Raw genomic sequence first — 113,569 nt, forward strand, 5'->3', positions numbered from 1 at the left:
CGCGCCTCCAACCCCAACGCGCGAATGTCAGCACAAATGATCCAGCAGGATTGGGAGAAGGTCGGTATCAAAGCCAACATAATCAGCTACGAATGGGGCGAATACATAAAACGCGCCAAAAATGGCGAGCACGACGCGATGATTTATGGCTGGACCGGCGACAACGGCGATCCGGATAACTGGCTCGGCGTGCTCTACAGTTGTGCTGCGGTCAAGGGCAGCAATTATGCGAAATGGTGTAACCCGGCCTACGACAAACTTGTGCAGCAGGCCAAGCTCAGCAGCGACCGCGAGCAGCGCATCAAGTGGTATCAACAGGCGCAGAAAATCCTTAAGGAACAAGTACCTATAACACCTATCGCTAACTCGACGGTTTTCCAGCCTATTCGAAAAGAAGTGCAGGACTTCAAGATCAGTCCTTTTGGCCTGACGCCGTTTTATGGTGTCAGTCTAGATAAGTAACAGCTGCGCCCCAACCGAGTGCGCCAGACGCTTCGGTTGGGCTTTTTTGGTGCGACGAATGCACCGAAAAAACCCTCTATATATATGCATTTATGTACAAACTTTCATAAATGCGACATTCCTGTACGTTCGTACCACACTTTGCCTCTTGCAACGGTTCAGCATCTTGCAATGGGTATGGCCCCTGCATAAGTATCCGCAGGCCGACTCACGAGGTCGCCCTCACCACCAAAAATGACAACAAATCATGAGGCCAACATGCTTAAACACGCAGTCATTCCGCTTTTAGTTAGTGCTGGCCTTATGGCCGCAGCCCCTTTCGCCCAAGCGGCGACTAACCTGGTGTTCTGCTCCGAAGGGAGCCCGGCCGGTTTTGATCCAGGCCAGTACACCACCGGAACAGACTTCGATGCTTCGGCCGAAACCATGTTCAACCGTCTGACCCAGTTCGAACGCGGCGGCACCGCTGTGGTTCCTGGGCTGGCCACCACCTGGGACGTGTCCCCGGATGGCCTGACGTACACCTTCCACTTGCGCGACGGTGTCAAGTTCCACACCACCTCGTACTTCAAGCCGACCCGTACCTTCAATGCCGATGACGTGCTGTTCACGTTCAACCGCATGATCAACAAGGACGACCCGTTCCGCAAAGCCTACCCCACCGAGTTCCCGTACTTCACGGACATGGGGATGGACACCAACATCAAGAACATCGAAAAAGTCGATGACCACACCGTCAAGTTCACCCTTGGTACCGTGGACGCCGCTTTCATCCAGAACCTGGCGATGAGCTTCGCTTCGATCCAGTCGGCTGAATACGCAGCCCAGCTGTTGAAAGAAGGCAAGGCACAGGACATCAACCAGAAGCCAATCGGCACTGGCCCGTTCGTGTTCAAGAGCTACCAGAAAGACTCGAACATCCGTTACACCGGCAACAAGGATTACTGGAAACCTGAAGACGTGAAGATCGACAACCTGATCTTCGCTATCACCACCGACCCGTCGGTGCGTATCCAGAAACTCAAGAAAAACGAATGCCAGGTGACCCTGTTCCCACGTCCGGCCGACCTCAAGGCGCTGGGTGAAGACAAGGATCTGAAACTGCCGCACCAGGCCGGCTTCAACCTGGGCTACATCGCTTACAACGTGATGCCGGTTCTCAAAGGCCAGACCGCTGCCAACCCGCTCTCCGACCTGCGTGTGCGTGAAGCGCTGGACATGTCGGTGAACAAGCAGCAGATCATCGACTCCGTGTATCAGGGCGCAGGCCAACTGGCCGTCAACGCCATGCCGCCGACCCAGTGGTCCTACGACACCACCATCAAGGACGCCCCGTACGATGTGACCAAAGCCAAGGCTTTGCTCAAGGAAGCAGGCGTCAAGGAAGGCACCGAAATCACCCTGTGGGCGATGCCGGTTCAACGTCCATACAACCCGAACGCCAAGCTGATGGCCGAGATGCTGCAGAACGACTGGAAACAGATCGGCCTGAAGGTCAACATCGTCAGCTACGAGTGGGGCGAGTACATCAAGCGCTCCAAGGGCGGCGAGAACCAGGCCATGATCATTGGCTGGAGCGGCGACAATGGTGACCCGGACAACTGGCTGAACGTGCTGTTCGGCTGCGATTCGCTGGCCGGTAACAACTTCTCCAAATGGTGTGACAAGAAATTCGACGGCATCGTGAAAGAAGCCAAGGCCACTTCGGATGTCACCAAACGCACCGAGCTGTACAAGCAGGCGCAACATATCCTCAAAGATGCAGTCCCGATGACACCTATCGCGCACTCGACGGTGTATCAACCCATGCGCAACACCGTGCAGGACTTCAAGATCAGCCCGTTTGGCTTGAACTCCTTCTACGGCGTGAGCGTAAGCGGCAAGTAAGGATTAATAACGGCGACGCTTCATAACGTCGCCGTTATTGCATCCGCCTGGACCGTAGGAAACAGACCACGACAAAACTCATTGCGTCTTACAGCAATGAGCCGCGACGTAGAGCTCCGTTACCTACAAGGTCAATCCGTTTTGGCGCATTTACTGCGAAGTCCGCGGCCCATACCGTCGTAGGACAGCAGAGTCTCCAATCTCGGAAAGGCACTTGCTGTGTGTGGGATCAGTGATGTCTCCCTGGCCGAACGCCAGGGTGATTGCTCACTGATGACAACAACAAACAAGGATCGGGATCGTCATGCGCCATACCACCGTTCTATCCGCAATTTTTGGCACCAGCCTGCTGGCTGTGGCCACGATGGGCCAAGCCGCCGACAAGAAGAGCCTGGTGTTCTGCTCTGAAGGCAGCCCGGCCGGGTTTGACACCGCGCAGTACACCACCGCCACGGACAACGACGCAGCGGAGCCGCTGTACAACCGCCTGGTTGAGTTCGAAAAAGGCGAGACCAATGTGGTACCTGCGCTGGCAACCAAGTGGGATATTTCGCCAGACGGCCTGACCTACACCTTTCACCTGCGTGAAGGGGTGAAATTCCACAGCAACAAGGAATTCAAGCCGACGCGCGACTTCAACGCCGACGACGTGCTGTTCACGTTCAACCGCATGCTTGACCCCGACCACCCGTTTCGCAAGGCCTACCCCACCGAGTTTCCGTACTTCAACGGGATGAGCCTGAACAAGAACATTGCCAAGGTCGAGAAAACCGACCCGCACACCGTGGTGATGACATTGAACACGGTCGACGCCGCGTTCGTGCAAAACATCGCCATGAGCTTTGCCGCGATTCTGTCAGCCGAATACGCCGAGCAGTTGCTTAAGGAAGGCAAACCCAGCGACATCAACCAGAAGCCGATCGGCACTGGCCCGTATGTGTTCCAGCGCTATCAGAAAGACTCGCAGATCCGTTATGTGGCCAACAAACAGTACTGGGACCCGAGCCGGGTCAAGCTGGATCAATTGATCTTCGCCATCAACACTGACGCGTCAGTGCGGGTGCAGAAGCTCAAGGCCGGCGAATGCCAGGTGACCCTGCATCCGCGCCCGGCCGACGTCGATGCCCTCAAGGCCGACCCGAACCTGCAACTGCTGACCAAGCCCGGTTTCAACCTCGGCTATATCGCCTACAACGTGCGCCACAAACCCTTCGACCAGCTCGAAGTGCGGCAGGCGCTGGACATGGCGGTGAACAAGCAAAGCATCCTGAATGCCGTGTATCAGGGCGCAGGCCAACTGGCCGTCAACGCTATGCCGCCGACGCAGTGGTCTTACGACGACACCATCAAGGACGCCGCCTACAACCCGGAAAAAGCCAAGCAACTGCTCAAGGCCGCCGGCGTTAAGGAAGGCACCGAGATCACCCTGTGGGCGATGCCGGTACAACGGCCCTACAACCCCAACGCCAAGCTGATGGCCGAAATGCTGCAAAGCGATTGGGCCAAGATCGGCCTCAAGGTCAAGATCGTCAGCTACGAGTGGGGCGAATACATCAAGCGCACCAAGAACGGTGAGCACGATGTCAGCCTGATCGGCTGGACCGGTGACAACGGTGACCCGGACAACTGGCTGGGTACTCTTTATAGCTGCGACGCCATCGGCGGGAACAACTACTCCATGTGGTGTGACCCGGCGTACGACAAGCTGATCAAGCAAGCCAAGGTCGTGACCGACCGCGAACAAAGGACTGTTCTGTACAAACAGGCGCAGCAACTGCTCAAGCAGCAGGTGCCGATCACGCCAGTCGCCCACTCGACGGTCAACCAGCCGTTAAGCGCCAAAGTCGAAGGTTTCAAAGTCAGCCCCTTCGGCCGCAACGTGTTCTCGGGCGTCAGTATTAACCCATAAGAAAATAACCGGATGGCGGGGAGCGAAATTCGCTCTCCGGCAAACGTGCAGCCTTTTGTTGGGAATTTTCCTACGGCAAACGTTTGCAAGAGCTTGAACGAGTTACACACCCAATAGCCGGTTCACCTAAAAAGACCGGCATTAAAAAGAGAACCAAAGGAGCTTCACCCATGAAACTGAGTAGCAAAGCGCTTCTGGCCCTGGCCATCAGCAGCATCACGGCAACCGCCTTCGCTGAAACCCAGAGCCAGGACTTCGTTCCAACCACATTGGCCGGCACCAGTGCCCAAAGCGAGGCCAAGGGCTTTGTCGATGGATTCAGCCTGGGCGGTACTACCCGTAACTGGTTTGCCAACGAACAGAAATTCCGTGGCGGCAAGTTCACTTACCAAAAACACGGCGAAGCCCGCACCGACGCGTACCGTACCAACTGGGTGCAAGGCACCATCCTCAACGCTACCTCGGGCTTCACCCAAGGCACCGTTGGCGTGAGCACCGAAGTGGCGGTCTACAACGCTCTGGTTCTGGACCGTAGCAAGCGCGACATCAAGGGTGGTTCCAACCGTACCCTGGCCGACTCCAACGGTGACGCAGTCGACCAGTGGAGCAAACTGGGCCTGGCCAACGTCAAGTTCCGCGTTTCGAACACCACATTGACCGCCGGTCGCCAGAACTTCAGCAGCGGTATCGTCGACACCATCGGCAACCGTGCCCTGCCTTCGAGCTTTGAAGGTGTGAGCTTCAACAGTGAAGAATTCAGCAACCTGTCGTTCCAGGGTGGCGTGTTTGACCGCGTTTCGCCACGTACCGAGCAGAGCCTGTCGAAATTCCGCTCCGAGTACGGCAATGGCCAGGAAACCGACAAGGTCAACACCTTGGGCGTCAACTACCAGCCATTCAAGAGCCTGAAAACCAGCCTGTTCGCCGCCAATGTCGAAGACTTCTGGAACCAGTACTACTTCGGCGCCACCCACGAACTGGGTGATGCACAGACCCTGGCACTGACCACCGGCCTGAATTACTACAAAACCGTCGATACCGGCAAAAAGCTGATGGGTAAAATCGACAACGATACCTACTCGCTGTCGCTGGGCCTGACTCACCAAGCCCACAGCCTGACCTTCTCGTACCAGGAAGTGAACGGTAACGAGTACTTCGACTACCTGCACGAAACCAACGGCATCTACCTGGCCAACTCCCTGACGTCCGACTTTAACGGCCCGAACGAGAAATCCTTCCAGGTTGCCTACGGTATCAACATGGCCGAATACGGCGTGCCAGGCTTGAAGTTCAATATCTACTCGGCTCGCGGCTGGGGCATTGACGGCACTCACTACACCGGCGACGGCGGCCGTGCCGGCTTTGCTTACAACGGTATTCAGTCCCAGGACGGCGAGAAACACCAGGAATACGGCATCGGTACTTCCTACGCCTTGCAGAGCGGCCCGCTCAAGGCCACCACGATTCGTGGTACCTACGTGACTCACCGCGCCACCGCCAACCAGGCTGACGGCAACATCCGTGAGTTCCGCCTGGTCACCACCATCCCGTTCAACATTCTTTAATTAGCACCAGGTAGTCGGCGGGCTCATTGCGAGCCCGCCGACTACGCTTGTCTGGTTTAATCGATTGCAGAGGGCTCTGAATGAAAATGCTCCCGCTACAAGCTGCCATTGCCGCTGCGCTGTTGAGCGTTGCGATCGGCGTTTCGGCCAAACCGCTGGTGGTCTGCACCGAAGCCAGCCCGGAAGGTTTTGACCCGGTCCTGTACACCACCGCCGTGACGGCTGACGCCGCCGCCGAAACCATGTTCAACCGCCTGGTGGACTTCAAGCCCGGCACCACCGAAGTAATCCCCGCGCTGGCCAAGGCCTTGCCGGAAATCAGCGCCGATGGCCTGATCTACACGTTCCACCTGCGTGAAGACATCAAGTTCCACACCACCGACTACTTCAAACCCACGCGCAACATGAATGCCGACGATGTACTTTGGAGCTTCCAGCGCCAGTTGGACCCGAATCACCCTTGGCACAACAAGTCCAACGTGGGCTACCCGTACTTTGAAAGCATGGGCTTCAAGGAACTGCTCAAGAGCGTAACGAAGACCGACGACCACACCGTCGTATTTACCCTGACCCGCCCTGAAGCACCGTTTCTGTCCGACCTGGCCATGGCGTTTTCCTCGATTCACTCCGCCGAATACGCCGACCAGTTGCTCAAGTCCGGCAAGACCGATGACCTGAACGCCAAGCCGATCGGCACCGGGCCGTTCATCTTCACCCGCTACGCCAAAGACGCCCAAGTGCGCTTCAAGGCCAACCCGGATTACTTCCGTGGCAAGCCGCCGGCGGACCCGCTGATCCTGGCGATCACCACCGACAACAATGTGCGCCTGCAAAAGCTCAAGGCCAACGAATGCCAGATCGCGCTGTATCCGAAGCCGGATGACGTGCCGAGCATGAAAGCCGACCCGAACCTGAAAGTGGCGGAACTGGCGGCGATGACCACCAGCTACACCGCGCTGAACACCACCCACAAGTACATGAGCGACGCGCGGGTGCGTCACGCGATCAACATCGCGTTCGACAAAAAAGGCTACAACGAATCCCTGTACGGCAAAGGCAACGCCATCGACGCCACCGGCCCGTATCCACCGACCCTGCTGGGTTTCAGCGACAAACTGAAAAACCCGCCGCGTGACCTGGACAAGGCCCGCGCCCTGCTCAAGGAAGCCGGCGTACCGGAAGGCACCGAGTTCACCTTGTTCACCCGTAACGGCGGTGGCCCGACCAACCCTAACCCAATGCTCGGCGCCCAGCGCATGCAGGCGGATTTGGCTCAGATTGGCCTGAAGGTCAATATCAAAGTCATGGAATGGGGCGAGATGCTCAAGCGTGCTAAAAACGGCGAGCACGACATGGTATCGGCTGGCTGGGCAGGGGATAACGGGGACCCGGATAACTTCCTCACCCCTAACCTGAGTTGCGATGCAGCGAAAAACGGCGAAAACTACGCCCGCTGGTGTAACAAAGAGTTTCAAGACTTGATCGATAAGGCACGCGCCATTGAGGAACCCTCGAAACGGGCTGCACTCTACGAACAAGCCATGGACGTTTTCGAGAAGGACCAACCGTGGATTCCCATGGCTTACCCGAAAATGTTCACCGCCATGCGTAAAAACGTCGAAGGCTTTACCCAAAGCCCTCTGACGACAAATAACTTCGCCACCACCCAGGTGAAGTAATAAGAGAAGACGCTCGGCACCGTCGCCATTGACGGTGCCGAACCTGCCTAACCGGCTGATTGAGGTACACAACAAGATGTTTAGTTTTATTGCCCGCCGATTGGGGTTATTGATCCCCACGTTTTTCGGCATCACGTTGCTGACGTTTGCGTTGATTCGCATGATCCCCGGCGACCCCGTCGAAGTCATGATGGGCGAACGACGAGTCGACCCCGAGATGCACGCACAGGCAATGGAACGCCTTGGTCTTAACAAGCCGCTGTACGCGCAATACCTGGACTATGTTGGCAAGCTCGCCCACGGCGACCTTGGCGAATCGCTGCGCACCCGCACCAGCGTGTGGACCGAATTCACCGCCCTCTTCCCGGCGACCCTGGAACTGTCCATGGCCGCCCTGTTGTTCGCCGGTATCCTGGGCCTGTTGGCCGGGGTGATCGCGGCCTTGAAACGAGGATCCCTGTTCGACCATGGGGTGATGGGCATCTCCCTCGCGGGATATTCGATGCCGATCTTCTGGTGGGGCCTGATCCTGATCATGTTCTTCTCGGTAAGCCTGGGCTGGACCCCGGTTTCCGGGCGTATCGACCTGCTCTACGACATCGAGCCGCGCACCGGCTTCATGCTGATCGACACCCTGCTGGCTGACGAGCCGGACGCATTCTTCGACGCCCTGCACCACCTGATCCTGCCGGCCATCGTGCTCGGCACCATCCCGCTGGCGGTGATTGCGCGGATGACCCGTTCGTCGATGCTCGAAGTATTGCGTGAAGACTACATCCGTACCGCCAAGGCCAAAGGCCTGTCGCCGGCGCGCGTGGTATTCGTACACGGCCTGCGTAATGCGCTGATCCCGGTACTCACCGTGGTGGGCCTGCAAGTCGGCACCCTGCTGGCCGGTGCGGTCCTCACCGAAACCATCTTCTCGTGGCCTGGCATCGGCAAATGGCTGATCGAAGCCATTGGCGCGCGGGACTACCCGGTGGTGCAAAACGGCATCCTGCTGATCGCCTGCCTGGTGATCCTGGTGAACTTCGTGGTGGATATCCTCTACGGCTTCGCCAACCCACGCATCCGTCACCAGCGCTGAGATCATGACCATGACCACACCTACTCAAGTGTCAGCAGTCGATCAAAGCCTGCTGTATCCGTCCCCGTACAAAGAATTCTGGCAAGCCTTCTCCAAGAACAAAGGCGCCGTTGCCGGCCTGCTGTTTATGTTGCTGATCGTGTTTTGCGCGCTCTTCGCCCCTTGGGTTGCGCCGCATAACCCGAGCGAGCAATACCGCGACTTCCTGCTCACCCCACCGGCCTGGCTGGAAGGCGGGCAGATGCAATTCCTGCTGGGTACTGACGAACTGGGCCGTGACCTGCTCTCGCGTCTGATCCAAGGCTCACGCCTCTCATTGCTGATCGGCTTGTCGTCGGTGGTGATGTCGCTGATCCCGGGCATCCTGCTGGGTCTGTTCGCCGGGTTCTTCCCGCGCATGCTTGGCCCAACCATCATGCGCTTGATGGACATCATGCTGGCCCTGCCGTCGCTGCTGCTGGCTGTGGCCATTGTCGCGATCCTCGGCCCTGGCCTGATCAACACCGTGATTGCGATTGCCATCGTGTCCTTGCCGTCCTATGTCCGTCTGACCCGCGCTGCGGTGATGGGCGAACTGAACCGCGACTACGTGACGGCCGCCCGCCTCGCCGGCGCCGGCCTGCCACGCCTGATGTTCATCACCGTGCTGCCTAACTGCATGGCGCCGCTGATCGTACAGGCCACCTTGAGCTTCTCTTCGGCGATTCTCGATGCTGCGGCCCTGGGCTTCCTTGGCCTTGGCGTACAACCGCCAACCCCGGAGTGGGGCACCATGCTGGCTTCGGCCCGTGACTACATCGAACGCGCCTGGTGGGTAGTGAGCTTGCCTGGCTTGACCATTTTGCTCAGCGTGCTGGCAATCAACTTGATGGGTGACGGCCTGCGCGATGCGCTGGACCCGAAACTCAAGAACGCCGCCTGAGGAGATTCCCATGTCACTGTTAGAAATCAAGAATCTCAACGTGCGCTTCGGCGACAAGACCGCCGTACCGGTGGTCGATGGCCTCGACATTTCCGTCGACAAAGGCGAAGTGCTGGCGATCGTTGGCGAGTCGGGTTCGGGTAAATCCGTGACCATGATGGCGCTGATGGGCCTGATCGAGCACCCCGGCATCGTCACCGCCGATGCCCTGAACTTCGACGGCAAGGACATGCTCAAGCTGAGCAACCGCCAGCGCCGTCAGATCGTCGGCAAAGACCTGGCAATGGTGTTCCAGGACCCGATGACCGCGCTGAACCCCAGCTACACCGTGGGTTTCCAGATTGAAGAAGTGCTGCGCCTGCACCTGAAAATGTCCGGCAAGCAAGCGCGCAAGCGTGCCATCGAACTGTTGGAAAAGGTTGAGATCCCAGGCGCTGCCAGCCGTATGGACGCCTACCCGCACCAACTGTCCGGCGGTATGAGCCAGCGTGTTGCAATCGCCATGGCGATTGCCGGTGAGCCGAAACTGCTGATTGCTGACGAACCGACCACCGCGTTGGACGTGACCATCCAGGCGCAGATCATGGAGCTGCTGCTGGCCCTGCAGAAAGAGCAGAACATGGGCCTGGTGCTGATCACTCACGACTTGGCCGTCGTGGCCGAAACCGCCCAGCGCGTGTGCGTGATGTACGCTGGCCAGGCCGTTGAAGTCGGTCAGGTGCCGCAGTTGTTCGACATTCCGGCGCATCCGTACAGCGAAGCGCTGCTCAAGGCGATCCCCGAGCACAGCCTTGGCGCCACGCGCCTGGCCACGCTGCCGGGTATCGTTCCCGGTCGTTATGACCGCCCGCAGGGTTGCCTGCTGTCACCGCGCTGCCCGTACGTGCAGGAATCCTGCCGTGCCCAGCGGCCTGGGCTTGATCCGAAAAGCAACAGCCTTGCGCGCTGCTTCTACCCCTTGAACCAGGAGGTGGCGTAATGGCCGTCGTTCTTACCGCCCGCGACCTCACCCGTCACTACGAAGTGTCCCGTGGCCTGTTCAAGGGCCACGCCCTGGTGCGCGCGCTTAATGGCGTGTCGTTCGAGCTGGAAGCTGGCAAGACCCTCGCGGTCGTTGGCGAATCCGGTTGCGGCAAATCCACCCTGGCCCGCGCCCTGACACTGATTGAAGAGCCGTCTTCGGGTTCCTTGAAGATCGCTGGCCAGGAAGTGGCCGGCGCCGACAAGGCCCAGCGCAAGCAATTGCGCAAAGACGTGCAGATGGTGTTCCAGAGCCCGTATGCCTCGTTGAACCCGCGCCAGAAAGTCGGTGATCAACTCGGCGAGCCGCTGTTGATCAACACCAACCTGTCCGCCGCCGAGCGCCGCGAGAAAGTGCAGGCGATGATGAAGCAAGTGGGCCTGCGCCCTGAGCATTATCAGCGCTACCCGCACATGTTCTCCGGCGGCCAGCGCCAGCGGATCGCATTGGCCCGCGCCATGATGCTGCAACCTAAAGTGCTGGTGGCGGATGAGCCGACGTCAGCACTCGACGTGTCGATCCAGGCCCAGGTGCTCAACCTGTTCATGGATTTGCAGCAGGAATTCAACACCGCCTATGTGTTCATCTCCCACAACCTGGCGGTGGTGCAACACGTTGCCGATGACGTGATGGTGATGTACCTCGGCCGCCCGGTGGAAGTGGGCCCCAAGGACGACATCTACGCCCGTCCCCTGCACCCGTACACCCAGGCGTTGCTGTCGGCTACCCCGACCATCCACCCGGACCCGAACAAGCCGAAAATCAAGATCGTCGGCGAACTGCCTAACCCACTGAACCCGCCGCCGGGTTGCGCCTTCCACAAGCGCTGCCCGTATGCGACCGCGCGGTGCAGCAGCGAGGAACCGCAATTGCGCGCCCTGGATAACCGCCAGGTGGCTTGCCACTACGCGGAGCAATTTGTGGCCTGACCGCAACAAAAATGCCCTGGGTGATTAAGCCCAGGGCATTACACAAGTTCTACCGCCCCACCCGTCGGATTGCGCATCAGTCCGGCCGGTGGGGCTTTTTTTCACGCTGACTTACGTATCACTGTCGCTGTCATCGTCGTCTGGCGGGGCCTGTTGGTCATCATCATCCTTGGAGCCGCCCTGGTCCTTATCACCGGGCTCTGACTCGTCCGCAGCCAGTTGCAAACCACCCGCTGTCACCGACTTCGCCGCTACAACCGCCGGGGCCTGGCTCTGCACGGCCGTATTGGCCCACGCAGATGAAGCACCCAGCGACAACATCACCAACACCTTTAGCAACAGCACCACACGTTGAAAGATAGTCATGGTCGATTTCCGTCCAGTCAGTGAAACACGCGCGCCGGCGTTCGACCGTCGCTGTGAATTAAGCTAGTTCCGTTCTCGGGTTTACGCCACTCGCTCATCAGGTATCGCCGTCATCGTAGGTTTCGCTGTCCTCCCCCTCGTTGTAAGGATTTTCCGCGTCTTCCTTGGGCGCAGGTTGGGCCTGTGGCTGCCAGCCACCGGAGTTGACCTCTTTTTGCTTTTTTTTGCTGACCGGGCCGGTGTCTTTCCATTGGGCCGTACCTGTATCCGCCAGCGCCGAGGTGTACGCCAAAGCAGTGGACAGGCCCAGGGCCCCCAGCAGCACCATATGAATGGCGCGTTGAGTTATACGCAAGGTCGCCTCCTGATCCGTCGGTAAGTGGATGTAATAATTCAAACGCTAGACGGGATGCGGGCTTCTCGCCAATTCATCGCCACGTGGAGATCAGAATGTGGGAGCGGGCTTGCTCGCGAATGCGGTGTATCAGTCAACCTATCCATGACTGACACTGCGCATTCGCGAGCAAGCCCGCTCCCACACTTGGATTATCGGCGCCCACAAAAAAGGGCGAAGCCATCACGGCTTCGCCCTTTCGTGTACCGCTCAGACCTTAATGGTGCTCGCGGGTCGCACGGAATTTCACGTCCGGCCAGCGCTCTTCCATCAGCGCCAGGTTGACCCGGGTCGGCGCCAGGTAGGTCAGGTGACCACCGCCGTCGATCGCCAGGTTTTCTACGGCCTTGTTGGAGAACTCTTCCAACTTCTTCTTATCGCTGCAATCGATCCAGCGCGCGGAGTACACGGTGATCGGCTCGTAGGAGCATTCGACCTTGTATTCCTCTTTCAAGCGGCTGGCGACCACATCGAACTGCAGCACACCGACGGCGCCGAGGATGATGTCGTTGCTGCGCTCGGGGAAGAACACCTGGGTCGCGCCCTCTTCCGCCAATTGCTGCAAACCTTGGCGCAGTTGCTTGGATTTGAGCGGGTCACGCAGGCGCACGCGGCGGAACAGTTCCGGAGCGAAATGCGGGATACCGGTGAAGCCCAGCGCTTCGCCTTCGGTGAAGGTGTCACCGATCTGGATAGTGCCGTGGTTGTGCAAGCCGATGATGTCGCCGGCGAAGGCCTCTTCCAGCTGTTCACGCTCCGAGGAGAAGAACGTCAGGGCGTCGCCGATGCGCACGTCCTTGCCGGTACGCACGTGGCGCATCTTCATGCCTTTTTCGTATTTGCCGGAGCAAATGCGCATAAAGGCGATACGGTCGCGGTGCTTGGGGTCCATGTTCGCCTGGATCTTGAACACGAAGCCGGTGAATTTCTCTTCAACCGGTTCCACGGTGCGCTCGTTGGCAACACGGGCCAGAGGCTCTGGCGCCCAGTTCACCACGGCGTCGAGCACGTGGTCGACGCCGAAGTTGCCCAAGGCGGTACCGAAGAACACCGGCGTCAGTTGGCCATCGAGGAACTCCTGCTGGTTGAACGCGTGGCAGGCGCCCTGCACCAGTTCCAACTGATCGACAAAGCGGTCGTACTCGTCACCCAGGTGGGCGCGGGCTTCGTCGGAGTCGAGTTTCTCGATGATTTTTACATCGGTGCGTTCGTGGCCGTGGCCAGCGGTGTAGACAATGATGTAGTCGTCAGCCAGGTGGTAAACGCCCTTGAAGTCGCGGTAGCAACCAATCGGCCAGGTGATCGGCGCGGCCTTGATCTTCAGGACCGCTTCGATTTCATCGAGCAACTCGATCGGGTCGCGGATATCGCGGTCGAGTTTGTTGATGAAGCTGACGATGGGCGTATCACGCAGACGGCAGACGTCCATCAGCGCGATGGTCCGTGGCTCAACGCCTTTACCGCCGTCGAGGACCATCAGTGCCGAGTCCACTGCCGTCAATGTGCGGTAGGTGTCTTCGGAGAAGTCTTCGTGGCCCGGGGTGTCGAGCAGGTTGACCATGTGGTCGCGATACGGGAACTGCATGACCGACGTGGTAATGGAAATACCCCGTTGTTTTTCCATTTCCATCCAGTCGGAGGTGGCATGGCGGTCGGATTTGCGGGATTTCACCGTGCCGGCCACCGCGATTGCCTTGCCCATCAGCAGGAGCTTCTCGGTGATGGTGGTTTTACCGGCATCGGGGTGGGAAATAATAGCGAAAGTGCGGCGTTTCGCGACTTCGGCGGCCTGGTGGGTCATGGGAAATCGCCTGGCGGGTGAGTCAAAAAAGGGCGGCGAGTATAGCGCAAACCCAGGGTTAAGGACCACCGTTCAACCCATTGGGGGTGGCTAAATGCTGCCAAGTGTGGAACCTTTTAAAAGGTAGAGACGTCCACTCCCCTGCTACCGCACTCGTAACAGGGGCTGAAAAATCAGCAAGTTAGCCTGACGAGGCTGCGCTCATGGCTTGATCGCATACCGCATTGCCGGTATCGGCGAGCTGCTTTTCGCGAACATATTCGCCGACAGCCAGGAATGGCATTGCCGCTCGGAAATGTGTTCGCCGACAAAAGAAAAAAAGGAGTCCGCCTGTGGCTATTCGCTATGGCAAAGGGCTGATAGGAGGAGCGGTTGTCGTCGCTCTCCTGGCCCTGCTGGTCCACTGGATCGGCATCAACACGATCGAACTGTACCGCGACGATTTGTTGTTTTACCTGCAAGCACACCTGATCCTCGTTCTTGTCTCCATGCTGGCCGCCCTCGTTGTAGGGATCCCCGCCGGTATCCTGCTTAGCCGACCGAACATGGTCGGGCGCGCAGAACGTTTCATGCAAATCTTCAACATCGGCAACACCGTCCCTCCCCTGGCCGTACTGGCCATCGCCCTCGGCGTCCTTGGCATCGGCAGTGGCCCGGCCATCTTCGCGCTGTTCCTCGCCTCCCTGTTGCCGATTGTGCGCAACACCTACGAAGGCCTGAAAAACGTACAGGGCTCCCTGAAAGAAGCCGCCACCGGCATCGGCATGACGCCGCGCCAGGTGCTGTTTCGCGTGGAATTGCCCAACGCCGTGCCGATCATCATCGGCGGTGTGCGTGTGGCCCTGGCGATCAACGTCGGTACAGCGCCGCTGGCCTTCCTGATTGGCGCCAACAGCCTGGGCAGCCTGATTTTCCCCGGCATCGCCCTGAACAATCAGCCGCAATTGCTGCTCGGCGCCGCGTGCACCGCGCTGCTGGCGTTGCTGCTCGACGGTCTGGTGACCATGGCCAGCCGCCTCTGGCTGGAACGCGGGTTGCGTCCGTCTTAAGGCTTGGCAAAGGAAATCACATGAAAAAACTGACATTGATACTGAGCTGCGTCCTGCTGTTTGCAGGTTTTGCGCAAGCCGCAGAAAAACCAGTGATCCGTATCGGCGCCCGGGTGTTCACCGAACAGACCTTGCTCGCCGAAATCACCTCCCAATACCTGCGCAGCAAGGGCTACGACACCCGCGTGACCGGCGGCCTGGGCAGTAACCTGGCGCGCAGTGCCCAGGAAAGCGGGCAACTGGACCTTATCTGGGAATACACCGGCGTGTCGCTGGTGGCCTACAACCATGTGGACGAGAAGCTCGACAGCGAGCAGTCCTACGCCCGAGTGAAAGAACTCGATGCGAAAAAAGGCTTGGTCTGGCTGTCGCCGTCGAAATTCAGCAACACCTACGCGCTGGCACTGCCGGACAACGTGGCCCAGGAATTCCCGCAGATCAACAGCATCAGCGACCTGACCCAAGCACTCGCAGAGAAAACCAAAGGCACACGCCTGGTGGCCCTGGACACCGAGTTCGCCAACCGTTCTGACGGCATGGCCGGCATGGTCAAGCTGTATGACATGAACCTGACCCGCAAAAACACGCGGCAGATGGACGCCGGGCTGGTCTACACCGCGCTGCGTAATGGCCAGGTGTTTGCCGGGTTGGTCTACACCACCGACGGTCGCTTGAATGCCTTCAAATTGAAGCTGCTGGAAGACGACAAGCATTACTTCCCGGACTACACCGCCGCGCCCGTGGTGCGTCAGGTTTATCTGGACGCGCACCCTGAATTGGCCGCTGACCTCAAGCCGCTGGCCGCGCTGTTCGACGATGCAACCATGCGCCAGCTGAATGCGCGGGTCGACGTCGACCATGAAAGCCCGTCCGCCGTGGCCGCAGACTTCCTGCGCCAACATCCGATCAACCCATAAGAGGAGAAGACATGGAATTCCTGAACGCCTTTTCCCATCTTGATTGGGCCCAAGTCCTGCACCTCACCTGGCAGCACATCACCCTGGTCGGCATTGCGGTGATCCTGGCGATTGTCGTCGGCGTGCCCCTCGGCGTGCTGATGACCCGCTTCCCGACGTTGGCCGGTCCGCTGCAAGCCAGCGCTACGGTGCTGTTGACCGTGCCGTCCATCGCCTTGTTTGGCCTGCTGCTGCCGTTCTACTCCAAGTTCGGCCAGGGCCTGGGGCCGATGCCGGCGATTACCGCCGTGTTCCTCTACTCCCTGCTGCCGATCATGCGTAACACCTACCTCGCCCTCACCGGCGTGGAACCTGGTATCCGCGAAGCCGCCAAAGGCATCGGCATGACCTTCGGCCAGCGCCTGCGCATGGTCGAACTGCCCATCGCCGTGCCGGTGATCCTCGCCGGCGTGCGCACCGCCGTGGTGATGAACATCGGTGTGATGACCATTGCCGCCACCATCGGCGCCGGTGGCCTGGGTGTACTTATTCTGGCTTCCATCAGCCGCAGCGATATGTCGATGCTGATCGTTGGCGCCGTGCTGGTCAGTCTCCTGGCCATCTTCGCCGACCTGCTTCTGCAATGGCTGCAACGCTCGCTGACTCCAAAAGGACTGCTCAAATGATCGAACTTCAAAACCTGACCAAGACTTTTCAAAGCAACGGCAAAACCGTGTCCGCCGTGAACGACGTAAGCCTGACCGTCAATGAAGGCGAGATTTGCGTATTCCTCGGCCCGTCGGGCTGCGGCAAGAGCACCACGCTGAAAATGATCAACCGCCTGATCAAGCCCACCTCGGGCAAGATCCTGATCAATGGCGAAGACACCACCGACCTCGACGAAGTGACCCTGCGTCGCAACATCGGCTACGTGATCCAGCAGATCGGCCTGTTCCCGAACATGACCATCGAGGAAAACATCGTGGTCGTGCCCAAGCTGCTCGGCTGGGACAAGCAGAAATGCCACGACCGCGCCCGCGAATTGATGAGCATGATCAAGCTGGAACCCAAGCAGTACCTGCACCGTTACCCGCGTGAGCTGTCGGGTGGCCAGCAACAGCGGATCGGTGTGATCCGTGCGTTGGCGGCCGATGCACCGTTGCTGCTGATGGACGAGCCGTTCGGTGCGGTCGACCCGATCAACCGCGAGATGATCCAGAACGAATTCTTCGAGATGCAACGCGCGCTGAACAAGACCGTGATCATGGTCAGCCACGACATCGACGAGGCCATCAAGCTGGGCGACAAGATTGCGATCTTCCGCGCCGGCAAGCTGCTGCAGATCGACCATCCGGACACCTTGCTGGCGCATCCGGCTGACGAGTTCGTCAGCAACTTCGTGGGCCAGGACAGCACCCTCAAGCGCCTGCTGCTGGTTAAAGCCGAAGATGCGGCCGACAACGCCCCATCGGTGAGCCCGGAAACCCCGGTGGCGGATGCGCTGGAGCTGATGGATGAAACTGACCGTCGTTATGTGGTGGTCACCTGCGCCGAGAACAAGGCGCTCGGTTATGTGCGACGTCGCGACCTGCACCGTCAGACCGGTACCTGTGGGCAATACCTGCGGGAATTCAACGCCACGGCGGCGTACGACGAGCATTTGCGCATCCTGTTGTCGCGCATGTACGAGTTCAACCGCTCGTGGTTGCCGGTGATGGATGCCGAGCGGGTGTTCCTGGGGGAGGTGACTCAGGAGTCGATTGCCGAGTACCTGAGTTCCGGTAAGTCGCGTGGCGGTAAGACCAGTATTGTGTCGCCTGCCGAGACAGCGTTGGCCTGATAGACCGCTATCGCGGGCAAGCCCGGCTCCCACATTGAATTGCATTCATCTGTTGGAATGCATTCCCCTGTGGGAGCCGGGCTTGCCCGCGATGAATGCACCGCAAATCCCACCGATTTGCCCCATTCGGGGAACATCAATCCGTCACACCTGTCGGTTACATAAGTAGCTGCACCGGGTCCCGCGACGAACGCGTGCAAAAACGCGACATTTTTAGTTGATCTATGGCCCCTCACGTCCTAAAGTTCGCGCCGAACGTCCATGCTGGAAACGATCCATCCGGCTCAAGTACTGACGACGAGACAGCAAGGCCAAGGGACGCGGTTATCCCATGGCCTTTTTGCTTTCGGCGACATGCCTTGGGAAGTAGGCGAACCAAAGTGGGGATACGGAGGACGTTCATTTGCACCCATTGATCAAATTAGTTTGCCCTTAGGAGTTCCCAGCATGTCGATTAACGTCGAAGATTATTTCGCGCGCGCCACCTTTGACAAAATGAAGGCGTTCGCCGACAAGCAAGAAACCCCGTTCGTGGTGATCGACACCGCGATGATCAGCCAGGCCTACGATGACCTGCGCGCCGGTTTCGAATTCGCCAAAGTCTATTACGCGGTCAAGGCCAACCCGGCTGTCGAGATCATCGACCTGCTGAAAGACAAGGGCTCGAGCTTCGACATCGCCTCGATCTACGAGCTGGATAAAGTGATGGACCGTGGCGTCAGCCCCGACCGTATCAGCTACGGGAACACCATCAAGAAATCCAAGGACATCCGCTACTTCTACGAGAAAGGCGTGCGCCTGTTCTCCACCGACTCCGAAGCCGACCTGCGCAACATCGCCAAGGCCGCGCCGGGCTCGAAAGTGTACGTGCGTATCCTCACCGAAGGCTCGACCACGGCTGACTGGCCTTTGTCGCGCAAATTCGGCTGCCAGACCGACATGGCCATGGACCTGCTGATCCTCGCCCGCGACCTCGGCCTGGTGCCTTACGGCATCTCCTTCCACGTCGGCTCGCAACAGCGCGACATCAGCGTGTGGGACGCAGCGATCGCCAAGGTCAAAGTGATCTTCGAACGCCTGAAAGAAGAAGACGGTATCCACCTCAAGCTGATCAACATGGGCGGCGGCTTCCCGGCCAACTACATCACCCGCACCAACAGCCTGGAAACCTACGCTCAGGAAATCATCCGCTTCCTCAAGGAAGATTTCGGCGACGACCTGCCGGAAATCATCCTGGAACCGGGCCGTTCGCTGATCGCCAACGCCGGTATCCTGGTCAGTGAAGTGGTACTGGTGGCGCGTAAATCGCGTACCGCCGTCGAGCGCTGGGTGTACACGGATGTGGGCAAGTTCTCCGGCCTGATCGAAACCATGGACGAAGCCATCAAGTTCCCGATCTGGACCGAGAAGAAAGGCGAGATGGAAGAAGTGGTCATCGCCGGTCCTACCTGCGACAGCGCCGACATCATGTACGAAAACTACAAATACGGCCTGCCACTGAACCTGGCGATTGGCGATCGTTTGTACTGGTTGTCGACCGGTGCCTACACCACCAGCTACAGCGCGGTTGAGTTCAATGGCTTTCCGCCGTTGAAGTCGTACTACGTGTAAGCACGCCGCACACAAAAAACCCATGACATGTCATGGGTTTTTTTATGGGTCAGGAAAGGGTCGCAGCACGTTGCTGGTAAGCGTCGGCCATGGCCCGGATCTGCGGATTCTCGGCCGCCGCCAACGCCTTGTGGGCCGTTCGCAGAAACTTGAGATTACCGCCGGCCAGTGCCTGGCGTAACCACTCCAACGCGCTTTCGACTTGACCTCTATCGGCCAGCACCGCCGCATAACTGAACTGCCCGCGAAAATCCCCGCCTTCGGCTGAGCGTCGATACCAGGCCACGGCAGCCTCAAGATCCTGTGGGCAACACCGGCCATCTTCCAGATAACGCCCCAGCAAGTTCATCGACTTGGCATGGCCTTGCTCGGCCGCCTGGCGATAAAACCCCAGCGCTTGCGCTTGATCTTCAGCCACGCCACGGCCGGTGGCCAGCAGGTTGGCGTAGTTGTACTGGCCCCAATCCAGCCCGGCCTCTGCCGCCAGGCGATATGCCCTTGCGGCCGCCGCCTCGTCCACGGCGCAGCCCCAGCCATGTTCCCGGCAACGCCCGGTCATATTGCGGGCCATCAAATGCCCGCCCTGCGCCGCGATCTGGAACCAGCGCAGTGCCAGCGCTTCATCCCGTGCAATGCCGCGCCCTTCCAGCAGGATTTGCCCAAGCAAGGCCTGGGCGTCGACAACGCCCTCCTTCGCCGCCATCAAGATGGCCTGGGCGGCGCGCACCGGGGAGTCGTCGAGCATGCGTTGCAATTGCTCGACGTTGAGGACTTCTTCACGGCGCAATAAAAACCCCATGTCAGACCTCAACCCAGCGGCGCAACAGGTTGTGGTAAGTGCCGGTCAGCTGGATCAGCGCCGGATGGTCGGGGACATCGCGGGTCAGTTGCTGGATCGCACCGTCCATCTCGAACAGCAAGGTGCGCTGGCTGTCTTCGCGCACCAGGCTTTGGGTCCAGAAGAACGCGGCATACCGCGCCCCGCGCGTCACCGCGTTGACTTTGTGCAGGCTGGAGCCGGGGTACAGCAGCATATCGCCGGCCGGCAGTTTTACCCGCTGCAGGCCGAAGGTGTCCTGAATCTCCAACTCACCGCCGTCGTATTCATCCGGGTCGCTGAAAAACAGCGTGGACGACAGGTCGGTACGCACCCGCTCATGGCTGCCCCTGGGCTGACGCACGGCGTTGTCGATATGAAAGTCGAAACTGCCACCCGCCGTATAGCAATTGAGCAGCGGCGGAAAGACTTTGTGCGGTAATGCCGCCGACATAAACAGCGGGTTTTTCCACAAGCGCTCAAGCATTGCCGCGCCGATTTCCTTGGCCAACGGGTGGCCTTCGGGCAATTGCAGGTTGTGCTTGGCTTTGGCGGACTGGTGCCCGGCGGTGATTTTACCGTCGGCCCACTCGGTGTTTTCCAGGGCTTGGCGAATGCGCAGCACCTCCTCGCGAGAGAACAGGCCGGGAATGTGCAGCAGCATGGGGCAATACCTGAATTCAGAGAGATGCCAATGGTATTGATTCTTATCCGCCCTGTAAAACGCGAGGACGAACGAGTGGGTAAAAACCGTAAGCAAAAAGTGTAAAGAATGTAAATTCAGTGCGAATAGCAATGTATCGCAATTGATAGAAAGTCTTGTTAGCCCTATATTCCGCGGCCTCACCTCCTTGGGGAAGGACAACTCATGTCGCGCACCACGCTAAAAATATCTGCCGGTTCACCACGCGTACTGGCTTCGGCCATCGGCGTTGCACTCAGCGCCGGCGCTGCCGCCCACATGGCGCAAGCGGCCGAAAGCACCGAACAAAAAGGCGAGCGCAACAGCATCTCCCTCGGTGCCACCAGCATTACCGGCCAGGAACAGGACACCACGTCCTACCAGGTGGAAAAAGCGTCTTCGCAGAAGTACACCGCGCCACTGGTGGACACTCCGCGCTCAGTCACCGTAGTGCCGCAACAAGTCCTCAAGGACACCGCCGCCACCTCGTTGCAGGATGCCTTGCGCACCGTACCGGGCATTACCTTCGGCGCCGGTGAAGGTGGCAACCCTCAGGGCGATCGCCCGTTCATTCGTGGTTTTGACGCACAGGGCGACACCTACCTCGATGGCGTGCGCGACACCGGCGGCCAGAGCCGCGAGATCTTCGACATCGAGTCGATTGAAGTCAGCAAGGGCCCCAACTCCTCGTTCGGCGGTCGGGGCTCGGCCGGCGGCAGCATCAACCTGGTCAGCAAAACGCCACAAGCGCGGGATTTCACCAACGGCGGTTTCACCTACGGCTCCGACCAGACCCGCCGCTACGTGCTCGACGTAAACCGTCAGTTCCTCGACAACGCCGCGTTCCGCCTGAACCTGATGAGCCATGAGCAGAACGTGGCCGGTCGTGATGTGATCGACTACGACCGTTGGGGCGTCGCACCGTCGCTGACCTTCGGCCTGGGCACGCCGACCCGCGTCAACTTCAGCTACTACCACATGGAAAGCAACGACCTGCCGGACTCGGGGATTCCATACGGCTACAGCAATAGCGGCGCCAAAGCCGTTCATGTGCATGACAAACCGACCGACGGCGGCGACAGCAACAACTTCTACGGTTTGAAGGACCGCGACTTCCGCAAGACCCGCGCCGACATCAGTACGTTCTCCATCGAGCATGACCTGAACGACAACATGACGCTGAAAAACACCCTGCGCCATGGCAGCACCGGTCAGGACTACATCCTCACCCAGCCGGACGACAGCCAGCACAACGTCAATCAGTTCGGCACTGTGTGGCGTCGCGCCAACACCCGCGTGTCCACGACTGACACCACCACCAACCAGACCGATCTGTTCGGCAATTTCCAACTGGCGGGCATGAAGCACTCGTACTCCACCGGCCTGGAATTCACCGGTGAAGAAACCCGCATCAGCGGCTACACCGTCAGCCCAAATACCAACCCCACCTGCACCGTAGCCAAAGGCAGCCTGGGCGGCCAGTGCACATCCTTGAGCAACCCGACACCGGACGACGCCTGGACGGGCAGCACCACACGCAATTACCTGGGCGCCAACACCAAGGCCACCAGCCGCGCGGCCTATGTGTTCGACACCATCGAACTGGACCCGAAATGGCTGCTGAACGTCGGCCTGCGCTACGACACTTTCGACACAGTGGCCAACACCAATGCCGCCGCCGGGCGCACTAAAATCAAGGACGACAGCCAGTTCTTCAACTGGCAGGCAGGCCTGGTCTGGAAGCCGCTGGAGAACGGCAGCATCTACACGTCCTACGCCACCTCGGCCTCCCCGCCCGGTGGCCTGGTCGGCGAAGGCGCCGATGGCAACCCACTGTCTGCCGGCGCCGCCACCAGCGACTTGAAACCGGAAGAAACCGTCAACTATGAGCTGGGCACCAAGTGGGACCTGTTCCATAGCCGCCTGTCCCTGACCGCTGCGGTCTTTCGCACCGAGAAGAAAAACACCCGAATCCTGGTGGACGCGATGACCTACCAGAACGGCGGCGAGTCCCGCGTCGACGGCCTCGAACTGTCCGCCAGCGGCAAGCTCACCGATCAATGGCAAGTGTTCGCCGGCTACAGCTACCTGAAAAGCGAGCTGGTGGATGCCGGTCTCAATGGCCGCAATGGCGTCATCAGCGCCGGCTCCAACAAAGGCAATGCAATGCCCAACACGCCGAAGAACACCTTCAGCCTGTGGACGACGTATGACATCACACCCAAGCTGACCATCGGCGGCGGCGCGTTCTATGTCGACCAGGTTTACGGCGACGCCGCCAACACGGTTTACGTGCCGGCCTACACCCGCTACGACGCCATGGCCAGCTACAAGCTGACCAAGAACGTCGACCTGCAATTGAACGTGCAGAACCTGACCGACAAAACCTACTACGACAAAGCCTACGCGGCGCACTTTGCCAACCAGGCGGCCGGTCGTACGGCGCTGTTGACCACCAGTTTCCACTTCTAAACCCGGTCAACGTTAAGCCAGAAGCCCCACGCATCGGATGCGTGGGGCTTTTGCGTGTAAAACAGAATGTTTCTCGACAACTCACGGCATAATGCGCGCCGTGACAACTACATCCAGATGAGCGAGGCCGTCAGACGTGTTGAAGAAAACCCTGTTTCAATTGCACTGGTTCTTCGGCATTACTGCCGGGCTGGTGCTGGCGTTGATGGGGATCACCGGGGCTGCGGTCTCGTTTCAGGATGAAATCCTGCGGGCGCTCAACCCCTCGGTATTGCACGTCGAAAAACGCGAAGCGGGCGTACTGCCGCCTGCCGAACTGGTGCGCAAACTCGAAACCACCGAAGGCAAGACCGTGTCGATGCTGTGGGTAGAAAGCGACAGCGGCAACGCCGCGCGCGTGTTCTTTACCCCGCCGCCCGGTGAGCGCCGCGGCCAGATGCGCTACTTCGATCCCTACACGGGCGACTACATGGGCGACGCCGTCGGCCAGGACGTATTCGGCTTTATCCTGCAGTTGCACCGTTTTCTGGCCATGGGCGACACCGGCCGGCAAATCACCGGCGCCTGCACGCTGATATTGCTGTTCTTCTGCCTCTCGGGCCTGTACCTGCGCTGGCCACGCCAAGTGGCGAACTGGCGTGCGTGGCTGACCTTGGACTGGCGCAAAAAAGGCCGCAGCTTCAACTGGGATTTGCACTCGGTATTCGGTACGTGGTGCCTGCTGTTCTATCTGTTGGCGGCGCTGACCGGCCTGTCCTGGTCCTACGATTGGTACAACCAGGGCCTGACCAAACTGCTCTCCGACGCCCCGAACAACGAACGCATGCGCAAGCGCGGCCCGCCGCCCGAGGGCCCGGCGCCAGTGGCCAACTACGATGCGATCTGGAGCAGCATCTACGCCAACGCCGGCCCTGGTTTGAGTGCCTATAACATCCGTATGCCGGCCGTCGCCGGACAACCGGCCATCGTGTATTACCTGCTCAAATCATCGCCCCATGACCGAGCGCTGAACCAGATCAACCTCGACCCGGCCACCGGCGACGTCAAATTCCACGATCAGTACGCGAGCAAAACCCTCAAGTCGCAATGGCTGACCAGTATTTACGCGCTGCACACCGGCAGCTACTTCGGCTTGGTCGGTCGCATTATCCTGACCGTCAGTGCGCTGTGCATGCCGCTGTTCTTCATTACCGGCTGGCTGCTGTACCTCGACCGTCGCCGCAAAAAGCGCCAGGTTCGCGATGCCCGCAAAGGCCTCGGCGCCAACCACAGCGACGCCCCGGCCTGGCTGATCGGCTTTGCCAGCCAAAGTGGCTTTGCCGAGCAACTGGCCTGGCAAACTGCCGGGCAATTGCAGGCAGCCGGCATGCCGGTGAACGTGCAGCCCCTGGGCAACGTCAGCCAGGACGACCTGACCCAATCGGAAAATGCACTGTTCGTGGTCAGCACCTTCGGTGACGGTGAAGCGCCCGACAGCGCACGCGGTTTTGAACGCGGCGTGCTCGGCCAGGACCTGTCGCTAAAAGGCCTGAATTACTCAGTGCTGGCCCTGGGTGATCGCCAGTACGAGCACTTTTGCGGCTTTGCCCGGCGCCTGCACTTTTGGCTGACTCACCAGGGCGGCAACCCCTTGTTTGCCCCGGTGGAAGTCGACAGCGGCGACACCGAGGCCTTGCTGACCTGGCAACAGCAACTGGGCCAACTCACCGGTCACGCGCCGGCAGCTGCCTGGCAAACCGCCCAATACGACAACTGGCCCCTGACTTATCGCACCCTGCTCAACCGCGGCAGCGTCGGCTCGAACATCTACCTGCTGGGCCTCACGCCGCCGTCGCCGCAAAACTGGCTGGCGGGTGACCTGGTGGAAATCCTGCCGCGCAATGGCCCCAAGGCCATTGAACACTTCCTCGCTGGCCTGGGCCTGACCGGCAACGATAGCGTGCTGATCGACGGCCTGGCGCAACCCCTTGACCAGGCGCTGGCGACCCGCCAACTGCCGGACAACCGCACGCACCTGGTCGGCTTGCATGCCCAGGCACTGGTGAACGCATTGGTGCCGCTGGGCATGCGCGAATACTCCATCGCCTCGATTGCCAGCGACGGCGTGCTGGAGCTGATCGTGCGTCAGGAACGTCACCCCGACGGCAGCCTGGGCCTGGGCTCCGGCTGGCTGACGGAACACGCCGCCATCGGGACCGGCATCAGCCTGCGCCTGCGCCGCAACAGTGGTTTTCACTTGCCGCAGGCACCGGCACCGCTGATCCTGCTGGGCAACGGCACCGGCCTCGCCGGCCTGCGCAGCTTGCTCAAGGCGCGCATTGCCGATGGCCAGCAGCGCAACTGGCTGCTGTTTGGCGAGCGCAACATCGCCCACGACTACCTGTGCCGGGACGAACTGCAAGGCTGGCTGGCCAGCGGCGACCTGGCCCTGCTGGATCTGGCGTTTTCCCGTGACCAGAAGGAAAAAATCTACGTGCAGGACCGCCTGCGCGAGTCGGCGGATGTATTGCGTCGATGGCTGGCCGATGGCGCGGCGATTTATGTCTGCGGCAGCTTGCAGGGCATGGCGACGGGCGTGGATCAGGTGCTGCACGACGTGCTGGGCCGCGAGGCGGTTGAGCGCTTGATTGAACAAGGCCGCTATCGCCGGGATGTGTACTGATCCCTGAAAAGACACCGTTCAAAATGTGGGAGCGGGCTTGCTCGCGAATACGGTGGTTCAGTCGACAGATTCGGTGACTGACACTCCGCTTTCGCGAGCAAGCCCGCTCCCACATTTGATTGCATTTCAAATCAGGCCGGTTGCAGCTTTTGCTCGAACACTGACACCCCATCCAAATCCCGCAAAATGACGGTCAACTCTGCCGTCTGCCCATCAATCTGCACCTCACCAAAAAACTGAAACCCGGCAAACGGCGAAGTGTTTTGCGCGGGTGGCGCCTTCTCGAACACCACCTCCGGGCCAAAGGTTTTATCCAATGGGTTCGGCCCGAAACTCCCCGCATTCAACGGCCCTGCCACAAACTCCCAGAACGGCTCGAAATCCTGGAACGCCGCACGATCAGGGTGGTAGTGATGCGCCGCGCAGTAGTGCACATCCGCCGTCAGCCATACATGGTTACGCACCTGCTGAGCGCGCAGAAAGCCCAACAGCTCGGCAATCTCCAGCTCGCGACCTTGGGCCGGGCCAGGGTCGCCGTTGGCGATCGCCTCCCAGCGCGGCACGCCGGGGCTGACCTCGCCATCAGGCACGCCCAGCCCGATGGGCATGTCGGCGGCGATGACTTTCCACTGCGCCTGGGAAGCCTTGAGCTCGCGCTTGAGCCAGTCCAGTTGCTCGCGGCCCATGAAGGGTTTTTCGCCGCCCAGGTTGTCATCGTTGGGGCCGCGATAGCTGCGCATGTCCAGCACGAACACATCCAGCAAGGGGCCGTAGCTGAGCTTGCGATAGATCCGCCCGCCACCGTCGGCGCTTTGCCGGCGCATCGGTGAATACTCCAGCCAGGCCTGGCGCGCGCGGCCGACCAGGGTGTTGATGTCCTTGGTCTGGTAACGCTCATCCAACTGCTTGCTCGGCGACCAGTTGTTGACTACCTCGTGATCGTCCCACTGCCAGATCTGCGGCACCTCGGCATTGAAGCGGCGCACGTTTTCGTCGAGCAGGTTGTAGCGGTAGTTGCCGCGATATTCATCGAGGGTTTCCGCGACTTTGCTCTTGGCCTCGGTGGTGATATTGCGCCAGATGCGGCCGTCTTCAACGGTCAGCTGCGCCGGCACCGGGCCATCGGCGTAGATGGTGTCGCCGCTGTGAATAAAGAAGTCCGGCAGGCGCAGGCGCATGGCTTCGTAGATGCGCATGCCGCCGATGTCCGGGTTGATGCCAAAGCCCTGGCCGACGGTATCGCCGCTCCACACGAAACGAATGTCGCGGCGCTGTTGCGGCACGCTGCGCAAGTGACCGAACCACGGCTCGCTGGCGACGCCGGTCTGGGCGTCCTCAAAGTGCACGCGATAGAAAATCGCCTGATCGACCGGCAGCCCGGTGAGTTCGACGCGGGCGGTGAAGTCGGTGCGGTTGTCGGCCAGCGGCGAGATGAATTTACGCGGGTTGCTGAACACACTGCGGGTGTCCCACTCCACCACCATCTTCGCGGGGCGGTCGCTGCGGCTCCAGATCATCGCGCGGTCGCCCATCAGGTCGCCGGACTGCACACCATCGGTGAGTTGCGGCCGGTCTTTGACCGAGGCGATCACCGCCGGGGCCAGGCCCGGCAGCAACAGACCGGCGCCAACGGCTTGCATCACACGGCGACGGCCGAGATCGAAGTGGCTCATGCAGGTGCCCTCTTGAGTATCAAAAGGGCCACTTAAACATGGCGTGATGAAGCCGGTGTGACACCGACCTACAGACCAATGCAGATCAACTGTGGGAGCTGGCTTGCCTGCGATAGCATCACCCGGGTCTAACTGATACACCCAGGTGCCTGCATCGCAGGCAAGCCTGCTCCTACAGTTTACATTGCGTCAGGCCTTGGCTGAGGAGACCGCCAGCTCAACCGCATCCGGCCGCTTGATCAGCGCATAGACCAAACCGGTCAACAGGCTGCCGGCAACAATCGCCAGCAAGTACAGCAGCGCATGGTTCATCGCATTCGGAATCACCAACACAAACAGGCCACCGTGAGGCGCGGCGAGTTTGCAGCCGAAGTACATCGACAGCGCGCCGGTCAAGGCGCCCCCGGCGATGCTGGCCGGAATCACGCGCAGCGGGTCTTTGGCCGCAAACGGGATCGCCCCTTCGGAGATAAAGCACAGGCCCAGAATCATCGCGGCCTTGCCTGCCTCGCGTTCGGTCTGGGCGAATTTGCGCCGCGCCAGGAACGTGGCGATGCCCATGCCAATCGGCGGCACCATACCGGCGGCCATGGTCGCGGCCATGGGTGCGCCGCTCGAGGCCGCCAGCAAACCGACCGAAAACGCATACGCCGCTTTGTTGATCGGCCCACCCAAATCCACACACATCATGCCGCCCAACAGGATGCCCAGCAGCACCGCGTTGGTGGTGCCCATGGTGCTGAGGAAGTCAGTCAGGCCAGTGAGCAACCGCGCGACCGGCGGGCCGACGAGATAGATCATCGCCAGGCCCGTGAACAAACTCGCCAGCAACGGGATGATCAAAATCGGCTTGAGCGCCTCCAGGCTCTGCGGCAATTTCACCGCACGGGTGATCAGCTTGACGCAATAACCCGCGAGAAAACCGGCGAGGATGCCTCCGATAAATCCGGCGCCCAATGTGCCCGCCAACAGCCCGCCGATCATGCCGGGCGCGAGCCCGGGACGGTCGGCAATCGAGTAGGCAATGTAGCCCGCCAGCAACGGCACCATCAGCATAAAGGCCTGGTCGCCGACGGTTTTGAGCGCTGCCGCCAAGGTGCCTTTTTCTTCAAAGGCATGAATGCCGAACACGAACGACAGGGCGATCAACAAGCCGCCCGCTACGACCATCGGCAACATGAACGACACACCGGTAAGCAGGTGTTTGTACACACCGGTTTTTTCTTTTTTGGCCACCGCACCGCTGGCTGCACTTTCCACCGCGCCTTCGGCCAATGCCTGGTTGAGCGTGGCTTCGGATTGCTTGAGGGCGATGCCGGTACCGCAGCGGTAAATCTTCTTACCGGCGAAGCGCTCGGTGGCGACTTCGATATCCGCCGCCAGTAACACCACGTCGGCGTCGGCGATCGCTTGCGGGCTCAACGGCGTGCGCGCACCCACCGAGCCCTGGGTTTCGACTTGCAAGTCATAACCCAGGCGCTTGGCTGTTTGCTGTAAAGCTTCGGCGGCCATAAAGGTGTGCGCCACGCCCGTCGGGCAAGCCGTAATAGCGACGATACGTGGAGCACGCTTTGCGGCCGCCGGTGCTGCGCTGGCGACATAGATTTGGGCCTCTTCGGCGCCACGGCGCAATACCGCCTCGACATCCGCCAACGCCTGGGCAGGCGTGCTTTGGAACACACGCTTGCCGACAAACCGCTGCATATCCACCGGCGTGCTGCTGACCAGCAATACCCATTCGGCTTCGTCGAGTGTGGCCTGGGACAACTGGCGCTCCGGGTGCTGCACGTCCACCACTTCGACGCTGGTGTGCAAGCCCATGCGCTGCGCGGCAGCGTCCAACAAGCGGGCGCACAGCACACTGGTGACCATGCCGTTCGGGCACGCAGTAACAATGGCTAACTTCATCACAAACCCTCTTATTGTTCTGTCAGCGCACGCACGTGGACGCCGCTTTCGAGACGCGCCAACTGCGCGTCATCGCTGATGCCAAAGCCGATCTGCGTGACGGCCATGGCGGCAATCGCCGTGGCCCGGCGCAGGGTGCTTTCCGGCAGATCAAAACTGAGCAAACCGTGAAGCATCCCGGCCAGCAGCGAGTCACCCGCACCGACCGTGCTGGCGACGCTGACCTTGGGCGGCGTGGCATGCAGCGCCGTGCCCGGGCTGAACCAGTTCACGCCGTCGGCGCCGTGGGAAACCACCACATGCTCGACGCCTTGGGCATGCAAGCGCTCGGCAGCCTGGGCCTGTTGTGCGATGGAATCGGTGGGGCAATCCAGGGCTTCGGCGAGCTCTTCAGTGTTGGGTTTGATCAACCACGGGCCCGCCTGCAAACCGGCGCGCAAGGCTTCGCCGCTGGTGTCGAGTGCGACTTTCAAACCGAGGCTTTTCAGATGTTCCAGCAAACCTTTGAACCACTGCGCAGTGACGCCACCCGGCAAGCTGCCGGCGACCACCACGGCGTCGTGCCCAGGCGCAATCAGCGTCAGTTGATTGAGCAACGCCGCTTGCGCCTGCTCACTGACCTGCGGCCCTGGTGCGTTGATGTCGGTGACCCGGCCATCCTGTTCGGCGATCTTGATATTGCTACGGGTTTCGCCCGGCACACGGATAAACGCGTCGGCAAAGCCACGCCGCGCGATCAACGCCTCAAACGCCTGGGGGTTGTCTTCACCGAGAAAGCCGCCCACGGTGACTTCATGGCCCAGGTCCGCCAGCACCTGGGCGACATTGACACCCTTGCCGGCGGCATGGGTCAGCAGGGTTTCGCTGCGGTTGACTTCACCCGGTTCCAGGCGCGCCAGGCGTACCGTCAGGTCCAACGCCGGGTTCAGCGTCAGGGTCAGAATCTTCGCCATTTACACGGCCTCCACGAGGGCTCGCACTTCGGCGGGCGAACCCACCGCAAGGGCTTTTTGCGCCAGGCCCTGGGCCTCGCTCAGACTGAATTCGCGCACCCGCGCCTTCACTTCAGGAATGCTGCGGGCCGACACGCTCAACTCATCCACACCCAGGCCAATCAGCACCGGCACCGCCAACGGGTCCGCCGCCAACTCGCCGCACACGCCGACCCATTTGCCATGGGCATGGGCGGCGCGCACGGTGATGTCGATCAACTGCAACACCGCCGGGTGCAGGCCATCCGCCTGAGCGGACAGGGTCGGGTGGCCACGGTCGATGGCCAGGGTGTATTGGGTCAGGTCGTTGGTGCCGACACTGAAGAAGTCGACTTCCTTGGCGAGTACCGGCGCCAGCAAGGCAGCGGACGGCACTTCGATCATGATCCCCAGTTGCAAGTCGGCCACCGGGATCTCCAGGCGCAGGCGCTCGGTCATATCGCGGGCGGCGCGCCACTCATCGACGCTGCCGACCATGGGAAACATGATGCGCAGCGGCCGGTTATCGGCGGAACGTAATAGCGCACGCAGTTGCGCTTCCATGATCTGCGGGCGCTGCAAGGTGAGCCGAATACCGCGCACCCCCAGGAAGGGATTTTCCTCTTGGGCAATCGGCCAATACGGCAGCGGTTTGTCGCCGCCCACATCCAGGGTGCGCACGACCAGCGGGCGACCGTCGAGGCCGTCGAGTACGCGGCGGTATTCGGCTTCCTGCGTGGCTTCATCCGGCGCTTGCGGGTGGGCCATGAAAATCAGCTCGGTGCGCAGCAGGCCGATACCTTCGGCGCCTTGCTCCACCGCAGCGGCAACGCCGGCGCTTTCGCCGATATTGGCGAACACTTCGACGGCGTGGCCGTCGCGGGTCAGGGCCGGTTGATGGCGCTGGGCCGAGGCGGCTTGCAGGCGTTGTTCGCGAGTGTCGCGCTCAACGGTGGCCCGCTGCAGGGTGGTCGCATCGGGGTCGACATGCAGGCGACCGCGCTGGCCGTCCAGCAACAAAGGCGTGCCGGAGGCCAACAGCAACACCGTCGGACCTGCGCCCACCAGCGCCGGAATGCCCAAGGCCCGCGCGACGATGGCGCTGTGGGCCGTGGCGCCGCCACGGGCGGTGAGGATGCCGGCGACGCGCGTCGGGTCCAGACGCGCGACGTCGGAGGGCCCGACTTCTTCCATCACCAGAATGTAGGGTTCGCTCGGCTCCTGGGCGGTTTCAATGCCGCACAGTTGCGCCAGCACACGGCGGCCGATGTCGCGCAGGTCGGCGGCGCGCTCGGCGAGCAAGGCATCCTGCAACGACTCCTGCTGCCTGGCGGCGGCTTCGATCACGCTCATCCACGCGGCTTCGGCGCTCTCGCCTTGCTTGAGGCGAGTGCCGACTTCGTCGGTCAGTTCCGGGTCGTCGAGCATTTCCTGGTGAGTGATGAAAATCTCGCGGATGGCTTTGGCCTGGCTGCGTTCGATCAGGCCCTGAATATCGCGGCGCACGTCGGTCAAAGCGTTCTGCAGGCGCTCGCGTTCAATGGCCGAGGATTCACCGCGCAGCGGGTAATCGACTACTTGCTGCGTCTGGATATGCGCAGGGCCGATGGCGACACCGGGCGCGGCGGCAATAGCCTGGAGCTGGCTGCCGGACACGGGCGCGCTGAGCACCGGTTCGATATCAAGCGTTGCGGGTTGCGCACTGGCGGCCGGCAGCGGCTCAACGTCTTCGCCGAGGCCTTCCTCTACGGCCGCCAGCAAGGCGGGTAACGCGTCACCGGCAATCGCTGGCTCGGCCACAAACTCCAACACCTGGCCGCGACGGGCGCCGAGGCTGAGCAACTTGCTCAGGCTTTTTACCGACACGGCACCGACCGGGCCATCGACGATGCGCACGCGGATATCGCCGTCAAAACTTTTCGCCAGTTGCGCGAGGATCTTCGCTGGCCGCGCGTGCAGGCCATGGGCATTGGCCAGGGCAATGCGCACACTCGGCCAATCGGGTGGCAGTTCGCCGCCGAGCACTTCAAGCACCGCACGGCTGCTGGTGGCACGCCCCAGTTCCTGGCCGCGACCTTCAATCAACAACGCGCACAGGCGTTCCAACAAGGTCTGATGGGCTTCGCCGAGGCTGGCCAGGCAGAACAAACCGTTGAGTGGCTGGCCGAGGTAACGCATGGGTTTGTCCGGCGTGACGAAGGCCAGACCCGGACGCTTGACCGTCTGCTCGCTGTGCAACCACCACAGGCCATCGCCCAGGGGCAGTGCGTCGACTTGCTGCAACACGGCGGCAAAGCCATTGCTCACACAGTCAGCCTGGCGCAACAAGCGTGCGCCGCGCCACACCAGCTCTTCGAAGTCATCGGCGGACACGCCAAGGCTGATCATCTGCGCATCCAGCGCCAGTTCCTGCGGCGCGCCTTGCAGCAGCTTCAGCAACGCTTCGGCGTTGCCGGCACGGCGCAGCGCCTCGCCCAGGTCGGTTTCACCGAGGGCGCGGGTCAGCAGTTGCAGCAGGCGCAAATGTTCATCGGATTTGGCGGCAATGCCGATGGCCAGGTAGACGATCTGGCCGTCACCCCAGTCCACCCCGTCGGGGAATTGCAGCAGGCGCACGCCGGTAGAAAAGACCTGGTCGCGGGTTTCCGGGGTGCCGTGAGGGATGGCAATACCTTGGCCGAGAAAGGTCGAGCCTTGGGCTTCACGGGCTTGCAAGCCACTGAGATAACCCTCGGCGACCAGGCCATCGGCCACCAGTTTTTCAGCGAGCAGGTGCAAGGCAGCAGATTTATCCACAGCCACCTGGCCCATGGATATCTGCTCTACAGTGAGCTCGAGCATGCCGTTCTCCTAGTTAGTGCGGTGTGCGCACTAGGTATTGTTTTGAATAAATCAGCGAGGCTGTGTTCAAAAATAACTGACTGAGCGGTCAATTGGCAGTAGCCATTCAGTCGCGAACGTCGTAAAAATACGCTGGCTGAAACGTTTAATCTAGAATTTATGGCAGATTACGCGCTAATTATGCAAGCTTGAAGGACCACTTGGCGCTTGAGCTCAGACAATAGTCGTGTGCAGGAATCGGTTACGATTGGACAAAATGTCGGGGCAAGCTCTAAAAAACAAGGAAATCCCGGTTTGAAACTCAGTGATATCGCACGTCTGGCCGGTGTGTCCGTCACCACCGCAAGCTACGTCATCAATGGCAAGGCCGCACAGCAACGCATCAGCTCCGCGACCGTCGAGCGGGTGCGGGCGGTGGTCGAAGCCCATGGTTTTACCCCCAACCCTCAGGCGGCCGGGCTGCGCAGCCGGCATACGCGCACCTTGGGTTTTATCCTGCCAGACCTGGAAAACCCCAGTTACGCACGGATTGCCAAGTTGTTGGAGCAAGGTGCGCGAGCACGAGGCTATCAGTTGCTGATCGCCAGCTCCGACGATGATGCGGACAGCGAACGCCAGTTGCTGCAACTGTTTCGTGCACGACGCTGCGATGCGCTGTTCGTCGCCAGTTGCCTGCCGGCCAGTGATGACAGCTATCGCGAGTTGCAAGCCAAGGGCCTGCCGGTGATTGCCATCGACCGGGTGATGGAGCCGGCGCAGTTTTGCTCGGTGGTCAGCGACGACCGCCAGGCCTGCCAGCAACTGACCAGCAGCCTGCTGCAACCGCTGCCCAAGCAGATCGCACTGATCGGTGCACGGCCGGAGCTGAGTATCAGTCAGGAGCGCGCCGCCGGTTTCCGTGAAGCGCTGCAAGGGTTCACCGGTGAAGTCATCATCGAACAGGGTGAAGCCTTCAGCCGTGACTGCGGCCGACAGTTGATGGAGCAACTTCTACATCAACTGGGGCATTTGCCTGACGCGTTGGTGACCACTTCCTACGTGCTGCTGCAAGGCGTGTTCGACGCGCTGCATGACTTCCCGCTCAAATCACGGCCGTTGCGCCTGGGCACGTTCGGTGACACCCAACTGCTGGACTTCCTGCCGCTGCCGGTCAACGCCATGGCCCAGCAACACCAATTGATCGCCGACACGGCCCTGCGCCTGGCCCTGGCCGTCATCGAGGAAGAGCAATACCAACCGGGCGTGCACGCCATTGGCCGGACCTTCAAGCAGCGTATTCACGAGGCTTGAGCATGGAGCTGATCGACACCCACACCCACCTGGACTTCCCGGACTTCGATCATGATCGCCGGGAAGTCCTCGCCCACAGCCGCCAACTTGGGGTGCAGCGCATGGTGGTGTTAGGCGTCTATCAGCAGAATTGGCAACGGCTGTGGGACCTGGTGCAGGAAGATGAAGGCTTGTTCGCCGCTTTCGGCCTGCACCCGGTGTACCTCGACGCGCATCGCCCCGCTGACCTGACCGAACTGGGCGACTGGCTGACCCGCCTGCACGGCCATCGACAGTTGTGCGCCGTCGGCGAAATCGGCCTGGACTACTTCCTCGAACAGCTGGATCGCGAACGTCAGCAAAGCCTGTTTGACGCCCAGTTGAAACTGGCGGTGGACTTCCAGCTCCCGGCCCTGTTGCATGTACGTCGCAGCCACGCGGCGGTGATCGCCACCCTCAAGCGCATCCGCCTGCCACGGGGCGGTATCATCCATGCATTCGCCGGCAGCGTTGAGGAGGCTCGCGAGTACATCAAGCTCGGCTTCAAGCTGGGCCTGGGCGGCGCGGCCACCTGGCCTCAAGCCCTGCGCATGCACAAGGTGCTCGCTCAACTGCCCCTTGAGGCCGTGGTGCTGGAAACCGACTCACCGGATATGGCCCCCGCGATGTACCCCGGCCTGCGTAACAGCCCGCAACACTTGCCGGACATCTGCAGCGCGTTGGCTGAGCGCATGGGCATCAGCCCCTCACTGCTGGCCGAAACGAGCACACGCAATGCGCGCGAGTTGTTCCGTTGGTAGCACGCTGACCGCTTGCAAATCCAACGTCAGCCGCTGCCGGTAACGGATATAGCGCAGCACCAGGAAGTGGGCCAGCAGCATCACCAGTGAAATATTGAGTTGCCCGATCACGCTGACCACCCCCACCCATTCCGCCAACAACGCCACGATCAACACCGCGCAGGTGAGTACCAGCATGCTTGGGCGCACCATCGCCCAATGGTCCAGCGACTTGAACTGGCGCAGTTGCCGGGGGCAGTTCAACTGCACGATCCGCTGGCAATACGTGCAATCAAAAGGCTCATGAATGGCAATGGCGTTCAATTGCCAGGGCTTGAGCGCAAACGTAATGTCGCAATGGGCGCAGTGCCCTTTGATACCGGTAGCAGCAGTCATCGCCGTGCCTCCCTTGGACCGTGATGGGTTGAAACAAATTCTCACCCATCCAGGCGCTCAAAGAAGATACACAGACAAATCAGGACAGGAGCCACGCAATACAAAACCAAAATCCTACACGCTTGCCCTACACACGAAACGCCTCGATCAATGGCTTCAACGATCACCTGCATCGACAGCTGCCGGCTGGCCGCCTCTGTCTGATGGGCGCCCTGAGCCGCATGCTCGCCAGCTCGATTGATCTCGGCAATGTTCTGGTCGATATCGTGGGCAAGGGCAGTTTGCTGCTCCACGGCCACAGCGATCTGCTGATTCTGGTCGACGATCATGCCCACGGCACCGAGGATATGAATGGAAAGAGCACACCGCCTAAACTGGCTGCGGCTATTTCCCAAGGTGGTTACACGGCGCATAGCTGTGGGAGCGTTGCTGTCTTTAGAAAGGATGGACGGATAAAGACCGTTAAGACAGTTGCTCCCACATTTTTGACCGCACTCACTCGATCAAGGCAACACGGTCCAGATGGCAAACCCGGCATACCACAGCACCGCCGCACGCAGCAGCAGTTCCCACAGGCGATCCAGACTGTTGATGCCGTCAGCCCCCACCACCGGCGGTGGAATTTCAGCCGCTACCAGGCCGACTTTTTCTACCAACTGCGCGGCACTGATATCCCAGCTCAGCAGTTCATGGAGCATCACCCGGCTGACTGCAACAAAGTTACCCACCAGGGCAAAACTCGCCGCCAGCAAGCGCACCGGCAACCAATCAAACGCGTGGCGCAATTGGCCGGCACGTTCGGCGACCAGAGGGTTCTGGCTGTGCTCACTGGCCAACGCCAGCAGGCGATAGGCCAGGGCCGCGACCGGGCCCAACAGGAAATACCAGAAAATCACCGCGAAAAAGCTTTGGTAAGCCTGCCATAGCAGATGGCCTTGAACGCGCTCCAGCAGTTGCTCGCCATTGTCGGCCGCTACTTTCAGGTCCCGCTCGGCCACGTGTTCGGCGGCTTGCAAGTCACCGCGCCGCCACGCATCGCGAAACGGCCCGAGCCCAGCCAGTAGATCGCCACGCCCCAGGCTATAGATCACCACCAGTAAGTGCACCGGCAATGCCAACAAGCCATAAGCCACGGGTTCCAGCACCAATAGCAACAGGGCCAGCAAGGCCACCGGCAACAACACCAGCAGTACCAGAATCAGCCAAGGCCGCTTGCCCATGCGCGGGCTCGACTCCAGTTTGGCCAGCTCACGCAGCCATCCGCCGTCGCACTGTAACCGCCGACGCAAGGCCGAGAACTTCTCGATCCAGACCGCCAGCACCAACACCAGGAAACTCATCGTGCGTGTCCTCCATCCTGCAGGGCGCTGCGAAAGCGCGCCCAATCAAAAGCCGGGCCCGGGTCAGTCTTGCGCCCTGGCGCAATATCACTGTGACCACGAATACGCTGACGGGTAATGCCTGGGTAGGCTGCCAGCAGTTGACGTGTCAGGTCGATCAGCGACGCGTATTGGGCATCGGTAAACGGTAGCTCATCCGTACCCTCCAGCTCGATACCCAGGGAAAAGTCATTGCAGACTTCACGCCCCTCAAAGCTCGAGACCCCTGCATGCCAGGCCCGGTCCAGACACGATACAAATTGCGTCACGGTGCCGTCGCGCTCAATCAGAAAATGCGCAGACACCCGTAGGTCGGCAATGCTTTCAAAGTAAGGATGCTCTGTGACATCCAGGCGGTTCTGGAAAAACGCCTGCACCTTGCCGGTGGCGAACTGCGCCGGAGGCAGGCTGATGTTATGCACCACCAACAGTGAGATCTCGCCTGCGGGGCGCTCGTTGAAGTTGGGTGAAGGGCAATGGCGAATACCCTGGCACCAACCGCTGGTGGGGTCCAACTGCATACTGGTTCCTTGAATGAGACGAGGTATTACCAGTATGCCGCGTTCAGCCCTGCGGTTGCGATGACTTGCCGCGATTGAGTTGACGCAGGTTACCCATCACTGACGTCAGCGCGCGGTCAAACAGCAGCCCCTCGTCCAAACTGCGTATCGCCCCCTGCTTGAAGGCCAAGGCCAATTGGACGGCACTCTTCTCCAGGACCTTGAGCCCCGTGCGGCTGACAAAAATATAGGCGTTGGCCGGTGCCATGATCGCCTTCAGCTTGCAGCGCAGACGGTGGGTTTCATCTTGCTGGAACTCAAACCAGCCTCCGATCCGCAATTGTTGAGCCTTGAGCAAGTGCGGGTCATCACTGGGCAGGCTTGCGATTGGCTCAGGCAACCCGCTACTGAGTGAGAATGGCTCACGCACCTCGATCAGCGTGTCCTGCCTCCCACTCTCGAATGACTGCACATGCATGGCTTGCAATCGGACAAAGAACTCACGGGTGCTGAAGGGATCGAACGCCACGCAGGTCAAGCCGTTGCGCAAGGCCTTGAGCAGCCCGGGCAATTGCTCCAGCAGGTGCCGACCGGCCTCGGTGTCTTTCTGCAGGCTCACGCTCCAGATCAACTCGTCCATGGTGCGCACCGCCGCCTGGCATTGCACCGATTGCTCGCCATGCTTGAGGCTGGCCGACAACAGCACCTGGCTCCAGGCCTGCTGGAGAAACTGCACCACCGCCTGCGGTAACACCCGGCCTACCAAACGTCGATTGAGCAGCTCGGCCACGCGCTGACGGGCGGCCTCAGTACGCACACGGCCCTCTTCGACCTCATAGGTGTGCTGCTCCAGCAATTCACTGCGCCGCTGCTCATCCGCAGTAAAGGTCGTGAACTGCGCCAATAACCGGGGGAAAATCGCCAGGTCTTCAACGAACTCATTCAGCAAACATTGCACCACCTGCTCGGTTCGCAGGTACAGGCTGTCGCGCGGAGAGTCATCGCGCGGGCTCCAACCCATGGCGGCGGCGGCGATTTCATTGAGTAAGCGCCGCGCCGGATGGCTGCTGCGACTGAAAAAACTCTTGTCCAGTATCGCCACTTTCAATATCGGAATCTGCAAACGCGCGATCAAGGCCTTGAAAACATCAGGCACGGTGCTGTCATTGAGGATGAACTCGAATAACAGGGCGACCAGGTTGATCACATCCTCATCGGCGTCTTCCACCACACGAGACTTGCCACTTTTGACGCTGACACGGGTGAGCAACTGTTCAAGCTGGTTACGCAGGTCGAAGTCGTCTTCGGCCTCGGGTTCCGGCACGTATTGCTGCAAATGAGAGAGCAGGCGCAACAGGTCGCGGGTGGCAATGGGCTGAGGTTCGGCGCTGGCTTCCAGGGTAGGCGCCACGCTGCCACGCACGGCCGCCAGCAATTTCTGCAAGGCAGCGAAGGCTTCCTGGCCGTTTTCATCCACTGGCGGGTCGACGGTCGGCAAGCTGCCTTCACGCTGCTGTTCAAGCGCCGCACGCCCACCGGGGCGACGTGATGGCACTGCCTTGAGCTCAGGCAAAACCCCGGTAGCGACGAGTATCTGGTTGGCTTCAGCGAACAGTTGGTCGGCGTCACTGAGCACGTATTTTTCAAACAGCTTGAGAATGATCAATTTGACGCGGATCTCTACCCCCAAGCTGCGCCCCGCCCGCAAAAAGAATTCACAAAGCAGTGCCGGGCCCAACGGGTTATCGCGCTCATCCAGGGGGTTGCCGAGCAATGTACTCAGGCGCGCGGTCAGTTGCGCCAGTGCCAGGCCATCACGATGCCGCACTCGACCGAGCATGGCCGCCAACGCGACCGCTTTTTCCAGTTCATCACTGGACGTGCCGGTCGCCGTGTCATAGGACACCACCGGCAGCCAGTGCGACTCGCCCCGCCCAACCTGGCCCAGATTGGCGAACGCGGCGAACAACTGCGCCATGAACACGCGCTCGAAATTCTTGCGCTTGAGGCGCAAGTCGCGCATGGCTTCAAAGAAGATGTGATGGTCAGCGTTACTACGGGCCTTGTCGGCCATTTCGAACAGGGTGTCGTCGGCGTTATCGAACAGTTCCTGCAAACCTTGTTGCAACTGCTGAGCGGCCTTGTCGCGAACCTGCAGCAACACCACCGGCAGGCGCGCAAGCGGCGATGGCGTGGCGTGTGCCTTGTTGATGGGCACCACCTTTCCGTCATTGTGCATCCTGGCCTCCTGAAACGGCGGTGTTGGTTGGGGAAAGATCGGGGGCAGGCCCAATTGGACGCTGTAAAAAAACCCGTTATCACCAGGACGTCAAAGCTATGACGCCAATTGCAAGGCGCGAGATTATCTTGCAAATGAGGGTAGTTGCGCCAGCAAACTCTGCCTTTGCCCTGTAAATGAATAGGAGTCTGGGTTCAAACGCGCACTGCCCCTATAATCGAGGCACTTTGTTTGTGGAGCCTGTTATGCCGAATCTCCGTCTTGCCGACCTCACCGCCGAAATTGAAGCCAACGTGCGCCGTGCACTGCTGGAAGACATCGGCAGCGGCGACATCACTGCACAATTGATCCCGGCCGAACGGCTGGCCAAGGCCACAATCATTACTCGCGATGCGGCCGTTATCGCCGGCACGGCTTGGGTGGACGCGGTATTCCGCCAGCTCGACCCTCGGGTCGCGGTGCATTGGCAGGTGGCCGATGGTGAACGCGTCAGCCCCAATCAAGTGCTGTTCCACTTGGAAGGCCCGGCCCGCTCATTGCTCAGCGGTGAGCGCTGCGCACTGAATTTCCTGCAGATGCTGTCAGGGGTGGCCACACGTGCGCAGTATCTGGCGGACTTTGTCGCCACCACCCAGGTCAAGCTGCTGGACACCCGCAAAACCCTGCCAGGTCTGCGATTGGCGCAAAAGTACGCAGTGACTTGCGGTGGCTGCCATAACCATCGCATCGGTCTGTATGACGCGTTCCTGATCAAGGAAAACCATATCGCTGCGTGTGGCGGTATTGCCCAGGCAATTACGGCCGCCCACAAAATCGCCCCGGGCAAGCCGGTGGAAATCGAAGTGGAAAGCCTGGATGAACTGCGCGAAGCACTGGCGGCGGGTGCCGATATCATCATGCTCGACGAATTGAGCCTGGATGACATGCGCGAGGCCGTGCGCCTGAACGCAGGCAAGGCCAAGCTGGAAGCCAGCGGCGGGATCAATGAAACTACCCTGCTGCCCATCGCTGAAACCGGGGTGGACTACATCTCCATCGGTGCGATGACCAAGGATGTTAAAGCCGTGGATTTGTCGATGCGGCTCAGTATCTGAGGCCCTCTGTAGGAGCGAGCACGCACTGGGTGGACCACTCGCTCCTACACAGAAAGCGACTTAGATTGCGAGATTATTCATCCCACAATACTCATTCCAGTCGACGCCCAGTACCTCGGCAGCCTCCTTGTGCAAGGCCAGGCGCGCCGCCTCGAATTCTTCGGGGGTGGAGGTGTACTTGAGGCTCAGTTCCCATGGCTGCAGGCCCTGGGCCTCCGCCTCATCCTCAAATGCCCATTGGATCTGGTCCCTTTGATCATCGGCACTCAGGTCCTTGATCTCATCCAGCAGTTCCGGCGACTCCGCCACGTATTTCTTGAGGGCGGCTTCGTGACGCGCTTCCTGGGTCATCTCTTGTGTGGTCATGTTGTTCTCTTAGATCAAGGAATGGGGATGCATCTGGGTCATCAAGGTTGCGCAGATACAAAAGAGTGGGCATGAATGCCGGCTCGTCTGGCCTTCAGAACCATTCTGGGATCATCTGAAAACAGTGTTGCCTTTGAAAACAGTGTTGCCTTTGTGCCCGAGACAGGAATCGAACCTGCGACCTTCGCGTTACGAGTGCGCTGCTCTACCGGCTGAGCTACACGGGCGGTGGGCTAAAGCTAGCACCGCATTGGGCATGCAGCAACTAACTCGCCTGCCGCCCAGCAACCGTTATGCTCCGTCGGCGCCGCAGCCCTTGGCAACGTATTGAGCGTCAGCCGTGGTTGCACACTTCCAGCCGGTGGTGGCACTGCGCGTCAACGTGATGGTCTTGCCCAGCACGGGAGCGGGCGCATCGAGAATTTCACAACGGATGGAACCGGTGCCGGTGGCCACATCGCCTGCCACCTCGATCGTGCAGTTGGCGGTTGGGCTGCTGCCACCGATCAAGGCCAGTGTCGGCACGGTGCCCTGGTTAAGGGTGTCTTCGAAACCGGCCTTCAACGCGGAGACTTCAGCCAACCCCGCCGTAAACTTGGCCTTGGCCTGGTGCTTGGTATACATGGGCAAACCGATCGTGGCCAAAATGCCGATGATTGCCACGACGATCAACAACTCGATCAAGGTGAAGCCTTTCTGACGCATCACATTCACTCTCCAGAATAGAAACCATATCAAGGCGCGTCCTGCGCCCCGCATTTTGCAGCGGCGCCAGTGTACTCATCCGCGAGCGGCCAAACGCGCACAAGACGCACATTCTGACATTTTATCCTTCACTGCTGACCTGCCGGAATCCATCACCTGACTAAGCTGTAAATCTACGACTAACGGTGCGCGGACACATGACATGAATGAAGCTGCAACGATCTACGCCTGGGAAGGCATCAACCGCAAAGGGCGCAGGGTCTCAGGGCAAACCGCAGGCCATAACCTTGCGCTGATCAAGGCGCAACTGCGCCAGCAAGGAATCTGCCCCGGCCGCGTGCGCAAAAAAACCTCGCACCTGCCAAGCTTTGCGCCGCCAATAAAACCGGCAGATATTGCCCTGTTCACCCGCCAGCTGGCGACATTGCTGAAGGCCGGCATACCGCTGCTGCAAGCCTTCGACATCATCAGCGAAGGCTTCGAACACCGACAGATGCGCGAGCTGATAAAGGGCTTGAAACAGGAGATCGCCGCCGGGAACAACCTGGCGGCAGCACTGCGCAAACAACCGCGCTACTTCGATGAACTGTATTGCAACCTGATCGCTGCGGGTGAACAGGCCGGTGCCCTGGAAACCTTGCTGGAGCGGGTGGCGGTACACCTGGAAAAAAGCCAGCAGCTCAAGGCGCGAATCAAAAAGGCCATGACCTACCCCTGCGCAGTCATCGTGGTCGCCTGCCTGGTCAGTGCAATCCTGCTCATCCACGTGGTACCGCAGTTTCAGAGCCTTTTTAGCGGGGTCGACGGCGAGCTGCCAGGCTTTACCTTGAAGGTCATTGCCCTGTCCGAATTCCTGCAACACGCCTGGTGGATGGTCGCGCTGGGCCTGGGCGCTACCATTGCCGGGCTGCGCCAGGCTTATCGGGCTTCCCCCGGTTTTCGTCACGGCCTCGATAGCGGTTTGTTGAAGGTGCCCCTGGCAGGCACACTGCTGAGAAAATCCGCCGTTGCCCGCTACGCCCGTACACTTTCAACGACTTTTGCAGCGGGCGTACCGTTGGTGCAGGCCCTGGATTCCGTGGCGGGTGCGACAGGCAATGGTTTGTTCAAAAAGGCGATCGAACAGATGCGTCAAGACGTATCCACAGGCATGCAGTTGAATCACTCCATGGCGCATAGCGGCCTGTTCCCCGGCATGGCGATCCAGATGACAGCGATCGGTGAAGAATCGGGCACCCTGGACCGCATGCTGGAAAAAGTTGCCCAGCATTTTGAGGCCGACGTGGAGAATCTGGTCGACAACCTCACCAGCCTGATGGAGCCGCTCATCATGGTGATATTGGGGGGCATTGTCGGTGCATTGGTGATCGCCATGTACCTGCCGGTCTTCCAGCTGGGGTCGGCATTTTGAGCCTGCTGCCCAGCGAACAATCATGGGTCTTTATCGGGATGGCGCTCGCTCTGGGCCTGATCGTCGGCAGCTTCATCAACGTGCTGGTGTGGCGTCTGCCAAAGATGCTCGAGCGCGAATGGCGTGCCCAAGCCCAGGAAGTGCTGGGCTTGCCTGCCGATCGCGCGAACCCCACTTACAACCTGATACACCCCAACTCCTGCTGCCCGCATTGCGACCAGCCGATTCGTGCCTGGGAAAATATCCCGCTGCTCAGCTACCTGATACTCAGGGGCCGTTGCGCCCATTGTCGTGAACCTATCAGTAGCCGCTACCCCATCACCGAACTGGCCTGCGCGCTGGGCTCAGCTATGGTTGCCTGGCATTTTGGTTTCGGCTGGCAAGCTGGCGCGGTGATGGTGTTGAGCTGGGGGTTGCTGGCCATGAGCCTGATCGACGTGGATCATCAACTGTTGCCGGACGTTCTGGTGTTGCCGCTGCTATGGCTCGGGCTGATCCTCAATAGCTTCGACGTGTTGACGACGCTGCCCAATGCGCTGTGGGGCGCAGTCATAGGCTATATGAGCCTGTGGACGGTGTTCTGGCTGTTCAAGCTGATCACCGGCAAGGACGGCATGGGCTATGGCGACTTCAAGTTATTGGCCCTGCTCGGTGCCTGGGGTGGTTGGCAGATTCTGCCGATGACGCTACTGATCTCATCGCTGCTAGGCGTGCTCGCCGGCTTGATCCTGATGCGCTTGCGCAGGTCCCAGGCGTCGATGCCGATGCCGTTTGGCCCGTGCCTGGCAATTGCCGGCTGGATTGCATTGCTCTGGGGTGGTCAAATAACCGACTTCTATTTGCAGTCTGTCGGTTTCAGATGACCACTTCTGTCGCAACACCCTGGATTCTTGGCCTTACTGGCGGTATCGGCAGCGGCAAAAGCGCAGCCGCCCAGCACTTTATCGACCTGGGCATTGATTCGGTCGACGCCGACCATGCCGCCCGCTGGGTGGTCGAGCCCGGCCGGCCGGCACTGGCGCGGATCGCCGAGCATTTCGGTGCCGGCGTGCTTCTGCCCGACGGCCAACTCGACCGCGCCGCGTTGCGTAAGCTGATCTTTGAATCACCTGAGGAGCGCCGCTGGCTGGAAGCCTTGCTGCACCCGTTGATTGGCGAGGAGATTCGCAGCCATCTGGCGCGCGCGCGTTCGCCTTACGCGATTCTGGTGTCGCCGCTGCTGATCGAGTCCGGCCAGTACAGCATGACCCAGCGCATCCTGGTGATAGACGTGCCGCAATCACTGCAGATTCAGCGTACCCTGCAGCGCGACGGCATCAGCGAACATCAGGTGCAGGCGATCCTCAAGGCTCAGTCCAGCCGCGAAGACCGCCTGAACCATGCCGATGACGTGCTGGTCAATGACCAGGACCTCGCATGGCTGCACAGCGAGGTCGAGCGACTGCACCACTTTTACCTTACTTTGCGTGGAGGCCGATCATGAGCCAACCCCTGACCGTCGAATGCCCAACCTGCGGTGCCCCCGTGGAATGGACAGCGACCAACCCCAACCGGCCGTTCTGCTCGGACCGTTGCAAACTTATCGACCTCGGTGCCTGGGCGTCGGAAGAACACAAGATTCCGGTCAGCCCGGATGCAGAGGACGAACTGTTCTCTGAAGATCTGCCGCTGCGCCATTAAGGCCGCATAAAGGCATATTCCTGCTGGTCGTCGAGATTCTCTGCAAGGTATTGCAGCTCGTCGGCCAAGTCTTCAAAACTGCGTACGCCCTTGCTCTGCTGCACCACCGCGCTGAGCATGGCGCGTAGGGTCAAGCCGGGGTCAAAACCGACTTCCTGTGCTGCGTCCTGGCTTCTGCGCAATTCCTGCCGTGCCCACTCGTACACACTCATGATCGTTGCTCCCGGAAATTTTGCAAAGAATGAGCCTGTGCGCCTGCATGGGATTTGATCTGGGTCAACGCCGCGAATCGTCGTCCTTCCACGGTGCCGAGAGGTAGCGCGTGCGATTGAATGTCTCCAGCCACTCAGGGCAAAACACCACCAGGGCACTAATGACCATACCGTTGATAAACGCTTCGGGGAAAATGATCAGCCACAGGTAACCGACGAAGTCTTCCAGCCATTCCGGCATTGCAAAACGGCCGTCGAACCACAGCAGACCCAATGCGGCCAACAGGCAGAGCAGTGCCGACAGCGCGGCGGCAAAAAAGCCGGAGCAGAAGATATAGACGAAGGGGTTGCGTGGCTGCGCACGCTCTACCAGCCATGCACAGCCTTCCGTGACCAGCACCGGCAACACGATCAACAGCAGGCCGTTAATACCCACGGCGGCCAAGTCCTGGCGCCCCAGCAATACCAACCCCAACTGAGCCGCTAACCCACCGACGATTGCCAAAGGCCAGTCGAGTAGCAGGGTCACAGCGGTCATGCCGATAAAGTGGTAGGAAACACCGGTATCGAAATCCCGGCGCACCAGCCACAACATGAAGAGCGCGAACACCGTACCAAACAGCAGATGCTGGCGCCTGCGGTCTGCAAACAGCTCAACCCACGGCGATCGTAAAATCGCCCACATCACCAGCGGCGCGTACAAAAGCCAGCCGATGCCAAGGGTTTCCGGCGCCAGTACGGCGGCGCTGATCACGGCTTCACCTGCTCCAGTGCCTCATGCAGTTCGGCGGCCTGGGCCAAAACGGGCAGCAGACTTAGCAACAACACCGCAAAAAACTTCACAGCACACTCTCCCTGCTCGGCATAACGGTCGAGTAGCCAGTCTACACCGCTGTTTTAAAGCAAGACTTCCTGTGGTCATCATTTGAACGCTAAGCTGCAAATATGGATGACTCAGATTATCTGCGCCTGCTCACCGTAGCGGCCGAACAAGCCAACGCGTTCCTGTCCAATGCCCGCAAATGGGAGCGTGAGCGTTGGGTCTGCCAGCGCCTGCTGCAAGGCTTGAATGTGCCCTACCGCGCCGAGGAATTTCACCCCGCGGGGCAAGAGCCGCCTGACGTGTTGTTTCGCGACGCCAGCTTCGAGGTGTTTTTCGTGCTGGATGAGGGCCGCCGCCTGAACGACGAATGGCGCGATGAGTTGCTGCGCCGACGCAGTGCGTTTTCCCTGAGCCAACTGGTGCGTCGCGAGGCCAAGCCGCGTCGCATCCCCGCCCATGAGTTCTTGCTGCGCCTGGCGCCGACGCTGCGCAAAAAAGCCCATAACTATAAGGAACGCGGGATGGACCTGGGCGAGCTGGATCTCATTGCCTTCACCAGCCTCAAACGTGAAGTGCTGGACCTCAACAGCCATTTCCCGCCGCCCACCGAATACCTGCGCCAGGGTTGGCGCTCGCTGTCACTGGTAGGCCCCACCTTTGCCCGCGTGCTGTTCGCCCACCCGGACGCACCGGACTTCTTGCGCAACAACCTGGGGCGCAGCATAGTATTCGACGTAGGCATCAGCCTGTGACGCGGGCACAGGCTACGCTTGTGGCGAGACCGCCAATCCCCTGACTGTAACGTGGCGCCCTTTTGCAACGTCTACCTGACGAGGCCTTTATGACCAGCCGCCTGAACCCCGATGACCAACAGCATGTCGAAGAGTACCTGCAACTCTCCCAAAACCGAGTCGAGCGCAAGCCTTTCCGGCCTTGGCTGCTCCTTGGTGTGGTGCTGGTGGCGGTGATCGGCCTTGGTCTGCTGAGCCGCCTTTTGAGTTACCTGACGCTATGAGCTGCCTGGCGCTCGCGAGGGTAACTGCTCCGATTTCTTTTAGCCTTGCGAGATATCCCCATGACCCATCGTATTATTATCGTCGGCGGCGGCGCCGGCGGCCTGGAGTTGGCTACCCGCCTGGGTAAGACTCTGGGCAAGCGCGGAACCGCCAGCGTCACGCTGGTGGACACTAACCTGACCCATATCTGGAAGCCCCTGCTGCACGAGGTGGCTGCCGGTTCGCTGAACTCTTCGGAAGACGAACTCAATTATGTCGCCCAGGCCAAATGGAACCACTTCGAGTTCCAACTGGGGCGCATGAGCGGCCTTGACCGTGAACAGAAGAAAATCCAGCTGGCCGCCACCCTTGATGAAGAAGGCCGTGAGTTGGTGCCCGCGCGCGTACTGGGCTATGACAGCCTGGTGATCGCGGTCGGTAGCACCACCAACGATTTCGGCACCGAGGGCGCAGCGCAGCACTGCCTGTTCCTCGACACCCGCAAACAGGCCGAGCGGTTCCACCAGCAGTTGCTCAACCACTATCTGCGCGCCCACGCCGGCCAGACCGATGTGGAAGAGAAAATCAGCGTTGCTATCGTTGGCGCCGGAGCAACGGGCGTGGAACTCGCCGCTGAACTGCACAATGCCGCTCACGAACTGGCGGCCTATGGTCTGGACCGGATCAAACCGGAAAACATGCACATCACCCTCATCGAAGCCGGCCCGCGGGTATTGCCTGCGCTGCCCGAGCGGATTGGCGGCCCTGTGCATAAAACCCTGGAGAAACTCGGGGTGACGGTATTGACCAACTCGGCGGTCAGCGAAGTGACGGCCGATGCCTTGATCACCAGCAGCGGCCAGGTCATTCCTGCCAGCTTGAAGGTGTGGGCTGCCGGCATTCGCGCCCCGGCCTTCCTCAAGGACATTGATGGGCTGGAAACCAATCGCATCAACCAATTGCAGGTGTTGCCGACACTGCAGACCACCCGCGACGAAAACATCTTCGCCTTCGGGGACTGCGCTGCCTGCCCACAAACGGGCACCGACCGTAATGTGCCACCACGCGCTCAGGCGGCTCACCAGCAGGCGTCATTGCTGGCCAAATCGCTGAAATTGCGAATCGACGGCAAGGACCTGCCGTCCTACAAGTACACCGACTACGGCTCGCTGATCTCGCTGTCGAGATTCTCGGCTGTGGGTAACTTGATGGGCAACCTGACCGGCAGTGTGATGCTCGAGGGTTGGCTGGCGCGGATGTTCTATGTGTCGCTGTACCGCATGCACCAAGTCGCGCTGTACGGTTTTTTCCGCACGGCGATGCTGATGCTGGGCAGCAAGATTGGGCGCGGGACTGAGCCTAGGCTCAAATTGCACTAATAACACGCAGCAGTGTGGGAGCGGGCTTGCCCGCGATGGCAGTAGATCAGCACAAGATATACAAGCTGATAAGACGCCATCGCAGGCAAGCCCGCTCCCACATTTTTTTGCGTGCTGCCTTAGCTTTTCAGCAGACAAAAAAAATCCCCGTATCTTTCGATACGAGGATTTTTAATATGGTCGGGGTAAGGGGATTCGAACTCCTGACATCCTGCTCCCAAAGCAGGCGCGCTACCGGACTGCGCTATACCCCGAAAAAAAAATGCGACCTTTCAGTCGCCTTCTTCGATCAGCGCTTTTGGCCTCTGATCTTAAGATTCGATTCCAGCGTTAACTGGTCTCAAAAATGGTGGGTCGTGTGGGATTCGAACCTACGACCAATTGGTTAAAAGCCAACTGCTCTACCAACTGAGCTAACGACCCAAAAATGGTCGGGGTAAGGGGATTCGAACTCCTGACATCCTGCTCCCAAAGCAGGCGCGCTACCGGACTGCGCTATACCCCGGTTTTGAAATTGGCTCCGTGACCAGGACTCGAACCTGGGACCCAATGATTAACAGTCATTTGCTCTACCGACTGAGCTATCACGGAACTACATATTTCAAATTTACAACTTTTACTACTTTGTAACCTTCTCTTCGGCTTGTCCGTATCGCTACGTTCATGTCTCTGAGGCGCGCTATTCTACAATCTTAAAAACCCCTGTCAACCCTTTAAATTGCTTTTAAGACAATGATTTGCGCTTCTTTCTGATTTCTCCTTGGGGAGAAGAAACCCGTGGGCTGACGTTGCCGCGGGGCGCACTTTACAAGCCTTTGCCTTACAGTTCAACGCCCTATCGAAAAAAAAGGCCCCGCAATGCGAGGCCGTCTCTAATAACCTTACAGGCCGGGCTTAGTGGAAGACGATTTCGTCGTTTTCCACCGTGGCCGTCACGCGGGTGCCTGGCATGAAGCTGCCCGAGAGGATCAACTGTGCCAGTGGGTTTTCGATCCAGCGCTGGATCGCACGTTTAAGTGGCCGTGCGCCATACACCGGGTCGTAACCGACCGCGATCAGCTTGTCCAACGCCTCGCTGCTCAGTTCCAGGTCAAGCTCACGCTCGGCCAGGCGACTACGCAGACGACCCAACTGGATCTCGGTGATGCCCGCGATCTGATCCCGCGCCAGAGGCTCGAAGATCACCACTTCATCCACCCGGTTGATAAATTCCGGACGGAAGTGCGAGGTCAGCGCATCCATCACGGCCGCACGCTGGCCTTCACGATCCCCCACCAATTCCTGGATCTGCGCCGAGCCCAGGTTGGAGGTCATCACGATCACCGTATTGCGGAAGTCCACGGTACGCCCGTGACTGTCCGTCAGACGGCCATCTTCCAACACCTGCAAGAGGATGTTGAACACATCCGGGTGGGCCTTCTCGACCTCGTCCAGCAGGATCACCGAGTAAGGCTTGCGCCGCACAGCCTCGGTCAGGTAACCGCCCTCCTCGTAGCCCACGTAGCCTGGTGGTGCGCCTATCAGGCGAGCCACCGAATGTTTCTCCATGAACTCGGACATATCGATCCGCACCATGGCCTCTTCAGTATCGAAGAGAAACTCGGCCAAGGCTTTGCACAGCTCGGTCTTACCCACGCCGGTCGGGCCGAGGAACATGAACGAGCCGCTCGGACGGTTCGGGTCGGACAAGCCGGCACGGGAACGTCGTACCGCGTTGGACACCGCTACCACCGCCTCTTCCTGCCCGATGACGCGCTGGTGCAACAGGCTTTCCATCTTCAGTAACTTGTCGCGCTCGCCTTCAAGCATTTTCGACACGGGAATGCCGGTCCACTTGGAGACCACTTCGGCAATTTCTTCCTCGGTCACCTTGCTGCGCAGCAACTGGTTCTCGCTCTTGCCATGCTGGTCGACCATCTGCAGGCTGCGTTCCAGATCCGGGATCACCCCGTACTGCAATTCGGCCATGCGGTTCAGGTCGCCTTTACGGCGTGCGGCTTCCAGCTCCTGACGGGACTGCTCGATCTTTTGCTGGATCTGCGCAGAACCCTGCACTTCGGCTTTTTCCGAGGTCCAGATTTCCTCGAGATCCGAATACTCGCGCTCCAGACGGACGATTTCTTCCTGAAGTTTCTCCAGGCGTTTTTTCGCTGCCTCGTCCTCTTCCTTCTTAAGCGCCTGGGATTCGACTTTCAGTTGAATCAGGCGACGATCAAGGCGGTCGAGCACTTCCGGCTTGGAGTCAATCTCCATGCGAATACGGCTGGCCGCTTCGTCGATGAGGTCGATAGCCTTGTCCGGTAACTGGCGATCGGTGATATAGCGATGGCTCAACTTGGCCGCCGCAATGATCGCGCCGTCAGTAATCGCCACCTTATGGTGGACCTCATAGCGTTCTTTGAGGCCACGCAGGATGGCGATGGTGTCTTCTTCGCTCGGCTCTTCCACCAGCACTTTCTGGAAGCGACGCTCAAGTGCCGCGTCCTTCTCAATGTATTGGCGGTACTCGTTGAGCGTGGTTGCGCCAACGCAATGCAACTCGCCGCGCGCCAAGGCCGGCTTGAGCATGTTACCGGCGTCCATTGAACCTTCGCCTTTACCGGCGCCGACCATGGTGTGCAGTTCGTCGATAAACAGAATGATCTGCCCTTCCTGCTTCGACAGCTCGTTCAGCAAGGATTTCAGGCGCTCTTCGAACTCGCCACGGAACTTGGCACCGGCGATCAACGATCCCATGTCCAGGGACAGCAGGCGCTTGCCTTTCAGGCCGTCCGGCACCTCACCATTAATGATGCGCTGGGCCAGGCCCTCAGCAATAGCGGTTTTACCCACACCAGGTTCGCCGATCAGCACCGGGTTGTTCTTGGTACGACGTTGCAGCACCTGGATGGTGCGCCGAATTTCGTCGTCACGGCCGATCACCGGGTCAAGCTTGCCTTCTTCGGCGCGCTTGGTCAGGTCGACGGTGTATTTGTCCAGAGCCTGGCGCGACTCTTCATGATTGGGGTCATTGACTGCCTCGCCGCCACGCAGATTATTGATGGCGTTTTCCAGGGCTTTCTTGCTCACGCCCTGCCCCAGCAACAATTTGCCGAGCTTACTGTTGTCGTCCATTGCGGCGAGCAGCACCAGTTCGCTGGAGATGAACTGATCACCTTTCTGCTGGGCCAGGCGATCAGCCTGGTTGAGCAGGCGCGCCAAGTCCTGCGACATGTTCACGTCGCCGGTAGGATTTTGGATTTTCGGCAGTTGGTCGAGCTCTTTGCTCAACTCCTTGCGCAGGCTGTTGATGTCAAAGCCCACCTGCATCAGCAAGGGCTTGATAGAACCACCTTGCTGTTCAAGGAGCGCCTGCATCAAGTGCGCAGGCTCGATGGCCGGGTGGTCGAGGCCCACCGCCAAGGATTGGGAATCCGATAAGGCCAACTGCAATTTGCTGGTTAAACGATCAATACGCATTAGTCACCTTCCTTTTGAGCAGGCCGGAGCTGTAAACACATCCTGAATGAAGAAACCTGCCAGATACCCTTATAGATGGGGTGGATTCTGGCGGATTCAAGCGAGCAATGTTTGATATGGATCAGCAATGACCCGGATCAGGAGAGTCTAGCGCTCAAGCCAGATCAGGGAGGCAAACCGACCGGTGCGAGGGCTGCGCCGGTAAGAAAAGAAGCGGGGGTCGGTCACGGTGCAAAAACCGCCGCCATACACTGCCGTGACACCGCGTGCGGCCAGGCGCAGGCGCGCCAGTTGGTAGATGTCAGCCATGTACTTGCCGGGATTGTGGCTTGGAACAAAGGCTTCGGCAGTGACCGGCAGTTGCTGCATAAAAGCTTCACGCACTTCCGGGCCGACTTCAAAGGCCTGCGGGCCGATGGCAGGGCCCAGCCAGACCAACACTTCGCCGGGTTCGGCCGCCAGGCTTTCGAAGGCGGCTTCGAGCACACCCGCCGCCAAGCCACGCCAACCCGCATGAGCGGCGGCCACACGCGTGCCGGCTCGGTTGCAGAACAACACGGGCAAACAATCGGCGGTCATGGATGTGCAGGCGATACCCGGCGTGCTGGTCCAACTGCCATCGGCCTCTGCGATGCGCGATGGGTCAGCCTCAACCACGGCTATCCCGTGGACTTGGCGCAGCCAGGCAGGCTGAATGTGGAATGCGTCGGTAAGACGGCGACGGTTTTCAAGAACAGCCTCAAGGCTGTCCTCGACATGATCACCCAGATTAAGGCTGTCGAACGGCGCCAAGCTGACGCCGCCCGCACGGGTAGTGACGCAGGCTTTAACCTGAGCCGGCGCAGGCCAGTCAGGAATCAGCCAGTCACTCATCCGATAAACGCCTCACGATCCTGCTTGAGCAGCGACAACAACCAGACCAGATCGTCCGGCAGAGGCGATTCCCAGCTCATCCGCTTACCACTCGTCGGATGATCCAGCTCCAGGAAGCGTGCGTGCAAGGCCTGGCGCGGGAAGGATTTCAGCGATTCAACCATGGTCACACTGGCCGCCGGCGGAATACGGAAGCGACCACCGTAGGCCGGATCTCCGACCAACGGGAAATTAATGTGCGCCATGTGCACGCGAATCTGGTGCGTACGACCGGTTTCCAGCTTGACCCGCACGTGAGTGTGGGACCGGAAACGCTCCAGCACACGGTAGTGGCTGACGGCCTGCTTGCCACCTTCCATCACCGCCATACGCTGGCGCTGCTGGCCGTGACGGCCGATGGGGGCGTTGATCTTGCCACCCGCCACCACCACGCCGATCACGATGCACTCGTAGATTCGGCTGACGCTGCGGCTCTGCAATTGTGTGACCAGCTGCGTCTGGGCCTGGATAGTCTTGGCCACCACCATCAAGCCGGTGGTGTCCTTATCCAGGCGGTGCACGATGCCGCAGCGCGGGACATTGATGATGTCCGGCACGTGGTGCAACAAGGCATTGAGCAAGGTGCCATCAGCGTGCCCGGCTGCCGGGTGAACCACCAGGCCTGCAGGTTTGTTGATGACCAGGATGTCGTCATCTTCATAGACGATGTCCAGCTCGATGTCCTGAGCGACCCATTCTCCCTGGGCTTCCTGCTCGGCAGTCAGCTCAAGAATCGCACCGCCATGGACTATGTCTCGCGGGCGGATAACCGCTCCATCCACAGTCAGGCGGCCGTCTTTGATCCAGGCGGAAAGGCGCGAGCGCGAGTGCTCAGCGAATAATTGTGCGGCGACTTGATCGAGGCGTTGGCCGCCCAATTCGGACGGCACCTCTGCGCGAAGTTCAATTTTATCGGACATGCTCAGACTAGGCGTGGCACAGCCTTTGGTTTCGGCTGCGCGCTTGTGGTTAAATACGGCGTCTTTTGCCCCGATGCTTTCAACGGGGCGCTCATCATAACAGGACGGCCCCGCCCAAGACAGCGGCCGTCATAGGGACGCAAGCCGCCATGCAAGTGAAACACCTGCTGCTGATCGCCATCCTCGCCATGACTGCTGCTTGCTCGTCAACAAAGGAAGTCGTCGACGAAAACCTGAGCGAAGTCGAGCTGTATCAATTAGCTCAAAAAGACTTGGACAATAATAGCTACACCAGCGCCACAGCCAAGCTGAAGGCCCTGGAGTCGCGCTATCCGTTCGGGCGCTATGCCGACCAGGCCCAGCTTGAGCTGATCTACGCCAACTACAAGAACGCCGAGCCGGAGGCTGCCAAGTCTGCTGCCGAGCGTTTTATCCGTCTGCACCCGCAGCACCCGAACGTGGACTACGCCTACTACATGAAGGGCCTGACCTCGTTCGACCAGGACGTTGGCCTGCTGGCGCGCTTCCTGCCGCTGGACATGACCAAGCGTGACCCGGGAGCTGCCCGCGACTCCTACAACGAGTTCGCCCAGCTGACCAGCCGCTTCCCCAACAGCCGCTACGCGCCGGACGCCAAGCAGCGCATGATCTACCTGCGCAACCTGCTGGCCTCCTACGAAATTCACGTTGCCCATTACTACCTGACCCGTCAGGCGTATGTAGCTGCCGCCAACCGTGGCCGCTATGTAGTGGAGAACTTCCAGGAAACCCCATCCGTGGGTGACGGCCTGGCCGTGATGACCGAGGCTTACCAGCGCCTGCACCTGGACGCCCTGGCGGCCACCAGCCTGGAAACCCTGAAGCTCAACTACCCGGACCACCCAAGCCTCAAGGACGGTCAGTTCGTGCCTCAGGTTGCCGAAGTGGACAACCGTTCGTGGCTGAGCAAGTACACCTTGGGCCTCATCGAGTCCCGTCCACCGTTGCCGCCGGGCGAAACCCGCGCCAACCAGGACGTGATGAAGCAGTTCCAGGATGCCAAGGAAGCCATTCCTTCGGACCTCAAGCCGCATGACGCAAACGGCGACGTGATCGAAGAAGAAGCGCCACAGGCCCTTGGCAACAACGAAGATCGTTCGTGGTTCAGCTACATGACCTTCGGTATCTTCGACTGACAGGTCGACGCGATACAAAAAGGGAGCCCATTGGGCTCCCTTTTTTGTGGGCAAGCATTATTGCGCTGTGCGCTTGCCATGCGCTTGGCTAAACTGGCGCATTCCCTGTCGAGAAACTGCACATCATGGTTCGTCTACTGTTCTGGATTGCCGTCATTGCTGCCGCGGTATGGTTCTGGCGCAAATTCAAAAGCCCGGCGGCTAAACAGCAACGCTCCGCCGAGCCTGACGCCGCCTTGATGGTGCGCTGTGCCCACTGCGGCGTGCATCTGCCGCAGGATCGCGCGCTCAGTTCACGCCAAGCGTGGTACTGCACCCAAGCGCACCTGGAGCAAGGGCCAAAGTCTATCCAGCGTTGATCCGACCTGCTGGCGCATAAGGCGCCGGATCAATGATCGGTGCGCGCCCCAGCAGCAGGTCCGCGAACAACTGGCAGGAGGCTGGCGCGAGTACCAGCCCATTGCGGTAATGCCCGCAATTGAGCCATAGCCCTTTGAAACCCGGAACCTCGCCGATATAAGGGATACCTTCCGGCGACCCGGGACGCAAACCGGCCCAGTGACCCACGACCTCGGCGTCCGCCAACGCGGGAATCAATTCCACAGCCGAAGCCTTGAGGCTTTCCAGCGCAGACTCGGTCGGGGTTTTATCGAACCCCTCATGCTCCAACGTACTGCCGATCAGAATGTGCCCATCACGCCGCGGTATTGCGTAGCGTCCTTTGGCCAGGACCATGCTCGACAAGAAATCCGACGCACATTTGTACAAAATCATTTGCCCCTTGACCGGCTCCACGGGTAGCGACAACCCCAACTTGCCCAGCAACTCCCCGCTCCAGGCACCGGCGGCCAGCACCACCTGATCGCCAAGAATCTGCCCGGCGGCCGTATTCACACCCACTACGTCGTCACCTTCAAGAACAAACCCGTGCACTTCGCACTGCTCATGAACGGTCACGCCGGGTAGCGCCAATAACGCCGCCTTGAGGGATTTGACCAGGCGCGGGTTGCGCACATTGGCCACATCCGCCATATAGACCGCCTGGGAGTAACCACCACCGAGCACCGGCACAGCATCATGGGCGGCAGACACATCCACTTTGCTCAGCGGCCGGCCTTCTCGGGCAGCCCAGGCCAGTGCTTCGGCTTCATCCTCCAGGTCCAGCCAGTACAAGCCCGTGGTGTGAACCTCTGGATCAACACCCGTAGCGGCGAATAAGCGCTGCGCCAGTTGTGGATAAAAATCCTGGGACCAGTGGGCCAGAGCGGTGACTGCCGGGCTGTAGCGCCATGGATAAAGCGGTGAAACGATGCCGCCGCCCGCCCAGGAAGACTCCTGGCCAAGCCCGGAGCGCTCCAGCAGCACGACTGCCTGCCCTTGGGTGGCCAGGTTGAAGGCCGTCAACAACCCGATTACTCCACCCCCGACAATCACCACTTTCTGTTGCTTAGCCATCATTTGATCCAGCCGATAAAAAGGGAAAAGCGCACCCGGCGCCCAATCATCCAGCACTCTCATTATTGCCCCCAGCACGCCTTGCGCGACATTTCAGGTGCCGCACCCGGATTGCTGCGCACACCGGAGCTGGTCAGGCTGAATGCACCGCAAGGGTCTCCCGCCATCACTGAGCCGACGGCAGGCGTGGCCACCAGACTGAATGCCTGAGGGTTTAATGCAGCGCTGATTCTATAGTGATCATTGCCCGCACTGACGTTGCCTGCATCAAGAAAAGTACCGTTACGCGTGTAAAAGCGTTCCAGGTAGTGGACTTGCTCGGCCAACAACGCAACGACTTCTGCGCGATAGGCTTTTTTTACATGGCCGGTATACCCGGGGTAAGCGATACCGGCCAGAAACGCGATGATCGCTACAGCGATCAGTAACTCGATCAGGGTGAAACCTTGGCAATCCTTGCCCATTGATACGCTCCTTATTGAAGTTGCCGCCATAAAACCCGACGAAATCCTGGGCCTCCTCCTTGGTTTACCCGTGCATATACCGTCTCCAGAACCGTGCGCGATTGCCCGCTGAGCCCAACCGCCGTCACTCGGTACAAAGCGGCGACTGTTTCAGGCGGTAGACCCACCAGCCCTGCGCCGGCCCCCAACGATTGAATGCCATACACCCCGCCCTTCAAGGCTACCCAACTAACCGCTGAAACAGGATTTCCCCCGGCGCCCACTACCGAAAACGACTCCTGCGGCGGTACACAGCGGCTGATCGACCGGCACAACGGCAGCATCGCACCTGCGTGCCGGACGACCGACTCACCCAGCCGCAAGCCGCTTTCAGCGCTTTGAAATGATTGATTTCGATGCCAGACGCCGCTGGCGATCTTTTGCTGGGACATGGCCCCTTGCATCGAGGCCAGGCCGATCAGTGACAAGACCAATAGAAATACCAGGCTGATCATTAGAACCATGCCCGTCTGCCGTCGATAAAAGCCGCGATAACTCAACATAATCGCCCTACCCCACCCGATTACGCAGCGCCGCCACGACGCTGTAAGCCTGATCCTTCACTCGCCCGGTCGGGTCTCGAAGCGTCATTTGAATGCGCACACTGCGTATCAACGTTTCATCAGCGGGGCTGGCGTCATAGCGCACGACTTGAGTCGAGCCGGGTTTGGCCGCTACACCAAAACTGATGTCGAACGCCTGTACGTTATCCACCAACACAATCCTGGCCGGCGCTGCCGGCGTACTGACCTTCAGCTGCCCCGCCTCAAAGGTGTAGGTGAGCTGGCGTATCGCAAATCGAGTCTGCCCGGGCGCAGGCTGTGGTGAGCTGCCCGCATAGGCTTGGGCTGTGCCGGTGCAATCGGACAGTATCGTCCAGTCAGGCTTGCCGCCGTCACCTGCCGCATCGGCAGTGACCAGCGTCAGTGACCTTGAGCTGCTCGCCGAACTCCAGCCAACGGGGCGATCAAACGCTGGCGGTGCGTTATCGATATAGGCCGTGGCCAGGCAGCCCAGCATGCCCGCCTGGCGAATATCCTGGATCATCTTGCCCAGCACAAACCGTGCATCATCCTGCAGCAACATGGCGGCCTGCTGGCTGGCGTGGATGGATCGAGCGCTGATGACGACCTGACTGACCCCGAGTACCAGCACCAACCCGACAGCCAGCGCCAGCAACAGCTCCATCAAGCTGAAACCCCGAGCCAAGCGAATCATTGCGCCACCCCCGGCTCGCTGGCAGCGCGACTGGTGAGGATGAACGTTTCCCGTGCGCCGCTGCTGTTCGCTGCCCTGGCGTCGTCCCAACTGATACTGACGGTCACCTCGCTGCCGCTGACCACGACAGAACCTTTTGCGCTCGCTCCGGCAAACCCGATGATATTGGCTTCAAAATCATGCAGGTCCAGGTCGCGTACGCTGGAGGTCACTGTACTGGAGGGTGCACCTTCGCTCAGACCCCATGAGTAATCGGCGCCCGAGTTGGCGCGGACCCGGTCCAGCATGTCGTAGGCAATGAAACTGGCCTGGCTGATCATCCTGGAGCTGTCGGTGTGCTTGAGTGCATTGAGCTGGATCACGGCGGCGCCGAGCAGGCCAACCGCAAGAATCAGCACCGCCACCAGCACCTCGATCAGCGTCATGCCGGATTGGTGCCTGCGCAAAAAGGGGGCAGCGTTTGTGTTCGGGCGAACAAGCATTACCGTCGTCATCCCTGTCGAAGGCTGAAAAAACAGCAAAACAGCTGCTGTGCGGCCCAAGACTAGCGCCGGTTTTTGGCTGGCGCTGCTATCGGAACAAAGGGAAATACTTTGGACATGAATGCCATCATTCAGCGCGAGGAGCCGGGGGCTATACCTATGCCTATCAATTGAAAGACTGAACACGTCCACGGAGGGACGGCCTATGAGACAACACGGCTTCACGCTGATCGAACTGCTGCTCGGCTTGGTGCTGAGCGGCATCCTGACAAACCTCGCAGTACCCAGCTTCAGGGGGTTTCTTGAATCGCAGCAACGACAAACGGCTGTCAACGCCCTGGCAGCCGGGTTGCGTTATGCACGCACCGAGGCCATTACCCGCAATCGTGCGGTGGTGATTCATGCAAGGGATGAGAACTGGAGCCTGGGATGGCGAGTGATTCTGGACGTCAGCGGACGCGGCGTCCTGGACGACAACAACCCGGTGCTGCTGGAACGTCAGGACGGAGGGAAAATACCGATCGTAGGCAATGGGCCGGTCAAGAGCCAGGTGCGCTTCAGCGGGTTGGGCGAACCGGTGTTTTCAGCAGGAGGCTTTCGCGCTGGTACTGTGCATGTATGCGACGCGGACCAGGCGCAAAGCCTGTTCCAGCTGGTGCTGGCCCCCAGCGGGCGCATCAGCCTGCGCAGTGAACCCACCGAGCAGGCATTGTGCCGAAATCATTCCGGCAACCTGGCATTTAAAGCAACGAGCGGACTCGCAGCTCCTTGGGCATGGAGAACGTGATGTTCTCTTCACGACCGGCCAACTCATCGGCACCGGTGGCACCCCAAGCCTGCAGTTGCTGGATCACGCCACGCACCAGGACTTCAGGGGCCGAGGCACCCGCAGTGATGCCGATACGTTCAACACCGTCGAACCAGCTGCGCTGCATGTCTTCAGCGCCGTCGATCAAGTACGCCGGGGTAGCCATGCGCTCAGCCAGTTCGCGCAAGCGGTTGGAGTTGGAGCTGTTAGGGCTGCCGACCACGAGCACGACATCACATTCATCGGCCAGTTGCTTGACCGCGTCTTGACGGTTTTGCGTGGCGTAGCAGATGTCGTCCTTACGCGGACCACCGATGGCCGGGAACCGTGTGCGCAGGGCATCGATCACTCGGCTGGTGTCGTCCATCGACAAGGTGGTTTGCGTCACAAAGGCCAGCCGCTCGGGGTTTTGTACCTGCAAGTTGGCGACGTCTTTTTCATCTTCTACGAGGTAGATGGCGCCGCCAGTGCTGGCGTCGTACTGGCCCATGGTGCCTTCGACCTCCGGGTGGCCAGCGTGGCCAATCAGGATGCATTCACGACCGTCACGGCTGTAACGCGCGACTTCGATGTGCACCTTGGTCACCAGCGGGCAGGTGGCGTCGAATACTTTCAGGCCACGGCCGGCCGCTTCGGTACGTACGGCCTGGGACACACCGTGGGCGCTGAAGATGACAATAACGTCGTCCGGCACCTGGTCGAGTTCTTCGACAAAGATAGCGCCGCGTGCTCGCAGGTCTTCGACCACGAATTTGTTGTGGACGACTTCATGGCGCACGTAAATCGGCGGCCCGAAGACTTCCAGGGCGCGATTAACGATTTCGATCGCCCGGTCCACACCAGCGCAGAAGCCACGGGGGTTGGCGAGTTTGATTTGCATGCTGTGCCTCGTGTCTTGCAGGGCAAGAAATTGGATCAACTCAACTCTGTAAGAGTAAGCCTCTGTGGAAGCCGGGCCTGCCCGCGGTACAGACGACTCGGTGTATCAGGTACACCGAGGTGATGCTATCGCAGGCAAGCCAGCTCCCACAGGAACCGGTTTAGTCAATCAGAGCGCTTTAACGTCGATGATTTCGACGTCAAACGTCAAGGTTTTACCGGCCAACGGGTGGTTGAAGTCGATGGTCACTTGCGCGTCATCAAAGGTTTTCACCACACCGGGCAGCTCGGTATTCGCCGCGTCGTTGAAGATCACCAACAGACCTTCCGACAGGTCCATGTCCTGGAACTGCGAACGCGGGATGATCTGTACGTTTTGCGGGTTAGGCTGGCCAAAGGCGTTTTCCGGCAAAATCTGCAGGGTGCGCTTGTCGCCGGCCTTGAAACCGAACAGAGCGGCTTCAAAACCCGGAAGCAGGTTGCCATCACCGACCTTGAAGGTCGCCGGGGCTTTGTCGAACGTACTGTCGACCGTGTCGCCATTCTCCAGGCGCAATGCGAAATGCAAAGTGACTTCCGTGTTCTGGCCGATGCGTTGCTCAGCCAATACCTGATCAGTCATTGACGGTCTCTCCGGTTTTCTTACTTTTGAACATGTCCAACGCCAGCATGATTGCACCGACGGTGATGGCGCTGTCGGCAAAGTTGAACGCCGGGAAGTACCAGCGGTTCTGCCAATGCACCAGGATAAAGTCGATCACATGACCCAGGGCAATGCGGTCGTACAGGTTGCCCAGCGCGCCGCCCAGCACCAACGCCAGGGCAATCGCCAGCCAGGTGTCATCACGGCCCAGGCGTTTGAGCCAGACCACCAGCACCGCACTGACCACCACGGCGATCAGGGCGAACAGCCAGCGCTGCCAGCCGCCGCCATCAGCGAGGAAGCTGAAGGCGGCGCCGGTGTTGTAGGCCAGGGTCCAGCTGAAGTAATCAGGAATGACCACAATCTGCTGGTACATCTGTAAGGCGCCTTCGAAGTGAGCCTTGCTGAGCTGGTCAATGACCAGCACCAGCACGCTCAGTACGAGCCAGCCCAGACGTCCGAAACGGCTGGAAGCGTTAGGCATAGTGGCGAACCTCGCCATCACCGGAAATGTTATCGACGCAGCGACCGCAGATTTCCGGATGCTCAGGGTTCACGCCAACGTCTTCACGGCAGTGCCAGCAACGGGCGCACTTAGGGAAGGCCGACTTGACCACTTTGAGCTTGAGGCCCGGCACTTCAGTCGCCACTGCGTCCGCTGGCGCCTGGGCAAACGGTGCCAGGCTGGCGGTGGAGGTGATCAGCACGAAGCGCAGTTCGTTGCTCAGCTTGGACAGGTCGGCGGTCAAGCCTTCCTCGGCAAACAAGGTGACTTCGGCTTGCAGGTTGCCACCGACGGCCTTGGCCGCACGCTGAACTTCCAGCTCCTTGTTCACCGCAACTTTGACGGCCATCACGCCTTCCCAGTACTCGCGGCCCAGTTCGAAGTCGGCCGGCAGTTCGGTCAGGCCTTCGTACCAGGTGTTGAGCATCACGGACTCGTTACGCTCGCCCGGCAGGTATTCCCACAGTTCGTCGGCGGTGAAGGCCAGGATCGGTGCGATCCAGCGCACCAGCGCTTCAGAGATGTGATACAGCGCGGTCTGCGCCGAACGGCGGGCCTTGCTGTTGGCGCCGGTGGTGTACTGGCGGTCCTTGATGATGTCGAGGTAGAAACCACCCAGCTCCTGCACGCAGAAGTTGTGGATCTTCGAGTAGACGTTCCAGAAACGGTACTCACCGTAGTGCTCCTGCAACTCGCGTTGCAGCAACAGGGTACGGTCCACGGCCCAGCGGTCCAGGGCGAGCATTTCCTCGGCCGGCAGGATGTCGGTGGCCGGGTTGAAACCGGTCAGGTTCGACAGCAGGAAGCGTGCGGTATTACGGATACGGCGGTAGGCATCGGCGCTACGGGCCAGGATCTGGTCCGACACGGCGATTTCGCCCGAGTAATCGGTCGAGGCCACCCACAGACGCATGATGTCGGCGCCCAGGGTGTCGTTGATCTTTTTCGGCTCGATCACGTTCTTCAGCGACTTGGACATCTTGCGACCCGTCTCGTCGACGGTGAAGCCATGGGTCAGCAGTTCGCGGTACGGCGCGTGATTGTCGATGGCGCAACCGGTCAGCAACGACGAGTGGAACCAGCCACGGTGTTGGTCCGAGCCTTCCAGGTACAGGTCGGCCCGCGGGCCTGTCTCGTGGCCCATCGGGTGCGAACCACGCAGCACGTGCCAGTGGGTGGTGCCCGAGTCGAACCACACGTCGAGGGTGTCGCTGATCTTGTCGTACAGCGGCGCTTCGTCGCCCAGCAACTCAGCGGCATCCAGCTTGAACCAGGCTTCGATGCCTTCCTGTTCAACGCGCAGGGCCACGGCTTCCATCAGCTCGACGGTGCGTGGGTGCAGTTCACCGCTTTCCTTGTTCAGGAAGAACGGAATCGGCACGCCCCAGTTACGCTGGCGGGAGATGCACCAGTCCGGACGGTTGGCGATCATCGAGTGCAGGCGCGCCTGGCCCCAGGCCGGGACGAACTGGGTGTCTTCGATGGCTTTGAGCGAGCGCACACGCAGGGTGTCGCCGCTGACCGGCTCTTTGTCCATACCGATGAACCACTGCGCGGTGGCGCGGTAGATCAGCGGGCTCTTGTGACGCCAGCAGTGCATGTAGCTGTGCTTGATGGTTTCGGTTTGCATCAGCGCACCGACTTCACGCAGCTTGTCGATGATCGGCTGGTCGGCCTTGAAGATGAACTGGCCGCCGAAGAACTCCAGCGAAGGCGCGTACACGCCATTGCTCTGCACCGGGTTGATGATGTCATCGTTGACCATGCCGTACTTCTTGCAGATCACGAAGTCGTCCACGCCATAGGCCGGCGAGCAGTGAACCACGCCAGTACCCGAGCCCAGCTCAACGTAGTCGGCCAGGTACACCGGCGACAGACGGTCGTAGAACGGGTGACGGAAGTTGATCAGTTCCAGCGCGGTGCCGGTGGTGGTGGCGATCACCGAACCTTGCAGCTCGTAGCGAGCCAGGCAGGCCTCGACCATTTCCTCGGCCAGCACCAGCAGGCGATCACCCACATCCACCAGGGCGTAGGTGAATTCCGGATGCACGTTCAGCGCCTGGTTGGCCGGGATGGTCCACGGGGTGGTGGTCCAGATCACGATGGCAGCCGGTTTGCTCAGGCTCGCCAGGCCAAAGGCCTCGGCCAGCTTGGCGTCGTCGGCGATCGGGAAGGCCACGTCGATGGTCGAGGACTTTTTGTCTTCGTACTCGACTTCAGCTTCGGCCAGGGCCGAACCGCAGTCGAAACACCAGTTCACGGGCTTGAGGCCCTTGAACACGAAACCGCCCTTGACGATTTCGGCCAAGGCGCGGATTTCACCGGCCTCGTTCTTGAAGTTCATGGTTTTGTACGGGTTGTCCCACTCGCCCAACACGCCCAGGCGGATGAATTCGGACTTCTGCCCTTCGATCTGCTCGGTGGCGTAGGCACGGCACAGTTCGCGGGTTTTATCCGCGCCCAGGTTCTTGCCGTAGGTCACTTCGACTTTGTGTTCGATCGGCAGGCCGTGGCAGTCCCAGCCCGGAACATACGGCGCGTCGAAACCCGACAGGGTTTTCGAGCGCAGGATCATGTCCTTGAGAATTTTATTCAGCGCATGACCGATGTGAATCGTGCCGTTGGCATAAGGAGGGCCGTCGTGCAGGACGAACTTCGGACGATCCTTGCCAATTTCGCGCAACTTTCCGTACAGGCCAATACTGTCCCAGCGCTGCAGGATCTGCGGTTCGCGCTGTGGCAGGCCGGCCTTCATTGGGAAGGCGGTGTCCGGAAGGTTTAGCGTGGCTTTATAGTCGGTCATTTAAGGCTCTTCGGTTAGCGATGGGCGCTAGGTGCGGCTAGTGCACGGGCGGCGGCGACATCCGCATTGATCGCCGTTTTCAACGCCTCCAGGGAGGCGAAACGCTGCTCTTCACGCAGCTTCTGGTGGAAAACCACCGTCAAACGCCGGTCATACAAATCACCGGCAAAATCCAAAAGGTGAACTTCCAGGTGGGCCTTGCCATCACCTGCAACCGTGGGCCTGACGCCTATGTTGGCGACTCCCGGCCACGATTGACCATCAATGTCGACACTCACCAGGTAAACCCCGGTGAGTGGCACACGACGGCGCTTGAGTTGCACGTTGGCGGTTGGCGTGCCCAGTTGGCGCGCCAGCTTCTGGCCGTGCAGGACCCGCCCGGCAATGCGGAACGGGCGACCGAGCAAGCGCTCGGCCAAGGCGAAGTCGGCAGCGGCCAGGGCGTTACGCACCTGGGTACTGCTCACGCGCAGGCCATCCAGTTCGACGGTTTGCGCGGCTTCGACGGTAAAACCTTGATTAACGCCGGCGTGCTGCAGGAAGTCGAAATCCCCGACGCGGTCGCAACCGAAACGGAAGTCGTCGCCGACCTCCAGGTGCTGTACGCCCAGGCCATCCACCAGAATACGGTCGACGAACTCGGCGGCGCTGAGGCTTTGCAAGCGCTGGTTGAAGGCCAGGCAAAGGACACGGTCCACACCCTCTTCAGCCAGCAGTTGCAGCTTGTCCCGCAAGCGGGCCAGACGTGCTGGCGCCGTTTCGGGGGTAAAGAATTCCCGCGGCTGCGGTTCAAAAATCACCACGCAGCTGGGCACGCCCAACTCAACCGCACGTTCACGCAGCCGGCCCAGGATAGCCTGGTGGCCACGGTGAACACCGTCAAAGTTGCCAATAGTGGCGACGCAGCCCCGATGCTCGGGGCGCAGGTTGTGGAGACCTCGAACCAGCTGCATAACGCGCTTCTTGCTCATAAAGTGGTCGATTATAACCACACCCGGCCCCGGACGACAGGCAACAGAACAGGCCAAAGGGGTCGAATCGATAAAACAACCGTTTTATCGCGGCAAACTCTCTATCCCAGCGACTTGCGATTGAAATCCCGCAGGCGAAAGCCTTGCAGCAGCAACATCCCGAAGTACACCACCACACCGGCGACCACCAACACGCCAAGGCGCATGAAGCGCTCCAGCATATGGCCTTGATCCCAGGCAGGCATGAAGTGCATCAGGCCCAGCAATACCGCCGACATCGCCGCCACGGCCACCAGCAGCTTGAGGGCGAACATCCCCCAGCCCGGCTGCGGCTGATACATCTGCTGCTTGCGCAGTTGATAAAACAGCAGGCCGGCGTTGATGCAGGCACCGATGCTGATGGCCAGGGCCAGGCCGGCATGGGCCAACGGGCCGATAAACACCAGATTGAGCAACTGGGTAACGATCAGCGTGAAAATCGCGATTTTGACCGGAGTGCGGATGTTTTGCTGTGCGTAGAAGCCTGGGGCCAGCACCTTGATCACAATAATGCCGAGCAAACCGACGGAGTAGGCGACCAACGCGCGCTGGGTCATCGACGCGTCAAACGCACTGAACTGGCCATACTGGAACAACGACACAGTCAGCGGCTCAGCCAGGATTCCCAACGCCAGGGAACATGGCAGCACCAGCATGAAGCACAGGCGCAGGCCCCAGTCGAGGATGCGTGAATACTCCTGGCGGTCCTTGCTGGCATAGGTGCGCGACAAGGTTGGCAGCAAAATCGTGCCCAGAGCCACGCCAAGCACACCGGACGGCAGTTCCATCAGGCGATCGGCGTAGTACATCCACGACACCGAACCGGAGACCAGCAGCGAGGCAAACGCGGTGTTGATGATCAGGGAGATCTGACTGACCGACACACCCAGGATCGCCGGCAGCATATTGCGCATTACGCGCCACACACCGGTGTCCTTGAGGTTAAGACGCGGCAGTACGAGCATGCCGATCTTTTTCAGGTGCGGCAGTTGGTAGAGCAACTGCGCCAGGCCACCCGCCAGCACCGCCCAGCCCAGAGCCATGACCGGCGGGTCGAAATACGGCGTGAGGAACAGCGCGAAAATAATCATGCTGACGTTCAACAGGGTCGGCACAAAGGCCGGCACCGAGAAGCGGTTCCAGGTATTGAGGATCGCCCCAGCCAGGGACGACAGAGAAATCAGCAATATATAGGGGAAGGTCACCCGCAGCAGATCAGTGGTCAGCGCGAATTTTTCCGGTGTGTTGGCAAAACCAGGCGCCGTGGCCCAGATCACCCAGGGTGCAGCCAGCATGCCGGCGATGGTCACCAACATCAGTACCAGGGTCAGCAGGCCCGAGACATAGGCAATAAACGTGCGGGTCGCCTCTTCACCCTGCTGGGTCTTGTACTCGGCCAGGATCGGCACGAAAGCTTGAGAAAAAGCGCCCTCCGCGAAGATCCGCCGCAGCAGATTGGGCAGTTTAAAGGCAATAAAGAATGCATCCGTGGCCATGCTGGCGCCAAAAATGCGCGCCAGCAGGGTGTCACGCACGAACCCCAAAACCCGGGAAATCATGGTGATAGAGCTGACGGCAGCCAACGATTTGAGCAGATTCATTGAAAGAGTTTGCGCCTATAGATAAAGAGCAGGCGAACAAAGCGCCCACTTATGCGATACTGCGCGCCTGCAACAGCACAGAGCCAAAGCTCGCGAGTTTACAGGTCAAGCGCCGGAAATAAATCACCCGCCTCTTCAGATCGACCACTCAGCAGTTCGCATCAGCCGCCCTTGACAACCCATCAAGTCATCGGCATGATTCGCGGCCTATTTTGTTTGCTATTTCCTAAAAAGTCTTTCGAGGAGCTCGACGGTGGCCAACACACCTTCCGCCAAAAAACGTGCAAAACAGGCTGAGAAGCGTCGCAGCCACAACGCCAGCCTGCGTTCCATGGTTCGTACCTACATCAAGAATGTAGTTAAAGCCATCGACACCAAAGACGCTGAAAAAGCCCAAGCTGCTTACGTTCTGGCCGTGCCAGTTATCGACCGTATGGCTGATAAAGGCATCATCCACAAGAACAAGGCCGCTCGTCATAAGAGCCGCCTGAACGGCCACATCAAGGCTCTGAACGTCGCTGCAGCAGCCTAAGTGGTAAAAACTGCAACGTAGCCCAGGTTACGTCACAGTTAAGAAATGCCCCGTACCGAAAGGTCCGGGGCATTTTTGTTTGTGCCTGATATAGGGCGTGCGCAGTTCAAAATGTGGGAGGACTTGCCCGCGAGAGCGGTGGGTCAATGACTTATAAGGTGGCTGACACGCCCCATCGCGGGCAAGCCCGCTCCCACATTTGGACCGCGGGGTGTGAGATAGATATTTTCAAGCAAAAAAAAACGCCCCGAACCAGTCGGGGCGTTTTTGTTACCAGCTGATTAAACCATCAATCAGTGCTGGTGACCGCCTTCACCGTGGACGTGGCCGTGAGCCACTTCTTCCTGGGAAGCGTCGCGGATGGCAACGATCTTCACTTGGAAGTTCAGGCGCTGGCCAGCCAGAGGGTGGTTGCCGTCGACAGTCACGTCGTCGCCGTCCAGATCGCGGATGGTGACGATCTGCATTTGGCCATCCGGCGCGGAAGCGTGGAACTGCATGCCCACTTCCAGCTCGTCGACGCCTTCGAACATGCTGCGGCTCAGGGTGCTGACCAGTTCGGCGGAGTATTCGCCGTAAGCATCTTCAGGTTCTACGGCGACAGTCAGTTCGTCACCGACGCTCTTGCCTTCCAGAGCCTTCTCCAGGCCCGGGATGATGTTACCTGCGCCTTGCAGGTAGACCAGCGGCGCGCCGCCGGCGGAGCTGTCGATGACCTCACCAGCGTCGTTGGTCAGGGTATAGTCGATGGAGACAGCCTTGTTAGCGGCGATCGTCATGGGGCGAGACCTTTTGCATAAGAATGAAGAACGGACAAGTCTAAACAAGGATTTGCCCGAAAGCGAACAGAACCCGGACAGACGGGACCGATCAACGGCATCCTTCATCATTGGTTTCCATCAGGACGACGACCGGCAGTGGGTCGCCGACCTGTCCTGCGGCCACACCCAACACCTGCGCCACCAGCCGCCATGGCAGTCCCGCGCCTGGGTGCTCGACCCTGCGCAGCGCCTTGAAAAAATAGGCCTGCCCTTTGCGTGCGGCTGGTGTGCGCAAAAGCGCGAATAACGATAACCTTGGTACCTGATTCCCGGTAGGCGCTCAACCATAGAGCGCCACCGAAGCCATGCACCTCCAGAGAATTCGCATGCAGACTTTTTTTATCGCGCCCACCGATTTTGGTGTGGGTCTGACCTCCATCAGCCTTGGGCTGGTGCGTACCCTTGAGCGGGCCGGGCTGAAAGTCGGCTTCTTCAAACCCATTGCCCAGCCACACCCGGGCGACACCGGCCCCGAACGCTCCACCGAGCTGGTGGCCCGCACCCACGGCCTGAAGCCACCACAACCCCTGGGCCTGGCCCATGTGGAGCGGATGCTCGGCGACGGCCAGCTCGACGAACTGCTCGAAGAAATCATCACCCTTTATCAGCAAGCCGCGGTGGGCAAGGACGTGCTGATCGTCGAGGGCATGGTGCCGACCCGCAGCGCCAGCTATGCGGCGCGGGTCAACCTGCACCTGGCCAAGAGCCTCGACGCGGAAGTGATCCTGGTCTCGGCGCCGGAAAACGAAGTGCTCACCGAACTCTCCGGCCGCGTGGAACTGCAGGCCCAACTGTTCGGCGGCCCTAAAGACCCGAAAATGCTCGGTGTGATTCTCAATAAAGTGCGCACCGATGAAAGCATGGAAGCGTTCTCGGCGCGCCTCAAAGAGCATTCGCCGCTGTTGCGCAGCGGGGATTTCCGCCTGCTTGGCTGCATTCCCTACCAGCCCGAACTCAATGCGCCGCGCACCCGCGACGTAGCCGACCTGATGGGCGCGCAGATTCTCAACGCCGGCGACTATGAAAGCCGGCGCATGACCAAGATCATCATCTGCGCCCGCACCATGCGTAACACCGTTGAACTGCTCAAGCCCGGCGTATTGGTGGTTACCCCCGGAGACCGCGACGACATCATCCTCGCCGTCAGCCTGGCCGCGATCAACGGTGTGCCCCTGGCCGGCTTGCTGCTGACCAGCGACACCCTGCCCGACCCACGCATCATGGATCTGTGCCGCGGCGCTTTCCAGGCCGGGCTGCCGGTGTTGTCGGTGAGCACCGGCTCCTACGACACCGCCAACCAGCTCAACAGCCTGAACAAGGAAATCCCGATTGATGACCGCGAACGTGCGGAGATCATCACCGATTTCGTCGCCAGCCACCTGGATGCGCGCTGGCTGCACCAACGCTGCGGTACGCCTCGGGAGATGCGCCTGTCGCCAGCGGTGTTCCGCTATCAGTTGATCCAGCGCGCCCAGGCGGCCAACAAACGCATCGTGCTGCCCGAAGGCAGCGAGCCGTTGACCGTACAAGCCGCCGCCATCTGCCAGGCCCGGGGCATTGCCCGTTGCGTGCTGCTGGCCAAGCCGGCCGATGTGGAAGCGGTTGCCCGCGCCCACGGCATTGAGTTGCCCGAAGGCCTGGAGATTCTCGACCCGGACCTGATTCGCCAGCGGTATGTCGAACCGATGGTCGCGCTACGCAAGAGCAAGAGCCTCAATGCGCCGATGGCCGAGCAGCAACTGGAAGACACGGTGGTGATCGCCACGATGATGCTTGCGCTGGATGAAGTGGACGGCCTGGTCTCCGGCGTTATCCACTCCACCGCCAACACCATCCGCCCTGCCCTGCAGCTGATTAAAACGGCGCCGGGCTGCACCTTGGTGTCGTCGGTGTTCTTCATGTTGTTCCCCGAGCAGGTGCTGGTGTATGGCGACTGCGTGATGAACCCGCACCCAAGCGCCGCCGAACTGGCAGAAATCGCCCTGCAAAGCGCTGACTCGGCCGCGGCTTTCGGTATCACCCCGCGCGTGGCAATGATCAGCTATTCCAGCGGCGACTCGGCCAGTGGCGAGGAAGTGGAGAAAGTCCGCGAAGCCACCCTGCTCGCCCATGAGCAGCAAAGCTCACTGCTGATCGACGGGCCCTTGCAATACGACGCCGCCGCCAACGAAACCGTCGCCCGGCAGTTGGCGCCCAACAGCCAGGTCGCCGGCAAAGCCACGGTGTTTGTGTTCCCCGACCTGAACACCGGCAATACCACGCACAAAGCCGTGCAACGCAGTGCCGATTGCGTGAGCCTGGGGCCCATGCTGCAAGGCCTGCGCAAGCCGGTAAACGACCTGCCGCGCGGCGCCCAGGTCGACGACATCGTGTACACCATCGCCCTGACTGCGATTCAAGCCGCCAACCGACCTATGGATATCTAAATGCTGGATTTTCTACCTGCCGCCGTGCGCGGGGTAATTGCTTCGCTGCTGCTGGCGCTGAACACGATCCTGCTGTGCTCGTTCCTGTTTATTGTCGCGCTGTTCAAGGCACTGCCGTTTGCCAAACGCTTTAGCGAATGGCTGATGAACCACACCCATGAAGCCTGGGTGACCAACAACAAGGGCTGGATGAACCTGGTGCGGCGCACCCGCTGGCACCTGACAGGCCTTGAGGGCCTTGATTACCAGCACTCATACCTGGTGACCAGTAACCACCAGAGCTGGGTTGACATCATGGTCCTGCAATACGTGCTCAATCGACGGATTCGCCCACTGAAGTTCTTCCTCAAGCAGGAACTGATCTGGGTGCCGGTGATTGGCCTGGCGTGGTGGGCGTTGGGCTTTCCGTTCATGAAGCGCTATACCAAGGCCTATTTGGAAAAGCATCCGGAGAAGAAAGGCAAAGACCTGGAAACCACCCGCAAGACATGTGCGAAATTTCGCAACAACCCAGTGGGGATTTTCAACTTTGCCGAAGGCACTCGGTTTACGCCGGGCAAGCATGCCCAGCAGAAATCGCCGTTTCGCTACCTGCTCAAGCCCAAGGCTGGCGGTATCGCGTTTGTGCTGGATGCCATGGGCGAGCAGTTGAAGTCACTGGTGAACGTGACGATTCACTACCCTGGCGGGCGCCCGGGTTACTGGGATTTGCTGTGCGGGAATGTGAAGGACGTGGTCGTGCAGTTTGCAGAAGTGCAGATCCCTGCCGAGTTCATTGGCAAGAATTATGAGCAGGATGGGGAGTATCGGTTGGCGTTCCAGGGCTGGATCAACCGGTTGTGGGAAGACAAGGATGCGCTTCTAGACAAGCTTCACACAGATTATCCAGGCAGTCGCTGATCAACGTGTGAATGCAATTTAATGTGGGAGCTGGCTTGCCTGCGATAGCGGTGGGTCAGCCGAGGAAACATAAACGGACAGTCCGCCATCGCAGGCAAGCCAGCTCCCACATTGACCGAGTCCACTTTTGAGACGATGTAAAAAAGCCCGCCACCGAGTGCTCGGTGGCGGGCTTTTGTGTGGCGGCGAGGTTTATATCGCGCCGCGCTGACGCAACAGCTCCAGCACTTGCTTGACGCTGTCTTCCAGCGACAGTGCCTGGGTGTCGATGACCAGGTCGGCATTCAACGGCACGTCATACGGGAAGGACTCGCCAGGGATGTTATCCCCACCGGCAGCGTACAGGCCTTGCGGATCACGCTCGGCGCACACCAACGGCGAGGCCTGCACGTAAACCGTCAGCAGGCGATCGGCACCAATCAGCGCCTTGGCCTGTTCGCGGCCCTCGGCATCCGGGGCAACGAATGCGGCCAGGGTCAGCAGGCCGGCCTCGTTGAACTGGCGCGCCACGTGAGCGGCACGCCGCCAATTTTCGGTGCGCCCGGTACGGTCCTGCGGCAACCCTTTGTTCAGGTCGTGGCGCAGGTTCTGGCCATCCAGTACGAACACTGCACGGCCCATGTCGAACAGCTTGCGCTCAACCGCATAGGCCAAGGTGCTCTTGCCCGCGCCCGACAGGCCGCTGAACAGCACGGTAGCCGGCTGCTGGCCGAAGCGCTGGGCGCGCTCTTCGGTAGCCACATGGGCCAACTTGCCGTGATGCGTGGCCGAGCCATGGTTGACCGGCGGCGCGATGATCATGCCCGCGGCCACCGTGCCGTTGGTCAAGCGGTCGATGACAATAAACGCACCGGTGGTGCGGTTGCTGTCGTAGCCGTCCAGCGCGATGGCGGCGTCGAGGCTGACCTTGACGCGACCAATCTCGTTCAACTGCAGCGAACTCGCCGGGCCTTCGGCCAGGGTGTTCACGTCTACGCGATGCACGATGCTGGTGATAGAACCCGGCACGTAGCTGGTGGCGCGCTTGATGTCGTACTTCTTGCCCGGCAGCATCGGTTCTTCGGCCATCCACACCAGCATGGCGTCGAAGGCGTCGGTCACTTGCGGCACGTTGTCGGCATGCACCAGCAGGTCGCCACGGGAGATGTCGATTTCGTCTTCCATGGTCAGGGTCACGGCCTGGCCTGGGCCGGCGTGTTCCAGTTCACCGTCGAAGGTGACGATGGATTTGACGCGGCTGCTCTTGCCCGACGGCAGCACCACGACTTCGTCGCCCTTGTGCACGATGCCGCTGGCCAGGGTGCCGGCGAAACCACGGAAGTTCAGGTTCGGACGGTTGACGTACTGCACCGGGAAACGCAGGTCGGTGTAGTTGCGGTCGTTGGCAATCTCGACGGTTTCGAGAATTTCCATCAGCGACTGGCCGGTGTACCAGGGCGAACGCTCACTCTTGTTCACCACGTTATCGCCTTTGAGCGCGGACATCGGCACGAATGCCATGGTGCTCGGCTTGAATGCGATGCCGTCGGCGAACTTCAGGTAATCAGCCTTGATCTGCTCGAAGATGCTTTGGTCAAAACCATTGATGTCCATCTTGTTGACGGCCACCACGATGTGCTTGATACCCAGCAACGAGGCGATAAAGCTGTGGCGACGGGTCTGGGTCTGCACGCCGTAGCGGGCATCAATCAGGATGATCGCCAGGTCACAGGTGGAGGCACCGGTGGCCATGTTGCGGGTGTACTGCTCATGGCCGGGGGTGTCGGCGATGATGAATTTGCGCTTTGCGGTGGAGAAGTAGCGGTAGGCAACATCAATGGTGATGCCCTGTTCACGCTCGGCCTGCAGGCCATCGACCAGCAAAGCCAGGTCGATATCGTCACCGGTGGTGCCGGACTTCTTCGAGTCGCGGGTGATGGCTTCCAGGTGATCTTCGTAGATCATCTTGGAGTCGTGCAGCAGGCGCCCGATCAGGGTGCTCTTGCCGTCGTCGACGTTGCCGCAGGTCAGGAAGCGCAACATTTCCTTGCGCTCGTGCTGGCCCAGGTAGGCGAGGATGTCCTCGCTGATCAAATCAGATTGGTGGCTCATTGTATTCAAGCTCCGAGCTGTAAGCTTCAAGCGGCAAGCTTGTCGGCGTACAGCTAGTCAGAAATTTTGTTGATCAGGCCGCAGAGCATTTTTGATAGCTCGCGAGTTTCTGCAATCCAGTTATCAGCCAGCGGTTGGGCGATGTAAGCAATGTCGCTGCCGATGAGAATCTGTGTTCGTAACTCTCCACAAGAAGCCTTCGCGATCCAAAGAAAACGAACCTTTTCTTTAGCGCTGCGACGCTCCATGCCTTCAGCAATATTGGAGGGCACCGAAAGCGCTGAGCGGGTAATTTGGTCTTTGAAACCAAGATCCCTGCATTTGGCAAACTCTCTGTAGATTCCCACCGCTAAACACTTGCTTCTGTGCCAAACAACCAATCTCTCGAAGTCCATTACGAGTCACTCGATAGCGGCTCGCAACAACCGGCTGCAAGCATCAAACTGCAAAGCTACGCATACCGCCTTTAACTTGCAGCTTGCCGCTTGTAACTCGAAGCTTAGAAGTACCCCTGCCGTTTTTTATCTTCCATCGAGCCTGCGCCATCGTGGTCGATGACCCGGCCCTGGCGCTCGGAAGTTCGCGTCAGGAGCATTTCCTGAATGATGTCGGTCAGCGTCTCGGCTTCGGACTCCACCGCGCCCGTCAACGGGTAGCAGCCAAGGGTACGGAAACGTACTTTCTTTTTGACGATTCGGGCTTTGTCTTCGTCGGACAGGTGCTCGAGGATGCGGTCGTCGTCGATCATGATCAACGTGCCGTTTTTCTCGATCACGTCGCGCTCGGCGGCAAAGTACAGCGGCACAATCGGGATGCCTTCCAGGTAGATGTACTGCCAGATGTCCAGCTCGGTCCAGTTGGACAGCGGGAACACACGGATCGACTCACCCTTGTTGACGTTGCCGTTGTAAACGTTCCACAGCTCCGGGCGCTGGTTTTTCGGGTCCCAGCGGTGTTTGCTGTCGCGGAACGAGTACACGCGCTCTTTCGCGCGGGATTTCTCTTCATCACGACGGGCACCGCCGAAAGCTGCGTCGAAACCATGCTTGTCCAACGCCTGCTTGAGGCCTTCGGTTTTCATGATATCGGTGTGCTTGGCGCTGCCGTGGGTGAACGGGTTGATGCCCTGCGCAACCCCATCCGGGTTGATGTGGGTGATCAGGTCCAGGCCCAGCTCTTCGACCATCTTGTCGCGGAACTTGTACATCTCCTGGAATTTCCAGCGGGTGTCGACGTGCATCACCGGGAACGGCAGTTTGCCCGGAAAGAAGGCCTTGCGTGCCAGATGCAGCATCACGGCGGAGTCTTTACCGATCGAGTAAAGCATCACCGGGTTGTCGAACTCGGCGGCGACCTCGCGGATGATGTGGATGCTTTCCGCCTCCAGCTGTTTCAGATGCGTCAGTTTGTCGACCATGGCTACTCACGGAAAAACGATCTTATGGACGGCCAGCGGGCCGTGTTCGAGCGGGGCATGCTAGCACAGCACCTTCTTCTATTCAGGGCGCCAGCTAGATCGAAACGGTATATGAATATGCCACTGAGTTAGGCCTGCCTCGGTCGAATGTGGGAGCGGGCTTGCTCGCGAAGGCGGTGGGTCAGCCAGAGTATGTGTGACTGATACGCCGCCTTCGCGAGCAAGCCCGCTCCCACACAAGCCCGCACCACATTCCTTCTGTGGAGTTCGTTAGATCGGATTGGGGCAATCGATGAACAAATGCTCCAGGGCAAAACGCCGGGCCAGGTAATCACCCAACGCCTGTACTCCGTAGCGCTCAGTGGCGTGGTGCCCGGCTGCAATAAAGCTGATGTCGTTTTCCCGCGCACTGTGGAAAGTTTGCTCGGACGCTTCGCCGCTCAGGTACAGATCGACACCCGCCGCAATCGCCTGGTCGATATAGCCCTGGCCACCCCCCGTGCACCAGCCGACACGGCGGATCATCTCGCTGCCTTCGATCAGCAGCGGCTCGCGGCCCATCACATCCTGCACACGACGGGCGAAGTCGCGCGGCGACAACGGTTCGGCGAGAGAACCGACCAGGCCGACGATTTTCGGATTGCTCGGGTCCAGCGGGCCTTCAACGGTGATGTCCAGATGGCGGGCCAGTTGCACGTTATTACCAACATCCGCGTGCAGATCCAGCGGCAGGTGATAGGCCAACAGGCTGATGTCATGCTTGAGCAGGGTTTTGAGGCGGCGCTGCTTCATGCCGGTAATGCACGGGTTTTCGCCCTTCCAGAAGTAACCGTGGTGCACCAGCACCAAGTCGGCCTTGGCTTCGACGGCGGCGTCCAGCAGGGCTTGGCTTGCGGTTACGCCGCTGACAATGCGCATCACCTGCGGACGACCCTCGACCTGCAGGCCATTGGGGCAATAATCGGCAATTTTTGCGCTGCCGAGATAGCGGTCCGCTTCCTCGACCAGGGTGCTAAGGGGCACGGCCATAAAAGACTCCTAAATATCCCGTTCCGAGGCGCTCGCAGCCTCGTATAATGCGCGACATTATGGGCGCTCTCCCGCCCCCTGCAACCTGTCAGGACTTACTTGATGCTCAAGGCACTGCGTTTTTTTGGATGGCCATTGTTGGCTGGCGTGCTGATCGCGATGCTGATTATTCAGCGTTATCCCCAGTGGGTGGGCTTACCCAGCCTTGACGTGAACCTGCAACAGGCCCCGCAAAGCAATTCGGTGGTGCAAGGCCCGGTGACCTATGCAGACGCTGTCGTCATCGCCGCGCCCGCCGTGGTCAACCTGTACACCACCAAGGTCATCAACAAACCTGCGCACCCGTTGTTTGAAGACCCGCAATTTCGCCGCTACTTCGGGGACAACGGGCCCAAGCAACGCCGTATGGAATCCAGCCTCGGTTCCGGCGTGATCATGAGCCCGGAAGGCTACATCCTCACCAACAACCACGTGACCACCGGCGCCGACCAGATTGTCGTGGCCCTGCGCGACGGCCGCGAAACCCTGGCCCGCGTGGTCGGCAGCGACCCGGAAACCGACCTCGCCGTGCTGAAGATCGACCTCAAAAGCCTGCCTTCGATCACTATCGGCCGCTCTGAAGGGCTGCGCGTCGGTGATGTGGCCCTGGCCATCGGCAACCCGTTTGGTGTCGGCCAGACAGTCACCATGGGCATCATCAGCGCCACCGGGCGTAACCAGTTGGGGCTTAACAGCTACGAAGACTTTATCCAGACCGACGCAGCCATCAACCCGGGCAACTCCGGCGGCGCACTGGTGGATGCCAATGGCAACCTGACCGGCATCAACACCGCGATCTTCTCGAAATCGGGTGGCTCCCAAGGCATCGGTTTTGCGATCCCGGTGAAGCTGGCAATGGAAGTGATGAAGTCGATCATCGAACACGGCCAGGTGATTCGCGGTTGGCTGGGGATCGAAGTGCAGCCGTTGACCAAGGAATTGGCCGAGTCGTTTGGCTTGACCGGGCGCCCTGGCATCGTGGTCGCGGGGATCTTCCGAGACGGCCCGGCGCAGAAAGCCGGCCTGCAATTGGGCGATGTGATCCTGAGCATTGACGGCGAACCAGCCGGTGACGGCCGCAAGTCGATGAACCAGGTGGCGCGGATCAAACCAACCGACAAGGTGGCGATCCAGGTGATGCGCAACGGCAAAGAGATCAAGCTGCTGGCGGAAATCGGCTTGCGCCCACCACCTGCCCCGGTGAAAGAAGAGGAATAAGGGCTTTGGGAGCCCGTTCACGGGCTCCTGTATCCTAATATTTCAAAAGAAATCCATTCTCATTCGGCATGTTATATTGTTTCAATATAGACATTGGAACGCTCTATCATGCCGTCTCAAAGATTTGCTCCCATGGCGGGCCTGGCCTTGGGTTTATTGCTCGACCCCGCTTACGCCGAAGACAACGCCGTTGAACTGGACACCATCAGCGTCACCAGCGACGACTATGAATCCGCCACCAGCCCCGTCAAAGGCTATCGCGCCACCCGCTCCGCCAGCGCGACAAAAACTGACACGGCCCTTCGCGACATCCCACAATCGATCAGCGTGATTCCCGCGACGGTGCTCAAAGACCTGGGCAGCACCAATGTGGAACGCGCCCTGGAATTTGCCGGCGGTGTGTCCAAGCAAAACAACTTTGGCGGCCTGACGCTCTACGAATACAGCGTACGCGGCTTCACCACGTCGGAGTTCTATCAGGACGGTTTCAGCGCCAACCGTGGCTACCCGAGCACACCAGATGCGGCCAATATCGAACGCATTGAAGTGCTCAAAGGCCCCGCTGCCAGCCTGTATGGCCGCGGCGATCCCGGCGGCACCGTGAATATCGTCACCAAGAAACCGCAGCCGCAAGCCTTCACCACCGTGCAAACCAGCGCCGGCAGTTGGGACCGTTATCGCACAGCACTGGATGTGAACACCCCGCTCGACAGCGAAGGTCGCGTGCTGTCGCGCGTGAACCTGGCCGTGGAAGACGGCCACAGCTTCCGCGATCACGTAGACGCCAGGCGCGTGTTCGTCGCGCCCTCTTTCAGCTGGCAGTTGGACCCGGATACCAGCCTGCTGGTGGAAAGCGAATTCGTGCGCCACAGCTCTACCTTCGACCGAGGCATTGTCGCCAACCACGGCATGTCCCGCTCGACCTTCCTCGGCGAACCCAACGACGGCAACATCCGCAACCACAACAACCGCCTGCAAGCCACCCTGGAACATCACCTCAACGACGCCTGGAAACTGCGCCTCGCCAGCCACTACAAACAAGGCAGCCTGTGGGGCGACGCGTCGGAAAGCCGCGCGCTGAACGCCGATGGGCACACCGTCAACCGCCGCTACCGCGAACGCTCCACCGGGTGGCACGACAGCATCACCCAGCTGGAACTGCGCGGCCTTTTCGACACCGGCAGTTGGCAGCACGAACTGCTGATCGGCACCGAATACGAGGACTACCGCAAGAAGGAACGCGTGACGGCTATCGGCGGCGGCCTCTACCCCATCGATATCTATAAGCCGATCTATGGCCAACCCAAACCCGACGGCGCACGCTACGGCACCGACTTATTCGAACAGGTGAAGAGCCAGGCGCTGAACCTGCAAGACCAGATCGTGTTCACCGACCGCCTGCGCGGCATGGTTGGCATGCGCTTTGAGCACTTTGAACAAAGCATCGACGACTTCACCCGCCACCCTGCCAAAAGCCGACAAACCCACAATGCCCTGACCCAACGCGCAGGATTGCTTTACCAACTCACACCGCACATCGGTGTATTCGCCAACGCCTCAACCTCGTTCAAACCGAACAATGGCCTGGATGCCGGCGGCAAATCCTTCAAGCCTGAAGAAGGTCTGGGTTATGAAGTCGGCATCAAGAGCGAGCTGTTCGACGACCGCCTGAGTGCCACCCTCGCCGCGTTCCATATCGAAAAGGAAAACGTCCTCGCACTCGACCCCGCCACCGACCTTAACCGCGCCATGGGCAAGGCCCGCAGCCAGGGTTTCGACCTGCAACTGACCGGGCAAGTGACTGATGCCGTCAGACTCATCGGCGCCTTTGCCTACATCGACGCCGAAGTGACCAAGGGCGACAAAGCCATCCCCACGGGTAGCCGAATTCTCGGCGTGGCCAAACGCAGCGGCAGCCTGTTGGGGGTGTATGAATTCCAGAATGGTGCGTTGCGCGGCTCAGACGTGGGCGCGGCCTTCACCTATGTCGGCGATCGCTCCGGCGAGGCAGGTAGTCGTTTCAAACTGCCCGCCTACCACACCGTCGACCTGCTCGCCCATTACAAGGCCAGTGACAACGTCACCGTGGGCCTGAACCTCAACAACCTATTCGACGAAAAGTACTACGAGCGCTCCTACAGCAATTACTGGGTCAACCCCGGCGAGCCGCGCAACGTCACCGTCAGCCTGACCCTCAACCTGTAAAAGGACGCCTCCATGCAAGCCTTCAAATCCCTGGCCGTACTCGGCTTATTGTTTGCCAGCCAGGTCTCGGCCCACGGCCTGTGGACCGAACAACGACGCGGAAATATCGAAGTCATCTATGGCCACGGCGCGGAAGATAACGCCTTCAAGGCGCAGAAAATCAGCGGCGCCTGGGCCTATGACGCCAGCGGCAAGATGATCCCGGTGACCGTGGAGCGCCTGGCCGACCACGCGCGCCTGCAGCCGCTGAAATCGCCCGCCGTTTTAGCCGTCGCATTGGATAACGGGATGTGGTCGCAGACGGCGGACAAGAAGTGGATCAACCAGGGCCGCAGCAAAGTGCCCGGGGCGATTGAGTCGACCCAGACCTTCAAGTACAGCCTGGCGATTTACCAGCCGGGGGCGAAGTTGCCGAAGCTGGATCAGATCAAGCTGTTGATCCTGCCAGAAGTTGATCCGCTGACGGTAGGACCTGGCAGGTCACTGCCCGTGCGGGTGCTGCTGGATGGCAAGCCAGCGGCGGGGATCAAGCTGGTGGGCGACTATCGCAATGCGCCGAACACCCTGAGCACCGAGACCGACAAAGACGGGCGGGCCCAAGTGCTGGTGCGTAATGAAGGTTTGAATGTGATTGCCGCGCAAGTGGAGCTGCCGCTAAAAGACAATGCTGATGTGGCGACACGGGGGCTGTTCACCTCGCTGACCTTCCTCGGCGAACCCCACCACGAGTAAACACTACAAAACAATGTGGGAGCCGGGCTTGCCCGCGATGGCGATGTGTCAGTCGATACTTCCAGTGGCTGATGCATCGCTATCGCGGGCAAGCCCGACTCCCACATTTGATTTCTATCGTTTCGACAATCTGATTACAGTGCCAACGGCGCTCTTTCACACAGTGTATTGAGCGCCGCTGCCCACTGCGGGTCATCATTGAGGCACGGCACCAACACCAACTCCTCGCCGCCCGCTTCGCGGAACTGCTCCAGGCCGCGGTCACCAATCTCTTCCAGCGTCTCAATGCAGTCCGCCACAAATGCCGGGCACATCACCAGCAACTTTTTCACGCCTTGTTGGGCCAGCGCTTCCAGACGTGCTTCGGTGTAGGGTTCAATCCACTTCGCCCGGCCCAGGCGCGACTGGAAGGCCACCGACCACTTGCCCTCCGGCAGCCCCATGCGCGCGGCAAAGTTACGCGCAACGCTGAAGCATTGCGCGCGATAACAAGTGGCAAGCACCTCGGGCGAGGCGTTCTTGCAGCAATCGGCATCCTTAAAGCAATGCCCCCCGGTAGGGTCGAGCTTTGTGAGATGACGCTCGGGCAGGCCGTGAAAACTCAGCAGTAAATGATCGTAATCCTGTTCCACATAGGGCCGGACGCTCGCGACCAGCGCGTCGAGGTATTCCGGCTGATCGTAGAACGGTTGCAGGATCGAGAACTGCACCTTGAGCTTTTTATCGCGCACGACACGTTTGGCTTCTTCAATCACCGTGGTCACGGTGCTGTCGGCAAACTGCGGGTACAGCGGCGCCAGGGTGATTTTTTCGATGCCCTGGGCAGCCAGGCGCGTCAACGTGGTTTCAAGGGACGGCTCGCCGTAACGCATCGCCAGTTCCACCGGGCCCTGGGTCCACTGCGCCGTCATTTGCTGCTGCAGGCGACGGCTCAAGACAACCAGCGGCGAGCCCTCGTCCCACCAGATCGAGGCATAAGCATGCGCGGACTGCTCCGGACGCTTGATCAGGATCAGCGACACCAGCAAACGCCGCACCGGCCACGGCAGGTCGATCACGTAAGGGTCCATCAGGAACTGATTGAGGTAGCTGCGCACATCGGCCACCGAAGTGGACGCCGGTGAACCCAGGTTGACCAGTAACAACGCGTGATCCGTCATGCAACATCCTATCTCTAGAGGCGGCTGGACAAGTCTTCCAGGGCCGCGTGCAACTCAGTGAACTGAAAAGTGAAACCGGCAGCCAGCAGCCGTTCGGGAACTGCCTTCTGCCCGCCCAGCAATAACCCGGACAGCTCGCCCAGCCCGACCTTCAATGCAAACGCCGGCATCGGCATGAACGCCGGGCGGTGCAACACCTGGCCCAGGGTCTTGGCGAACTCGCGGTTACGCACCGGGTGCGGAGCGCAAGCATTATAAGGACCGCTGGCGTCACCCTTGTGCAGAAGAAAATCAATCAGGGCGATTTGATCTTTGATATGTACCCACGGCATCCACTGCCGACCATCGCCAATCGGCCCGCCCAGCGCCAGTTTGAACGGCAGCAGCAGCCGTGACAAAAAGCCGCCCTGCGCCGCCAATACCAGGCCGGTGCGCACCAGCACCACCCGCACGCCCAGGGATTCGGCGCGCAACGCGGTTTCTTCCCAGGCGATACACAGCTGGCTGGGGAAGTCGTCCAGCACCGGGCCACTGGCTTCGGTCAATTCGCGCTCGCCGCCGTCGCCATACCAGCCCACGGCTGAACCGGAAATCAGCACCGCCGGCTTTTGCGCCAAGCCTTCCATCCACGCCAGCAGCGTTTCGGTGAGACTGATGCGACTGCTCCACAACAAGGCCTTGCGCTTTTTCGTCCACGGACGATCAGCGATGGGCGCGCCGGCCAGATTGACCACCGTATCTACGGAACCTGTCACGTCCTGCAGGCGGCCTACACCCAACACCTCATCACCGCACCATTTGGCCACGGTGTCCGGTTCACGGCTCCAAACAGTCAGGCGATGCCCTTGGGCAAGCCAGTGCTGGCAGAGTTGGCGACCAATCAAGCCAGTACCGCCGGTCAGCAAAATATGCATGGGTTCCTCCTCATGTAACGTTTGCCGCCCATCGCTAGTCTATTTTATAAGCAGGGATTTTATGTAAGGGGGCGTTACGTTGGTTTAAGCCTCAGCTTTAACCATAGGTCACGCCACAAGAACAGGTACGCCAAAACTTATACCAAAAAACAATATTGTACAGCTATTGGTGTCGGCGTAGTCTGTACCCAACGGTAAAACGAGGCCTCCCATGACTGTTCCCATCGCGATCATCGGCACCGGCATCGCCGGTCTCTCCGCCGCCCGAGCGTTAAGAGACGCGGGGCACGCTGTACAACTCTTCGATAAAAGCCGTGGTAGTGGCGGCCGCATGTCCAGCAAACGCAGCGATGCCGGCGCGCTGGACATGGGCGCCCAATATTTCACCGCCCGCGACCGGCGCTTCGTCAACGAGGTGCAACGCTGGCAAAGCAACGGCTGGGCCGAACAGTGGAAACCGCAGCTGTACAACTTCAAGTCCGGCCAACTCACGCCCTCCCCCGATGAACAGATCCGCTGGGTCGGCACGCCGCGCATGAGCGCCATCACCCGCGCGCTGCTCGACGATTTGCCGGTGGAGTTCGGTTGCCGCATCACCGAAGTGTTCCAAGGCAAACAGCATTGGAACCTGCTGGACGCGGACGGTGGCAATCACGGCCCATTCAGCCATGTGGTGATCGCCACCCCCGCACCACAAGCCACCGCGCTGCTGGCCGCTGCGCCCAAGCTGGCGAGTGCTGCCGCCGGGGTGAAGATGGACCCGACCTGGGCGATTGCGCTGGCCTTCGACAAACCTTTGGATACACCGATGGAAGGCTGCTTCGTGCAAGACAGCCCCCTCGACTGGCTGGCGCGCAACCGCAGTAAACCTGGGCGCGACACCACCCTCGACACGTGGGTACTGCACGCCACCAGTGCCTGGAGCAAGGCGCATCTGGACCTGCCCAAGGAAGCGGTGATCGAACATCTGCACGGTGCCTTCGCCGAATTACTGCACAGCGCCATGCCCGCACCGTCCTTCAGCCTGGCCCATCGCTGGCTCTACGCACGCCCTTCAAGCAGCCATGAGTTCGGTGTACTGGCCGATGCTGACCTGGGCTTGTATGTGTGTGGCGACTGGTGCCTGTCCGGCCGGGTCGAGGGCGCGTGGCTCAGCGGCCAGGAAGCCGCGCGACGTTTGATCGAGCACCTGCAATGAATCGCATCAACCCAGCCAAATTGCTGCTGTCGAAATGGACAGCAGCGCATCCACGCAACAAGGAGAAACACTTCTTGGTCACCGAACTGTTTCGTGATGAAGAAGGCACCGTGCTCGACATCGAACTGCAAGCCGTCATGACCCAGCGCACCGAACGCCTGGCCTGGCAAACCCTGCAAAATGCTGAAGTGTGGCGAATCGGCTGGAAATAGCCTGCCCGCAAATACTTGTACAAAATAATTGACTTGTACAGCATCAAACCTATGATGAGATCCAGTTGTACAGGCTTAACTGTGTGTACAGGAATCTCGGAGAGGTTTGAACATGTCCAGCACTGGAAAACCGAAGATCGCCATCAGCGCCTGCCTGTTAGGCGAGAACGTGCGCTTCAACGGCGGACACAAACAATCCCTGCTGTGCAGCCAAACCCTGGCCGACTACTTCGAGTTTGTGCCGCTGTGCCCCGAAGTCGCAATCGGCCTGGGCATCCCCCGCGAACCGATCCGCCTGGTGGGCGACCCTGACCACCCGCAAGCCGTCGGCAGCGTGCGCCGTGAGCTCAATGTGACGCAGCCGTTGGACGATTACGGCCAGCAAATGGCTGCGGAACATACCGACCTGTGCGGCTACATCTTCATGCAAAAATCGCCCTCGTGCGGCCTGGAACGGGTCAAGGTCTACCGCGATAACGGTACGCCAGTAGAGGGCGGCGGGCGTGGCATTTACGCCCAGGCATTTTGTTTACGCCACCCCAACCTGCCGGTGGAAGAAGACGGTCGGCTGAATGACCCGGTATTGCGGGAAAACTTCCTGACCCGCGTATTCGTATATGCCAGCTGGCAACAGCTGCTGGCCGAAGGCCTGACGCGTCACCGCCTGCTGGCTTTTCACTCGCGCTACAAATACCTGCTGATGGCCCACAGCCCCGTGCATTACAAAAGCCTTGGCCACTTGCTGGGCAGCATGGGCAAGGGCATCAACCTTGATGAGTTGGCCGCCGGTTACTTCAGCGAACTGATGATCGGCCTGAAAAAATGCGCCACCCGGGGCACCCACTCCAATGTGCTGCAACACATCAGCGGCTACCTCAAGCAGGCCATCAGCGCCGACGACAAGCAGGAAATGCAAACGGTCATCGGCCAGTACCGCCACGGCATCGTGCCGCTGGTGGTGCCCCTTACTCTGCTCAAACACCACTTTCGCCAACACCCGGACCGCTACATCGCGCAGCAGGCCTACCTGCAACCGCACCCGGAAAACCTCAGCCTACGCAATGCGATCTAACCCATGAAAAGCACCTCATGAACGCTGCCCCGCAAGACGAACCAGGCGAAGACATCACCCAAGCCCTCGAAGACGGCTGGCTGCCGATTCGTGAAGTGGCACGCCAGACCGGCGTCAACGCTGTGACGCTGCGCGCCTGGGAACGCCGCTACGGCTTGATCGTGCCCCAGCGCACGCCCAAAGGTCATCGGCTGTTCAGCGCCGAGCACGTGCAACGCATCCACACCATCCTCACCTGGCTCAACCGCGGCGTACCGGTCAGCCAGGTAAAAAACCTTATCGACACCGCCCAAATCAGCCCCGAAACCGTCGAAAACGAATGGCACGCGTTGCGCCAGAACCTGGTGACCGCGATCAGCGACTTGGCCGAGCGCCGGGTCGACGACGCGTTCAACCAGGCCATGGCGCTCTACCCGCCACGTACCTTGTGCGAGCAATTGATGCTGCCGCTGCTGCAAGAGCTCGAACAACGCTGGCAGGGCCAATTCGGCGCGCAGATGGAACGGGTGTTTTTCCTGTCATGGCTGCGCAGCAAGTTCGGCGCGCGGATCTACCACAACAATCGCCAACTGCAAGGCGCCCCGCTGCTGCTGGTCAACCACTCCGACCTGCCCCTGGAGCCGCACCTGTGGCTCAGCGCGTGGCTCGCCAGCAGCGCCGATTGCCCCGTGGAAGTGTTCGATTGGCCTTTGCCGTCCGGTGAATTGGCATTGGCCGTGGAACACCTGCAACCGCGTGCCGTGCTGCTGTATTCGAGCAAGGCCCTGCACCTGCCCTCGCTCCCGAAACTGCTGGGCGGCGTCAGTTGCCCAACATTGATTGCCGGACCAACGGTATGCATCCACCAGGCCGAGTTAGCCGTATTAACCCGTGACACCCCTGAATTGTTCGTGGCCGAAGACCCGTTGTCGGCCCATCAGATACTGATCCAGCGTGGACTTCTTTAAATGCATTTGATCTGGCTGCGCACCGACCTGCGCCTGAACGACAACACCGCCCTGGCCGCCGCGAGCCAGCGAGGCCCGGTCGTTGCCGTGTACCTGATCAGCCCCGAACAATGGCTGGCCCACGATGACGCGCCCTGCAAAGTCGACTTTTGGCTGCGCAACCTGCAGCACCTGAGCCAGGCGCTCGGCGCATTGAACATTCCCTTGCTGATCCGCACCGCCGCGACCTGGGACCAGGCCCCCGCCGTGCTGAGCACGCTGTGCCGGGAACTGTCGATTGAGTCGGTGCACGTCAACGAGGAATACGGCATCCACGAGAGCCGCCGCGATACCGCCGTCGCCAAAGCCCTGGAAGCCGACGGCGTGACGTTCCACCCTTATCTGGACCAGCTGTTTTTCCAACCCGGCAGTGTGTTGACCAAAACCGGCACCTACTTCCAGGTCTTCAGCCAGTTCCGCAAAGTCTGCTACAGCCGCCTGCACAGCGCCCTCCCGCGCCTGGTAGCAACGCCAAAAGCCCAAGCCAAAACGCACGTGAAAAGCGACCCCGTCCCCACACAGGTTGAAGGGTTCCAGCCGCCCAGCGAAACCTTGCGGGCGCTCTGGCCCGCCGGTGAGGACGAAGCCAGACGCCGTCTCGACGCTTTCGCCGACCAGCAGATCAGCTACTACAAGGACGAACGCGACTTTCCGGCCAAACCCGGCACCAGCCAGCTTTCCGCCTACCTCGCTGCCGGTGTGGTTTCACCGCGACAGTGCCTGCATGCCGCCTTGCAGACCAACCAGGGCGAGTTCGAAAGTGGCGATGTGGGCACGATCACCTGGATCAACGAGCTGCTATGGCGCGAGTTCTACAAACATATCCTGGTCGGCTATCCAAGGGTCTCGCGCCATCGCGCCTTCCGCCCCGAAACCGAAGCAGTGGCCTGGCGCGATGCGCCCAAAGACCTCGCCGCCTGGCAGGAAGCGCGCACCGGCCTGCCGATCATCGACGCGGCCATGCGCCAATTGCTGGAAACCGGCTGGATGCACAACCGCCTGCGCATGGTGGTAGCGATGTTCCTGACCAAGAACCTGCTGATCGACTGGCGCGAGGGCGAGCGTTTTTTCATGCGCCACCTGATCGACGGCGACCTGGCGGCCAACAACGGCGGCTGGCAGTGGAGCTCATCCACCGGTACCGACTCGGCGCCCTATTTCCGAATTTTCAGCCCGCTGAGCCAGTCCGAAAAATTCGACAGTGAAGGCGTGTTCATCAAGCACTGGCTACCCGAACTGGCCGCGCTGAATAAAAAGGAAGTGCACAACCCCGAGGCCGTCGGCGGCCTGTTCGGTGTGGCGCACTACCCGCGCGCGATTGTAGACCTGAAGCAATCCCGTGAACGGGCCTTGGCCGCTTTCCGCAGCCTGCCCTCGCGCGAAGCGGTCGGAGGTTTACATGAGTGACTTCCTGCCCCGGTTCGCCCAGGCCTTTGCGACGCTGGACAAGCACAACCTGCACCTGCTCGACGGCCTGTACAGCAAGGACATCGCCTTTACCGACCCGCTGCATGAAGTGCATGGCTTACCGGCGATGCACCGCTACTTCGCCGAGCTGTACAGCAATGTCAGCCAGCTGCGTTTCGACTTTCACGGCTTCGACCAAGTGGCCGAAGGCGAAGGCTACTTGCGCTGGAAAATGAGTTTTTGCCACCCGCGACTGAACCGCGGAAAAGTGATACGCGTGGAAGGCTGCTCACACCTGATGTGGCGCGACAAGGTGTACCGCCATCGTGACTATTTCGATGCCGGTGCCTTGCTCTATGAACACCTGCCAATACTCGGCCCCGCAGTCCGTTTGCTGAAAAGGAGAATGGGATGAGCCTGACACCGCCCCGCCGATATTGGCTGACCGGCGCCAGCAGTGGCATCGGTGCCTCGCTGGCCGTGGAGTTGCTCAACAGCGGCGCCCACGTAGCCCTCAGCTCGCGCACAAAAGGCCCGCTGGAAGCACTCGCCCAACGTTATCCAGGACAAGTGCTGGTGGTGGCCGGCGACCTGACCAACAGCCAGACCGTGCGCGAGATTGGCGAGCACATCAGCGTGGTTTGGGGCTCACTGGACACGGTGATCCTCAACGCCGGCACCTGTGAATACGTGGACGCCCGGCAGTTTGACGCCTCCATCGTCGAGCACGTGGTGCGCACCAACCTGCTGGCAAGCGCTTATTGCATTGAAGCCGCGCTGCCACTGTTACGCGCCGGGCAATCACCGCACCTGGTGGGCGTGGCCAGCGCCGTGACTTACCTGCCGATGCCACGTGCCGAAGCCTATGGCGCGTCCAAAGCCGGGCTGCGCTACCTGTTCGAATCCCTGCGCATCAGCCTGTCGTCCGAGAACATCGACGTCACGGTCATCAGCCCGGGTTTCGTCGACACGCCGCTGACCGAGCGCAACGATTTCCCGATGCCCTTGAGCTGGTCAGCCGACAAGGCCGCGAAACATATCTTTGCCAAACTGGGCAAACGCCCGCTGGAAATCGCCTTTCCCGCGCTGTTTATCGCCACCCTGTGGCCGCTGTCGAAGCTGCCCAACCGCGTCCAACTGATCATCGGCAAACGCATGCTGCGCAGCCCTCCGCCGCAGAAGGACAGACTGTGAAGATCGCCATTATCGGCAGCGGCATCGCCGGGCTGACCAGCGCGTACCTGCTCAGCCGCCGCCATGACATCAGCCTGTTCGAAGCGGGCGAGCGGATCGGCGGGCATACCCACACGGTCAACGTCACCGTCGAGGGCAAAAGCTATGCGGTGGACACCGGCTTTATCGTGTTCAACGACTGGACCTACCCCAACTTCATCCGCCTGCTTGGGCAGATCGGTGTGAAGTTCAAGCCCACCGAGATGAGCTTTTCGGTGTGTGACCAGAATGCCGGGTTCGAGTACAACGGCAACAACCTCAACAGCCTGTTTGCGCAACGGCGCAATATTCTGTCGCCTGGGTTCTGGGGCATGTTGCGCGACATTTTGCGCTTCAACCGCCAAGCGCCGCTGGACCTGCAAGAGCAGCGGATCAGCGCGCAGATGACCCTCGGCGACTACCTCGAAGCCGGCGGTTACGGCCCGCGGTTTATCCGGCATTACATCGTGCCGATGGGCGCAGCGATCTGGTCGATGTCCCTGACCGACATGCTGGGGTTTCCGCTGCAATTCTTTGTGCGTTTCTTCAAGAACCACGGCTTGCTGTCGATCAGCAACCGGCCACAGTGGTGCGTGATCGAAGGGGGCTCCAGCAGCTACATCGAGCCGCTGACACGCAGTTTTCGCGAGCAGATCCGCCTCAATTGCCCTGTGCATAAAGTAGAACGCACAGACGACGGCGTGGTTATCCACAGCCCTGCCGGCAGCGAAACATTTGATCGCGTGGTGTTCGCCTGTCACAGCGATCAGGCCCTGGCCATGCTGGCCGACCCGAGCCAGGCCGAACAAGAGATCCTCGGCGCATTGCCCTACGCCGACAATGATGTGGTGCTGCACACCGACACGCGCCTGTTGCCGGACCGCAAACTGGCCTGGGCCAGCTGGAATTACCGGCTGACCGGCACTGCGCAAACCCAGGCCGCCGTCACCTACGACATGAACATCCTGCAAGGTATCGACAGCGCCACCACCTTCTGCGTCAGCCTGAACCAGACGCCGATGATCAACCCGCTGAAAATTCTCGCGCGCTACACCTACGCCCACCCGCAATACAGCCTTGCCGCTGTGGACGCCCAAGGGCGTTGGGAAGAATTGCTCGGTGCGCGCAATACGTTTTATTGCGGCGCTTACTGGGCCAACGGTTTCCATGAAGATGGCGTGGTCAGCGCATTGCGCGTGGCTCAAGCCTTTGGAGAAACCCTGTGAACAGCGCCCTGTACAGCGGCTGGATCGCCCATCGCCGGTTTGCGCCCAAGGCCCATGCCTTTCGCTACCGCATCGGCCTGCTGTACCTGGATTTAAGCGAACAAGACGAAGTGCTCGGCTTGTCGCCGCTGGCCGGCACGAGCTGGCTGGCGCCCTTCGGCTTTCGCCAGCAGGATTACCTGCGTGAATTTACCCGCCACGGCATGAGCTTGAGCGATGCCGTGCGCCAGGAAGTCGGCAAGGCCTTGGGGCGTACACCCCAGGGCGTTATCTGCCTGCTGACCCAGGCCCGCAGTTGGGGCCTGGCTTTTAACCCGGTGAGTTTCTTCTACTGTTTCGAGGCCGATGGCCAACTGGCCGCGATCCTGTGTGAAGTGACCAACACCCCATGGCGCGAGCGCTATCACTACGTGCTGCCGGCCCAGGCCCTCGGCGCGGATGAGCATCAGCACTTCGCCGTGGCCAAGGCCTTCCATGTCTCGCCGTTTTTGGCGCGCGACCTGGAATACCGCATGAGCTTCAGCCCGCCCGCCGCCAAGCTCGGCGTGCACATGGCCGATTGGCAAGGCGAGTTGAAAGTCTTCGACGCCACCTTGAGCCTGCACAAAGAAGCGCTCAACCGCGCCAGCCTGCATCGCTACCTGTGGCGCTTTCCGTGGATGACCGCCAAAACCTGCCTCGCCATTTACTGGCAGGCCATGCGCCTATTGCTCAAACGAACACCGATTTTTCCTCATCAGGCCGCCGATGGCGCCTCTCGCACCGCAGTCGGGTATACCAAGGATCGCCGCCATGAAATCCCCTAGCTTATCGGTCAAAACCAACCGCCTGAACGTCAACGGCATGACCAGCGCGCTGCTGCGCAAGGCGGTGCTGCGTCAACTCAGCCAGCTGCGCCACGGCCAGTTGGTGGTGATCGAGGACGGCGAACGCCAAGTGTTCGGCGCACGCGAAGCGCACCTGCTGGGGGAAATCCAGATCCTCGACTCAGCGGTATGGGGCCTGGTGGCGGCCAACGGTTCGATAGGCGCCGGCGAGGCGTTTATCCACGGTTACTGGACCACGCCGGACCTGACTTCGGTGGTGCGCGTGATGGTGAGTAACCTGGAGGTGCTCGACGCCATGGAAGGCGGGCTGGCGCGCCTGGCACGGCCGTTCACCCAAGGCCTGCACTGGCTCAACCGCAATACACGCAAAGGCTCACAGAAAAACATCGCCGCCCACTACGACCTGGGCAACGACCTGTTCGAAGAATTCCTCGACCCGACCATGATGTATTCGGCCGCGCAATTTCTGACGCCCGACGACACCCTGGAACAGGCGCAACTGAACAAGCTGGAACGCATCTGCCAGAAGCTCGCGCTCAAACCCACTGACCATTTGCTGGAAATCGGCACCGGCTGGGGCAGCATGGCGTTGTACGCGGCGCAGCATTATGGCTGCAAAGTCACCACCACAACCTTGTCCAAAGAACAGTTTGCCTACACTGAAAAACGCATCGAGGCCTTGGGGCTCAAGGACCAGGTGACCCTGTTGTTGCAGGACTACCGCGACCTGACCGGCCAGTACGACAAGCTGGTGTCCATCGAGATGATCGAAGCGGTGGGCCATCGCTTCCTGCCGACCTACTTCAAGCAGTGCGCGCACTTGCTCAAGAGCGACGGGTTGATGTTGCTGCAAGCCATCACTATTCGTGAACAGCGCTTCGAGCAGGCCAAGAACAGCGTCGACTTCATCCAGCGCTATATTTTCCCCGGTGGCGCCCTGCCCTGTGTGCAGAACATGCTGCACATCGTCAGCCGCGACACCGACATGAACCTGCTGCACATGGAGGACTTCGGCCTGCACTACGCGAAAACCTTGCGCCTGTGGCATGAGAACTTTCGTCGCGCCCATGGCCGCCTCGCAGAGCTGGGCTACGATGAGTATTTCCTGCGCTTGTGGGAATTCTATTTGTGCTATTGCGAAGGCGGATTCATGGAACGAACAATTGGTACCGCGCAACTGCTGCTGGCCAAGCCGGCGGCCATCAACCCGCCATTGCTCGGGCGTTTCAGTGCTTAAACCGCTGGCGAATGCCGTGCTGTTCCAGTGCGGCTGGTTTGCCTGCGTACTGGGCGGTGACAGCCGATGGCTGCTGGTAGCGGGCGCAGTGCTGGCCATCCACCTGCTGTGGATAAGTGCATGGTCTGCGGAGGGGCAAGTGATCCTCGCCGTGACCCTGCTGGGCACCGTCATCGACACCTCGCTGCGCACCTTTGGCGTCTTTCACTTCAGCTTTCCGGGGCCACTGATACCTTTCTGGCTGGTGCTGCTGTGGGCTTTGCTGGCGACCACGCTGCGCCATTGCCTGGCCTGGAGCGCGCAGCCCTGGTGGCGCGCCAGCTTATTAGGTGCGATGGGCGGGCCGTTGTCTTATTACGCTGGCAGCCAATTGGCCGGTGTGAGTTTCGGGTACGGCACTGTGCCGACCATGATCGGCCTGGGCCTGCTTTGGGCGATCCTGTTCCCGGTGATGCACTGGATCGCACGGCAACTCGGGCACTGACGTCCGTCAGTGCAATCACACGCTGTTGATGCGCTTGCCTTACACTGCGCGCCTATGACTAACATCCCGCACACTCAAATCACCGAACCCGCCGTCACCTGCTCGACGTGCGCGGCCTGTTGCTGCCAGCTGGAAGTCATGCTGATCACCGACACGGGCGTGCCGGAGCGTTATATCGATACCGACGATTGGGGCGGCGAAGTGATGCTGCGCCTGGATGACGGCTGGTGCGCGGCGCTGGATCGGGACACGATGATGTGCACGATTTACGAGCGACGCCCGCTGATCTGTCGGGAATTCGAGATGGGCGCACCGGAGTGCTTGACCGAGCGCGAAGGGATTGCGACGGCTTACCGCTGAACCTGAGACCGATGAAAATCAAAATGTGGGAGCGGGCTTGCTCGCGAAGGCAGAGTGTCAGTCACCGAAGAGTTGACTGATACACCGCTTTCGCGAGCAAGCCCGCTCCCACATTTAATTTTGCGCCGGTCTGAAAAGTCGTCTCTAACGCATTACAACGCCAACGTGTAGTGCAACGAATAGCTCTCTACCCCGTCGTTATTGCTGCTGATACCCGCGTTGGAATAGTGCGTGGCGCGGATGCCCACTTCATGCCCACCGGCAAAGCGCAAACCAAAGCCCAGGCGGTCTTCGAACTGGAAGGCCTGGCCGATGTTGTTGTCTTCGACCCGCGTACGTGAGAACACGGCCACGCCGACCCCCGCCTCGATATAGGGTTTGACCGACTGACCGGCAAACTCGTACACAAATACCGGCGAGAATGACAGGCTGCTCACACTGGCGCGCTTGTCGCCATCCCAATACGTGTAGGCGCCGCTCCAATAGCCCGTCAGTCGGCCGGTATCGCTCTGCCACCAGCTCTTATCCCAATCCGACGTCAGCCCAAGTCGATAGGTCATGGTCGACTCACTGGTGCTCCCCACACCCAATTCCAGGCCGGCAGCCTGCGCCGAAACCGAGTGCCCTACCACCACGGCCGCAATCGCAGCCAAACAGAACAAGCGCTTCATAAGAAACAGTCCTTTGAGAACGAAGTTGTATGGTTTTGTACAAGCTAACTCGTTATAGAAGCTGGCGTGGTGTCAGAAGTTCAGCTTCTAACGCCGACGTTTCACGAATTTTTCACGAACCAAAACTACGCACAACTCCAGGAGATTTCCATAGTGTTGGTAGGATATTTCTTAGGTGATCGACGTCACCGCTGGTCCAGAACTGTGCAGGCTCAGGGTTTGCGCCAGCCAGGAGGTTGCGCTCACCCAGCAGCCGCTTGAGCTGACGCGCCACGGCGGCGCCGGTGTCGATCAGGATGATGCTTGGGGGAAGCATCTGCGCCAGGAGCGACTTGAGGAAGGGGTAATGGGTGCAGCCGAGAATGATGGTGTCGCAACCGGCGCTGAGCAGCGGCTCGACATAACCCTGCAACATCTGGCGCAGGGCGGCACTCTTGAGGTCACCGGTTTCAATCAACTCCACCAGCCCTGGGCACGGTTGGGTAATGACCCGCACATCGGTGGCAAAGCGGTCGAGCAAGGCGGCAAATTTGGCGCTTTGCAGGGTGCCGGTGGTGGCGAGTACACCGACCACGCCACTGCGGGTGGCGGCAGCCGCCGGCTTGACCGCCGGCTCCATGCCCACCAGGGGCCAGTCGGGATAGTCCTGGCGCAAATCGGCCACGGCGGCGACGGTCGCAGTGTTGCAGGCAATCACAAAGGCTTTGGCACCCTGCTCGCGGAAAAACTTCGCGACGGTACGGGAGCGCTCGAGAATGAACGCCGGAGACTTCTCGCCATACGGGATATTCCCGCCGTCAGCCACGTACAGCAGCGACTCATGGGGCAGCAACTGCTGGATTTCATCCAGCACCGACAGGCCGCCGACGCCGGAATCGAACACACCAATTGGCGCATCCTTAACCATGTTGGGTCCCACACACGCTGCAACCCGGGTCGCGTTTGACGCGCAATTCGCGAAAACGCGTGGTCAGGGCATCAATCAGCAACAGCCGCCCCACCAACGGCTCACCGAAACCGGCCAGCAGTTTCAAGGCTTCCAGTGCTTGCAGGCTGCCGACCACGCCCACCAACGGGCCGACGACGCCGGCCTCGCTGCACGTCAGTTCAGTGTCGCTGCCGTGCCCATACAAACAGTGGTAGCAAGGGCTTTCGGCGCGGCGCGGATCAAACACCGACAGTTGCCCCTCCAGGCGAATCGCCGCGCCGCTGATCAATGGCTTGCCGGCAGCGACGCAGGCGGCGTTGACGGCTTCGCGGGTCGAGAAGTTGTCGCTGCAGTCGAGCACCACATCGACGCCCCCCACCGCCGCCGCCAGTGAATCGGCATCCAGCGCTGTGCGATGGGCGAGCAGTTTGACGTCCGGGTTGATCGCCGTGAGACGACGCATGGCCGAATCGACCTTGGTCTGCCCGACGCTGTCCGTGTCGTGGATGATCTGGCGTTGCAGGTTGGTCAGGTCGACGCTGTCGAAGTCGGCCAGGTGCAACTCGCCCACACCGGCGGCGGCCAGATACAACGCAACTGGCGCGCCCAACCCACCAAGGCCGACGATCAGCGCGCGGCCATTTTTCAGGCGCAACTGGCCTTCGATGTCGACATGCTGCAACAGAATCTGTCGGCTATAGCGCAACAGCTCCTGATCGCTCAGCACAGGCGGCGCCCCAGGGTGATGCGTTCGTGGCCGCCGAGGTCGATACGGCTGTGTACGTCTTCAAAGCCTTCGCCCAGTAACAAGTCACGCACGGCAGCGGCTTGATCATAGCCATGCTCAAGCAACAGCCAACCACCGGCGTTCAGGTGGGCCGGGGATTGGGCGATGATCAACCGCAAATCGTCCAGGCCGTCATGGCCGGCCACCAGGGCACTGGCGGGCTCAAAACGCACGTCACCGGCCACCAGATGGGGATCGTTATCGGCAATGTACGGCGGGTTGCTGATGATCAGATCGAAGGTTTGGCCTTGCAGGGCGCTGAACCAATGGCTGTTCAACACCGTGGCGTTCTTCAGGTGCAGGCGCTGGCGATTGCGCTCGGCCAGGGCCACGGCTTCCAGCACGCGGTCTACCGCCATGACCTGCCAGGCCGGGCGTTCACTGGCCAGGGCCAGGGCGATGGCGCCGCTGCCGGTGCCCAGGTCGAGAACCCTGGCAGGGTTGGCAGGCAACAGTTCCAGCGCGGCTTCCACCAGCAGCTCGGTTTCCGGACGCGGGATCAGCGTATGAGGCGCAACCTCCAGGTCCAGTTTCCAGAAGCCTTGTTGGCCGAGGATATACGCCACTGGCTCACCGCCACGACGACGTTGCAGGTAGTCGGCAAAGGTCAGCGCATCTTCGCTGCTGACGATCTTTTCCGGCCAGGTGTGCAGGTAGCTGCGCGACTTGCCCAGGGCAGCGGCCAGCAACAACTCCACATCCAGGCGCGCGGTGGGCGAGTCAGGCAGGTCGGCGGCGCGCAGAAGGCTGGCAATGATGGTCATTTATTCACCTATCGCCGCCAATTGATCGGCCTGGTATTCGGCGAGCAAGGGCTCGATCACCGCATCTACGCCACCGGCGAGAATCTCGTCGAGGGAGTAAAGGGTGAGGTTGACCCGGTGGTCGGTGACCCGGCCCTGGGCAAAGTTGTAGGTGCGGATGCGCTCGGAGCGGTCGCCCGAACCCACCAGCAACTTACGCTCGCTGGCAATCGCGTTGGCGGCGGCGCTGGTCTGCTGGTCGTTGAGCTTGGCCGACAGCCAGGACATGGCCCGCGCACGGTTCTTGTGCTGGGAACGTTCTTCCTGGCACTCCACCACGATGCCCGACGGCAAGTGAGTGATACGGATCGCCGAGTCGGTCTTGTTGACGTGCTGACCACCGGCGCCCGAAGAGCGGTACGTGTCGACGCGCAAGTCCGCCGGGTTGATCTCGATGGCTTCCTGCTCGTCCGGCTCGGGCAACACGGCCACGGTGCACGCCGAGGTGTGGATACGGCCCTGGGATTCGGTCGCCGGAACCCGCTGCACGCGGTGCGCGCCGGATTCGAATTTCAGCTTGCCGTAGACATTGTCGCCTTCAACCCGGGCGATCACTTCTTTATAGCCGCCGTGTTCGCCTTCGTTCTCGGACAGAATCTCGACGCGCCAGCCACGGCGCTCGGCATAGCGCGAGTACATACGGAACAGGTCGCCGGAGAAAATCGCCGCCTCGTCGCCACCGGTGCCGGCGCGGATTTCGAGGAACACGTTGCGCCCGTCGTTGGGGTCTTTGGGCAGCAACATGCGCTGCAGGTCGCCTTCCAGCTCGGCCAGTTTGTCCTTGGCTTCACGGACTTCTTCCACGGCCATTTCGCGCATGTCCGGGTCGCTGTCCTTGAGCAGCGCCTGGGCGCCTTCGAGGTCGGCCTGCACCTTCGTCAGATTTTTGTAGGTAGCCACAATCGGCTCAACTTCGGCGTATTCCTTGGAATAGGCGCGGAACTTGGTCTGATCGGAGATGACCTCGCCATCGCCGAGCAAGGCGGTCAGTTCTTCGAAACGGTCCTGGAGCACGTCCAGTTTATTGAGCAGTGACGCTTTCATTGCGGTTTTTTATCCGAAGAGCTATCTGACGCGCCCTCACCGAGGGCAAAGAGTTCCTGGGCCATGGCCAGCGCATCGAGGCGGCCTTCGGCAGTAAGCTTTTTCAACTGAACGCTGGGGGCGTGGAGCAACTTGTTGGTCAAGCCACGGGCCAGTTGCATCAACACCTCTTCGGCGCTGCTGCCGTTGGCCAGCAAACGCTGGGCCTTGACCAACTCCTCATCGCGCAGGCGTTCACCTTGCTGACGATAAGCCTTGAGCACGTCCACTGCCGCCAGTTCACGCAGGCGCACCATGAAGTCTTCGGCGCCGGTACTGACCATTTCCTCCGCAGCCTGGGCAGCACCCTGGCGACTCTTGAGGTTTTCGGCGACCACTTCGTGCAAATCGTCGACGCTATAGAGGTAAACGTCGTCCAACTCGCCGACTTCTGGCTCGATATCCCGGGGAACGGCAATATCCACCATGAAAATCGGCTTGTGCTTGCGCAGCTTCAATGCGCTCTCGACCGCACCTTTGCCAAGGATCGGCAACTGGCTGGCGGTGGAGCTGATGACGATATCGCTGCGCACCAGTTCGGCCGGGATCTCCGAGAGCAGCACGGCATGCGCACCGAACTGTTCGGCGAGAATGCTCGCGCGCTCCAGGGTGCGGTTGGCGACCACAATACGCTTCACGCCCAGGTCGTGCAGGTGGCGGGCGACCAAAGTGATGGTTTCACCGGCGCCGATCAGCAGGGCCTGGCTGCGCTGCAAGTCGCTGAAAATCTGTTTGGCCAGGCTGACGGCAGCAAACGCCACGGACACCGGGTTTTCACCGATGGCGGTGTCGGTGCGCACTTGCTTGGCCGAATTGAACGTGGCCTGGAACAGGCGGCCCAGCAGCGGGCCCACGGTTCCGGCCTCGCGGGCCACGGCGTAGGCGGATTTCATCTGGCCGAGGATCTGCGGCTCGCCCAACACCAGCGAGTCGAGCCCTGAGGCAACGCGCATCATGTGACGAACTGCCGCATCCTCTTCGTGCACATACGCGCTGGCGCGCAGGTCCTCGAGATCCAAATGGTGATAATCGGCCAGCCAGCGCAGCACCACATCCGCTGAAAGATGTTCCTGCTCTATATAAAGCTCACTGCGATTGCAGGTCGAAAGGATCGCAGCTTCGCGGCTGTCGGTGAGCCGGCAGAGCTGCTGCAAGGCCTCAACCAACTGCTCGGGCGTAAACGCCACGCGCTCGCGCACGTCTACGGAAGCAGTCTTGTGGTTAATACCGAGTGCAAGGAAGGCCATTCAATATCGCTGATGATGTCGGGAAGCCGACAATTGTCCTACTTCGAATGATTCAGAACAACCACCGTAGGCTATTGTCCTAATGCCTTGTGTCTATAAAGGCACCCACTGAGACTCGGTTATGTTTGGCCGAAGGCTTGTGTCATGATGATCCGACCGCAGGTTAGTCGTCCTCTTCCTATATGAATAGATCTTCCGCGTTGCTCCTTGCTTTTGTCTTCCTCAGCGGCTGCCAGGCCTTGGCCCCCGTGTCGCCGGACGGTACGCCGCCGGTGGAAGACAGCACCCCCGCCCCTGAAAAGCCCAAGGTTTATTCCTCGTTCAATGAAGAAACGATCTACAGCCTGCTGACGGCGGAACTCGCCGGCCAGCGCAATCGTTTCGATATTGCCCTGGATAACTACGTGACCCAGGCCATCAATACCCAGGACCCAGGCATTTCGGAGCGTGCATTTCGCATCGCCGAATACCTGGGCGCTGACCAGGCCGCGCTGGACACATCGCTGATCTGGGCGAAAAACGCACCGGACGATCTGGAAGCGCAGCGCGCGGCCGCCGTTCAACTGGCGCGCGCCGGGCGTTATGACGACTCCATGGTCTATATGGAGAAAGTCCTGCAGGGCAAGGGCGACACGCATTTCGACTTCCTCGCGCTGTCGGCTGCCGACACCGACCAGGACACTCGCAATGGCCTGATGAAGAGTTTCGACCGCCTGCTGCAAAAACATCCGAAGAACAGCCAGTTGATTTTCGGCAAGGCGCTGCTGTTGCAACAGGATGACGAAGCCGACGCCGCGCTGAAGCTGCTGGAGCAGAACCCGCCCGAAGACGGCGAGATCGCCCCGATTTTGCTGCGCGCACGCCTGCTGCAGAACCTCAATCGCGGCAAGGAAGCGATTCCACTGCTGGAAAAAAGCATCAAAAAGTACCCGGACGACAAGCGCCTGCGCCTGACATATGCGCGCACGCTGGTTGAGCAGGACCGCATGGAGGACGCCAAAGTGCAGTTCGCCAACCTGGTCCAGCAATACCCGGACGACGATGAATTGCGCTACTCGCTGGCACTGGTATGCCTGGAAGCCAAGGCCTGGGACGAGGCCAAGGGCTACCTTGAGGAGTTGATCCAGCGCGAAAGCCATGTGGACTCCGCGCATCTTAACCTCGGCCGTATCGCTGAAGAGCGCAACGACCCACAAGCGGCCCTGCTCGAATACGCCCAGGTCGGCCCTGGCAATGACTACCTGCCGGCCCAACTGCGCCAGGCCGACATTCTGATGAGCAACGGTCGCACCGACGAGGCGGAAAAACGCCTGGCGGCAGCACGCGACGCCGAACCTGACTACGCCATCCAGTTGTACCTGATTCAGGCCGAAACCCTGTCAGCCAACAAACAGGGCGAACGCGCCTGGAAGTTGCTGCAACAAGCGTTGCTGCAATACCCGGACGACTTGAACCTGCTGTACACCCGTGCCATGCAGGCGGAAAAACGCAATGACCTGGCGCAAATGGAGAAAGACCTGCGCCTGATCATCAAGCGCGATCCGGACAACGCCATGGCGCTGAACGCTTTGGGTTACACCCTGTCTGACCGTACTACGCGATACGCCGAAGCCAAGGCGCTGATCGAGCACGCCCACAAGCTCAACCCGGAAGACCCGGCCGTGCTCGACAGCCTGGGCTGGGTCAATTACCGACTGGGCAACCTGGACGAGGCCGAGCGTTTGTTACGCCAGGCACTCGAGCGCTTCCCCGATCAGGAAGTCGCCGCTCACCTGGGCGAAGTGCTCTGGGCCAATGGCAAACAACGCGAAGCGCGACAAATCTGGGAAAAATTCCTCAAGGAACAACCCGAAAGCCCCATCCTGCGCGGCACCATCAAGCGCCTGACCGGATCTGAGACCCTTTAAATTTATGTTTTTGCGCCACGTCATTGTTTTCAGTTTGATCGCCTTGCTCGCCGGTTGCGCGGGCATTGGCAGCCGTGAATCCGTTGAAGGCCAGGGCAACCAGGCGCAATGGAAACAGCACAAAGAGCAGCTCAGCAGCATCGACGGCTGGCAGATCGACGGCAAGGTCGGCGTTCGCGCGCCGAAAGATTCCGGCAGCGGCACGTTGTTCTGGCTGCAGCGCCAGGACTATTACGACATTCGCCTGTCAGGGCCACTTGGCCGTGGCGCGGCGCGCCTGACCGGTCGACCTGGGCAAGTGAGCCTTGAAGTGGCGAACCAGGGTCGCTATGAAGCAACGACGCCGGAAGCCTTGCTGGAAGAACAGATGGGCTGGAAATTGCCGGTGTCCCACCTGGTCTGGTGGGTGCGCGGCTTGCCCGCGCCGGACAGCAAGAGCCGCCTTAGCCTCAACGGCGACAGTCGCCTGGCCACTCTGGAGCAGGATGGCTGGCAGGTTGAGTACCTCAGCTACGTGCAACAGGGCGCTTACTGGCTGCCCGAACGCATCAAACTGCATGGCACCGACCTTGACGTCACGTTGGTGATCAAGGAATGGCAACCGCGCAAGCTGGGGCAATAACGTGACCGTCGCCACATTGACCCTGCCCTCCCCAGCCAAACTCAATTTGATGCTGCACATTCTGGGGCGCCGTGAAGACGGCTACCACGAGTTGCAGACGCTGTTTCAATTTCTCGACTACGGCGATGAGCTGACCTTCGCCGTACGCGACGATGGCGTGATCCAGCTGCATACCGAATTTGAAGGCGTGCCCCACGACAGCAATCTGATCGTGAGAGCCGCGAAAAAAATCCAAGAGCAATCCGGCTGCCCGCTCGGCATCGACATTTGGATCGATAAAATTTTGCCTATGGGCGGTGGCATCGGTGGCGGCAGCTCAAATGCCGCGACCACGCTGCTCGGCCTGAATCACTTGTGGCAACTGGGTTGGGGCCTCGATCGCCTGGCCACGCTGGGCCTGACACTGGGCGCCGACGTCCCGGTTTTCGTGCATGGGCACGCGGCTTTTGCCGAGGGCGTGGGCGAGAAACTCACCCCGGAATACCCCGAAGAGCCGTGGTATGTCGTGCTTGTTCCGCAAGTATCTGTAAGTACAGCAGAAATTTTTTCAGATCCACTGTTGACACGTAACTCTCCTCCCATTAAAGTGCGCCCCGTTCCCAAGGGAAACAGTCGAAATGACTGCTTACCGGTTGTAGCAAGGCGTTATCCAGATGTACGTAACGCTTTGAATTTGTTAGGTAAATTTACCGAAGCAAAATTAACCGGAACTGGAAGTTGTGTGTTTGGGGGCTTCCCAAACAAAGCTGAAGCTGATAAAGTCTCGGCCCTTCTTACAGAGACCCTTACAGGGTTTGTAGCAAAGGGAAGCAACGTTTCGATGTTGCATCGCAAGCTGCAAAGTCTGCTCTAAAGGAACCGAGTACTGGGTACTCGTTGCAACAAATACAGGGGCGTCGCCAAGCGGTAAGGCAGCAGGTTTTGATCCTGCCATGCGTTGGTTCGAATCCAGCCGCCCCTGCCATTTTCTAATACTCATCCAGGTTACCCTCAGCCTCTAGGTACTGCGCGTGTCCAAGATGATGGTCTTTACGGGGAACGCTAACCCCGATCTGGCTCGACGTGTCGTACGTCAGCTGCATATCCCTCTCGGTGACATCTCTGTCGGTAAGTTCTCCGACGGCGAAATTACAGCCGAGATCAATGAAAATGTCCGCGGTAAAGACGTCTTCATTATTCAGCCGACTTGCGCTCCGACCAACGATAACCTGATGGAACTCGTCGTGATGGCTGATGCCTTCCGCCGCTCCTCAGCGACTCGAATCACAGCTGTAATCCCTTACTTTGGTTATGCCCGTCAGGATCGCCGTCCGCGTTCCGCACGTGTGGCTATCAGCGCGAAAGTCGTCGCTGACATGCTGACCGTGGTAGGCATCGACCGTGTTCTCACGGTTGACCTGCACGCTGACCAAATCCAGGGGTTCTTCGATATTCCGGTAGATAACATCTACGGCTCCCCAGTATTGGTGGATGACATCGAAGATCAGCGCTTTGAAAACCTGATGATCGTGTCCCCGGACATTGGTGGCGTCGTGCGTGCACGGGCTGTTGCCAAATCCTTGGGCGTGGATCTCGGGATCATCGACAAACGCCGTGAAAAAGCTAATCACTCCGAAGTGATGCATATCATCGGTGATGTCGAAGGGCGTACCTGTATTCTGGTTGATGACATGGTCGACACCGCCGGCACTCTGTGCCACGCGGCCAAAGCCTTGAAAGAGCACGGTGCTGCAAAAGTCTTCGCCTACTGCACACACCCTGTGCTGTCGGGCCGAGCGATCGAGAACATCGAGAACTCCATGCTGGACGAACTGGTGGTGACTAACACCATCCCGTTGTCCGCAGCAGCTCAAGCCTGTTCGCGTATCCGTCAATTGGATATCGCACCGGTAGTTGCCGAAGCGGTTCGCCGCATCAGCAACGAAGAATCGATCAGCGCGATGTTCCGTTAAGGGTCAGCCCTTACGAAACATCCACTGACGAAAAGCGCCCCGCCCCAGCATTCTGTTGGGGCGGGGCTTTTTTGCCCATATCGCCTTTAGCGCTGGTCGCAAACGCTGGGGCGAATGTGGTTATTTTGGAGATACAACATGAACGATTTTACTTTGAATGCTGAACTGCGTTCCGACCTGGGGAAAGGTGCGAGCCGCCGCCTGCGTCGTCTCGCAAGCCTGGTTCCAGCTGTAGTTTACGGTGGCGAAAAAGCCCCTGAATCCATCAGCATGCTGGCTAAAGAAGTTGCCAAACTGCTCGAAAACGATGCGGCCTACAGCCACATCATCGAGCTGAACGTTGGTGGCAAGAAGCAGAACGTCATCATCAAGGCACTGCAACGTCACCCAGCTAAAGGCCACGTGCTGCACGCTGACTTCGTACGCGTAGTAGCCGGTCAGAAACTGACCGCTATCGTGCCTGTACACTTCGTTGGTGAAGAAGCCCCGGTCAAGAAAGGCGGCGAAGTTTCGCACGTTGTTGCCGAGATCGAAGTGACCTGCCTGCCGAAAGACCTGCCTGAGTTCATCGAAGTCGACCTGTCGGCTCTGGAAATCGGCGACATCGTTCACCTGTCCGACCTCAAAGCCCCTAAAGGCGTTGAGTTTGTTGCACTGGCTCACGGTGATGACAAAGCTGTTGCAAACGTTCACGCTCCACGCGTTGCACCAGAAGCTGAAGAAGGCGCTGCAGAGTAATTCACTCTGTATTGCCGGAGCTTGAGGAAACATCGCGGACCGGAACGTAGCGAGAAAGCGGGCGACAACGCGAAGTTTATCTCTGGATAAGTTAGCTCCTGCCGTCCACTTTCGCCGCACTTAGGTCTGGCGATGTTATCCACAACTCCAAAGGAAGGGCCCCTGTCGTGACTGCCATTAAACTGATCGTTGGCCTGGGAAATCCAGGCGCCGAATACGAACAGACCCGGCATAACGCGGGGGCCCTTTTTGTTGAGCGTATCGCCCACGCCCAAGGTGTGAGCCTTACGGCTGATCGCAAATATTTTGGCCTGACCGGGCGCTTCTCGCACCAGGGTCAGGATGTTCGTCTGCTGATTCCCACCACCTACATGAACCGCAGCGGCCAGGCTGTCGCGGCGCTTGCGGGCTTCTTCCGGATAAAACCCGAAGAAATCCTGGTGGCCCATGACGAACTGGACTTGCCACCCGGCGTTGCCAAACTCAAGTTGGGCGGCGGGCATGGCGGCCACAATGGCCTGCGCGACATCATTGCGCAGTTGGGCAATCAGAATAATTTTTACCGTCTGCGGCTCGGCATTGGCCACCCAGGCGTTGCCAGTATGGTTTCAAATTTCGTCCTGGGTCGTGCGCCACGCGCCGAACAGGAAAAACTCGATGCCAGCATCGACTTTGCCCTCGGCGTGCTGCCGGATATCTTCGCCGGTGAATGGAACCGTGCGATGAAAAACCTGCACAGCCAGAAGGCCTGACTCTTACCGAGGGGAAACACCATGGGATTCAATTGCGGCATCGTCGGCCTGCCCAACGTCGGCAAATCCACCCTGTTCAACGCCTTGACCAAGTCCGGTATTGCGGCGGAGAACTTCCCCTTCTGCACCATCGAACCCAACAGCGGCATCGTGGCCATGCCGGACCCGCGCCTGCAAGCGCTGGCGGCCATCGTCAATCCCAAGCGCATCCTGCCGACCACCATGGAATTCGTCGACATCGCGGGCCTGGTGGCCGGCGCGTCGAAAGGTGAGGGTCTGGGCAACAAGTTCCTGGCCAACATCCGGGAAACCGATGCCATCGCCCACGTGGTCCGCTGCTTTGAAGACGAGAACGTGATTCACGTCTCCAACAGTGTCGACCCGAAACGCGACATCGAGATCATCGACCTGGAACTGATCTTCGCCGACCTCGACAGCTGCGAAAAGCAACTGCAGAAAGTCGCGCGTAACGCCAAGGGCGGCGACAAGGACGCAGTGGTCCAGAAAGGCCTGCTGGAGCAACTGATCGCTCACTTCACCTTGGGCAAACCAGCGCGCAGCCTGATGAAGAGCATGAATGCCGACGAAAAAGCGGTGATCAAAGGCTTCCATCTGCTGACCACCAAGCCGGTGATGTACATCGCCAACGTTGCTGAAGACGGCTTCGAGAACAACCCGCTGCTCGACGTGGTCAAGGCTATTGCCGACGAAGAAGGCGCCATCGTTGTTCCGGTGTGCAACAAGATCGAAGCAGAAATTGCCGAGCTGGATGACGGCGAAGAGAAAGACATGTTCCTCGAGGCCCTCGGCCTGGAAGAACCTGGCTTGAACCGTGTAATCCGTGCGGGCTACGAAATGCTGCACCTGCAGACTTACTTCACTGCCGGTGTCGAAGAAGTCCGCGCGTGGACCGTCAAAGTCGGTGCCACTGCACCACAGGCCGCTGGCGTGATCCACACCGACTTCGAAAAAGGCTTTATCCGCGCCGAAGTCATCGCCTACAACGACTTCATCCAGTACAAGGGTGAAGCCGGTACCAAGGAAGCCGGTAAATGGCGCCTGGAAGGCAAGGAATACATCGTCAAGGATGGCGACGTGATGCACTTCCGTTTCAACGTGTAAGCGTTACCTGCGGCGTTCGTCGCAAACAAAAAGCCGATGCACTGCATCGGCTTTTTTGTGGCTGCTGTTTGGCACCGCCGTAACGTGATATAGGCCTTCACGTCTTTAACCCAACAAAACAAACCTCATCTAATCTACCGAACTTTAAGTTTAATCCTACGAATAAACCTGGCACTTTCCGACTCCGACACTTGAACTAACCTTTTTGCAGTGTCCGCCTCAAAACCTCAATACAACCCGAGACGTTTTCCTACTTAAAGAACAGTGACACTCCGGATAAATTACGGTTTACTGCGCCCCCCGTTGAATACCGCTCTACTCATAGTGAAGTGATAGCAAAATGTCGGCCGCCTACCAAAAGGAAAGTGAACTAGACGCCCCATTCATTGAGGACGTAGATATTGAAAGCACACTCAATACGACTGCCGCACTCAATGTTGACATCTTGTTACTGGGGGAAACCGGTACCGGTAAAGATACCTTGGCGCAACGGATACATCGCCTGTCCGGCCGACGCGGCAACTTCGTTGCCGTCAACTGCGCCGCCATCCCGGAAAGCCTCGCGGAGAGCCAGCTCTTCGGTGTCAACAGCGGCGCCTATACCGGTGCAGTGCAGTCACGGGCCGGTTTTATCGAGACCGCACACCTGGGCACGCTGTACCTGGATGAAATCGACAGCATGCCGCTCTCGCTGCAAGCCAAACTGCTGCGTGTGCTGGAAGCCCGCGGTGTGGAGCGCCTGGGGTCAACCCGCTTCATCCCTGTGAACATGCGAGTCATCGCCTCCGCCCAGCAGTCACTGCATGAGATGGTCGAACAAGGCACATTCAGGCGTGACCTGTACTTCCGCCTGAATGTCGTCAACATCAAGCTCTCCCCCCTGCGAGAACGGCACGAGCGGATTGTGCCCTTGTTCCTCGACATGGTTCGACAGGAGGCCGATAACTTCAACTACGCCGCCCCTCTCGCCTCCAATGAATTGCTTCAACAACTGCTATGTCACACCTGGCTGGGCAACGTGCGCGAACTGCGCTCTACGGCCAAACGCTTTGTACTGGGGCTGCCACCGCTCACAGTGCCGGCGGTGGAAGCCCAGGACACACCACTGAACTTGAAAGACCGCTTACAACAAATAGAGAAAATACTGATTGAAGAGTCGCTGCGCCGTCATGCGCATAACGTAGAGGAGGTGGCGGTTGAACTGCGCATCGCCAAACGCACGCTCTACTACAGGATGAAACAATTGGATATATCACTGAATTGATGTCAGTCGCTGCCACAGCAAAGAAATACAATTTTAAATATCCACAGATGAAATATTTGAAACGCTTTTGTTGGTAGGGGCTACACAGTTAAAGTGCCAAGAGTTCTCAGTGTCTGCATTCTGCGCAGAGAAAAGCTTGGCTGAACATTAATCTCTCATACACCAACAACGGAGTCATCAACATGGATATCAGCAGTATTTCCTCACTTCTCCAGTCTCTCAGCGGCTCGCTTATCGGCGGTAACGGGAAGAACGAGGACTTGGAAGAGCAGCGCGACCAAATGCAACGTAAATCCTTCGAGCGAAGCAACAAGGTTTACGAAACGAACGAGGCCAAAAAGAACGCTGAAGCAGTGCGATAACTCGCTAACCTCTCCTGCCTGTCGGCAGGAGAGGCTTCTTCCATCACTCGTGAAGGCCCTTTATGCGTGTAGAACGTAACCTCATGTCGGGTAACAACGGCGCCCTGAACCCCTCCCACACTCAAGAGTCGACACTCCCCCGGGAAGACGTGAGTTTTTTCAGCTCACAGCTGGAAGGTTCGGCACGCCCCGTCACCGCTTCATCAGCCTCCCCGTCCTCGAACCTACTGATCGACGCATCCAATCAACTGATCAAGTCGACCACCGGCTTGAGCAAGGGTCTGCGTGCCTACAGTACCGGTAACAAGGAAAAGGACAGCGCCAACTATGCCGGCAACCTTTCAGACACTATGCTGCTTACCCAGGTGCTGACCAAGAGCGTCGGTAAAACCGCCCAATTCCTCGAAAAAATCAGCAACCTGCAGTAGGTAAAAATGATCCGTCTCCTGACCCCGGGCCTCATGTTATCGCTGGTACTCATGCTGAGCGGCTGCGGTGAAAGTGTTGAATTGCACCGTCAACTGTCCGAACAGGAAGCCAATGAGGTCATTGCGGAACTGGCGGACAAACACATACGCGCACAAAAAATCCCGGCCAAAGAGGGGGTGACTGTTCGTGTCAGCGCCTCGGACATCAGCCGAGCGGTTCGTACGCTGGAAGCCGCCGGGCTGCCCAAGGTTGCACGTGTCACGATGGGGCAAACCTTTCGCAAGGAGGGCGTCATTTCCACCCCTCTGGAGGAACGCGCTCGTTACATCTATGCCTTGTCCCAGGAGCTCGAAGCCACCCTGTCGAACATCGACGGCGTTATCGTCGCACGCGTTCACGTCGTGCTGCCCGAACGTGTCGCGCCAGGGGAACCGGTACAGCCCGCCTCCGCATCGGTGTTTATCAAGCATGATCCAAGGCTTGAGCCCGACAATATTCGCGCCCGTGTACGCCGTATGGTCGCCAGCAGCATCCCCGGCATGTCGACTGCGGTGGATAACTCACAAAAACTGACAGTGGTTTTTGTGCCGTCCACAGCCTATACGGAGCAACAACGACTGGGCTATTTCGGGCCTTTCCTTCTCCCGGAAAGCGACGTCGCGTTCTGGCGCGCCTGCGTAGCGTTTTTAGTGGTCGGTAGCGTGCTGGCGGTGGCCGGCGGACTGTTCTGGCGTAACCGAAAGCGCGCGCAAGCGACACCCAATGGGGCAACGTTGCCCGATGAGTGAACAACGGGCCTGGGCCCAATGGTGGGCCCTTCCCTGGGAGGCCTCGCACGCAGATTGGCGTGTACTTGACCAGAAAAGCGTGGACGCACTTTGTCGTGCCCAGCACACGCGGATCAGCAAGCTCCTGGGCATCGAGCCCTGCCTGCCGCCGCCGCCTCACACCACCGTACTTCGGCTGGCCCTCGCCTCAACCGAACAACTCAACCAGATGCTGGCTCTGCTGGGCAACACCTGTCATCGCCCTCTCGACGGAACGGTAAGCGACATCCATCACCTGTGGTGCCTGCGTCTCTCCAAAGCGTTAAGCCCTGAAGCGTTGTTGCAGCCTGACGACGATCCACTGCAGCTCCTGCGTGCCTGGGTCCCGCCTGCCATCTGGCAACGGCTTCGCTTACGTTTTTCACGCCCACGGGTGCAGCAAATGGAAGCAACATCTCACTCACTCGAAGACGCACACAGCCGGCTCGACACGCTCTGGCAAGCCATCGTCTGGCGGGTGACGACCACGCGCGACGAAGACTTCCTAAACTGAAAGAGCTGCCCCACGATGCTATGCCGACGCAAAATTGACTTATACGACAGCTCTGCCGGCCAGGCACCTGTCTTGATTACCCAGGAAATGCTCAGGGAAAGCGCTCAAGCCAGCCAAATGCTGGAGCGTGCCAAAGCCCAGGCAGATGAGGTGTTGAGCCAGGCAGCAGAACAGCGCGACGCCCTGCTTGAGCAAGCGCACCAGGCGTTCTGGCAACGGGCCAACGCCCAGCTCGAAGAGTGGGAACACCAACGCCAGACCCTGTGCGACAACCTGGAGCGATACGCCACGTCGATCGCCGACCAGGCGCTGTGTTGCCTGCTGGACGACATTCCTCCCGCGCAACGCCTCAGCGCCCTGATCAAACGATTGATGGCCACACAGCTTCCTAACGTCACCGCAACCCTCCTGTGTCACCCGCAGGAAGTGGAGAGTCTGAAGCAATCGCTCGCCATGCTGGACATCACCCACTGGGTACTTCGCGCGGATGACCGGGTTAGGCCGCAGACACTGGTACTGGAAACAGACGAAGGCGACTTTCGTATCGATTGGGCCTCGATGCGCAAGATATTGCTGGTCACCGAAGCCGCATTTTCAAGTGAGCGTCCTGGGTGAAACGTGGCAATCCTTAGGGTTAAAAAACGTTAATCCGCATGGAACTGGTGGCGATCTGCACGCCACATAGTTCATACACATCACGAGTAAATGTTTATGGAATTCTACGCAAACCTGAAGAGCCAACTGTCGCGACGAAGCGACCTTGAAAAAAATCGGGCGGAAACGGCGATGGTGGATCCGGACATAGACGAAGCCGATGTCGACCTTTTCGAACTGGGCCTGCAGCAACGTAACGCCAAGTGGGCTTTTCACGAACAGATCCGTGCCAAACACATGCTGCTCAAAACTGCGCTCGACGGCGTGCAGTAAGTTGAACGCCCTGATCATCCACTGGGCGCGGGGTCGTGAAGACTCACTCACCCTGTTTGAAGACGGCCACGCAATTACCCTGCAACGCCTGTCGGGCACACTGCGATTAGGTGTCCAACTGACGCTGCACAGGCCCGATAACGCGCAACTGGAAACCTGGATGCGGCCAGGTGAACCCAGCCTGAACCACTTCCAGGGCGCCCTGGCGCAAGCGCCGGACAGTGGCGCGCTGTGGCTGGTCCAGTGCCTGCCCCTACCGGATGATCTGGATGACAAGCACGTCTTGAGCGGCGTCGAAAACCTGCTCAACCAACGTGACGCCTGGCGCGCGATGATCGCGCGCCAACTTCGGCCGGCACTCCCGCGCCCCTCTTTGTCGCTACGCTCGCTGGCGCATTAATCAGAGAACCCTCCATGTACAACAAGCCCCACAAACGCATTGGTTTGTGCGCCGACTCGTCTGCGTGCGCGACCAAAAGTAGTCACTGGCGCAGCCTGATGCTGCTGCCCTGGTTGCTGGCGCCGTTGGAAAGCACCCTGGCCGCCATTCCGCCCGAATGGAAAAACACGGCCTACGCCTATGAGGCGCAGCACAAGCCCCTACGGGAAGTGCTGGAAGATTTCGCGCAAACCTTTGGCATTCAGCTACAGGTCGAAGGCCTGCTGGAAGACCTCGTCAATGGCAAGATACGCGCCAACACTCCCCAGTCATTGCTCGACAGGCTGGGCGTTGAGCACCGCTTCCAGTGGTACATGTACAACAACACCCTGTACATCAGCACACTGGACCAGCAAGAGTCGGCGCGACTGGAAGTCTCCTCCGAGACCCTCTCCGATCTCAAGCAAGCACTGACCGATATCGGCCTGCTCGATAGCCGCTTCGGCTGGGGCGAGCTGCCAGAAGACGGCGTGGTGCTGGTCTCGGGCCCCAAGCGCTATATCGAGCAGATCAAACAATTCAGCAGCCAGCGCCGCACACCGGATGAAAAACAGAGCGTACTGAGTTATCCGCTGAAGTTCGCCAACGCGACCGACCGCGTGGTGGATTATCGCGGTGAAAAACTGACCATCCCGGGCATCGCCACCATGCTGCGCGGGTTGCTGGAACCGCGCACGCCCTCCGCACTCTCAAGCGCGAGCCAGCCCCCCGGCGCCCAGTCGCAAAACGCCATGGTGACGCCGAACGTCCCCCGGCTGAGTAACCCGCTATTGGAGCAAATGCTCGGCACGTCAGCGAACAGCGGGGAGTTGGCGACCGGCGCATCGCTCACCCCGCGCGCCTCACGGGCAACCAGTCGCATCCGTGTCGAGGCCGACGTGCGTAACAACGCGGTACTGATTTACGACCTGCCGGAGCGCCAGGCGATGTACCGCGAGTTGATCACCCAACTCGACGTCGCGCGCAAACTGGTGGAGATCGACGCAATCATCCTTGATATCGAGCGCACGCAACTGAACGAATTCGGGGTCACCTGGGGCTTTCAAAACAGCCGTTTCCGTGGCGGCGCCAGCGTAGCGCCCGGCACCACCTCACAGTTGGCCATTGCCAACCGTGACAGTTTCATCGCCGCCGTACGCGCCTTGGAGGTCCGAGGCCTGGCAACCCTGGTCTCCAACCCCTCGGTACTCACCCTGGAAAACCAGCCGGCGGTCATCGACTTCAACCGCACGCGATTCCTGGAGGCGGGTACAGAGAACGCAACCATTTTGCCGGTCACCGTCGGTACCAGTTTTCAGGTAGTACCCCGGGTCATCACCAGCCGCGGCAGCCATCAGATTCACTTGGTGGTGGATATTGAAGACGGCAATTTCGATGAGTCCAACCCCTCGATCAAAGACCTCGATGTACGCCGAGGCAAGGTCAGCACCCAAGCGGTGATGGCGGAAAAACGCTCGTTGGTGGTCGGTGGGTTCCACGTCACGAACAACACAGACAAGCGCAGCAAGGTGCCACTGCTGGGAGATATCCCATTGCTGGGCAAGGCGTTGTTCTCCTCGACTGAGCGCCTGAATAATCGTCGCGAACGCCTGTTCATCCTGACCCCACGGGTCATCGGCGATCAGGCCGACCCTTCACGCTACTTGCCCCAAGAGGACCAGGCTGAATTGCAAGCCGCCCTCAAACCCTTGGCCCGCCGCCTTTCTCCCCACCAGCCAGAGATCAAGCGCAGCGAGATCACCGGTACCCTGGCGCGTCTCGTCAGCGGGCAAGTGCCTGATGGCTTCAAGGCAGGGCCGATGCCCCTGGGTTTGAACACCTTGTGCACCACTCGCGATGTGTTGGCACTCAACACTGAACGCAGCCAATGGTACGCCGGCCCACAATTCAACGTGGCGGTGGTGGTGCTGCGCAACCAGATCAAACGCAATGTGCGTATCGATGAAAATGAATGCAGCAACTCGCAGACCCTGGCGGTCAGTGTCTGGCCGCGCGCCTGGCTCAAACCGGGTGAGGAAGCCGAAGTATTCATCGCCATGCGTCCCGTCGTGAAGGATGAACACATTGGCGTGACCCGCCCTTCCCTCCTCACCCCAACCCAGAAGACTACGCCATGAAACACGGACTCTTGTACGCCACCCTGATCGGTGTGGCACTGCTCGTCGCCGGCTGTACGCCCACCTGCAAAGGCGATTCCTGCACACGCCCGCAATCGAGTGCTGACACGCTGGTGGTCTGGTGGCCGCCGCAGATGCGTGTGGCCCCTGGCCCGTCAGGCGAACGCGCGGATTATCAGACAGTGTCACTGGAACGATGAGTGCAATGGGGCTACCTGGCAATGACTTGAACCGCCAAGCGTTCCTGGACAGCCTGGAGAGCGGCGATGCCGCTCTCCTGCAGCTCTGCCCGGGAATCAAGCTGTGCACCCTGCAGGTCGGCGCACGCAAGGGGCTGAGCCTGCAAATAGCCGGCGAGGCGTTACAGGCCGGGCAGTTGCAACGCGTCCTGGAACGCCGCTTCGAACAGGCCATCGCGTTCGAGGGCTGCTTCGCTTATCTCGATGGCAAACGTGCCCTGGTGATCTGGCATGCCCTGCCTGCGCAACGCACGGCACTTGAGCCAACGCTCAGCCGGATGCTCTCGCTGGCCAACCTTGAAGCCTTGGACGGCGGCATGGCTCGCTGATCAGCGCTGTTCAAGCTCCGGCAACTCCAGGGTTTCACGCTTGGCGTCATCATCCAGCTCGCGCAGGGTCCGGTAGATAAGTGCCACGGCCTGTAACGTATCGCGAGGAATGCTCGCCCCCAGCTTTTTCTCATACAGCGTACGCGCCAACCACACACATTGGATGACCGGCACATCGGCGGCCTTGGCGCGGGCGATCAATTGTCGCGCCTCGGCATCGGTGCCCTTGTCCACCAACAGCGGCAGTGGGGTTTTACCGGGCCGGTAGTACAAGGCAACGGCAAAGTGCGTGGGGTTGATCACCAGCATGTCAGCCTCTTCGAGCTTGGGCAGCTTGACCTTCGGCTCCTCCTGAGCCAGTTGCTGTGCGAGCTGGCGCCGTTGGCCCTTGACGTGGGGGTCGCCCTCCATGTCCTTGTACTCCTTGACCACCTCAACCTGAGTCATGCGCATGCGCTGAGCAAAGAAATACTTCTGCAATGTCAGGTCAATCAGCGCCAGCACCAACAACAGGCCCAGGCACGCATGCAGCAAATGGCGAAACAGGGTGATAAGCGCCAGGATGTAACTTTGCAGGTCGCTGTTGGCGAGGTTGATCAATGCGTTCAATGACGGGCCGATCACCACGTACAGAATCAGGCCCAGCAGCACCGCCTTGACGATGCCCATCAACACATTCATCAGCGACTGCTTGGAGACCATTTGCTTGGCTTGTTTGAGCGGGTTGAGGCGATTGAAATCCAGCTTCAAGGTTTCCGGTGCAAACAGCAGCCCGAACTGCA

General features: G+C 59.9%; 111 protein-coding genes, 6 tRNA genes and 1 pseudogene (2 of these 118 only partly in view). 67 read left to right on the forward strand and 51 right to left on the reverse strand.

The annotated features are described in order from the left end of the window. From ACI77D_RS11495 to ACI77D_RS11535, 9 genes are all read left to right on the forward strand, one after another. Positions 1-462: the final stretch of an ABC transporter substrate-binding protein gene (locus ACI77D_RS11495; protein WP_064450684.1), read on the forward strand. Its footprint begins 1,140 nt before the window's first position; only the last 462 of its 1,602 coding nucleotides appear in the window; its start codon lies off the left edge, out of view; it ends in the stop codon at positions 460-462. Between the two features lie 258 nt (positions 463-720). Continuing rightward, positions 721-2,349 carry an ABC transporter substrate-binding protein gene (locus ACI77D_RS11500; RefSeq protein ID WP_064450683.1) on the forward strand — a complete coding sequence of 543 codons (1,629 nt, stop codon included), beginning with the start codon at positions 721-723 and terminating at the stop codon, positions 2,347-2,349. Positions 2,350-2,713: 364 nt separating this feature from the next. Continuing rightward, positions 2,714-4,258, forward strand: a complete 1,545-nt coding sequence (locus tag ACI77D_RS11505; RefSeq protein ID WP_407016639.1) for an ABC transporter substrate-binding protein — start codon at positions 2,714-2,716, stop codon at positions 4,256-4,258. 170 nt (positions 4,259-4,428) lie between these two features. Then, positions 4,429-5,823: an OprD family porin gene (locus ACI77D_RS11510; protein WP_407016588.1), complete on the forward strand. Its 1,395-nt coding sequence runs from the start codon at positions 4,429-4,431 to the stop codon at positions 5,821-5,823. Between the two features lie 80 nt (positions 5,824-5,903). Further along, the gene (locus ACI77D_RS11515; protein ID WP_407016589.1) at positions 5,904-7,502 is read left to right on the forward strand and encodes an ABC transporter substrate-binding protein; all 1,599 of its coding nucleotides are present in this window, start codon (positions 5,904-5,906) and stop codon (positions 7,500-7,502) included. A 76-nt stretch (positions 7,503-7,578) separates the two neighbouring features. Then, entirely contained in the window at positions 7,579-8,589 is a 1,011-nt protein-coding gene (locus tag ACI77D_RS11520) for an ABC transporter permease subunit (RefSeq protein WP_010565541.1), read from the forward strand. Positions 8,590-8,599: 10 nt separating this feature from the next. Continuing rightward, positions 8,600-9,511 carry an ABC transporter permease subunit gene (locus ACI77D_RS11525; RefSeq protein ID WP_064450679.1) on the forward strand — a complete coding sequence of 304 codons (912 nt, stop codon included), beginning with the start codon at positions 8,600-8,602 and terminating at the stop codon, positions 9,509-9,511. 10 nt (positions 9,512-9,521) lie between these two features. Then, positions 9,522-10,490, forward strand: a complete 969-nt coding sequence (locus ACI77D_RS11530; protein ID WP_017138287.1) for an ABC transporter ATP-binding protein — start codon at positions 9,522-9,524, stop codon at positions 10,488-10,490. Next, the gene (locus tag ACI77D_RS11535; RefSeq protein WP_064450678.1) at positions 10,490-11,461 is read left to right on the forward strand and encodes a peptide ABC transporter ATP-binding protein; all 972 of its coding nucleotides are present in this window, start codon (positions 10,490-10,492) and stop codon (positions 11,459-11,461) included. Before ACI77D_RS11530 ends, ACI77D_RS11535 begins: the two co-directional genes overlap by 1 nt. A gap of 111 nt (positions 11,462-11,572) precedes the next feature. Here ACI77D_RS11535 and ACI77D_RS11540 read toward each other — a convergent pair whose 3' ends face one another. The 3 genes from ACI77D_RS11540 to ACI77D_RS11550 all read right to left on the reverse strand — a co-directional run bounded on the left by ACI77D_RS11540 (position 11,573) and on the right by ACI77D_RS11550 (position 14,022). Beyond that, positions 11,573-11,827 (reverse strand): hypothetical protein, encoded by a 255-nt coding sequence (locus ACI77D_RS11540; RefSeq protein WP_064450677.1) that lies wholly within the window; start codon positions 11,825-11,827, stop codon positions 11,573-11,575. A gap of 97 nt (positions 11,828-11,924) precedes the next feature. Further along, on the reverse strand, positions 11,925-12,182 hold the full coding sequence (locus ACI77D_RS11545) for a hypothetical protein (RefSeq protein ID WP_064450676.1): 258 nt from the start codon (positions 12,180-12,182) through the stop codon (positions 11,925-11,927). 256 nt (positions 12,183-12,438) lie between these two features. After that, complete coding sequence (locus ACI77D_RS11550) at positions 12,439-14,022, reverse strand: peptide chain release factor 3 (protein WP_064450675.1); 1,584 nt, start codon at positions 14,020-14,022, stop codon at positions 12,439-12,441. A gap of 332 nt (positions 14,023-14,354) precedes the next feature. Between ACI77D_RS11550 and ACI77D_RS11555 the strand changes: the two genes are divergently transcribed. From ACI77D_RS11555 to ACI77D_RS11575, 5 genes are all read left to right on the forward strand, one after another. After that, positions 14,355-15,071, forward strand: a complete 717-nt coding sequence (locus tag ACI77D_RS11555; protein WP_025856261.1) for an ABC transporter permease — start codon at positions 14,355-14,357, stop codon at positions 15,069-15,071. Positions 15,072-15,091: 20 nt separating this feature from the next. Further along, positions 15,092-15,988, forward strand: a complete 897-nt coding sequence (locus ACI77D_RS11560; RefSeq protein WP_407016590.1) for a glycine betaine ABC transporter substrate-binding protein — start codon at positions 15,092-15,094, stop codon at positions 15,986-15,988. 11 nt (positions 15,989-15,999) lie between these two features. Then, positions 16,000-16,653, forward strand: coding sequence for an ABC transporter permease (locus tag ACI77D_RS11565; RefSeq protein WP_027604864.1), 654 nt, complete (start codon positions 16,000-16,002; stop codon positions 16,651-16,653). Further along, on the forward strand, positions 16,650-17,807 hold the full coding sequence (locus tag ACI77D_RS11570; RefSeq protein WP_017138294.1) for a betaine/proline/choline family ABC transporter ATP-binding protein: 1,158 nt from the start codon (positions 16,650-16,652) through the stop codon (positions 17,805-17,807). The genes ACI77D_RS11565 and ACI77D_RS11570 overlap by 4 nt, the downstream gene beginning before the upstream one ends. A 447-nt stretch (positions 17,808-18,254) precedes the next feature. Next, positions 18,255-19,418 carry a type III PLP-dependent enzyme gene (locus ACI77D_RS11575; RefSeq protein ID WP_064450673.1) on the forward strand — a complete coding sequence of 388 codons (1,164 nt, stop codon included), beginning with the start codon at positions 18,255-18,257 and terminating at the stop codon, positions 19,416-19,418. Between the two features lie 49 nt (positions 19,419-19,467). Here the strand turns inward: ACI77D_RS11575 and ACI77D_RS11580 are convergent, their stop codons facing one another. Beyond that, entirely contained in the window at positions 19,468-20,217 is a 750-nt protein-coding gene (locus ACI77D_RS11580; RefSeq protein WP_407016591.1) for a tetratricopeptide repeat protein, read from the reverse strand. A gap of 1 nt (position 20,218) precedes the next feature. Further along, positions 20,219-20,899, reverse strand: coding sequence for a Fe2+-dependent dioxygenase (locus ACI77D_RS11585; RefSeq protein ID WP_262667018.1), 681 nt, complete (start codon positions 20,897-20,899; stop codon positions 20,219-20,221). Positions 20,900-21,103: 204 nt separating this feature from the next. Here ACI77D_RS11585 and ACI77D_RS11590 point away from each other — a divergent pair, with 204 nt between their 5' ends. Both ACI77D_RS11590 and ACI77D_RS11595 read left to right on the forward strand, forming a co-directional pair. Continuing rightward, the gene (locus ACI77D_RS11590) at positions 21,104-23,389 is read left to right on the forward strand and encodes a TonB-dependent siderophore receptor (RefSeq protein ID WP_064450670.1); all 2,286 of its coding nucleotides are present in this window, start codon (positions 21,104-21,106) and stop codon (positions 23,387-23,389) included. A 136-nt stretch (positions 23,390-23,525) separates the two neighbouring features. Beyond that, the gene (locus ACI77D_RS11595) at positions 23,526-26,051 is read left to right on the forward strand and encodes a PepSY domain-containing protein (RefSeq protein WP_407016592.1); all 2,526 of its coding nucleotides are present in this window, start codon (positions 23,526-23,528) and stop codon (positions 26,049-26,051) included. 131 nt (positions 26,052-26,182) lie between these two features. On the opposite strand, the gene ACI77D_RS11600 is transcribed toward ACI77D_RS11595, so the two are convergent. The 4 genes from ACI77D_RS11600 to ptsP form a co-directional block, all read right to left on the reverse strand. Continuing rightward, positions 26,183-27,724, reverse strand: coding sequence for an alkaline phosphatase (locus tag ACI77D_RS11600; protein WP_221293929.1), 1,542 nt, complete (start codon positions 27,722-27,724; stop codon positions 26,183-26,185). Between the two features lie 189 nt (positions 27,725-27,913). After that, on the reverse strand, positions 27,914-29,632 hold the full coding sequence (locus ACI77D_RS11605) for a fructose-specific PTS transporter subunit EIIC (RefSeq protein ID WP_407016593.1): 1,719 nt from the start codon (positions 29,630-29,632) through the stop codon (positions 27,914-27,916). A gap of 11 nt (positions 29,633-29,643) precedes the next feature. Then, a complete protein-coding gene (pfkB, locus tag ACI77D_RS11610) occupies positions 29,644-30,585 on the reverse strand; it encodes a 1-phosphofructokinase (RefSeq protein WP_259763064.1) in 942 nt (313 codons plus the stop codon). Then, positions 30,586-33,444: a phosphoenolpyruvate--protein phosphotransferase gene (gene ptsP / locus ACI77D_RS11615; protein ID WP_407016594.1), complete on the reverse strand. Its 2,859-nt coding sequence runs from the start codon at positions 33,442-33,444 to the stop codon at positions 30,586-30,588. A 294-nt stretch (positions 33,445-33,738) separates the two neighbouring features. Between ptsP and cra the strand changes: the two genes are divergently transcribed. Then, complete coding sequence (gene cra / locus ACI77D_RS11620) at positions 33,739-34,734, forward strand: catabolite repressor/activator (protein WP_064450664.1); 996 nt, start codon at positions 33,739-33,741, stop codon at positions 34,732-34,734. 2 nt (positions 34,735-34,736) lie between these two features. Further along, entirely contained in the window at positions 34,737-35,513 is a 777-nt protein-coding gene (locus ACI77D_RS11625; protein WP_221293928.1) for a TatD family hydrolase, read from the forward strand. Here the strand turns inward: ACI77D_RS11625 and ACI77D_RS11630 are convergent. From ACI77D_RS11630 to ACI77D_RS11650, 5 genes and pseudogenes are all read right to left on the reverse strand, one after another. Further along, complete coding sequence (locus ACI77D_RS11630) at positions 35,460-35,888, reverse strand: hypothetical protein (RefSeq protein ID WP_407016595.1); 429 nt, start codon at positions 35,886-35,888, stop codon at positions 35,460-35,462. The genes ACI77D_RS11625 and ACI77D_RS11630 overlap by 54 nt on opposite strands. Before the next feature lie 127 nt (positions 35,889-36,015). Then, positions 36,016-36,238 (reverse strand): annotated as a pseudogene (locus ACI77D_RS11635) (methyl-accepting chemotaxis protein); the annotation flags it as partial. Positions 36,239-36,391: 153 nt separating this feature from the next. Then, positions 36,392-37,228, reverse strand: coding sequence for a regulatory signaling modulator protein AmpE (gene ampE / locus ACI77D_RS11640; protein WP_064450660.1), 837 nt, complete (start codon positions 37,226-37,228; stop codon positions 36,392-36,394). Continuing rightward, on the reverse strand, positions 37,225-37,788 hold the full coding sequence (ampD, locus tag ACI77D_RS11645) for a 1,6-anhydro-N-acetylmuramyl-L-alanine amidase AmpD (RefSeq protein WP_064450659.1): 564 nt from the start codon (positions 37,786-37,788) through the stop codon (positions 37,225-37,227). The genes ampE and ampD overlap by 4 nt, the downstream gene beginning before the upstream one ends. 43 nt (positions 37,789-37,831) lie before the next feature. Then, entirely contained in the window at positions 37,832-40,006 is a 2,175-nt protein-coding gene (locus tag ACI77D_RS11650) for a DUF1631 domain-containing protein (RefSeq protein WP_407016596.1), read from the reverse strand. 245 nt (positions 40,007-40,251) lie between these two features. On the opposite strand from ACI77D_RS11650, the gene nadC reads away from it, so the two are divergent. Next, positions 40,252-41,100 (forward strand): carboxylating nicotinate-nucleotide diphosphorylase, encoded by an 849-nt coding sequence (nadC, locus tag ACI77D_RS11655; protein ID WP_064450657.1) that lies wholly within the window; start codon positions 40,252-40,254, stop codon positions 41,098-41,100. A 60-nt stretch (positions 41,101-41,160) separates the two neighbouring features. Here the strand turns inward: nadC and ACI77D_RS11660 are convergent, their stop codons facing one another. The 3 genes from ACI77D_RS11660 to ACI77D_RS11670 form a co-directional block, all read right to left on the reverse strand. Next, positions 41,161-41,466, reverse strand: coding sequence for a DUF6388 family protein (locus tag ACI77D_RS11660; protein ID WP_221293915.1), 306 nt, complete (start codon positions 41,464-41,466; stop codon positions 41,161-41,163). A gap of 154 nt (positions 41,467-41,620) precedes the next feature. Next, positions 41,621-41,693: transfer RNA gene (locus tag ACI77D_RS11665), tRNA-Thr, on the reverse strand. A gap of 64 nt (positions 41,694-41,757) precedes the next feature. Then, entirely contained in the window at positions 41,758-42,171 is a 414-nt protein-coding gene (locus ACI77D_RS11670) for a pilin (protein ID WP_221296037.1), read from the reverse strand. Positions 42,172-42,373: 202 nt separating this feature from the next. Here ACI77D_RS11670 and ACI77D_RS11675 point away from each other — a divergent pair, with 202 nt between their 5' ends. The 4 genes from ACI77D_RS11675 to yacG are packed head-to-tail and all read left to right on the forward strand — an operon-like array spanning position 42,374 to position 45,262. Then, the gene (locus ACI77D_RS11675; RefSeq protein WP_407016597.1) at positions 42,374-43,582 is read left to right on the forward strand and encodes a type II secretion system F family protein; all 1,209 of its coding nucleotides are present in this window, start codon (positions 42,374-42,376) and stop codon (positions 43,580-43,582) included. Continuing rightward, positions 43,579-44,445 (forward strand): prepilin peptidase, encoded by an 867-nt coding sequence (locus ACI77D_RS11680; protein WP_407016598.1) that lies wholly within the window; start codon positions 43,579-43,581, stop codon positions 44,443-44,445. Before ACI77D_RS11675 ends, ACI77D_RS11680 begins: the two co-directional genes overlap by 4 nt. Then, a complete protein-coding gene (coaE, locus tag ACI77D_RS11685; protein WP_064450652.1) occupies positions 44,442-45,065 on the forward strand; it encodes a dephospho-CoA kinase in 624 nt (207 codons plus the stop codon). The genes ACI77D_RS11680 and coaE overlap by 4 nt, the downstream gene beginning before the upstream one ends. After that, complete coding sequence (gene yacG, locus ACI77D_RS11690) at positions 45,062-45,262, forward strand: DNA gyrase inhibitor YacG (RefSeq protein WP_064450651.1); 201 nt, start codon at positions 45,062-45,064, stop codon at positions 45,260-45,262. The genes coaE and yacG overlap by 4 nt, the downstream gene beginning before the upstream one ends. Here yacG and ACI77D_RS11695 read toward each other — a convergent pair. Together ACI77D_RS11695 and ACI77D_RS11700 are read right to left on the reverse strand one after the other, a co-directional pair. Further along, positions 45,259-45,474, reverse strand: a complete 216-nt coding sequence (locus ACI77D_RS11695) for a hypothetical protein (RefSeq protein ID WP_064450650.1) — start codon at positions 45,472-45,474, stop codon at positions 45,259-45,261. The two genes, yacG and ACI77D_RS11695, sit on opposite strands and share 4 nt — an antisense overlap. 64 nt (positions 45,475-45,538) lie before the next feature. After that, the gene (locus ACI77D_RS11700) at positions 45,539-46,228 is read right to left on the reverse strand and encodes an energy-coupling factor ABC transporter permease (RefSeq protein WP_064450649.1); all 690 of its coding nucleotides are present in this window, start codon (positions 46,226-46,228) and stop codon (positions 45,539-45,541) included. Positions 46,229-46,419: 191 nt separating this feature from the next. On the opposite strand from ACI77D_RS11700, the gene ACI77D_RS11705 reads away from it, so the two are divergent. The 3 genes from ACI77D_RS11705 to ACI77D_RS11715 all read left to right on the forward strand — a co-directional run bounded on the left by ACI77D_RS11705 (position 46,420) and on the right by ACI77D_RS11715 (position 48,671). Continuing rightward, complete coding sequence (locus ACI77D_RS11705; RefSeq protein WP_053254334.1) at positions 46,420-47,049, forward strand: DUF1780 domain-containing protein; 630 nt, start codon at positions 46,420-46,422, stop codon at positions 47,047-47,049. Positions 47,050-47,138: 89 nt separating this feature from the next. Further along, on the forward strand, positions 47,139-47,312 hold the full coding sequence (locus tag ACI77D_RS11710; RefSeq protein WP_064450648.1) for a DUF3094 family protein: 174 nt from the start codon (positions 47,139-47,141) through the stop codon (positions 47,310-47,312). A gap of 60 nt (positions 47,313-47,372) precedes the next feature. After that, complete coding sequence (locus tag ACI77D_RS11715) at positions 47,373-48,671, forward strand: NAD(P)/FAD-dependent oxidoreductase (protein WP_064450647.1); 1,299 nt, start codon at positions 47,373-47,375, stop codon at positions 48,669-48,671. A gap of 177 nt (positions 48,672-48,848) precedes the next feature. Here ACI77D_RS11715 and ACI77D_RS11720 read toward each other — a convergent pair. From ACI77D_RS11720 to rluD, 7 genes are all read right to left on the reverse strand, one after another. Then, positions 48,849-48,925, reverse strand: a tRNA-Pro gene (locus tag ACI77D_RS11720). A gap of 93 nt (positions 48,926-49,018) precedes the next feature. After that, positions 49,019-49,094, reverse strand: a tRNA-Lys gene (locus ACI77D_RS11725). A gap of 5 nt (positions 49,095-49,099) precedes the next feature. Further along, positions 49,100-49,176: transfer RNA gene (locus ACI77D_RS11730), tRNA-Pro, on the reverse strand. Between the two features lie 10 nt (positions 49,177-49,186). Continuing rightward, a tRNA-Asn gene (locus ACI77D_RS11735) sits at positions 49,187-49,262 on the reverse strand. A 303-nt stretch (positions 49,263-49,565) separates the two neighbouring features. Continuing rightward, positions 49,566-52,130 carry an ATP-dependent chaperone ClpB gene (gene clpB, locus ACI77D_RS11740; RefSeq protein ID WP_053254304.1) on the reverse strand — a complete coding sequence of 855 codons (2,565 nt, stop codon included), beginning with the start codon at positions 52,128-52,130 and terminating at the stop codon, positions 49,566-49,568. A gap of 147 nt (positions 52,131-52,277) precedes the next feature. Next, positions 52,278-53,003, reverse strand: coding sequence for a peptidoglycan editing factor PgeF (gene pgeF / locus ACI77D_RS11745; protein ID WP_064450646.1), 726 nt, complete (start codon positions 53,001-53,003; stop codon positions 52,278-52,280). Further along, positions 53,000-53,962, reverse strand: a complete 963-nt coding sequence (gene rluD / locus ACI77D_RS11750; RefSeq protein WP_053254302.1) for a 23S rRNA pseudouridine(1911/1915/1917) synthase RluD — start codon at positions 53,960-53,962, stop codon at positions 53,000-53,002. Before rluD ends, pgeF begins: the two co-directional genes overlap by 4 nt. 149 nt (positions 53,963-54,111) lie before the next feature. On the opposite strand from rluD, the gene ACI77D_RS11755 reads away from it, so the two are divergent. Next, the gene (locus ACI77D_RS11755) at positions 54,112-55,137 is read left to right on the forward strand and encodes an outer membrane protein assembly factor BamD (protein WP_128588599.1); all 1,026 of its coding nucleotides are present in this window, start codon (positions 54,112-54,114) and stop codon (positions 55,135-55,137) included. A gap of 125 nt (positions 55,138-55,262) precedes the next feature. Then, on the forward strand, positions 55,263-55,496 hold the full coding sequence (locus ACI77D_RS11760) for a PP0621 family protein (RefSeq protein WP_064450644.1): 234 nt from the start codon (positions 55,263-55,265) through the stop codon (positions 55,494-55,496). Here ACI77D_RS11760 and thiO read toward each other — a convergent pair. From thiO to pilV, 5 genes are all read right to left on the reverse strand, one after another. After that, positions 55,483-56,592, reverse strand: a complete 1,110-nt coding sequence (gene thiO / locus ACI77D_RS11765) for a glycine oxidase ThiO (RefSeq protein ID WP_221293911.1) — start codon at positions 56,590-56,592, stop codon at positions 55,483-55,485. The two genes, ACI77D_RS11760 and thiO, sit on opposite strands and share 14 nt — an antisense overlap. 62 nt (positions 56,593-56,654) lie before the next feature. After that, a complete protein-coding gene (locus tag ACI77D_RS11770; protein ID WP_221293910.1) occupies positions 56,655-57,056 on the reverse strand; it encodes a type IV pilin protein in 402 nt (133 codons plus the stop codon). An 11-nt stretch (positions 57,057-57,067) separates the two neighbouring features. Beyond that, complete coding sequence (locus ACI77D_RS11775; protein WP_407016599.1) at positions 57,068-57,598, reverse strand: PilX N-terminal domain-containing pilus assembly protein; 531 nt, start codon at positions 57,596-57,598, stop codon at positions 57,068-57,070. Between the two features lie 7 nt (positions 57,599-57,605). Next, on the reverse strand, positions 57,606-58,313 hold the full coding sequence (locus tag ACI77D_RS11780; protein WP_407016600.1) for a PilW family protein: 708 nt from the start codon (positions 58,311-58,313) through the stop codon (positions 57,606-57,608). Beyond that, positions 58,310-58,795 carry a type IV pilus modification protein PilV gene (gene pilV / locus ACI77D_RS11785; protein WP_064450640.1) on the reverse strand — a complete coding sequence of 162 codons (486 nt, stop codon included), beginning with the start codon at positions 58,793-58,795 and terminating at the stop codon, positions 58,310-58,312. Before pilV ends, ACI77D_RS11780 begins: the two co-directional genes overlap by 4 nt. Before the next feature lie 205 nt (positions 58,796-59,000). Between pilV and ACI77D_RS11790 the strand changes: the two genes are divergently transcribed. After that, the gene (locus ACI77D_RS11790) at positions 59,001-59,582 is read left to right on the forward strand and encodes a GspH/FimT family protein (RefSeq protein WP_064450639.1); all 582 of its coding nucleotides are present in this window, start codon (positions 59,001-59,003) and stop codon (positions 59,580-59,582) included. Here ACI77D_RS11790 and ispH read toward each other — a convergent pair. The 6 genes from ispH to murJ all read right to left on the reverse strand — a co-directional run bounded on the left by ispH (position 59,536) and on the right by murJ (position 67,044). Continuing rightward, positions 59,536-60,483, reverse strand: a complete 948-nt coding sequence (ispH, locus tag ACI77D_RS11795) for a 4-hydroxy-3-methylbut-2-enyl diphosphate reductase (protein ID WP_064450638.1) — start codon at positions 60,481-60,483, stop codon at positions 59,536-59,538. The genes ACI77D_RS11790 and ispH overlap by 47 nt on opposite strands. Before the next feature lie 168 nt (positions 60,484-60,651). Continuing rightward, positions 60,652-61,089 carry an FKBP-type peptidyl-prolyl cis-trans isomerase gene (gene fkpB, locus ACI77D_RS11800; RefSeq protein ID WP_010213263.1) on the reverse strand — a complete coding sequence of 146 codons (438 nt, stop codon included), beginning with the start codon at positions 61,087-61,089 and terminating at the stop codon, positions 60,652-60,654. 7 nt (positions 61,090-61,096) lie between these two features. Next, positions 61,097-61,609, reverse strand: a complete 513-nt coding sequence (gene lspA / locus ACI77D_RS11805) for a signal peptidase II (RefSeq protein ID WP_064450637.1) — start codon at positions 61,607-61,609, stop codon at positions 61,097-61,099. Continuing rightward, complete coding sequence (gene ileS / locus ACI77D_RS11810) at positions 61,602-64,433, reverse strand: isoleucine--tRNA ligase (RefSeq protein WP_064450636.1); 2,832 nt, start codon at positions 64,431-64,433, stop codon at positions 61,602-61,604. Before ileS ends, lspA begins: the two co-directional genes overlap by 8 nt. A 14-nt stretch (positions 64,434-64,447) precedes the next feature. Beyond that, complete coding sequence (ribF, locus tag ACI77D_RS11815) at positions 64,448-65,386, reverse strand: bifunctional riboflavin kinase/FAD synthetase (RefSeq protein WP_064450635.1); 939 nt, start codon at positions 65,384-65,386, stop codon at positions 64,448-64,450. A gap of 119 nt (positions 65,387-65,505) precedes the next feature. Continuing rightward, positions 65,506-67,044: a murein biosynthesis integral membrane protein MurJ gene (murJ, locus tag ACI77D_RS11820; protein WP_064450634.1), complete on the reverse strand. Its 1,539-nt coding sequence runs from the start codon at positions 67,042-67,044 to the stop codon at positions 65,506-65,508. 253 nt (positions 67,045-67,297) lie between these two features. Here murJ and rpsT point away from each other — a divergent pair, with 253 nt between their 5' ends. Beyond that, positions 67,298-67,576 carry a 30S ribosomal protein S20 gene (gene rpsT / locus ACI77D_RS11825; protein ID WP_003171647.1) on the forward strand — a complete coding sequence of 93 codons (279 nt, stop codon included), beginning with the start codon at positions 67,298-67,300 and terminating at the stop codon, positions 67,574-67,576. A 293-nt stretch (positions 67,577-67,869) separates the two neighbouring features. On the opposite strand, the gene ACI77D_RS11830 is transcribed toward rpsT, so the two are convergent. Further along, positions 67,870-68,355, reverse strand: a complete 486-nt coding sequence (locus ACI77D_RS11830) for a peptidylprolyl isomerase (RefSeq protein ID WP_017737905.1) — start codon at positions 68,353-68,355, stop codon at positions 67,870-67,872. On the opposite strand from ACI77D_RS11830, the gene ACI77D_RS11835 reads away from it, so the two are divergent. From ACI77D_RS11835 to ACI77D_RS11845, 3 genes are all read left to right on the forward strand, one after another. Continuing rightward, positions 68,354-68,644 carry a DUF3565 domain-containing protein gene (locus tag ACI77D_RS11835; protein ID WP_407016640.1) on the forward strand — a complete coding sequence of 97 codons (291 nt, stop codon included), beginning with the start codon at positions 68,354-68,356 and terminating at the stop codon, positions 68,642-68,644. The two genes, ACI77D_RS11830 and ACI77D_RS11835, sit on opposite strands and share 2 nt — an antisense overlap. 79 nt (positions 68,645-68,723) lie before the next feature. Continuing rightward, the gene (gene pta, locus ACI77D_RS11840; RefSeq protein WP_262667002.1) at positions 68,724-70,823 is read left to right on the forward strand and encodes a phosphate acetyltransferase; all 2,100 of its coding nucleotides are present in this window, start codon (positions 68,724-68,726) and stop codon (positions 70,821-70,823) included. Further along, positions 70,824-71,723 (forward strand): acyltransferase, encoded by a 900-nt coding sequence (locus ACI77D_RS11845; RefSeq protein ID WP_407016602.1) that lies wholly within the window; start codon positions 70,824-70,826, stop codon positions 71,721-71,723. Between the two features lie 192 nt (positions 71,724-71,915). On the opposite strand, the gene cysN is transcribed toward ACI77D_RS11845, so the two are convergent. From cysN to ACI77D_RS11865, 4 genes are all read right to left on the reverse strand, one after another. Beyond that, positions 71,916-73,814 carry a sulfate adenylyltransferase subunit CysN gene (cysN, locus tag ACI77D_RS11850; protein WP_221293907.1) on the reverse strand — a complete coding sequence of 633 codons (1,899 nt, stop codon included), beginning with the start codon at positions 73,812-73,814 and terminating at the stop codon, positions 71,916-71,918. A 53-nt stretch (positions 73,815-73,867) separates the two neighbouring features. Then, a complete protein-coding gene (locus ACI77D_RS11855) occupies positions 73,868-74,209 on the reverse strand; it encodes a four helix bundle protein (protein ID WP_221293906.1) in 342 nt (113 codons plus the stop codon). Positions 74,210-74,313: 104 nt separating this feature from the next. After that, positions 74,314-75,231: a sulfate adenylyltransferase subunit CysD gene (cysD, locus tag ACI77D_RS11860; RefSeq protein WP_049710083.1), complete on the reverse strand. Its 918-nt coding sequence runs from the start codon at positions 75,229-75,231 to the stop codon at positions 74,314-74,316. Between the two features lie 270 nt (positions 75,232-75,501). Next, on the reverse strand, positions 75,502-76,260 hold the full coding sequence (locus ACI77D_RS11865) for a Nif3-like dinuclear metal center hexameric protein (RefSeq protein WP_262667000.1): 759 nt from the start codon (positions 76,258-76,260) through the stop codon (positions 75,502-75,504). Between the two features lie 102 nt (positions 76,261-76,362). Here ACI77D_RS11865 and algW point away from each other — a divergent pair, with 102 nt between their 5' ends. The 3 genes from algW (at position 76,363) to ACI77D_RS11880 (ending at position 80,454) form a co-directional block, all read left to right on the forward strand. Then, positions 76,363-77,517 (forward strand): Do family serine endopeptidase AlgW, encoded by a 1,155-nt coding sequence (gene algW / locus ACI77D_RS11870; RefSeq protein ID WP_064450628.1) that lies wholly within the window; start codon positions 76,363-76,365, stop codon positions 77,515-77,517. A 108-nt stretch (positions 77,518-77,625) separates the two neighbouring features. Continuing rightward, on the forward strand, positions 77,626-79,722 hold the full coding sequence (locus ACI77D_RS11875; protein WP_407016603.1) for a TonB-dependent siderophore receptor: 2,097 nt from the start codon (positions 77,626-77,628) through the stop codon (positions 79,720-79,722). Positions 79,723-79,734: 12 nt separating this feature from the next. After that, positions 79,735-80,454 carry a DUF4198 domain-containing protein gene (locus ACI77D_RS11880; RefSeq protein ID WP_064450626.1) on the forward strand — a complete coding sequence of 240 codons (720 nt, stop codon included), beginning with the start codon at positions 79,735-79,737 and terminating at the stop codon, positions 80,452-80,454. 134 nt (positions 80,455-80,588) lie between these two features. Here the strand turns inward: ACI77D_RS11880 and hemH are convergent, their stop codons facing one another. Together hemH and ACI77D_RS11890 are read right to left on the reverse strand one after the other, a co-directional pair. Next, positions 80,589-81,614, reverse strand: a complete 1,026-nt coding sequence (gene hemH / locus ACI77D_RS11885; protein WP_407016604.1) for a ferrochelatase — start codon at positions 81,612-81,614, stop codon at positions 80,589-80,591. Positions 81,615-81,628: 14 nt separating this feature from the next. Beyond that, positions 81,629-82,528 (reverse strand): TIGR01777 family oxidoreductase, encoded by a 900-nt coding sequence (locus ACI77D_RS11890; RefSeq protein ID WP_407016605.1) that lies wholly within the window; start codon positions 82,526-82,528, stop codon positions 81,629-81,631. A gap of 211 nt (positions 82,529-82,739) precedes the next feature. Between ACI77D_RS11890 and ACI77D_RS11895 the strand changes: the two genes are divergently transcribed. From ACI77D_RS11895 to ACI77D_RS11950, 12 genes are all read left to right on the forward strand, one after another. Further along, positions 82,740-83,726, forward strand: coding sequence for an NAD(P)/FAD-dependent oxidoreductase (locus ACI77D_RS11895; RefSeq protein ID WP_221293892.1), 987 nt, complete (start codon positions 82,740-82,742; stop codon positions 83,724-83,726). Next, a complete protein-coding gene (locus tag ACI77D_RS11900; RefSeq protein WP_064450622.1) occupies positions 83,723-83,938 on the forward strand; it encodes a TIGR02450 family Trp-rich protein in 216 nt (71 codons plus the stop codon). The genes ACI77D_RS11895 and ACI77D_RS11900 overlap by 4 nt, the downstream gene beginning before the upstream one ends. Before the next feature lie 112 nt (positions 83,939-84,050). Beyond that, a complete protein-coding gene (locus tag ACI77D_RS11905; RefSeq protein WP_064450621.1) occupies positions 84,051-85,010 on the forward strand; it encodes a DUF523 and DUF1722 domain-containing protein in 960 nt (319 codons plus the stop codon). 17 nt (positions 85,011-85,027) lie between these two features. Then, entirely contained in the window at positions 85,028-85,957 is a 930-nt protein-coding gene (locus tag ACI77D_RS11910) for a MerR family transcriptional regulator (RefSeq protein WP_407016606.1), read from the forward strand. After that, positions 85,958-87,403: a deoxyribodipyrimidine photo-lyase gene (phrB, locus tag ACI77D_RS11915; RefSeq protein ID WP_407016607.1), complete on the forward strand. Its 1,446-nt coding sequence runs from the start codon at positions 85,958-85,960 to the stop codon at positions 87,401-87,403. Next, a complete protein-coding gene (locus tag ACI77D_RS11920; RefSeq protein ID WP_407016608.1) occupies positions 87,396-87,818 on the forward strand; it encodes a nuclear transport factor 2 family protein in 423 nt (140 codons plus the stop codon). Before phrB ends, ACI77D_RS11920 begins: the two co-directional genes overlap by 8 nt. Further along, the gene (locus tag ACI77D_RS11925; protein ID WP_064450617.1) at positions 87,815-88,597 is read left to right on the forward strand and encodes an SDR family oxidoreductase; all 783 of its coding nucleotides are present in this window, start codon (positions 87,815-87,817) and stop codon (positions 88,595-88,597) included. Before ACI77D_RS11920 ends, ACI77D_RS11925 begins: the two co-directional genes overlap by 4 nt. Continuing rightward, positions 88,594-89,841: an NAD(P)/FAD-dependent oxidoreductase gene (locus ACI77D_RS11930; protein ID WP_407016610.1), complete on the forward strand. Its 1,248-nt coding sequence runs from the start codon at positions 88,594-88,596 to the stop codon at positions 89,839-89,841. Before ACI77D_RS11925 ends, ACI77D_RS11930 begins: the two co-directional genes overlap by 4 nt. Further along, the gene (locus tag ACI77D_RS11935) at positions 89,838-90,647 is read left to right on the forward strand and encodes a DUF1365 domain-containing protein (RefSeq protein WP_407016611.1); all 810 of its coding nucleotides are present in this window, start codon (positions 89,838-89,840) and stop codon (positions 90,645-90,647) included. The genes ACI77D_RS11930 and ACI77D_RS11935 overlap by 4 nt, the downstream gene beginning before the upstream one ends. Continuing rightward, entirely contained in the window at positions 90,634-91,905 is a 1,272-nt protein-coding gene (locus ACI77D_RS11940) for a cyclopropane-fatty-acyl-phospholipid synthase family protein (RefSeq protein ID WP_064450614.1), read from the forward strand. Before ACI77D_RS11935 ends, ACI77D_RS11940 begins: the two co-directional genes overlap by 14 nt. Further along, positions 91,898-92,389 (forward strand): DUF2878 domain-containing protein, encoded by a 492-nt coding sequence (locus ACI77D_RS11945; RefSeq protein WP_064450613.1) that lies wholly within the window; start codon positions 91,898-91,900, stop codon positions 92,387-92,389. The genes ACI77D_RS11940 and ACI77D_RS11945 overlap by 8 nt, the downstream gene beginning before the upstream one ends. 54 nt (positions 92,390-92,443) lie before the next feature. Beyond that, positions 92,444-92,749 (forward strand): YkgJ family cysteine cluster protein, encoded by a 306-nt coding sequence (locus ACI77D_RS11950; RefSeq protein ID WP_016977069.1) that lies wholly within the window; start codon positions 92,444-92,446, stop codon positions 92,747-92,749. Positions 92,750-92,901: 152 nt separating this feature from the next. Here ACI77D_RS11950 and ACI77D_RS11955 read toward each other — a convergent pair whose 3' ends face one another. From ACI77D_RS11955 to hemA, 6 genes are all read right to left on the reverse strand, one after another. Next, positions 92,902-93,420, reverse strand: coding sequence for an acyloxyacyl hydrolase (locus ACI77D_RS11955; RefSeq protein ID WP_407016612.1), 519 nt, complete (start codon positions 93,418-93,420; stop codon positions 92,902-92,904). 112 nt (positions 93,421-93,532) lie between these two features. After that, the gene (gene murI / locus ACI77D_RS11960) at positions 93,533-94,327 is read right to left on the reverse strand and encodes a glutamate racemase (protein ID WP_407016613.1); all 795 of its coding nucleotides are present in this window, start codon (positions 94,325-94,327) and stop codon (positions 93,533-93,535) included. Further along, complete coding sequence (locus tag ACI77D_RS11965) at positions 94,320-95,075, reverse strand: molybdopterin-synthase adenylyltransferase MoeB (RefSeq protein ID WP_259763074.1); 756 nt, start codon at positions 95,073-95,075, stop codon at positions 94,320-94,322. Before ACI77D_RS11965 ends, murI begins: the two co-directional genes overlap by 8 nt. Then, the gene (gene prmC / locus ACI77D_RS11970; protein WP_221293887.1) at positions 95,069-95,899 is read right to left on the reverse strand and encodes a peptide chain release factor N(5)-glutamine methyltransferase; all 831 of its coding nucleotides are present in this window, start codon (positions 95,897-95,899) and stop codon (positions 95,069-95,071) included. The genes ACI77D_RS11965 and prmC overlap by 7 nt, the downstream gene beginning before the upstream one ends. Then, positions 95,900-96,982, reverse strand: coding sequence for a peptide chain release factor 1 (gene prfA, locus ACI77D_RS11975; protein WP_053131841.1), 1,083 nt, complete (start codon positions 96,980-96,982; stop codon positions 95,900-95,902). Further along, entirely contained in the window at positions 96,979-98,268 is a 1,290-nt protein-coding gene (gene hemA / locus ACI77D_RS11980) for a glutamyl-tRNA reductase (RefSeq protein WP_064450607.1), read from the reverse strand. The genes prfA and hemA overlap by 4 nt, the downstream gene beginning before the upstream one ends. A gap of 182 nt (positions 98,269-98,450) precedes the next feature. On the opposite strand from hemA, the gene ACI77D_RS11985 reads away from it, so the two are divergent. From ACI77D_RS11985 to ACI77D_RS12075, 19 genes are all read left to right on the forward strand, one after another. Further along, positions 98,451-100,175: a tetratricopeptide repeat protein gene (locus tag ACI77D_RS11985; protein WP_064450606.1), complete on the forward strand. Its 1,725-nt coding sequence runs from the start codon at positions 98,451-98,453 to the stop codon at positions 100,173-100,175. A 4-nt stretch (positions 100,176-100,179) separates the two neighbouring features. Next, a complete protein-coding gene (gene lolB / locus ACI77D_RS11990) occupies positions 100,180-100,797 on the forward strand; it encodes a lipoprotein insertase outer membrane protein LolB (protein WP_064450605.1) in 618 nt (205 codons plus the stop codon). Positions 100,798-100,846: 49 nt separating this feature from the next. Next, positions 100,847-101,650, forward strand: a complete 804-nt coding sequence (gene ispE, locus ACI77D_RS11995; protein WP_237140909.1) for a 4-(cytidine 5'-diphospho)-2-C-methyl-D-erythritol kinase — start codon at positions 100,847-100,849, stop codon at positions 101,648-101,650. Between the two features lie 36 nt (positions 101,651-101,686). Further along, a tRNA-Gln gene (locus ACI77D_RS12000) sits at positions 101,687-101,761 on the forward strand. A gap of 46 nt (positions 101,762-101,807) precedes the next feature. After that, positions 101,808-102,749 (forward strand): ribose-phosphate pyrophosphokinase, encoded by a 942-nt coding sequence (locus ACI77D_RS12005; RefSeq protein WP_003208392.1) that lies wholly within the window; start codon positions 101,808-101,810, stop codon positions 102,747-102,749. 138 nt (positions 102,750-102,887) lie between these two features. Further along, positions 102,888-103,487 (forward strand): 50S ribosomal protein L25/general stress protein Ctc, encoded by a 600-nt coding sequence (locus ACI77D_RS12010; protein ID WP_064450603.1) that lies wholly within the window; start codon positions 102,888-102,890, stop codon positions 103,485-103,487. 167 nt (positions 103,488-103,654) lie between these two features. Continuing rightward, entirely contained in the window at positions 103,655-104,239 is a 585-nt protein-coding gene (gene pth, locus ACI77D_RS12015) for an aminoacyl-tRNA hydrolase (RefSeq protein WP_053254257.1), read from the forward strand. A 21-nt stretch (positions 104,240-104,260) separates the two neighbouring features. Continuing rightward, positions 104,261-105,361, forward strand: coding sequence for a redox-regulated ATPase YchF (gene ychF / locus ACI77D_RS12020; protein WP_064450602.1), 1,101 nt, complete (start codon positions 104,261-104,263; stop codon positions 105,359-105,361). 340 nt (positions 105,362-105,701) lie between these two features. Continuing rightward, positions 105,702-106,625 carry a sigma 54-interacting transcriptional regulator gene (locus ACI77D_RS12025; protein ID WP_407016614.1) on the forward strand — a complete coding sequence of 308 codons (924 nt, stop codon included), beginning with the start codon at positions 105,702-105,704 and terminating at the stop codon, positions 106,623-106,625. A gap of 182 nt (positions 106,626-106,807) precedes the next feature. After that, positions 106,808-106,987 (forward strand): hypothetical protein, encoded by a 180-nt coding sequence (locus tag ACI77D_RS12030; RefSeq protein ID WP_064450600.1) that lies wholly within the window; start codon positions 106,808-106,810, stop codon positions 106,985-106,987. Between the two features lie 62 nt (positions 106,988-107,049). Then, entirely contained in the window at positions 107,050-107,415 is a 366-nt protein-coding gene (locus ACI77D_RS12035; protein ID WP_262666980.1) for a hypothetical protein, read from the forward strand. A gap of 6 nt (positions 107,416-107,421) precedes the next feature. Then, entirely contained in the window at positions 107,422-108,204 is a 783-nt protein-coding gene (gene sctJ / locus ACI77D_RS12040; protein WP_262666978.1) for a type III secretion system inner membrane ring lipoprotein SctJ, read from the forward strand. Beyond that, entirely contained in the window at positions 108,197-108,736 is a 540-nt protein-coding gene (locus ACI77D_RS12045) for a type III secretion protein (protein WP_407016615.1), read from the forward strand. The genes sctJ and ACI77D_RS12045 overlap by 8 nt, the downstream gene beginning before the upstream one ends. Before the next feature lie 15 nt (positions 108,737-108,751). Next, positions 108,752-109,351 carry a type III secretion system stator protein SctL gene (sctL, locus tag ACI77D_RS12050; protein ID WP_262666976.1) on the forward strand — a complete coding sequence of 200 codons (600 nt, stop codon included), beginning with the start codon at positions 108,752-108,754 and terminating at the stop codon, positions 109,349-109,351. 96 nt (positions 109,352-109,447) lie between these two features. Beyond that, positions 109,448-109,663, forward strand: a complete 216-nt coding sequence (locus ACI77D_RS12055) for a hypothetical protein (RefSeq protein WP_407016616.1) — start codon at positions 109,448-109,450, stop codon at positions 109,661-109,663. A gap of 1 nt (position 109,664) precedes the next feature. Beyond that, entirely contained in the window at positions 109,665-110,063 is a 399-nt protein-coding gene (locus tag ACI77D_RS12060; protein WP_064450595.1) for a hypothetical protein, read from the forward strand. Between the two features lie 14 nt (positions 110,064-110,077). After that, on the forward strand, positions 110,078-112,219 hold the full coding sequence (gene sctC / locus ACI77D_RS12065) for a type III secretion system outer membrane ring subunit SctC (protein ID WP_407016617.1): 2,142 nt from the start codon (positions 110,078-110,080) through the stop codon (positions 112,217-112,219). Continuing rightward, on the forward strand, positions 112,216-112,419 hold the full coding sequence (gene hrpT / locus ACI77D_RS12070) for an HrpT family type III secretion system protein (protein ID WP_064450593.1): 204 nt from the start codon (positions 112,216-112,218) through the stop codon (positions 112,417-112,419). Before sctC ends, hrpT begins: the two co-directional genes overlap by 4 nt. Further along, positions 112,416-112,787 (forward strand): transcriptional regulator, encoded by a 372-nt coding sequence (locus tag ACI77D_RS12075; RefSeq protein WP_407016619.1) that lies wholly within the window; start codon positions 112,416-112,418, stop codon positions 112,785-112,787. The genes hrpT and ACI77D_RS12075 overlap by 4 nt, the downstream gene beginning before the upstream one ends. On the opposite strand, the gene sctU is transcribed toward ACI77D_RS12075, so the two are convergent. Then, positions 112,788-113,569: the 3' portion of a type III secretion system export apparatus subunit SctU gene (gene sctU, locus ACI77D_RS12080; protein WP_064450591.1), read on the reverse strand. It continues 316 nt past the right edge of the window; 782 of the gene's 1,098 nt are visible here — the last part of the coding sequence; its start codon lies beyond the right edge, outside the window; the stop codon is at positions 112,788-112,790.

The sequence above is a fragment of the Pseudomonas sp. O39 genome (genome assembly GCF_045447295.1).
GTDB classification, from domain to species: Bacteria; Pseudomonadota; Gammaproteobacteria; order Pseudomonadales; family Pseudomonadaceae; genus Aquipseudomonas; species Aquipseudomonas antarctica_A.

Bases quoted from the DNA above. Each gene is read 5' to 3' on its own strand.
- ACI77D_RS11500 (WP_064450683.1), top strand. From the start codon at position 721: ATGCTTAAACACGCAGTCATTCCGCTTTTAGTTAGTGCTGGCCTTATG.
- ACI77D_RS11505 (WP_407016639.1), top strand. From the start codon at position 2,714: ATGGGCCAAGCCGCCGACAAGAAGAGCCTGGTGTTCTGCTCTGAAGGC.
- ACI77D_RS11510 (WP_407016588.1), top strand. From the start codon at position 4,429: ATGAAACTGAGTAGCAAAGCGCTTCTGGCCCTGGCCATCAGCAGCATC.
- ACI77D_RS11515 (WP_407016589.1), top strand. From the start codon at position 5,904: ATGAAAATGCTCCCGCTACAAGCTGCCATTGCCGCTGCGCTGTTGAGC.
- ACI77D_RS11520 (WP_010565541.1), top strand. From the start codon at position 7,579: ATGTTTAGTTTTATTGCCCGCCGATTGGGGTTATTGATCCCCACGTTT.
- ACI77D_RS11525 (WP_064450679.1), top strand. From the start codon at position 8,600: ATGACCACACCTACTCAAGTGTCAGCAGTCGATCAAAGCCTGCTGTAT.
- ACI77D_RS11530 (WP_017138287.1), top strand. From the start codon at position 9,522: ATGTCACTGTTAGAAATCAAGAATCTCAACGTGCGCTTCGGCGACAAG.
- ACI77D_RS11535 (WP_064450678.1), top strand. From the start codon at position 10,490: ATGGCCGTCGTTCTTACCGCCCGCGACCTCACCCGTCACTACGAAGTG.
- ACI77D_RS11540 (WP_064450677.1), bottom strand. From the start codon at position 11,827: ATGACTATCTTTCAACGTGTGGTGCTGTTGCTAAAGGTGTTGGTGATG.
- ACI77D_RS11550 (WP_064450675.1), bottom strand. From the start codon at position 14,022: ATGACCCACCAGGCCGCCGAAGTCGCGAAACGCCGCACTTTCGCTATT.
- ACI77D_RS11560 (WP_407016590.1), top strand. From the start codon at position 15,092: ATGAAAAAACTGACATTGATACTGAGCTGCGTCCTGCTGTTTGCAGGT.
- ACI77D_RS11565 (WP_027604864.1), top strand. From the start codon at position 16,000: ATGGAATTCCTGAACGCCTTTTCCCATCTTGATTGGGCCCAAGTCCTG.
- ACI77D_RS11570 (WP_017138294.1), top strand. From the start codon at position 16,650: ATGATCGAACTTCAAAACCTGACCAAGACTTTTCAAAGCAACGGCAAA.
- ACI77D_RS11575 (WP_064450673.1), top strand. From the start codon at position 18,255: ATGTCGATTAACGTCGAAGATTATTTCGCGCGCGCCACCTTTGACAAA.
- ACI77D_RS11580 (WP_407016591.1), bottom strand. From the start codon at position 20,217: ATGGGGTTTTTATTGCGCCGTGAAGAAGTCCTCAACGTCGAGCAATTG.
- ACI77D_RS11585 (WP_262667018.1), bottom strand. From the start codon at position 20,899: ATGCTGCTGCACATTCCCGGCCTGTTCTCTCGCGAGGAGGTGCTGCGC.
- ACI77D_RS11590 (WP_064450670.1), top strand. From the start codon at position 21,104: ATGTCGCGCACCACGCTAAAAATATCTGCCGGTTCACCACGCGTACTG.
- ACI77D_RS11600 (WP_221293929.1), bottom strand. From the start codon at position 27,724: ATGAGCCACTTCGATCTCGGCCGTCGCCGTGTGATGCAAGCCGTTGGC.
- ACI77D_RS11605 (WP_407016593.1), bottom strand. From the start codon at position 29,632: ATGAAGTTAGCCATTGTTACTGCGTGCCCGAACGGCATGGTCACCAGT.
- pfkB (WP_259763064.1), bottom strand. From the start codon at position 30,585: ATGGCGAAGATTCTGACCCTGACGCTGAACCCGGCGTTGGACCTGACG.
- ptsP (WP_407016594.1), bottom strand. From the start codon at position 33,444: ATGCTCGAGCTCACTGTAGAGCAGATATCCATGGGCCAGGTGGCTGTG.
- ACI77D_RS11625 (WP_221293928.1), top strand. From the start codon at position 34,737: ATGGAGCTGATCGACACCCACACCCACCTGGACTTCCCGGACTTCGAT.
- ACI77D_RS11630 (WP_407016595.1), bottom strand. From the start codon at position 35,888: ATGACTGCTGCTACCGGTATCAAAGGGCACTGCGCCCATTGCGACATT.
- ampE (WP_064450660.1), bottom strand. From the start codon at position 37,228: ATGAGTTTCCTGGTGTTGGTGCTGGCGGTCTGGATCGAGAAGTTCTCG.
- ampD (WP_064450659.1), bottom strand. From the start codon at position 37,788: ATGCAGTTGGACCCCACCAGCGGTTGGTGCCAGGGTATTCGCCATTGC.
- ACI77D_RS11650 (WP_407016596.1), bottom strand. From the start codon at position 40,006: ATGCACAATGACGGAAAGGTGGTGCCCATCAACAAGGCACACGCCACG.
- nadC (WP_064450657.1), top strand. From the start codon at position 40,252: ATGCCGAATCTCCGTCTTGCCGACCTCACCGCCGAAATTGAAGCCAAC.
- ACI77D_RS11660 (WP_221293915.1), bottom strand. From the start codon at position 41,466: ATGACCACACAAGAGATGACCCAGGAAGCGCGTCACGAAGCCGCCCTC.
- ACI77D_RS11670 (WP_221296037.1), bottom strand. From the start codon at position 42,171: ATGCGTCAGAAAGGCTTCACCTTGATCGAGTTGTTGATCGTCGTGGCA.
- ACI77D_RS11675 (WP_407016597.1), top strand. From the start codon at position 42,374: ATGAATGAAGCTGCAACGATCTACGCCTGGGAAGGCATCAACCGCAAA.
- coaE (WP_064450652.1), top strand. From the start codon at position 44,442: ATGACCACTTCTGTCGCAACACCCTGGATTCTTGGCCTTACTGGCGGT.
- yacG (WP_064450651.1), top strand. From the start codon at position 45,062: ATGAGCCAACCCCTGACCGTCGAATGCCCAACCTGCGGTGCCCCCGTG.
- ACI77D_RS11695 (WP_064450650.1), bottom strand. From the start codon at position 45,474: ATGAGTGTGTACGAGTGGGCACGGCAGGAATTGCGCAGAAGCCAGGAC.
- ACI77D_RS11705 (WP_053254334.1), top strand. From the start codon at position 46,420: ATGGATGACTCAGATTATCTGCGCCTGCTCACCGTAGCGGCCGAACAA.
- ACI77D_RS11710 (WP_064450648.1), top strand. From the start codon at position 47,139: ATGACCAGCCGCCTGAACCCCGATGACCAACAGCATGTCGAAGAGTAC.
- ACI77D_RS11715 (WP_064450647.1), top strand. From the start codon at position 47,373: ATGACCCATCGTATTATTATCGTCGGCGGCGGCGCCGGCGGCCTGGAG.
- clpB (WP_053254304.1), bottom strand. From the start codon at position 52,130: ATGCGTATTGATCGTTTAACCAGCAAATTGCAGTTGGCCTTATCGGAT.
- pgeF (WP_064450646.1), bottom strand. From the start codon at position 53,003: ATGAGTGACTGGCTGATTCCTGACTGGCCTGCGCCGGCTCAGGTTAAA.
- rluD (WP_053254302.1), bottom strand. From the start codon at position 53,962: ATGTCCGATAAAATTGAACTTCGCGCAGAGGTGCCGTCCGAATTGGGC.
- ACI77D_RS11755 (WP_128588599.1), top strand. From the start codon at position 54,112: ATGCAAGTGAAACACCTGCTGCTGATCGCCATCCTCGCCATGACTGCT.
- ACI77D_RS11760 (WP_064450644.1), top strand. From the start codon at position 55,263: ATGGTTCGTCTACTGTTCTGGATTGCCGTCATTGCTGCCGCGGTATGG.
- thiO (WP_221293911.1), bottom strand. From the start codon at position 56,592: ATGGCTAAGCAACAGAAAGTGGTGATTGTCGGGGGTGGAGTAATCGGG.
- ACI77D_RS11770 (WP_221293910.1), bottom strand. From the start codon at position 57,056: ATGGGCAAGGATTGCCAAGGTTTCACCCTGATCGAGTTACTGATCGCT.
- ACI77D_RS11775 (WP_407016599.1), bottom strand. From the start codon at position 57,598: ATGTTGAGTTATCGCGGCTTTTATCGACGGCAGACGGGCATGGTTCTA.
- ACI77D_RS11780 (WP_407016600.1), bottom strand. From the start codon at position 58,313: ATGATTCGCTTGGCTCGGGGTTTCAGCTTGATGGAGCTGTTGCTGGCG.
- pilV (WP_064450640.1), bottom strand. From the start codon at position 58,795: ATGCTTGTTCGCCCGAACACAAACGCTGCCCCCTTTTTGCGCAGGCAC.
- ACI77D_RS11790 (WP_064450639.1), top strand. From the start codon at position 59,001: ATGAGACAACACGGCTTCACGCTGATCGAACTGCTGCTCGGCTTGGTG.
- ispH (WP_064450638.1), bottom strand. From the start codon at position 60,483: ATGCAAATCAAACTCGCCAACCCCCGTGGCTTCTGCGCTGGTGTGGAC.
- lspA (WP_064450637.1), bottom strand. From the start codon at position 61,609: ATGCCTAACGCTTCCAGCCGTTTCGGACGTCTGGGCTGGCTCGTACTG.
- ileS (WP_064450636.1), bottom strand. From the start codon at position 64,433: ATGACCGACTATAAAGCCACGCTAAACCTTCCGGACACCGCCTTCCCA.
- ribF (WP_064450635.1), bottom strand. From the start codon at position 65,386: ATGCAGCTGGTTCGAGGTCTCCACAACCTGCGCCCCGAGCATCGGGGC.
- murJ (WP_064450634.1), bottom strand. From the start codon at position 67,044: ATGAATCTGCTCAAATCGTTGGCTGCCGTCAGCTCTATCACCATGATT.
- ACI77D_RS11835 (WP_407016640.1), top strand. From the start codon at position 68,354: ATGGGGCGAGACCTTTTGCATAAGAATGAAGAACGGACAAGTCTAAAC.
- ACI77D_RS11830 (WP_017737905.1), bottom strand. From the start codon at position 68,355: ATGACGATCGCCGCTAACAAGGCTGTCTCCATCGACTATACCCTGACC.
- pta (WP_262667002.1), top strand. From the start codon at position 68,724: ATGCAGACTTTTTTTATCGCGCCCACCGATTTTGGTGTGGGTCTGACC.
- ACI77D_RS11845 (WP_407016602.1), top strand. From the start codon at position 70,824: ATGCTGGATTTTCTACCTGCCGCCGTGCGCGGGGTAATTGCTTCGCTG.
- cysN (WP_221293907.1), bottom strand. From the start codon at position 73,814: ATGAGCCACCAATCTGATTTGATCAGCGAGGACATCCTCGCCTACCTG.
- ACI77D_RS11855 (WP_221293906.1), bottom strand. From the start codon at position 74,209: ATGGACTTCGAGAGATTGGTTGTTTGGCACAGAAGCAAGTGTTTAGCG.
- cysD (WP_049710083.1), bottom strand. From the start codon at position 75,231: ATGGTCGACAAACTGACGCATCTGAAACAGCTGGAGGCGGAAAGCATC.
- ACI77D_RS11865 (WP_262667000.1), bottom strand. From the start codon at position 76,260: ATGGCCGTGCCCCTTAGCACCCTGGTCGAGGAAGCGGACCGCTATCTC.
- algW (WP_064450628.1), top strand. From the start codon at position 76,363: ATGCTCAAGGCACTGCGTTTTTTTGGATGGCCATTGTTGGCTGGCGTG.
- ACI77D_RS11875 (WP_407016603.1), top strand. From the start codon at position 77,626: ATGCCGTCTCAAAGATTTGCTCCCATGGCGGGCCTGGCCTTGGGTTTA.
- ACI77D_RS11880 (WP_064450626.1), top strand. From the start codon at position 79,735: ATGCAAGCCTTCAAATCCCTGGCCGTACTCGGCTTATTGTTTGCCAGC.
- hemH (WP_407016604.1), bottom strand. From the start codon at position 81,614: ATGACGGATCACGCGTTGTTACTGGTCAACCTGGGTTCACCGGCGTCC.
- ACI77D_RS11890 (WP_407016605.1), bottom strand. From the start codon at position 82,528: ATGCATATTTTGCTGACCGGCGGTACTGGCTTGATTGGTCGCCAACTC.
- ACI77D_RS11895 (WP_221293892.1), top strand. From the start codon at position 82,740: ATGACTGTTCCCATCGCGATCATCGGCACCGGCATCGCCGGTCTCTCC.
- ACI77D_RS11900 (WP_064450622.1), top strand. From the start codon at position 83,723: ATGAATCGCATCAACCCAGCCAAATTGCTGCTGTCGAAATGGACAGCA.
- ACI77D_RS11905 (WP_064450621.1), top strand. From the start codon at position 84,051: ATGTCCAGCACTGGAAAACCGAAGATCGCCATCAGCGCCTGCCTGTTA.
- ACI77D_RS11910 (WP_407016606.1), top strand. From the start codon at position 85,028: ATGAACGCTGCCCCGCAAGACGAACCAGGCGAAGACATCACCCAAGCC.
- phrB (WP_407016607.1), top strand. From the start codon at position 85,958: ATGCATTTGATCTGGCTGCGCACCGACCTGCGCCTGAACGACAACACC.
- ACI77D_RS11920 (WP_407016608.1), top strand. From the start codon at position 87,396: ATGAGTGACTTCCTGCCCCGGTTCGCCCAGGCCTTTGCGACGCTGGAC.
- ACI77D_RS11925 (WP_064450617.1), top strand. From the start codon at position 87,815: ATGAGCCTGACACCGCCCCGCCGATATTGGCTGACCGGCGCCAGCAGT.
- ACI77D_RS11940 (WP_064450614.1), top strand. From the start codon at position 90,634: ATGAAATCCCCTAGCTTATCGGTCAAAACCAACCGCCTGAACGTCAAC.
- ACI77D_RS11950 (WP_016977069.1), top strand. From the start codon at position 92,444: ATGACTAACATCCCGCACACTCAAATCACCGAACCCGCCGTCACCTGC.
- ACI77D_RS11955 (WP_407016612.1), bottom strand. From the start codon at position 93,420: ATGAAGCGCTTGTTCTGTTTGGCTGCGATTGCGGCCGTGGTGGTAGGG.
- murI (WP_407016613.1), bottom strand. From the start codon at position 94,327: ATGGTTAAGGATGCGCCAATTGGTGTGTTCGATTCCGGCGTCGGCGGC.
- prmC (WP_221293887.1), bottom strand. From the start codon at position 95,899: ATGACCATCATTGCCAGCCTTCTGCGCGCCGCCGACCTGCCTGACTCG.
- prfA (WP_053131841.1), bottom strand. From the start codon at position 96,982: ATGAAAGCGTCACTGCTCAATAAACTGGACGTGCTCCAGGACCGTTTC.
- hemA (WP_064450607.1), bottom strand. From the start codon at position 98,268: ATGGCCTTCCTTGCACTCGGTATTAACCACAAGACTGCTTCCGTAGAC.
- ACI77D_RS11985 (WP_064450606.1), top strand. From the start codon at position 98,451: ATGAATAGATCTTCCGCGTTGCTCCTTGCTTTTGTCTTCCTCAGCGGC.
- lolB (WP_064450605.1), top strand. From the start codon at position 100,180: ATGTTTTTGCGCCACGTCATTGTTTTCAGTTTGATCGCCTTGCTCGCC.
- ispE (WP_237140909.1), top strand. From the start codon at position 100,847: ATGCTGCACATTCTGGGGCGCCGTGAAGACGGCTACCACGAGTTGCAG.
- ACI77D_RS12010 (WP_064450603.1), top strand. From the start codon at position 102,888: ATGAACGATTTTACTTTGAATGCTGAACTGCGTTCCGACCTGGGGAAA.
- ychF (WP_064450602.1), top strand. From the start codon at position 104,261: ATGGGATTCAATTGCGGCATCGTCGGCCTGCCCAACGTCGGCAAATCC.
- ACI77D_RS12025 (WP_407016614.1), top strand. From the start codon at position 105,702: ATGTCGGCCGCCTACCAAAAGGAAAGTGAACTAGACGCCCCATTCATT.
- ACI77D_RS12030 (WP_064450600.1), top strand. From the start codon at position 106,808: ATGGATATCAGCAGTATTTCCTCACTTCTCCAGTCTCTCAGCGGCTCG.
- ACI77D_RS12035 (WP_262666980.1), top strand. From the start codon at position 107,050: ATGCGTGTAGAACGTAACCTCATGTCGGGTAACAACGGCGCCCTGAAC.
- sctJ (WP_262666978.1), top strand. From the start codon at position 107,422: ATGATCCGTCTCCTGACCCCGGGCCTCATGTTATCGCTGGTACTCATG.
- ACI77D_RS12045 (WP_407016615.1), top strand. From the start codon at position 108,197: ATGAGTGAACAACGGGCCTGGGCCCAATGGTGGGCCCTTCCCTGGGAG.
- sctL (WP_262666976.1), top strand. From the start codon at position 108,752: ATGCTATGCCGACGCAAAATTGACTTATACGACAGCTCTGCCGGCCAG.
- ACI77D_RS12055 (WP_407016616.1), top strand. From the start codon at position 109,448: ATGGAATTCTACGCAAACCTGAAGAGCCAACTGTCGCGACGAAGCGAC.
- sctC (WP_407016617.1), top strand. From the start codon at position 110,078: ATGTACAACAAGCCCCACAAACGCATTGGTTTGTGCGCCGACTCGTCT.
- hrpT (WP_064450593.1), top strand. From the start codon at position 112,216: ATGAAACACGGACTCTTGTACGCCACCCTGATCGGTGTGGCACTGCTC.
- ACI77D_RS12075 (WP_407016619.1), top strand. From the start codon at position 112,416: ATGAGTGCAATGGGGCTACCTGGCAATGACTTGAACCGCCAAGCGTTC.